This window comes from Sphingobium xenophagum (assembly GCF_031457465.1).
GTDB lineage: Bacteria > Pseudomonadota > Alphaproteobacteria > Sphingomonadales > Sphingomonadaceae > Sphingobium > Sphingobium xenophagum_A.
Genome location: NZ_JAVDWV010000004.1, coordinates 56,415 through 170,670 on the forward strand (window position 1 = coordinate 56,415; position 114,256 = coordinate 170,670).

Genomic DNA, 114,256 nt, shown 5'->3' on the forward strand with positions numbered 1-114,256 from the left:
TGAGCGCTTGCGGGTTGAGTGCGCGGAAGGACGGGGCGCGATGCGCAGCGGTGCGCAGGTCGTGGGGCGTCTGGCGATAGTCCAGCCCCTTGAGCGCCAGCGCGATGCGGACCCGGTAAGCGGCGCTCGACCGCCAATAGCCGTGCAGGATCATGTCAGTCAGCCTTTCGCCGGAAGGATGCGGGCGCGGCATTCGCCAAAGCCGATGGACGCAAAGCCTTCGCGCTGCGCGGTCGCGGTGAGGACCACTTCGTCGCCATCCTCCAGAAAGGTGCGCTGTTCGCCCGATGGCAGAGTGATCGGCTCCGCGCCGCCACGGCTGATTTCGAGCAGGCTGCCATAGGCGCTGCGATCGGGACCGGAAATGGTGCCGGTGCCGAGCAGGTCGCCAGGCTGGAGGTTGCAGCCGTTCGAGGCATGATGAGCGACGATCTGCGCAGGCGTCCAATACATGTTCGATGAGGGGCCGTGGCTGAGCGCGAAGTCCGGCAGCCCCTGATCGCGCATCCGGGTGGTGGACAGGGTGACGCTAAGGTCGAGCGCTAGAGCGCCGCCAGCCTGATCCCCATCGTCCCAGAGATAGGGCAAGGGCTTGGGGTCGGCGGCGTCCCGCGCTGGCTGTGCAGTGCGGAAGGGGGCGAGCGCTTCGGGCGTGATGACCCAGGGCGATATGGTCGAATGGAAATTCTTGGCGAGGAAGGGGCCGAGCGGCACATATTCCCAGGCCTGAAAATCGCGCGCCGACCAGTCGTTGAGCAGGCAGAAGCCCGCAATATGGTCGGCCGCCTGGCCGATCGGGATGGGTTCGCCGAGCGCATTGCCCTCGCCGATCCACAGGCCGAGTTCGAGTTCATAATCGAGCCGCCGGGTCGGGCCGAAGCGCGGTTCGCTATCCTGTGGTCCCTTGGTCTGGCCGACCGGGCGGACGACCGGGACACCTGAGGGGCGGATCGAGGAAGCGCGGCCATGATAGCCGATGGGGACATATTTATAATTGGGCAGCAGCGGATTGTCGGGGCGGAATAGCTGGCCGACATGGGTGGCGTGGTGGATGCCGACATAGAAATCGGTATAGTCGCCGATGGTCGCTGGCAGGTGGAGTTCGCAAGTGTCCATCGGGTGCAGAGCGGGTTCGACCACTTTTTGAAACGCCAAATCGGACAGCGAAGCGGACATTACTTTGCGTAATTCGCGCCGGAGGGCGGTGGGCAGGGCGAAGAAACTGTTGAGGCGGGTTTGGTTCAGCGCGGCTTGCAAACCCGTTGGCAGAATGTCAATTATGGATTTTATATCAAGGATATAGTCGCCGATTGCGACGCCCGCGCGCGGAGCGCCGCCGGGTGGCGAGAAGATGCCGAGCGGCAGATTCTGGATCGGGAAGGCAGCATGGCCGTTCGCGCTGGTGACCCAGCTTTGCAGGTCGGCGGCGTGGGTGTGGTCGATCATGCGGCGTCCTTGTCTGTGGGGAGTTGCGCCTTGCGGAAGCCATCCCAGCATTGGTCATAGTCGGGCTGGGCGAAGGGCGCTTGCGCGGCGAAAGAGGTGGGACTGAAGGGAAGACGACTTTCGAACATGAAGGCCATGGTCGCTTCGATCTTGTGCGGGGCCAAGGCGGCAATGATGCCCGCTTCATAGCTGGCGCGGTCGGGACCGTGGCTGGCCATCTGATTGTGCAGCGATGCGCCGCCGGGCGCGAAGCCACCTGCCTTTGCGTCATAGGCTCCTGTTATCAGGCCCATAAATTCGCTCATGACGTTGCGGTGGAACCAGGGCGGGCGGAACGTGTCCTCCGCCACCATCCAGCGCGGCGGGAAGATGACGAAGTCGCAATTGGCGGTGCCGGGCGTGTCGCTGGGGCTGGTCAGGACGGTGAAGATGGACGGATCGGGATGGTCGTAGCTGACCGTGTTGATCGTGTTGAAACGGCGCAGGTCATAGCGGCAGGGCGCGAGATTGCCGTGCCAGGCGACGACATCGAACGGACTGTGCGGCAGACGGGTGGACCAGAGCTGACCCTGGAATTTCTGGATGAGGTCGACCGGCGCGTCGACATCCTCGAACCAGGCGACCGGCGTTTCGAAATCGCGGGGGTTGGCGAGGCCGTTCGATCCGATCGGGCCGAGATCGGGCAGGCGGAAGGCCGCGCCGTAATTTTCGCAGACATAGCCACGCGCGGTCGGCTCCAGCAATTCGACGCGGAAGCGTAGGCCGCGCGGGATCAGGGCGATCTGGAGCGGGGCAACGTCGAAACGGCCGAGTTCGGTTATCATGCGGATGGCCCCTTCCTGCGGCACGATCAGCATTTCACCATCGGCGTTGAAGAAGGCCCGGTCGTGCATCGAGTGGTTGCAGGCGTAGAGATGCACCCCCTGCCCCACGCCCGCCGCGACATCGCCATTACCGCAATAGGTGACGAGGCCGTCGAGGAAATCGGTCGGATCGGTCGGGATCGGCAGCGGGTTCCAGCGCAGGCGGTTGGGGGATGGCGGCAGGTCGGTGAAAGGCGCGGAACGGAATTGGCCAGCCCCCTGCCACGGTCGATAGGCGCCATGTTGCGCGGTCGGGCGCAGGCGGTAGAGCCAACTTCGGCGGTTCTCGGCGCGAGGGGCGGTGAAGGCCGTGCCTGAAAGCTGTTCGGCATAGAGGCCAAAAGGCACTCTCTGCGGCGAGTTGCAGCCGACCGGCAGCGCGCCAGGTACGGCCTGCGTCGCGAAATGATTGGCAAAGCCGGTCATCATGTTGTCGCTCGCGCCCATTGCCCTGCCCTCTCCGGCCGATAGTTTCCTTTGCAACCATCATAGGCCTTGCCGAACTGGTGTCAAATGTTACTATCTGCCATGTCCGCTGCTACGCTCATGCTCGATCATTTCCTGCCCTATCGCCTGTCTTTCACCGCCAATCTGGTGAGCGACGCGGTGGCGAGCGCCTATCAGGCGCTGTTCGGACTGCGCATTCCCGAATGGCGGGTGATTGCGGTGACGGCCGAAAGCGCGGACGGAATCACCCAGCAGGCGATCGGCATCCGCACGCGCATGGACAAGGTGACGGTGAGCCGCGCGGCGAAGAGCCTGATCGCGCGCGACCTCATCGCACGCAGGCCCAACGCCGCCGATCAGCGGTCGCATCTGTTGGTGCTGACGAGCGAAGGACGCAGTTTATATGAGGCGGTCGTGCCCAAGGCGCTGGAGTTGGAACAGCAGATTTTCAGCCGCTTCGCCAAGGCGGAACTGGACCAGTTCGCGGCGATGTTGCGCGAGATAGATGGAATCGTGCTGGCATCCGGCCTGTCGGGCGGCGCGTCATCGGGCGATTGACGGGGCGGTATAAGAGAGGGGGCCGGTCCTTTGTGGATCGGCCCCCTGTTTGTGTCAGGCCATCAGGGCCTTGACCGTTTCGACCACCCGGTCGGGCGAGACGATATAGGCGTCTTCCAGCACCTTGGCGAAGGGCACCGGTGAATAGGGCGCGCCGAGGCGGCGGACCGGTGCCTTCAACTGACCGAACAATTCTTCGGCTATGGTCGAGGCGATTTCGCCGCCGGGGCCGAAATGGCGCACCGCTTCATGGGCGATCACGGCGCGCCCTGTCTTGGCGACGGAGGCCAGCACCGCTTCCTTATCCCAGGGCGATACCGTGCGCAGGTCGATCAGTTCGACCGAAATGCCCGCCTCTGCCAAGGGTGCCAGCGCCTGCTGGCAGCGGATGACCTGCGAGGACCAGGAAACGATGGTGACGTCGGTTCCTTCCTGTACCACCCGCGCCTTGCCGAGCGGAACGGGCACTATCACATCGGGCACTTCGGCAGGGATGAACAGCGATCCGGCCGATTCGATGAAGATACAGGGGTCCGGGTCTTGGATGCAGGACAGGAGCAATCCTGCATAGTCGACCGGGTTGGAAGGCGCGACCACCTTGATCCCGGCCGTATGCGCGAACCAGCCTTCGAGATGATCGGCATGTTGGCCCGCCGTCTGCCAGCCGGCACCCGTCAGCGTGCGGATGGTGATCGGCACGGTGCTTTGCCCACCTGACATGAAGCGCAGCTTGGCGGCATGGTTGAAGATCATATCCATGGCGACGGCGGTGAAGTTCATCAGCATGATTTCGGCGACGGGCTTATAGCCCGCCAGTGCCGCGCCGATGGCCGCACCGATGATCGCCTGTTCGGAAATGGGCGTGGATTTTACGCGATCGTCGCCGAATTTGGTCGACAGGCCCGCCGTCGCGCCGGTGACGCCGCCGCCTTCGCGATCGGCGATATCCTCGCCCAGCACGATCACCTTGTCATCTTCGGCCATGGCCTGATGCAGGGCTGCGTTCACGGCCTGGAGGCTGTTCATCTTCTTGGCGCTCATGCTGGGATCTCCTGCGCAAAGACATCGCGGCGGAGTTCGTCCACCGAGGGCAAGGGACTGGCGAGGCCGAATTCCTGTGCGTCCTCGATCTCGGCTTCGATCGTCGCCTGCATTGTGGCCAGCGTCTCTTCGGTCGCATGGCCCTTTTCGATCAGCCAGGCCTTGAAGGCGGGCAGCGGGTCTTTTTCGATGGCCGCCGCCTTTTCTTCCTTGGTCATATATTTATCGTCATCGCCCAGCACATGGCCATGGAAGCGGAAGGTCTTGCATTCCAGCAGGGTCGGGCCTTCGCCATCGCGCGCGCGGGTGATGGCGTCATGCGCGGCGGCGAACATGGCGAGCGGGTCGTTCCCGTCGACCGTATGGCCGGGCATGCCGTAGCCGATCGCGCGCTTGGCGATGAAGTCGACCGAGGTGCCGTTCTCATAGCGCGTATGTTCGGCAAAGCCGTTATTCTGGCACACGAAGATCACCGGCAGCTTCCAGACCGAGGCGAGGTTGAGCGATTCATGGAAAGCGCCGATGTTGGAAGCGCCGTCACCGAAATAGGCGATGGTGACGCGCCGCGACCCGTCCAGCTTTGCCGCCCAGGCGAGGCCATTGGCGATCGGCATGGAGGAACCGACGATTCCGGTCGTAACCATGACGCCGCTTTCGGGGTGGGTAAGGTGCATCGGTCCGCCCTTCCCCTTGCAGGTGCCATCGACCCGGCCAGCGATTTCGGCCCAGAGCGGGCGCAGTGGCATATCCTTTGCCACCATGTCGTGGATGCCGCGATAGATGGTGCAGATCTTATCATCGTCCGTCATCAACGATGAGAGGGTGGCGGGGATGACTTCCTGCCCGCGCGCGGAATAATAGGGCATGACGAGCCGCCCAAGCCGGATGGTCTTGCGGATGGCGTCATCATTGCGTTCGATGCGGATCATGCGCCGGTAGATGTCTACCAGCTGGTCCGGGGTCGGCGCCGGGGCGTTGCTCAGCTCTGCCATAAAGTCCTCAGATGGCCAATGGGATGCCCCCTGCATTGGCCGTTGCGGGGCGAGGGTCAACTCGCCGGGGCGATATGTCGATGCTGGCGGGGACCAAGGCCCGGAAGGCGGCGTTGATCCCCTGAAACACACCGCCAATTCGCCCCGCCGATATGCGCGCGCTGCCCTTTGCGCGGCGCGCGGGGGCGTTCATGCTCGACGGGAAAGGAAGGATTTTATGACCAAGGACACACGCGACATCAGCGAGCGGACGGACCGGGTGCTACAATTGGAAGCCGAACTGGAGGCGGAAGGCGCATCGACGACGCAAGGGGAGGAACTGGACCATGCCCGCGCGATGCTGCACCAATGGGTGGATAGCGTGGTGGCGGTGGTATCCTCGCCGGGGGTCGGGCGGGTGTCGCTGATCCATGCCGATGGCGGCGAATCGCGTATTTCTTCGCCTGCCCTGCCCTATCTTCTGTCCCGACCGGCACGCTTTACCGATCAGGGCTGATTATCGAGCCCTGCGGCGTGGCGGGCGGCGATATAGCCGAACACCAGAGAAGGACCGATGCTGGCCCCCGCGCCGACATAGACATTGCCCATGACGGATGCCGTGGTGGTGCCGGTGGCGTAGAGCCCGTCGATCACCTGGCCGTTGGCCTTGACCACGCGGCCTCGCGCATCGGTGACGACGCCGCCATAGGTGCTGACATCGCCCGGCACGACGGGCACGGCGTAGAACGGTCCTTTGTCGATCGCGCCGAGGGCGCTTTGGTCGGAGAAGGGATCGCCAACGAAGCCGCAATTATCATAAGCGCGGGCACCTCGCTGGAAATCCTCGTCCACGCCCTTGGCCACGAAACCGTTCCAGCGGGCGACCGTCGTCGTCAATGTGGCGGGATCGACCTTGATGCTGGTGGCCAGTTCGGCAATCGAGTCGGCGGTGTGGAGATAGCCGCTTTCGATCCAGCCGTCGGGGATTTTCTTGTCGATGAACTTGCCCGCGATGGCGTATAGTTCGACATAGTTGCGGTCGATGATCGCCCAGCTTGGGATGGCGGGGACCAGCGTGTTTCGTTTGCGCATGGTTTCGCAATACAGTTCGTAGCTGCCGCCTTCGTTCATGTAGCGCTGGCCGCTCTGGTCCACCAATATGGCGTGGGGCTTGCCGGTCATCGACTGGGCACCGGGCGCGACATAGGTTTGATCCCAGCCGGGCGCGGGCGTCATCTGATAGCCGACCAACTGGTCCATCTGCGCCAGATGACCGCCGATCCGTTCCAGTTCCTGGTGCATGTCGCCGGTATCGCCTTCGGGCGTCTGCGACCATAGGACGCTGGTGCCGGGGATATAGCGATCGCGCATAGCCTGATTTTGCGAGAAGCCGCCCGCATTGATGAGGACGCCAAGGCGCGCACCGATCCGCCAGGACTTGCCATCGCGCACCGTTTCGACGCCTGTCGCGGCGTCATCGGCGATGATGATGTGGCGGGCGGGAGCGTTCAGCCTTATGTCCACGCCGGCGGCCAAGGCAGCCTTGAGCATCCGCCCCTGCAGCGCTGCGCCGGCGGTGGTATATTCACGCCCCAGCAGCTTGTCCCGCAGCGTCCGGCCGATGATGCGCAGCAGCATTTTGCCTGACGCCTTGTTGGTACGGCGATGGCCCTGCGCCTCCATCCCCTCGACCAGGGTGACGTTGAATTCGGCGAAACCCTTGCGCAGCTTGTCGCGCCATGGCCCCAATTCCTTGCGGTCGAAAGGCTTGGCGACGACGGTGCGCGACGTTTTGCAGCCGCCGGGCAGTTCGTCATAATAATCGGGCCAGAAGGTCGCGCCGCGTTGCAGGGCGATGCCCTTGTCGACCAGGAAATCGATCGCGCGCGGGGCTTGTGTCACATAGGCGCGCCGCTTTTCGGGCGAGGTACCGGGGGCGGGATGATCATCCTGCGCGGCGTCGAGATAGGCCATCGCCGCCTCGGCGCTGTCGCTTTCGCCATCGGCCAACATGAAGCGGTTAGCTGGAATCCACATCACGCCGCCCGACTTGGCGGTCGTACCGCCAACGAAGGCCGTCTTTTCGAGGATGACGACCGATTTTCCGGCGTCGCGCATGACCAGGGCCGAAGCCATCGACCCGGCGCCGCTGCCGACGACGAGCCAATCGACCATTTCGTCAAATCCGGTCATGATGTGCGCTCTCCTCTGCTTATGGCGCAGGCTATATCGGTTATGCAGCCTGCCGCCACGCCAGCCCTGCGCTTATCGCCGGGGCGACGTTGGCGGCGGCGCGGCGCGTGATATGGGGAGCGTCGAGGAGACCGAGCGATGACCCAGATGCTGCCCGCCTATGAGACGATCCTGCTGGAGCGACGCGGGCGGTTGCTGGTGGTGACGCTCAACCGGCCCGATGCGATGAACGCGGTCGATCGCGTGCTGCATGACGAATTGCCCGACGCCCTGACCTTTGCCGGGACCGATCCCGATTCCGACGTCGTGCTGCTGACCGGCGCGGGGCGGGCCTTTTCGGCGGGGGGCGACATCGGCCATATGGCGCATAATGCCGCGAACCCGCACCTGTTCGACCATGAGGCGCGGCAGGCCAAGCGGATCGTCTTTGCGATGCTGGACATCGAAAAGCCGGTCGTGTGCCGGATGAATGGGCATGCCGTGGGGCTAGGCGCGTCGATCGCGCTGCTGTGCGATGTGATATTTGCCGCGGAGGGCGCGAAGATCGGCGACCCGCATGTGGGCATCGGGCTGGTCGCCGGGGATGGGGGTGCGGTCGTGTGGGCGCAGCGGATCGGGCTGGCCAAGGCCAAGGAATATCTGCTGACCGGTGAGTTGCTCAGCGCGCAAAAGGCGGCGGAGATCGGGCTGATCAACCACTGTGTTGCGCCGGAGGCACTGAACGAGGCGGTCGATGGCTTTTGCGCGAAGCTGCTGGCGGGCGCGCCCAATGCGATCCGCTGGACCAAGATATTGACCAATATCGAACTCAAGCGGATCGCAGGCGCGGTGATGGAGGCGGGGATCGCCTATGAATCGCTGAGCGTGCGGAGCGCCGATTATCGCGAGGGGATTGCGGCGCTCAGGGAGAAGCGCGCACCGTGCTTTACCGGGCGGTAGCGCGGCGCGGGCGTTTCTCGACTTCGCTCGAAACGAACGGAGAGGTTAAGCGACGTCCGCCAGTCGTATCCAGCATCGCTGCTCACTCGACAGGCGGATCGCTTCCTGCAGGCGCTCTACTTCCAGCGCTTCGGCAAAGTCGGGTGCGGCAGTCCCCCGCCCTGCAATCGTCTCGACCATCGCGTGCATCGACAGCGCCATCGGGAAGCTGGGCTGGGGTTCGCTTTGCCAGTCGAGCGTTATTCCAGCGGCCGCCTTGAAGGCATCGGGAATCGCGATTTCCGCCATCGTGCCGCCCAATTGTCCGGCACGCAGCGTGCAGTCGCGCGCAGTCGGAAAGGTCGGCGACGACACGGCGATGCGGCCCTTGTCGCCGAAGACGTCGATCAGCCAGCCATCGTGCAGCGCCATGGACCAACTGATCTGCATCTGCATGGTGAGGCCGCTTTCGAAGCGTAGGATGACATTGGCGAAATCAGTGGTGTCAGGCGTGATCGTGTCGCCATCGGCGAAGCGCCATTCGCGCAGGATCTGGCTGTCGTCGGCGACCAGTTCGGCGACCGGCCCGAACAGGTGGCGCAGCATGTAGAGCGCATGGCTGCCATTGTTGCGGACGGCCGACACCCCCTGCCCGCCTTGCGCGAACCAATTATAGGGGAATTGCTTGATCGGACTGTTGAACAGCGAGATGTTGAAATGGCAGGTGCCGCCGAGCGGCGTGCCGACATAGCTATCATCGAGCATCGCCTTCATCTGGCGGTGAGCGGGCAGCCATTGGGAGAAAGCATCGACCACGCCGGTGCTGCCGCCCGCGCGCCACCCCGCGTCGATCGCTTTGGCGCCTGCCCAGTCGGGGGCATGGGGGCTGGCATTATAGACATGTTTGCCATGGGCCAGCGCCGCCAGCACCATCGGCAGGCGGACGGAGGGCCGGGTGCCGAGATCAACGATATCGATGTCCGGGTCGGCGCACATGTCCTGCGCGTTCCAGAAGGCGCGCGGCAGGCCCAGCCGATCGGCAGCAGCGCGTGCCGTTTCCTCGCGCGAGGTGCAGATGGCGGTCACCTCCACGCCGGGAATGGCGCGCCAGGCGGGAAGATGGGCGAAGGCGCCCCAAGCGGCGCTGACGATGCCGACGCGCAGGGTCATTATTCGATCGTGCCCAGGATGGTGCCGACTTCATAGGTTTCGCCAGGCTGGGCGACGATGCGCAATGTGCCGCTGGCGGGCGATTCGACTTCATTGGCCGACTTGTCGGCTTCGAGCAGATAGAGCGGCTGGCCTTCGGTCACTTGCGCGCCGTCTTCGGCGAGCCATTCGGCGATCTGGGCCTCGGTCATCGAAAAGCCGATCTTGGGCAGCAATATGTCGGTCGCCATGGGTCTTGTCCTTCGTGAAGATCTGGCGCTCGTCATGCCCGCTGGGGCAGGCGCGCGGCAATGCGCAACAGGGCGTGCCGCCCCGATATCGTTGCCGCGATAGCGCCTGCATCAATAGCCGCGGCTGTCGGTCCAATCCTCGGTCTCGCCGGGCTTGTAGGTCTTGCCAGGTATCTTGCCCGATGCGGTTTTGAGGTCGAAGCCGATCGGGTCGGCACCCCCTTCGATCCCAACGCCAAAGGCGGACAAGGCCCAACTGGTCATGACGTAATGGCCGATCGAAAAGACCAGATCCATCTGCTGCTTCTTGTCGAAATGACAGCCCAGCACGGCCCATGTCGCATCGCTGATCGTGCCGTTGGCGATCAGTTCATCGACCGATCGCAGGACAGCATCATCGGCTTCTTCCCAATTGCCGCCGGCGGGATAATCGCGGATCGCGGCGATATCGTCCAGCGTCAGTCCAGCGTTGAGGCCATAGCCCACATGATTATGCCATTCATAAGCGGACTTCACCTTCCAGGCGACGCGCAGGATGAGCAATTCCAGATGCCGGGTCGAGAGCGTGTTCGACATCAAGAGATGCTTGCCCCAGATATTATAGACTTTGCCCAGATCAGGGTGGTTGGCCATAACCATCAGGACATTGGTCTTGGAGCCTTCTTCCCACGCATTGGGTTCACCCCAATAGGCAAACACTTCGCGGGCGTCGTCCGTCCATTCCGCGCGGGGCAGTGGCAGGATGCGGGGCTTGATGTCGGTCATGGCGGGGTACCTCCTTGGGTCAGGGCAGCAGTTTCCGCGTCGCAGCGAGCGGGCGGAGCCTTGGCACGCCCCAGTTCGGCGCGCGCGGCCTTCATATCTTTCTGGAAGGCGGGTTCGGCATTGAGCCGAGCGAGCGTTGCCGAAGCGGCGAGCCGTCCCTCTTCCGTATCGCTCAACCAATGGGCATTGCAGATGCGCCGACTATCGCCAAAGGCCCGGCCCCGCGCGGCGAGAGTCGAAGCCAGGTCAGGGCGTAACTGGGAGAGGATCAGTCCCCAGCCATAGCCGATTGCACTATGGCCGGACGGGTAAGAGCCGTCCTTGCGTAGCACTGTTTCCATGTCAGGAGTGCAGGTCGGCTTACCATTGACCATGAAGGCGCGCGGGCGCGTATAGCCCTGCTTGATCTTGCTGGTCGAGCGCCCGAAATCGGCAATGGTCCGGCGCAGCAGCTTGTCCAGCCGGGGCGTCGTAGCTGGGCCGATCGCAACGCCAACCGTGCAGGAAAAGGCTGCCGTCGCGGTTGGACCGAAAAGCTCTGCATCAGCCGTCGCCAGCGCCCAGCGCGGGCTGTCCCGCAGCATAAGGGCGGCCTTCGCGCCTTCATCATCGCGGGCCTGCGCCGCCGAGCCGGGGGCCGGTGGCGGCGGCGAAAAATCAGCGGCAAGCGCCGCATCTTTGAGATAGCCGCTACCCAGCCGGGATGGCGGTGCTTCCGGTGGCGTGGCGGCGGCGCACGGCAGCGCGACAAGGCACAGACCGGCGATGGTTGTGGCGAATTTCATGGCTTATAGTCCCTCGACCAGCAGGGCACGATAGGTTGCGCCTTTCTGCCGTAACGCCTTGGCCTCCTGATATTCCGGGCTGTCGTACCAGGCGCGGGCCTGGGCGGCGTCGGGGAATTGCAGGATGATGACGCCATCGGGTGCTTCGCCCTCCAGCGTGTCGAGCGCACCATAGACAGCGAGCGGCTTTAGGCCATAGTCGGCGACGAAGCGACCCGCCTGGGCACGGTTCATGGCGCTATAGGCGTGCATCGCCGCCTGATCGCGGATCGGCCCTTCGCGGGTGAAGATCATATAAGCGGGCATTGTGCGTCTCCTGTTTCAATGCGGCGCGTGGATGATGGCCGCCCCGTTCCAGCCGCCCGCGGCCGCGAAATCGGTGCGGCAGGAGCGGCTGGCGATCCAGGCGAGGAAGGTGCTGGGGATGCCGACCAGCAGCGCCCAGCGCATCGCCATGCCGAGCGAATCTTCGCCATAAATGGGCCGCAACATGTCGCTGAGCCAGCCGACCAGCACGGGACCACCGCCAAGGCCGATGGCCTGGATCGACACCATCAGCACCGCGATCGCCGTCGCGCGCGAGCGGGAAGGGACGAGGCCCGCGACCACGGCCATCAACGGCGCGGCGGACAGGCCGCCGATCAGCATGTTGAGGCCATAGAGCGGGAATACGCGGTCGGCCGAGCCGGTCAGGATCATCCAGCCGATGCCGGTGGCGAGCGCGCCGCTGATCATGAGCATCCAGACATACCAGCGCATGTCGCGACGCCCAAGAAAGTCCGCCAGGGGACCGCCGACCGTATGGCCGATCGCCGAACCGAAGAAGAGCGCGCCGCCCATCTGCAAACCCGCTTCATTGGCGGGCATGCCGTGCGTGCGCTCCATGAAGGCCGGTGCCCAGCTGATGAAGCCCATGGTCAGCAGCGCATTGAGCGAGGCTGCCAGGATGAGCGGCGGCAATGTCCGGATCGCCATCAGTTCGCGCGCCGTCTTGAGGAAGGAAGGCGTCGCGCCCGTTTCGACCGGCGCACCATCGGCAAGGCCAGCACGGGTGTCGCGCAGGGTGAACCAGACGATGGGCGCGAGGATGAAGCCGGGAATGCTGGCGAAGATCAGCGTGTTGCGCCAGCCATATTCCTGCACCGCCCAGCCGCCGACGGCCGGGCCGAGAAAGGTGCCAAGCGAGGCGCCGAGCAGGAAGATGGAAAGCGCGGTCGCACGCTGACGGATGGGGAAGAGGTCGGCGATCCAGGCCTGGGATGGCGGGGTGAAGCCGCCTTCGCCAAGGCCGATCCCGGCGCGGCCGATCAGCAGCACCCAGAAGCTTTTGGCGAGGCCGCACAGGATGATCGCCGCGCTCCAGACCGTAGCGGCAATCGCGACGATCTTGCGCTTGGACCAGCGATCGGCGAGGCGCGCCAGCGGGATGATCGCCAGGATGTAGACGATGGCGATGATCATATCCTTGACCATGCCGATCGCAGCGTCCGAAAGGCCGAGTTCGCGGCGGATCGGCTCGACCATGACGACCATCAGATAGCGTTCGCCCTGCACCGAGGCCGACACCAGCACCATGATGAAGAGGAACCAGGACCGATAGGCCATGCTCGGCAAGGCCTCCGTCGGCGCTGGCGGGCGCAGTTCGATGTCGGCCATGGGGTCTGCTCGCCTCTCTCATTGCTTTGGCGCCGTTCGTTGCGGGCGGCGCCTTGCGCCGCGCAATGGCGGTCGGACATGCGGGATGTGCGGCACGTTCGCCGGTGCGGGCAATGGCGGGGCGCGAAGGATCGCTTGCGCGATGACGACGGGCTGGATGGTGCCGTTCTGCGCCCCCTTCACGCGATAGCGCCGGGGCGATTTGCGCCGTGTCAGCGGACATGGCAGCCAGGCACCGCCGCCTCCGCTTCCAAAGCGGCAGGCCATAAGAGTGCAGGAGGCGAGGATGGGATCGGCCTATTGGGGTGAGTTTCGGACGCATTGGCGACCGTTGCTTGCCGCGACCATGGGACTGGGCTTTGGCATCGGCCTGTCGGCCTATACGATGAGCCTGTTCGCGCCCAAGCTGATCGCCGAGTTCGGTTGGCCAAGATCGCAATTCGCGTTGCTGGGCAGCATGGGGCTGTTAATGCTGATCGCGCAGCCCATTACTGGACGACTGACCGATCGCTTCGGGGTGCGGGTGGTGTCGATGGTGGGCGTGCTGGCCGGGCCAAGCGCCTATATCGCCTTTGCGATGCAGCCGGGCAGCATCCGCGCTTTCTTCGCCATTGCGGTGTTGCAGATCGTCGTCGGCACGCTGACCACCTCGCCAGTCTATACCCGCATCGTGGCCGAGCGGTTCGAACGGGCGCGGGGGTTGGCTTTCTCCATCGTCATGACCGGGCCACCGCTGGTGGGGGCTGTCCTCGCGCCGTTGCTGGGCCGGTTCATCGAAAGCGAGGGATGGCGCAACGGCTATCTGCTGATGGGCGGGATCACCATGGCGTTCGGCCTGATCGCCGTGGCCATGACGCCGCCGCATATCGGCACCCGCCCGGACGAGGATGTGCCGGTCGAACCCAAGGCGGGCTATGGCGTGATCGTGCGCAACCCGGCCTTCTGGGTGCTGATCATCGGCATGGTTTTGGTGAATTTTCCGCAAGGATTGGTGTCGGCGCAGATGAAGCTGATGCTGATGGACAGCGGGGCGCAGTCGCAGACCGCGACCTGGTTGATTTCCATCTATGCCGTGGGCGTCATGGTTGGCCGCTTTGCCTGTGGCCTTTCGCTCGACCGGATGCAGCCGCATCATGTCGCCGCGCTCACCCTGTCGATGCCGGCGATCGGCATGATGCTGATGGCATCGCCCTTCGATGCGACCATCGTGCTGGCGCTGTCGGTGGCGATGATGGGGCTTGCGCAGGGGGCGGAGGGCGACATTGCCGCTTATCTGGTGTCGCGGCGCTTTGGCCTCAATGTTTTCAGCCTGGTGATGGGGCTGGTTGGCGCGTCAATTGCGGGGGGTGCGGCGCTGGGGGCGGTGACGCTCAGCTATACGCTGGGGCTGTGGGGCAGCTATGCACCGTTTCTGGTTATCGGTGCCTGCGTCACATTGGTCGGGGCGCTGCTGTTCCTGACGCTAGGCCATGGTGCCCGCAAGATGGAGATCGCGCGCGCATGACGGATCGGCAGAAGATAGCGGTCGTGACCGGCGCGAGTGCGGGCATTGGCAGGGCGGCGGCGAGTGCGTTGCTGCAACAGGGGTGGCGGGTGATCGGCGTCGGGCGCGACGCGGGGCGATGCGCAGAGGCGGCGGCGGCCTTATCCGCCCTGCCCGGCGCGGATTTCACCATGATCCGGGCGAACATGGCGCTGCTGGGCGAGACGGCGCGAGCGGCGGCGGAGATTGCCGCGCTGGCCCCGGCGATCGACGTGCTGCTCAACAATGCGGGCGGGGTGATGGCGGAACGGGTTATCACCGAGGAGGGACATGAGGCGACCTTTGCGTCCAATCATCTCGCGCCCTTTTTGCTGACGCGGACATTGCTGCCCCATCTGATGGCGGCCGCCGCGCAGTCGGAACCTGGCAGCGTGCGCGTGGTAGCGGTATCGTCCACGGGCCATGAACATTGCGACGGCATACGCTGGGACGATCTGAACTTTGCCGAGGGTTTCGTCGGGGGTGCAGCCTATTGCCATGCCAAGCTCGCCAATATCCTGTTCATCCGCGAACTGGCGCGGCGGCTGGCGGGCAGCGGGATCGTGGCGCATGCGATGCATCCGGGCGTTGTGGCGAGCAATTTCGCCAGTCACTGCGACGCGCCGATGCGTGCCTATATGGAGTCGATCGCAGAGCAGGCGCTGACGCCGGAGCAAGCCGCCGATACGCTGGTGTGGCTGGCGAGCGCGCCGGCACCGGGGCGGTCGAGCGGCGGCTATTTCCATAAGCGCGAGGCCGTGCCCTGTTCGGCAGCGGCGCAGGATGATGCGGCCGCCGCCCGGCTGTGGCGGGAGAGTGAGGCGCTGGTCGCCGGCTACTGAAAGCGGGAGATGACCTGCGGCAGATCGGCGGTGGTGCGGATGCCGGGCGGTGCTTGGCAAAGGGCAGCGACGGCATTGACTGCACGATGGGCGGTGAGGCCGGGGGTGAAGGCGGCATAATCCTCCGGCGCGACCGGGAAGCTGATCGCGACATCGAGTGGGGTGTCGCCTTCTACGCGAATGCGCCAGCCCGACGGGCGCAGTTCCCAGTCGGTGCGGTCAACTTCCCCGCTGCAATACCAGTTGGCGCGGAAGCGTAGCACCGGCTTGCCATGGCGCAGGCCCGATATGGTGATGCGCTGGGCAGCGACCGTGCCCGCAGCGATGGTTCCGGCGGCGATGGTGATGGCCTGGGTCGCCACGCCCATTTCGCCCGCAGCATCCCATTGGTCGATGGCGATTCCGGCAGCGTCGGCCAGTTGGGCGAGCGACCCGGCGAAATCACCCTTCACATGCTCGATCTGGCGCGGGTCGAAAGCGCGCGGGGCGCGACCAAAGCCCATCACGCCGAACAAGAGGTCGGGCGAGGCGCGGCTCGACAGGTCAGCATATTCGTCAATCGTCAGGCGATCGAGCCGTCGCGAGAGCGAGAGGAGCGGAATGGGCAGCGCTTCGGTGATGAAACCGGGGCTGGAGCCGGTGCTGTAGATCGACGTGCCGCCCGCTTGGCAGGAGGCTTCGATCCGGTGGAATGTGGCGGGGTCCATGGAGGGCGGATGGTGGAAGTCGCCGCGCGTCGTCACGACATTCTTGCCGGATGCCAGCAGGCGGCATAATTCGTCGATGTCGGTGCCTTGCCGCATGTAGAGGACGCAGTCGGCGTCGATCGCGACCAGATCATCGACCGACCCGGTGGCGATGACGCCGCAGGGGTCCAGCCCGGCGATCACGCCTGCATCCTGGCCCCGCTTGGCATTGGAGCTGACCCACAGGCCGACAAGATCAAGCGCGGGATGTTCGATCAAAGTGCGCAGCGCGCGGGTGCCGACATTGCCGGTCGCCCATTGGATCACCCGATATCGTCTGTCGTTCATCGCCTCTCCTCCGGGCATCATGGCCCGATATAATTGATCATCCCCTGTTGTGGGTCGGGCGTGTCGGGGCGAAATCGCACCGATCCGAACGGCCGTTCCAGCCGCCGCCGCACGCGCAAAACGCCCGGACTGTTATGGAAGGAACTGGCGTGGAATTGGATATCCTTGTCCGCCTGGGTAAAGCGCTCGCGCATGTGCAGATAATCGCCCCAGGTCGGGCATTGATAGCGTTCGGTCCATCGGGCGGGATCGGCAATGTCGCGCGCTATCGACCAGTTGAACCCGCCATTGCGCAGTCGGGTGCGCTGGACCTGCAACATCGCGCCATAAAATTCGCGCGCACGGGCGGGATCGACATCATAATCGATCTCGATGATGATCGGGCCGGATCGGCGGGTGAGGGCCATGCCGACCTCCGGCTCATTATTGAGCAGGAAGGGTTCGACATCGGCTTCGCTCGTGTCAGGCAAAGGCAGGAACATGCCGATGAGCGGCAAGGCGGCGAGCGCGAGGCCCGACAGATAGAGCGCGCCTTCGACCGAAATCTGCCCCGCGACCCAGCCCCAAAAGGCTGCGCCGATCGCAATGCCGCCGGTTAGCGCCGAGGAGAAGAGCGAGAGCGCGCGCGCCGTGACCCAGCGCGGCGCGGCCAGTTGCACCGCGACGTTGAACAGCGCGATGGTCAGGATATTCGCCCCGCCCGCGATGAAAAGGGCAAAGCAGGTGAGCGGCACTGATCGGCTAAAGCCCACCAGCACTAACGCTGCGCCGCTGATGACGGCCAGCAGCGTGACGGTGCGATGGGTGCCGAACCTCTCGCGACAGGGACCGACGAGCAGCGCGCCGCCGACCGCACCCACACCGCTGGCGCCGAGCAACAGGCCGAACGTGCTGGCGTTGCCACCCAGCAATTGTTTCGCGATCAGGGGCGCGAGCGCGGCGGCCGATGCCCCCGCCAGTCCGAAGAAAAAGGCGCGCGCCAGGACGGTGCGGATCGGCGCGGCGTGCAGGGCGTAGCGCGCGCCCGACACGATCGCGCGGTGGATCTGTTCAGGCGGCAGGCGCGAGGAGACATGGCGGCGCTGCCACAAGAAGAAGGCGATGAACAAGGGCAGATAGCCGATCGCGTTGACGGCGAAGGCGGCATGGGCACCGGCCGCCAGCACGATGATGCCACCGATCGCCGGGCCGAAGCTGCGCGCGACATTATAGCTGATCGTGCCGAGCGCGATGGCGGCAGGCAAGTGATGCGGACCGACCTGCTCACTGATCGAGGATTGCCAGGCGGGCGAATAAAGCGCGACCCCTGCCCCGATCAGGAAGCAGAAGGTCAGCAGCATCCAGGGCGAACTATAGCCCGCCCAGGCCAGCACCGTAAGAATGCAGGCGCAGACCATCGAGAAAGCAAGGCCGGCCATGGCAATCCGCCGTCGGTCGAACATGTCGGCCAAAGCGCCCGCAGGCAGCGCGACCAGCATCAGGGGCAGCATCAGCGCGCTTTGCACCAGCGCGACCATGCCGGGAGACGGGGTGAGCCGCGTCATTTCCCAGGCCGCGCCGACGCCCAGGATCAACTGGCCGAAATTGGAGAGGAGGCTAGCGGTCCAGATGCGGCGGAAGACCGGTTCGCGCAGGGGCGCAAAGCTACCGCCATCCTTGGCCATTCCGAAGCTCTCCCTGTTGCTTGTCCTTTGGCCGACCACCCTGCGCGCGGCCCGGCCGCAGCGTCCATCCCGGCCCACGATCAATCGCCCATGCGATTGGGGATGCGCGTGCATCCATGCGATAGCGCGAGCAACAATATCGTAGGAGACGCGCCTTGGCAGAGGCCTTTATCATCGACGCGGTCCGCACGCCGCGCAGCATCGGCAAGTTGGGCAAGGGTGCCCTGTCGCATCTGCATCCCCAGCATGTCGCGGCCACGGTGCTGCGCGCGATCCGCGACCGCAATGGCATCGACACGGCCGATGTCGACGATGTGATCTGGGGCACCAGCGCGCAGATGGGATTGCAGGGCGGCGACATGGGGCGAATGGCAGCGTTGGACGCGGGCTATGATGTGCGCGCGTCGGGCGTGACGCTCGACCGCTTCTGCGGCAGCGGGTTGACCGCCACCAATTTGGCCGCCGCGCAGATCATGGCCGGGATGGAAGATCTGGTCGTGGCGGGCGGGACAGAGATGATGTCGCACGTCATGTCCTATGGCCAGTCATTGCGCGAAGCAGGGGTGCCGTCGGTCGGCGGCCTTGGCACCGGCAATCTGCGCCTGCAGGCCAAGCATCCCCAGTCGAACCAGGGCGTCGCCGCCGATGCCATTGCGGCAATGGAGGGCATTACGCGCGAACAGCTTGATGCCTTTGGCGCGGAGAGCCAGCGGCGGGCGGGGATCGCGATCAAGGAAGGGCGGTTTGCCCGATCGACCGTGCCGGTGGTGGATGATGATGGCGCGGTGATATTGGACCATGAGGAATATCCCCGGCCTGATACCACGGCGGAACAGCTGGCGCAGTTGAAGCCCGCCTTTGCGGCCTTTCTCGACATGCCCTCGCGCGCCGATGGCCCGACCTTCCGCCAGTTGATCAATCAGACATATCCTGACCTGGCGATCACGCCGCTGCACCATGCGGGCACATCGTCCGGCGTGGTCGATGGCGCGGCCGCCCTATTGCTGGCGTCGGCCGATTATGCGCAGCGCCATGGCCTGACACCGCGCGCGCGGGTCGTTGCGACCGCCAATATGGGGGATTGCCCGACATTGATGTTGAACGGCCCGGTCCCGGCCGCGCGCAAGGTGCTGGCGAAAGCGGGATTGCGGGTCGAGGATATCGACGTGTTTGAGGTCAACGAAGCCTTTGCGGTCGTGACCGAGAAGTTCATCCGCGATCTGGGAATCAACCGGGCAAAGCTCAATCCCAATGGCGGCGCGATTGCACTTGGCCATCCGATCGGCGCGACCGGCGCGGTGCTGATCGGCACGGCGCTGGACGAGCTGGAACGGACGGGTGGGCGCTATGGCCTGATCACCATGTGCGCGGCGGGTGGCATGGCCCCAGCGATCATCATCGAACGTGTCTGAGACACAGGATATGGTGCCGACCTGTGCATTGCAGGATGAGCTTTCTTTCGTTTCGCCACGGTGGCGCTATGGTGGCCAGGTGATGGCGAAACCGATCGATCAATTGCTGGCCGAAGACCCGACCGCGCTCAAGCGCAACGCATCGTTGAAGCTGACGGTGATTGCGCGGCAGTTGCGCGCGCATTTCGACCAGAGCGTGGTGCGGCTGGGCGTAACCCGGTCGCAATGGACGGTCATCGCTGTCGTCGCGCGGCATCCGGGTGCGACGCAACGGACGATCGCCAATATGCTGGAGATTGCCGAGGCGTCGGCCGGACGATTGATCGACCGGCTCTGCGCCGACGGGCTGTTGGAACGGCGGGCCAAGGATGACGACCGGCGCGCGCATGCCGTGTTCCTGACCGAGGCAGGCCAGACGATCACGACTCAATTGGCGGGCATTGCCCGCGCCAACGAGGATGTCGCCTTTGCGCGCTTCGATGTCGACGACCTCAACCGGCTCAACATGCTGCTGGACATGATTTCCGAGAATATCGCCAAACCCTGATCACGGGACAGGCGACAGACGCAAAAAGGCCCGCCTTCCGCGTTAGGAAGGCGGGCCTTTTTGATGGGTCATGCCTTTAGCGTGCGGTCAGCAGATCACGCTTGGACAGGTTAGTGACGAGCTTGCCATCGGCGGCAGCAAGGCTGGCGGCGGGGACGACGACCATCTTGCCATTGAGGATGATTTGCGCGGCACCATCGGGCGCGACGCGGTAGACGGCAGCGAGCCGGTCGCCCGACGCGGTGTAGAGCATCTTGCCCTTATAGTCGGCCGCGCTGACGGCGGTGGCGGACGACAGCTGCACGGCTTCGTCCGCGGCGGCGGCCTGCGGCAGGGCGGAAGCGGCAAGGGTGAAGGCAAGAGCGATCTGGGCAAAAGCAGTCATGGCGAACCTCTGGGTTAGAAAAGAGAGCGATTCATTTAATACTAAGCTTAGTTAGTAATTCGCCAAAAACATGTCAACCTAGCTTAGTATTATTTTTTGCAAGTGCGAACGAACAAGGGCGCGCCATTGCCCGACGCGCCCTTGTTCTTTGGTCATAATGCGCAGGAGAAGGCAGGTCAGCGCGGCGGGAAGCGGATCGCGCCGTCGATGCGGAAGGTTTGCGCATTGATATAGCTGTTGCGGGCCAATTCCATTGCGAGCGATGCGAACTCTTCCGGTAGCCCCAAGCGGCGGGGGAAGGGCACGGATTTTTCGAGATTGGCATACATGGGCGGGTTCATGTCCTTGAACCGCAGCATCGGCGGCGTCGCGAAGATGCCGGGCATGATCGCGTTGACGCGAATGCCCAAGTCCATCAGGTCGCGCGCCATGGGGAGGACCATGCCGTTCACGCCGGCCTTCAGCGAACCATAGGCGATCTGCCCCACCTGCCCGTCTTCGGCCGCCGCGCTGGATGTCAGGATGATGCTGCCGCGTTCATTGTCGGCCAATGGATCGAGCGCAGCCATGCCAAGCGCGGAGATGGAGGCCATGCGGTAGCTGGCGACCAGAATGCCTTGGGCGGACAGGGCATAGTCCTCGGTCGAGAGGCGCTTGAAGCCACCGGTTTCCTTGTCCTTCGACACGGTCTTGCCGCCCTTCGACACCATGGCGCAATGGACCAGCAGCCGTTCCTGCCCCTGAACGGCACGGGCCTGGTCGAAGCCTGCCAGTGCGCTGTCTTCCGAGAGGATGTCGACCTTGCAGAAGGTCGCGCCGACGTCTGCGGCGATCGCCTCGCCCTGATCCTGATTGATGTCGAAGATCGCAACCTTTGCGCCGGTGGCACGCAGCGCCTTCACCGTGGCAAGGCCAAGGCCTGACGCGCCGCCGGTGACGATGGCGGAGAGCGAGGAGTCGATCAGCATGGGAGTCCTTCCGGTGACGTTTCCGCTCCACCTTCGGCCCGTAGCCCCTACCGCTCAATCCCCCTGTTTTGCGCGGGTCCGTATATCGTGACGGCGTTGGTGGCCGCCAGGGCATCGTGCGAGCGATAGCCCGTACCCAACAGCCTGTCGGCTCTTGCGGCAATGGCCACAGCTTCTAGGCTTTGCGGCAAGATACAGCGCTGCATCGTGCGGCGCATGAGGGGATTGGGGTGAGTTTATGACCCAGGTGATGAAGGGTGTGCGCGTGCTGGAAGTCGCGCAATTCACCTATGTACCGGCGGCGGGCGCGATCCTGGCCGACTGGGGCGCGGATGTCATCAAGATCGAGCATCCGGTGCGCGGCGACACGCAGCGCGGATTCCTCAACATGGGCGGCGTGACGCTCGACCCGCTGCGCCATACGTTGTTCGAACATCCCAATCGCGGCAAGCGCAGCGTGGGGATCGACCTGTCGACGCCCGAAGGTCAGGAGGTTTTATATGAACTGGCCAAGACGGCCGATGTCTTCCTGACCAACTATCTGCCGCAGGTGCGCCAGAAAAACCGGTTCGACGTCGAGCATATCCGCGCGGTGAACCCCGATATCATCTATGCCCGTGGTAGCGCGCTGGGCGACAAGGGACCGGAGCGGCTGGTCGGCGGGTTTGACGGCACCTGCTTCTGGTCACGCAGCGGCGTCGCCTATGCGATGACGCCTGAAGCCCTGCCGGGTCCGTTGATGCAGGGCATTCCGGCCTTTGGCGATTCGATCGGCGGCATGTTCATTGCCGGGGGTATTTCGGGCGCGCTGCTGCATCGCGAGCGTACCGGCGAGGCGACGGAAGTCGACGTATCGCTGCTGAGCGCCGCCTGGTGGGCGTCGGGCGCGCTGATATCGCAGGTGATGGAGACCGACATCCAAACGCGCAATCCGATGCCCACGTCGGGGGGATCGCTGCGCAATCCGTTCATGGGCAATTTCCGCACATCCGATGGCGGCACGATCAACCTGTGCATGGTCAGCCCGACCGGCCTGATCCGCGACACGTTCGAGCATGTCGGCGTACCGGAAGCCGCGGACGATCCGCGCTTCAAGGATGTGTTGTCGCTGATCGAGAATGCGGGCGCGGCGAGCGACATATTGGTCAAGGCCTTTGCGCAGAAGCCCTTTGCCTATTGGCGCGCGCATCTAAAGACCATGAAAGGGCAATGGGCGCCGGTGCAGAGTTTCAGCGATTTGCTGACCGACGAACAGGCGCTGGCCAACGACATGATCATCGAGGTCGAGGGTGGCGATGGTAGCGGCAAGCCGTTGCGGTTGGTGCGCGGGCCGGTGCAGTTCGATGGTAAGCCGCTGGAAACCACCCGTGCGCCGCAGGCGTCGGAACATACCGAAACGGTGCTGATGGAAATGGGCATCGAGTGGGACAAGATCGAACAGTGGAAAGCCAGCGGCGCGATCGCGTGAGGCTTGGAACAAAGGCGACCAGTGCAATGAAACCGGGAACGAAATTGAAGAGCGCGGCCTGCGACACCGAAGTCATGGTGATCCGTTGCGGCGACGGGAGCATCGAATGCGGCGGCGCGGCGATGGGCGAGGCGAAGCCGGAAGCGGTCGGCACGCCGTCGGCCGACTTCGCCGCTGGCACGTTGATGGGCAAACGCTATGTCGATGCGGCAGGGACGTTCGAATTGCTGTGCGTCAAGCCCGGCAAGGGATCGCTTTCGGTCGATGGCGTGGCCTTGCAGGTCAAGGACGCCAAGCCCCTACCCGCGTCCGACTGAACGACAGACCGATGAACATTGCCCTCTTCCTGGAAATGGCGGCCGATGCCGCGCCCGACCGGATCGCTTTGGTGTGCGACGGCACGCGCTGGACCTATGCTGACCTGCTGGCGGGCGCGCGCGGCGCGGCGGCGCTGATCCGGCAGAGCGGGGTCGCGCATGTCGCGCTGCTCGATGAAAGCAGCGAGGCGGCGGTCATGGCGTTGTTCGGCGCGGCACTGGCAGGCGTACCTTATGTGCCGCTCAACTATCGGCTGGCGGATGCGGATCTGGGCGCGCTGCTGGCGCGGATCAGCCCGGCGTTGATCGTGGGCGATGGCGCGCGGGTGCGGCGGCTGTGCCCGGATGCCACCAATGTCATTGTGTCGCGCGCGGATTTCGTCGCGCAGGCCCAGGCGCTGACGGGCGATGCGCCGGTGGACGCGGATGCGGGCGACGATGTCGCGATCCAGCTGTTCACCAGCGGCACGACAGCCGCGCCCAAGGCGGCGATTTTGCGTCATGCCAATCTGGTGTCCTATATTCTTGGCACGGTAGAGTTTGCCGCTGCGCCGGAAGAGGATGCCGCGCTGGTCAGCGTGCCGCCCTATCACATTGCGGGGATCGCGGCGTTGCTGAGTTCCATCTACGCGATGCGGCGGATCCTGATGCTGCCCGCCTTTGCGCCCGACGCCTGGCTGAACCTGGCGGCGGGCGAGCGGGCGAGCAATGCGTTTGTCGTGCCGACCATGTTGGCGCGGATCATCGAGGCGATGGGCCAGATGGTGGCCAAGGGTGCGTCGCAGCCGGACCTGTCGGCGCTGCGGGCGATCGCCTATGGCGGTGGCAAGATGCCGACCGAGTTGATCCACGAGGCGCTCGACCTATTTCCGACAACCGGCTTTACCAACGCCTATGGCCTGACCGAGACAAGTTCGACCGTCGCGCTGCTGGGACCGGACGAGCATCGCGCGGCCCATGGGTCGGACGATCCGGTGGTGCGGGCGCGGCTGGGATCGGTGGGGCGGCCGCTGCCGACCGTCGAAATCGAGATACGCGACGAGGATGGCCGCGTCCTGCCGCCGGGTGTGCCGGGCGAAATCTATGTGCGCGGCGAGCAGGTGTCGGGCGAATATCGCGAACGCAGCGCGTTGGACGCCGATGGCTGGTTTCCGACCCGTGACGCGGGCTATATCGATGCGGACGGCTATCTGTTCCTATCGGGGCGCGCGGACGATGTGATCGTGCGCGGCGGCGAGAATATCTCGCCCGGCGAGATCGAGGATGTGGTGATGACCCATCCCGCCGTGGCCGAGGCGGCAGCAGTCGCCATCCCTTCGCACGAATGGGGCGAAGCGGTGGGCCTGATCGTGGTGCCGCGCGCAGGGCATAGCGCGCCGGACGAGGACGAGTTGAAGCAGATGGTGCGGGCACGGCTGCGATCGTCGCGGGTGCCAGAGCGGGTGCTGTTCGCCGATGCCCTACCCTATAATGAGATGGGCAAACTGTTGCGGCGGGAAATCAAGACGCTGTTTGCCCGCTGACGCGCGACAAGCGGACAGCGAATCGGACAAGGGTCGCGACTTTTTGCGCCGGAGTTGTCGCACATTTTCTTCGGGATCGAAGGGTGTCCGGCCGCTTCATTGCTCTGGAAACCTGTACGGAACGTCCATTTTTATGGCTACAATTCAAACGGTTGTAAGGATTTCTGGCTGCTCCCACCTGTCCAATTGGGCATAATAAACGAGAGTATCTCATTTTTAATTGACAGGCCGGTGCCGGTAGTGAACAACTATGTTCATAAACCGAAGGAGAGGACGATGGCTCAAATAGAGTCCAACAAGGCAAAGATCGCCAAGCGCGTCATCGAAGTGCTGGAATTCTTCGATGAGGATCATCCGCAGGCTACGGTGATGGACATCGTCCGTCGTTTCGACCGGCCCCAGTCCAGCACATCGGAATTGCTGTCCAGCCTGGTCGATCTCGGCCTGTTGCACAAAGATCCCTGCTCACGATCCTATTCGCCCACGCCTCGCGCCGCGATGCTGGGGGCTGCCGTGCAGCCCAAGCTGGTGCGCGATGGCGTGCTGACCGGGCTGATCGATCGCCTGTCGGCGCAGACGGGCCTGGGCGTTGCGGTGTTCGGCATGGTGGGCCTGAAGGTCCAGGTGTTCAACTGGCGGGCGGGCACCCGCACCTTCCGCACCGCCGGAGCCGCTGGTTTCTGCGGCGGCCAGCAGGATTATCTGTCGGATAGCGCGGCGGGATGGCTGATGCTGTCGACGGTGCCGCAGCCCCGGCGCGATGGCATGATCCGCCGCCTGAATGCGGAAGCCACGCCCGATCGCAAATTCATACCCGCCGACATGAGCGCACAGGTGCTGTCATGCCGGGAGCAGGGCTTTGCCAGCGGCAAGGTCGGCTTCGGGTCGATCGCCGATGTGACCGCCGTGCTGTTGCCCAACATGCCCGAAAGTCAGCCACTGGCCATTGGTTTCGTCTACGAGCCATCGGACCAGATCGTTGCGGACAGCCTGTTGCGTACACTTAATGAAGCGGTGCGTCGCTGCGTGGAGGAACCGGCGCCCGCGCCCGTCTCCCCGCTGTTCGAGGGCAACCGCCAGCCGATGGAGATGAAGCATGGCTGATGTGAAGGACAAGACTGACAGCGAAATGGCGCAGGCCGCCAAGAAATATTGGTCGGCCGAAGGCTATACCGCAGGCGGCGTGATCCGCGAGGTGGATTATGCCACGCAATCGGGCGGGCTGGACCCCTCGCTGGCGGGGATCAAGATCGTCGATACCGACACGCATATCACCGAAGCGCCCGACCTGTTCACATCGCGCGCGCCCGCCAAATACAAAGGCAAGGTGCCCTATGTGAAGCAGGACGCCGACGGCGTCGAACGCTGGTATGTCGGCGACCGCAATTTCGGATCGATGGGCGGCAACGTCATTCGTGCCGACAATAACAAGCTGCTGGGGCGGCTCGCCTTCCCCAAGCTGGAACAGGCGCATCCGGGTGGCCACCTGATCAAGGAACGGTTGCAGGCGATGGACGATATGGGCGTCTATGCCCAGATCGGCTTTCAGAATTCAGGCGTGACCCAGGCCGGGTCGCTGATGTCGCTCGGCGACCCAGACCTCGCGCTCGCCATCGTGCAGATGTATAATGACGCATCGGCCGAATATCAGCAGGTATCGGGAAACCGCATCTTCAACATGGGCCACCTGCCCTTCTGGGACCAGAAGGCGTTGGAGACCGAGGCACGGCGTTGTTATGACATGGGGATCAAGGGCTTCGTCCTGCCCGATACGCCCGAACGTGTCGGCGTGCCGAGCTTCATGCACGATTATTGGACGCCGTTTCTGGAGATGTGCGAAGCGACGGGCATGCCGCTCAATTTCCACCTCAACAGTGCGGTCGATCCCAATACGCTGACCTGGGACGGGTTCGGCTTCGAGCAGACGCTGTCCGTGGTCGCGACGATGTTCTCGATCGGCAATGCCGCGACGCTGGGCAACTGGATGGTGTCGGGCCGTCTCGATCGCCATCCCAAGCTGAAGATCGGCCTTATCGAAAGCGGCATGGGCTGGCTGCCCTTCGCGATCGAGGCGCTGGAGCATCAGTTCAACGAGATGCTGCCGAGCAAGGCCAATATGCTGCACAAGCGGCCGTGGGAATATTTCCGCGACCATTTCTGGGTCACTTTCTGGTTCGAGAAGGTCGGTCCCAAGCTGCTGCTGGAGACCATCGGCGTCGACAAGGTGATGTTCGAAACCGATTTCCCGCATCCCACCTCGCTCTATCCCGGCGTGCAGGCGCATGTCATCGACGTGCTGGGCGGCTATGATTTCGAGGTGAAGAAGAAGGTTCTGCAGACCAACGCGACAGGCCTCTACAACCTGCCCTTCTGATAGCGAAGGGACGATATGGGGCGCGCCTTCCCTCCCAGGCGCGCCCCTTTTTTTCGTCTATCGCGGGTGGAAGGCGTGACCATCGAAATGGTCGAGCGGGGTCGGCGACGCACCGCTGAAATCGATGACCTGGCCGACCCGCCGCGCGTGGACGGCATTGTCCGGCTGGAAGGTGAAGCAGTTGGGCGGCACCTTCGTCGCGGTGGATTGCCGCTCCATCGGAATCAGGCGGCCATTGGCGAGGATCGCACCCCATTGCAGCAGGCGGGCGGCTTCGCGCTGCGGGTCTTCGAGGCTGTCGATCCAGGGACGCAGTTTCAAGAGCGAGAGGCCAGAGATTGCGGCCGGGGCTTCCATGACATGCTGGCGGTGCTTTAGCCTTAGCAGTAGCGCGCCATCGCGCCGGATTTCCGCGACCGCCAGGCCATCGACGGGATCGCAAGCGACGATGTCATAGAGGATCGGTTCATCGTCCGCCGCATGAGCGGCGGCCAGCACGGCCAGATCGTGCAAATGGGTGCAATTGGCCTTTTTCTCGCCGCGCGCCGCGACGTCCGCTAGTGCGACACCAGTGAAAGTCGCGGCCAACACCGCGGGCGCGCCCGGACAAGTGGTCCAGGGGACGCGCTCCATGACGGACTCGACGTCAGTGACGCGCGTGCCATCATGGCGCAGGGTGACGGCCATGCAATGATAGTCATCCTCGACTACGGCGATGACCTGACTCTCAGAGGGCGTGACGCGGAAGCGCCGCCGGAAGCCTGGCAGCGCGTCGAGCGTAGCACTGTCCATGACGGCTAGTCCTTGGCCAGCAGCAGCGCCGCCGCCATGGGACCACCGCCCGACGTCGCGATGGCGACGCGGGGATCGCCGCCGATCTGGCGCGCGCCCCCTTCCCCACGCAATTGGACGACCGCTTCATAAGCGAAGCCGAAGCCATGGAGACGGCCCCAGCCAAGCTGGCCGCCCCCGGTGTTCATCGGCAGCGCACCATCGCGGGCGATACGGGTGCCGCCTTCGAGGAACTGGCCGCCTTCGCCGATGGGGCAAAAGCCCAGCCCTTCGAGCCAGGTGATGGGCTGGAAAGCGAAGCCGTCATAGAGCTGGACGGTATCGACATCGTCCACCGTGTAGTCCGTGTTCTTCCACAGGTCGCGGCCGGTGGGATAGGCGCCCGCCCATTCGGCCTGGTCCCAGCTATAGCGTTCGACCGAGCCCGCGCTGGCGGCGATGCGGATGGGTGTCGCCTTGACATCGCCAAGCGCGTCGCCTGCCGAGACGATCACCACGGTCGAGGCATCGGTGAAGCGATCGCAATCATAGAGGCAGAAGGGCGAACTGATCATCCGCGCGGACATATAATCGTCCATCGTCAGCGGCTTTTTGACCAGCGCGCGCGGGTTGAGCGCGGCATTGGCATGGTCGTTCAGCGCCACCTGCGCCAATTGCTCGCGGGTGAGGCCATAGCGTTTCATATGGCGCATCGCGAATTGCGCGGTCCAGTTGGCGGCGGAGAAGGCACCGAAGGGCGAGACCCATTGGGAATTGCCCGACACATCCTTGCGCCGTTCCATCGGCGGGAATTCCTCCGGCCGGGCAAGAGCAGCCGCTTCATAAACGGTGCGGAAGCAGAGGACGTGGCGGGCGAGGCCTGCCTTCACCGCATTGGCGGCTTCGATGATGGCCCCCAATTGCGCGGTCGATTCCGCCGCACCGATATGCCAGCGGGTTTTCAGCCCCAGCACCTCGATCAGGTCGTCCGAACTGACCGGGGAAAAGCCGAGGAAACTCGGCATCTTGCCGGGATAGGTGGCGACGCCGTCAATCTGATCGAGCGTAAGGCCGGCGTCGGCGATGGCTTCCTTCACGGCATCGACCGTGAGCAACAGCGGCGAGCGGGGCAGGCGCACCCCGACCTCCGACATGCCGATGCCGCTGATATAGGCTTCGCGTTGCGCCATGGTCAGGCGACCTTTTCGAACAGGGGGAACCAGACGCCGTCCTGTTCCTCGAACACGACCTGCACGCGATCATCGATATCGACCGCATCGACCGGGCTGCCGACGATATTGGTGGTGAGGTACACGCCGGGTGCATCGTCGAGCTTCACCCGCGCGATGACGAAGGGCACCTCCATATCCTTGGCCCAGGCCTGGTGATTGACCGTGTAAGTGTCGATGATGCCCGTGCCCGCCACCGCATGCGGCGCGACATTTTCCGACTGGCAATGGCGGCACAGTTCGCGCGGCGGATGGGTATAGTTGCCGCAATCACCGCATCGGGTGATGTGCAGCCTCCCCTCCGCCCCGCCAGTCCAGAAGGCGCGGTTGTCCCGGTCGAGACGCGGGCGCGAACGCTGCCATGCCATGGATTAGACGTCCCAGACCAGGTGCATGCTTTCGATGCCGATGACATGGCCGCCATGGAAGACCGGCGGATGATCGGGATCGAGCCGGAATTCGGGCATGCGTGCCAGCATTTCCTCGTAGAGAACCTGCAGCTCGACACGGGCGAGGTGGGAGCCGAGGCAGCGATGCGGGCCGACGCCAAAGGCGATGTGGACGTTGTTTTCGCGATCGAGATCATAGACGTCGGGCTGCGGAAATTCCTTGGCGTCGAGATCGGCGGCGGGCAGGAACAGTTTGACCATGTCGCCCGGCATCATCTTGGCCCCGGACAGTTCGACAGGGCGCTTCACCACCCGCATCGGCACGGTGAAGGTGTAGCGGCGCAGCATTTCTTCGGCGGCTTCGGCGATCAGCTTGGGTTCGGCGCGCAGCTTGCGCTGAAGATCGGTGTCCACGGCCAGACCGCGCATGGCAAGGCCCATGCCGTTCATCACCGTGTCGAGCCCCGCGATGAAGAGCAGCACGCCGTAATTTTCCATGTCGGCGAGCGTCGTCGGCTGGCCATCAATCTCCAGCTTCCAGAGCATGGAGATGATGTCGTCGCGCGGATTGTCGCGGCGGTCGAGCAATGTGTCGCGCATGGCCGCCGCGATCGTCTGAAGGCGACGCATCGAGCCTTCGCGATCGCCGTCGATCGCTTCCATATGCTCCTTCACGATGGCGCGATATTCGGGCAGCCGATCGAGCGGCAGGCCGAGCATCTTGAGGAACACCTGCACCGGCAAAGGTTCGGCGACCGCGCTCATGAATTCGCAGCGGCCATCGGGCTTGATCGCCTCGATCAGGTCGCCTGCCAGTTCGCGGATGCTGTCGCGCAGCGCCGAGATGGTCTTGGGCGAGAAGACTTTTTGCAGCGGCTGGCGATATTTGGTGTGTTCGGGCGGATCGAGCGTGATCGGGATCGGCTGGGGAATATGCGGCGCGCCGGGGGGCAGCGAGGCGAGCAGCGCCTTCATCTTGTCCTGCGGCACAAATTCGCTGGAGAAGGCTTCGGTATCGCGCGACGCCTCATAATTGGCGGCATGCGTCAACACCATCCAGCCGCCGCCGTTGCGCGGGGTCCAAAATACCGGCGGCGCGTTGCGCAGCAGGTCCATGATTCGGACATGCGGATCGTCGAGCAGGCCGGGATCGGCATGGATGTCGAAATCATAGACCAGTGCGTCGGGCACATGGGCGGGCTTCGGGGCGGCGGGGCTGAGGGCGTGATCCATGCAAGTCTCCGGCAATCTGTTTATCGTTTATCCCGGTTTCGCGCGCATGGCGCATAAAGGCAAATGCGTCGCGCAGCCGCGGTCCATATACCGCTCCGACGATTGCTGGCCGGAAGGCCCCATTTGCGTATCGTGGCAGCGATTGAGCGGGCGGAGATGTTGATCGGTCTCTCAATCTCCTCTCTAAGACGGGCTGAAAATCGCTGGAGTGGCTGCATGAAGATCCGCATCGAAAAGGCCGGTTGCGTGGGCAATGCCCGCTGCGCCGCCGTGTCCGCAACCCTCTATCCGCTGGACGATGACGGCTATATCCAAACCGAGGGCTTCACCGTCCCCGAAGGCATGGAAAAGGCGGCCAGAAATGGCGCGCGCGCCTGCCCCGAACGCATCATCTTCGTGGAAGAAGATGATGGCCGCATCAGCTGGCCCCCGGCGGCCAAAGCCTGACATTCCTATATAATCGGAGAGTATGATGAGCGACCTGTTGGGCTATAAGGGCAAATGCGTGATCGTGACCGGCTGCTTTTCGGGCATGGGGGAGGCGACCGCGAAACTGTTGCTGAGCCTGGGCGCGGAGGTGCATGGGCTGGACTATAAGGACAGCGCGCTGCCGCTGGCGTCCTTCCACAATGTCGACCTGCGCGATCCGGCGTCGATCGACGCGGCCGTGGCGGGCATTGGCGGCAAGGTGGACGCACTGTTCAACTGTGCCGGGCTGCCGCAGTCCTTTCCGGCGATGGACGTGATGAAGGTCAACTTCATCGGCCTGCGCCATTTGACCGAGCAGGTCTTGCCGCTGATGGGATCGGGCGGCGCGATCGTCAGTATCGCCTCCACCGGCGGGATGGGGTGGAGCCGCCGCATTCCGACCAATATGGAATTTGTCACCACCAAGGGGTTCGACGCGGCGATCGCCTGGTGCGAGGCCAATATGGACACGGTCAAGGAGGGTTACAGCTTCTCCAAGGAGAATGTGATCGTTTGGACCCAGTTTATGGGCGCGCATTTGATCAAAAAGGGCATCCGCATCAACTGCACCCTGCCCTCCCCCACCCAGACGCCGATGATGGCCGCGTTCGAGGCGACGTCGGGCAAGGATGTGGTCGCGGCCGCCGCCGAGCCGATGGGGCGCTATTCGACGCCGGAAGAGCAAGCCGCGGGGCTGGTGCTGATCAACAGCGATCTGGCGAGCATCGTCAATGGCGTCGTCTTCCCGGTCGATGGCGGTTTCATGGGCGGCGTCGCCACCGGACAAGTGGACCTGAGCGTCATGATGCGCCGGTCCGCGCCTGCGCAGGGTTAGTGGGCAGACACGCCCACCATGTTCTCCTCCCCTTATCGGAGAGGATTGAGAGTAACAGAGGCATAGTCCCATGAATTTCGACCTGACCGATGACCAGGAAATGATGCGTGACATGTTCGTGCGCTTTCTGGACGAACATAGCAGCATCGCGCGGGTGCGCGCGGCGGCACCTTGGGGTTTCGATCCGGCGCTGTGGGCGGGTCTGGCGGAATTGGGTGCCTTGTCGATCCGCGTGCCGGAGGAATCTGGCGGCCTGGGGCTTGGCCTGTTCGACGCCGTGATTTTGATGGAGGAAGCGGGGCGGACGTTGGTGTCGGGGCCGCTGGCCGAAACGTTGGTGGCGGCGCGGATGCTGGCTTTGCTGGGCGGCGACGCGGCGACCGACCTGCTCGGCCGGGTCATGGCGGGCGAAGCGGTCGCGAGCATCGCCTTCCATGATATCGCTACGCAGCCGGTGCAATGGATCGGTGGCGGGCAGGTGGCGCAGGCTGTCGTCGCGCGGCGGAGCGAGGATATCGTGCTGATCGACGTGCCTGACGGCGCGCGCGTGGCGGAGGAGAATTTGGCCGACACGCCGATGGCACAGATCGACCTTGGCGCCTTGCCGCAGGTCGTGCTGGCGTCCGGCGCGGACGCCGTTGCGACCTTCGCCAGCGGTGTCGAGGAATGGAAGCTGCTGATCGCAGCTGGGCTGGCCGGGATCGGGCGTGAGGCGTTGAAGCTGGCGGCGGCCTATGCGTGCGAGCGCAAGCAGTTCGACCAGTTTATCGGGCAGTTTCAGGGCATTTCCCACCCGCTCGCCGATTTGCTGTGCGACGTCGATGGCGGCAAGTTCCTGGTGTGGAAGGCGATCCGCGACATTGCCGATGGCGCGCCGGAGGCGGGGGCGGCGATCAGCATCGCGGCCTGGTGGAACAGCGATGCGGCGGGCCGCGCGGTGGCCCAGGCGCTGCACACTTTCGGCGGCTATGGCTTGACCACTGAATATGATATTTTCCTGTTCAACCTGCGCGCCAAGGCCTGGCCTTTGTTGCTGGGCGATCCGCAACGGTTGATCGGCGAGGCCGGGCGGCGGCTCTATGCAGGCGAGCAGGCGGCCTTGCCTGATGCGGGCGACATGCCGGTCGATTTCGATCTGGGCGAAGATGCCCGCGCCATCACCCAGGAGATAGAAGATTTCTTCGCGGTCCATGTGACGCCGGAAATGCGCGAGGCGTTTCACTATAGCTGGGAGGGCTATAACCCGGAACTCAACCGCAAATTGGCGGCGCAGAATCTGCTCTATGTGGGCTTGCCGCAGGATGTCGGCGGGCGCGGGCTTTCCGCCTATGAAAAGACTGCCGCGATGGATGCGTTCGAAGCGGAGGGTTATAATAATCCGGCTGCGAATGTTACGCAGATGGTCGCGCTGATCGTCCATCGCTTTGGCAGCGAGGAATTGAAGGCGGCGATCCTGCCCGAAATCATGCGCGGCGAAGTCATCTGCTCGCTGGGCTATTCCGAGCCGGGCGCTGGGTCCGACGTGTTTGCCGCGCAATGTCGCGCGACGCAGGAAGCCGATGGTAGCTGGCGGATCGATGGGACCAAGATGTTCACCAGCGGGGCGAACCTGTCGACCTATGTGCTGATGCTGTGCCGGACCAACCCGGACGTGGCCAAGCATAAGGGGCTGACCATGTTCATCGTGCCGCTGAAGGCCGAGGGCGTGACGATCCAGCCGGTCCATACTTTTCAGGATGAGCGGACCAACATCACCTTCTATGACGGGGTGAAGATACCCGATAGCTGGCGGCTGGGTGCGGTCGATGGCGGCGTGCGGACGATGAGCGCGAGCCTGGAACTGGAGCATGGCGGCGGTTTCGCCAAATATCAGCGGGCGATGCTGCATGCGGCCGAAACGCTGTGCCGGGAGATACAATGCGATGGCCAGCCGTTGATTGCCGACGCCGGGGCGCAGGCACGGCTGGCGCGGACGGCGGCTAATCTGTGGGCGTCCGAACTGATTGCATTCCGCGCCAATTGGGCAAGTATGGAGAAGAAGCCGAACCTGGCCTATGGACCGATGGCCAAGATGTTCAGTTCCGAGAAGTTCCAGAGCGACGCCCGCGACTTGCTGGACCTGACCGCGCCCTTGTCCCTGTCCAAGCGCAAGGGCGCGGCGGCGGAGATCAACATGTTCTACCGCCACGCGCAGGGCGCGACCATTTATGGCGGGACAAGCGAGGTCCATCGTTCCATGATCGCCGAGCGCGCGCTGGGCCTGCCGCGCACCCGCGCCTGAAGGATGACGATATGAGCGACGCCCCGCATCTGCTGACGCAGGACCAGGACGGCATCCTGATCGTAACTTTGAACCGGCCCGACAAGTTGAACGCCTTGTCGGCGCAGACGATGGCGCTGTTCGAGCAGGCGCTGTTGCGCTTTCGCGATACGCCGGAATTGCGGGTGATGCTGATCCGGGCGACCGGGCGTTATTTCTGTTCGGGCGCGGATTTGAAAAGCGGCGGCAACCCGGACTATCCGCGCACGCCGTCGGGCATTCGCGAAAATCATCGGCTCAACCTCAACGGCATGCAGCGCATCTATGATGAGATGGAGCATATCGAAAAGCCGATCGTCAGCGCCATTCATGCGACCTGCGTCGGTGGCGGGCTGGAAATGGCGCTGTCGTGCGATTTCCGGCTGGCGGCAAAATCCGCTGCCTTTTCCTTTCCCGAAGGCTTGTTCGGGGTATTACCCGCTTCCAATGGCGTCAGTCGCCTGACGCGCATGTGCGGGCCGCACTGGGCACGCTGGCTGATCATGGGCAATCAAAAGGCGGATGCCGACCGCGCGCTCATCATGGGTCTGGTGCATGATGTGCTGCCCGATGAAGGATTTGACGAAGCGGCGCTGGATTTCTGCCGCCACCTCACCAAGCAGAATGCCGAACAGATGGGCGCGGCCAAGATCGCGATCGAACTGGCAGCCGAGGTCGGCCCGTCCATGGGGCGGCATGTCGAGCGGATGGCGAATAGCGCCCTGATGCTCAACCCCGCCTATCTTGAGGGCATGGAACGCTATATGAAGGGCGTGGGCGGCAAAAAGGACTGACGCCCAGTGTGGTTTGGGGCGCAAAAAATGCGCCGCGGACGCCGCATCTCCACATCTCAACGCCATCCCGCTTTGGCAAACCAATCTATATCAATCAGATTCTGCATGGATCGGTGCGGCCAAGTCTGTGGTCGAAACGTTATCGGGGCTGAAACGAATAGGCAGTCGGGCGGTTAAGCCCCGTAATCCCGTCAAAAAAAGGGATGGTCCGACGCGCCTGAAACAGACAATGAAATGGAATGCCGCATGTTTCCCTGGACGCATAAGTCCCAAAGCCAACTTGAAACCGAGTTGCAGGACCATATTGTCGCGCCTGCTTTCCCCTGCGTCGGCGCGAAGGCCGCGCTAGCGCGGGGCAATCTGGTGACGCTGGCGTGCAATCGCATCGACAGCGCATGGGATGACCTGCGCGTGCATGATGCGTTGCTAGGCTTTACCAGCGCGTACAAGGATCAGCCGGGTCTGTTTCGCAGTTTTGCGGCGGTGTTCGAAGGGCCGGACGATCTGTCGGAGGAAGCGTTCGAGCGCGCCCTGTGGGACCGGGTGCAATCGCTGAGCGACAAGGATGCTTGGCGGGGCCAGGATTATGACAAGCGGGTCAGCGCCGATCCGACCAATCCGCATTTTTCGCTGAGTTTCGGGGGCGAAGCCTATTTCATCGTCGGCCTGCATCCCCGCGCCAGCCGACCGGCGCGCCGGTTCAAGCATCCCACGTTGATCTTCAACCTGCACGACCAGTTCGAGCAACTGCGCGCCGAAGGAAAATATGAGACGATGCGCGAGAAGATATTGGTGCGCGACGAAGCGCTTGCCGGGTCGCGCAACCCGATGCTGGAGCGGTTCGGCGAAAATAGCGAGGCGCGGCAATATTCCGGGCGTGCGGTCGGCGATCAGTGGGTCGCCCCCTTCGAATATCATGGAGAGAAAGCATGACCGATGGCGTGCAAGTCATCGCCGAGCGGAGCGGCACGGCGTTCCGGCTGCCGCGCGGGGCAATCCTGACGGTGACTGATCCCAAGGGCGAGCAGGTGGCGGACCTGTTGGCCTATAATGCCGCCGATGTGCGGGAGGTCATCTCGTCCGGGCGGACGCTGGATTATGCCGAGACAATCAGCCTGACCACCGGCCATGCGCTCTATTCCAACCGGTCGCAGGTGATGCTTACCATCATTGCCGATAGCGTGGGGCGACATGATTTCCTGCTGACGCCCTGCTCCATCGACACGTTCCACCATTTCTATCCCGACCTGAAGCCGCATCGCGGCTGTTTCGGCAATCTTGCCGAAGCGCTGGCCCCCTATGGGATCGAGCCTGATGCGATTCCGGTTGCGTTCAATTGCTTCATGAATGTGCCGGTTGCGGCGGACGGCAAGCTGCGCGTGCTGCCGCCCGTCAGCAAGGCGGGCGACCATATTCGCTTTCGGGCGGAGATGGACCTGATCATCGGGCTTACCGCCTGTTCAGCGCCCGATTCCAATGGCGGCAGTTTCAAGCCCATCCACTATGAGATTGAAACTGTCGCTGATCAGGCCGCCGTCCTCTGATCCACTTCGGCCTGGAGAAGAGCGCGGCTATCGGCGCTGACAGTCCAGCGATCGGCGAATAACCCCTGTTCGCCGAACAGGGCGGTGACGATGCCGTTGGTTCCCGCCGATTGCCATAGGGCGGCAAGCTGCGCGGCCATGGGATCGTCCACCGGCCGCGCGTCGCCGCGGATGTGGAGCATCCAGGCGGCCAGGGCTTTCAATGTTGCGGGGCAGGCGCGGCCTGCGGCAAGATTGATCGCGAGCGGTTCCAGCCAGCGTTGCGGGATTTTCTGCGACCCGTCGATCGCGATCTGGGCGAGGCGGTGCGGCAGCGCCGGATTAGCGAAGCGCGCGAGCAATTGCGCGGCATAGGCATCGACATCGAGGCCGGGATCGCTGCCGAGGCTTCCGCCTGCCTCGTCGCGCATGAGCCGTTCAATCAAGGGGCGCAGGGTCGGGTCGGCGATCGCCTGATGCACGAAGTCGTAGCCTTGGGCGAGGCCGAGATAGGCGAGCGCGGAGTGGGCACCGTTGAGCATCCGCAGCTTGGCGGCTTCATGCTGGCGCACATCGGATACCAGTTGCGCGCCGCCGACTTCCCACCGGGGGCGCGGTCCGGCGAACCGGTCCTCGATCACCCATTGGCGGAAGGGTTCGGTGATGACGGCGGCAGCATCGTCCATGCCGATGGTCTCGGCGATCTGCTGGCGGTCGGCATCGGTAACGGCAGGCACGATGCGATCGACCATGGTGGAGGGGCAAGCGCATTCGCGGCGGAACCATGCGGCGAGGCCCGGATCGACGCGATCGAGATAGGTGTTGAGTAGGCCCGACAGGACCGTGCCATTTTCCGCGAGATTGTCGCAGCTGACCAGCGTCAGGCCTGCAAGGCCGGCCGCGCGCCGATGGGCCAGCCCGGCAGCGAGAAAGCCGTAGATGCTGCTGGGGGTTGCGCCCTTGACCAGTTCCGGTTCGAGCAGGGACAGATCAAGCTGGCCAGCCGGTGTGCGGCAATAGCCCTTTTCCGTCACGGTGAAGCTGACGATGTGCGTGCTGTTGCTGGCCAGCGCCGCAACGGCGGCGGCGGGATCGCGCGGCGCGACGATCACCCGCTGCACTGCGCCGATCAGGCGGGTGCGCGGGCTGCCGCTGCCGCGTTCCGACACGGTGAACAGGCCATCCTGCGGCTCCATCTGATCCGCGACATCGCCCGAACGGAGCGATGCACCGGTGATGCCCCAATCGCGGTCGCCCGCCGCCATCGCATCATCGGTATAGACCGCCTGATGCGCGCGGTGAAAAGCGCCGATGCCGAAATGGACAATGCCGCAAGCCTGGGCAGCACGGTCATAGCCTGGCCGTTCGACGCCCGCGTTCAGCGCGGCGATATTCTCTTGCGACAGTCTCACAACTTATACGCCTTTTTGGCCAGCGTGTAGGATAGGTCGATGGCCAGTTCGGCTGCCTCCCATTCCTCCATTCGATGTTCTGCGACCCATTGGGCGAGGAAGCCGCAGTCGATACGGCGCGCGACGTCGTGGCGCGCCGGGATAGACAGGAAGGCGCGAGTATCGTCGTTGAAGCCGACCGTATTGTAGAAGCCCGCCGTCTCGGTCATCTGATTGCGGAAGCGGCGCATGCCTTCGGGACTGTCATGGAACCACCAGGCCGGGCCGAGCTTGAGCGCGGGATAATGGCCCGCCAGCGGCGCGAGTTCACGCGCATAACTGGTTTCATCCAGCGTGAAGAGGATGATGGTGAGGTTTGCTTCATTGCCATAGCGGCTGAGCAAGGGGCGCAGCGCATGAACATATTCAGTCGCCATCGGAATGTCGGCACCCTTGTCGCGGCCGAAGCGCGTAAAGAGCGACGCATTATGGTTGCGATAGGCACCGGGATGGATTTGCATGACCATGCCGTCCTCGACGCTCATCCCGGCCATGACGGTCAACATATGGGCGCGGAACAGTTCGGCGTCGGCATCGGACACACTATCGGCGGTCACGCGCGCGAAGAGCGCCTGCGCCTCTGCGTCGGTCAGATCGGCGGTCGCGGCGGTCGGATGACCGTGATCGGTCGAAGTCGCGCCCATGCTGGCGAAAAAGGCACGACGCTGACGGTGGGCGGCAAGATAGCCCTTATAGTCGAACGCATCTTCGCCCGTCAGGTCGGATAGCTTGCGCAGATTGTCGCGAAAGCCGTCGAACTGCGGGTCGATAACGGGATCGGGGCGGTAGGCGGTCAACACCCTGCCCTTCCAGCCATCGGTGCGATCATTTTCGGCAAGAATGGCGGCGTGATGGGCGAGGTCGTCCAACGGCGATTCCGTGGTAGTGATCACCTCGATATTGAAGCGATCATAGAGCGCGCGCGGGCGGAAGGCTTCGGTCGCCAGCGCATCTGTAATGGTGTCATAATAGAGATCGGCGCTGGCGGCTTCGAGCTGGACGGTCAGGCCGAAGGCTTCCGCGAAGACCCAGTCGAGCCACATGCGCGAGGGCGTGCCGCGGAACAGCGTGTAATTTTCTGCCAATATGCGCCAGGCCGCGCGGGGATCGACAGAGGTGCCGCCGCCGCCATTGGGCACCAGCCCGATCGCTTCGAGCGATATGCCCTGGCTGTAGAGCATCCGAAAGACATAATGGTCGGGCGTCAGCAGCAATTCGCTGGCATTGCCGAAGGGTTGATCCTGCGCGAACCAGCGCGGGTCGGTATGGCCATGCGGGCTGATGATCGGCAGGCCCGCGACGGCTTCGTAGAGACGGCGCGCAATCGGCCGGACGGACGGATCGGTCGGAAACAGACGGTCAGGATGCAGGATCAGCGGACGCATGAACAAAGCCTATAGAGTTGCGGCGCGGGCATAGCGCGCACGGGTGGAAGCGATGGTGCGGCGGGCGTCCTTGATCGCATCTTCCTCGATCGCGAACAGCAGATGGTCGATGACCGAGCCGAGATGCGCGCGCATGGCTGCCCTAGCAGCGGCGGGATCGCGGGCGTGCAGGGCGTCGCGCACGACGCTATGTTCCGCCACCACGGGCTGGACATTGGCGGTGCGCGCCTTTTCGAGCAGGAGCGCGCAGTCGGGCGAGGTCGAACGCAAGCGCCACATTTCCTCCACCTGATTGTGGATCACCGCGTTGCGCGTGGCCGAGGCGATGAGCAGATGGAAGGCGCGGTCGGCTTCGGTGCTGACGCCGGGCAGGAGATTTTCTTCCGACATTTGCTGCACCAGCCGGTCCAGCTCTTCGAGTTCATCGTCGCGGATGTTGACCGCCGCCAGCGCCGCGGCTTCGCCTTCGACCAGCAGCCGCGCTTCCATCAGTTCAAAGGCGGTGACGGTGAAGCCCGGCCGGTCCTGATCACCCGGTAGCGCACGGACATAGGCGCCCGACCCGATCCGCACTTCGATCAATCCCTGGACTTCCAGCGCGATCATCGCCTCGCGCACGGCAGGACGGCTGACGCCGTGCATGACGGACAGTTCGCGTTCGGCGGGCAAGCGGTCGCCAATAGCATAGCGACCCGCCGCCAGATCCTGGAACAATCGACGCGCCAGTTTTTGATATAGCCGTTCGGTCCCTTCCATAGGGGCCGATCCGCCAGCGCTTTTATCTGTCTCAATCATGTCTCAGCCCTCGCCTATAACAGGCCTTACCAATTCAGGAGAAATCGGCAAGGGTGATAGTAGCGGTGCAGGATGATCTTGGCCACAGTCGCTATCGGAAATTTCAATCGCTTGGGCAGGATCGCGCGTTTCGGCGACTGACTGGGTCAGCCACGAAGCTCAGCCGATTTCTGGATGCTTGTTCATCCTTTCATACTCCGCCGGGGCGATGATAGTGGTAAGGCCAGACCGACGATATTTTTGCAGGCTTCGACGGCGGCGCGCGCGCGATCCTCGTCATTCACGCCTTGGGCCTTGTCTGTCCACCTTGGCACTTCCACCTCAGCCAGCAGCGGCTGGTGCAGGACGGATAGAAGATCAGCGAGCGGGAAAGTCCCTTTGCCTGGCAGTTCGCGCGTCTTGACCGCTTCGTTCCAACGCTGGTCATCGGGGCAATGGTGCGGACCGTCCGACAATTGAACATAGCTGATGAGATCGGCGTTGGCGGCGACCTCCTCCACGCTACCGACTTCGCGAAACAGGTGAAGCGCGTCGCAAGCCAACATGCCGCGCTTTGCCTGCCGCACGATCTGCGCTGCTTCGCTGAGTGTGCGGATCGCGGAAAAGCGCATGAATTCGAGGCCAGCGACGATGTCGAACTGTTCCGCCTGCGCGGCAAAGGCGGCGAAACGATCAATCGCTTCGGTCGGGTCAGATATGGCATGGAGGTGCGCGGTCGCGCGCGTGGCGCCCAGGGACGCGCCGACGTCGAGCGCGCGCGCGAAAGCATCGGCATCCTCTTGCCCATCGAGAGAGAAAACCTCTATATTACCGATCGTTACACCGGCATCCTTCATATGGGCGCGCAATTGCGGCACGTCGGAGGGCGTCACCAGCGGGTAGCGTCCCTTTGCTGCGTCCGGCATGATGGTGAAGAGGCACACATGGGCGCAGCCCGTCATTGCCGCCAGATCCACCAGCCGAGCCGGCGCGGCGTCGAGTATCGTCAGTTGATGCAGCGACAATGCGATGTCGGCGGTGGCGTCCATGCCGGTCTCTCCCTGGTCTGTCCGCCTTTGACCTTACACACCATTTGGCAGAAAAAGACAATCATGGATGTCTTTTTCTATTTTCCGCGATAGGATGGTACCATAGAGTCAGGCCGCAAGCCTGACCGAGAAGGAGGAGAGGCACCATCGTGAAACGCACCGCCGTTGACGGGCCAACGCAGCAGGCGCTCAAAAGCCTGAATACGCGGGCGCGATTGATCGAGGCGACGATCCGGGTTCTCGTGCGCAACGGCTATGCCCGCACGACCACGCCGCAGGTCGCGCTGGAAGCCGGGCTGTCGCGCGGTGCGATGCTGCACCATTTCGACAATGGCGTTTCCCTTATCAAGGAAACAATCATCCACCTGCACGAAAGGCGGTTGCTTGCGTTCCGTCGAGCGGCGGAACGCAACGCCCTGGACCATCGCGCCATGGTGCGCACTTATTGGCGGCAGGTGCAGAAGCCCGCCTTCATCGCCTTTCACGAACTCGCCATTGCAGCGCGCACGAACAGCGATCTGGCCGCGATGCTGCACCCCTTGCAAGCGGAGTTCCGCGCCCGCTTCAACCAGCTAGCCGCCAGCCTCTATCCCGAATGGCAGAGTGAGCCGCATCGCTTCGCGCTCGCCATGGCCGTGTCGCAGGCGACTATGGAAGGTATGGCGATCAACCTGATGACCGGCGCCATGGACGAAGCCCTGGTGGAGCCTGTGCTGTGTTCGCTCGAAGCCCAGCTTCATGCGCTGCGGCCCGATCAACCGTCCCTGGCATTGGCCAGTCCCCAGCCAATGCCACGGCGCAAAAGCTCATGAAAAATCGGATAATTCCAGGCGCAGCGTTGTGGATGCGGCCAGAAGGACGTCAGCGGCCGAAGATCATAATGGCCCCGGCAATGACCCAGCGTGAGATACAATATCGCCCCCTTCCCCACCGACCGTTCGTAGAGCACGGGCACCTGCGGTTCGTCCCAGTCGGCATCGCGAAATTCGTCGCATGTTCCGGTGAAGCTGGTGTGGAGCAGCACGTCGATATCGGCGGTGCGATGCGTGAGATAAAGTTCATCCTCGACGCGGAAGTCGCGCAGTCCCTGCGTCATCATATGGTCGCCGCGCGTCACGAACACCTTGAACGGGGCGATCGGGGGATGGCCGGCAAAGCGGGTTCCGAGCAACTGGCTGAACGCCGGCACAAGATCGGGTGTGTCGACGACGCCGTCCGCACCGAAGCGCAGCACGGCATTGGTGCCATGCAGGGCGAGCCAGCGGCCGCCGCGTCGCAGGAATGTGTCGAGAGCCGCCACCTGCGCATCATCGGCGGGCATGAGATCGCATGTGTAAGTAATCAGCATATCCGCGCGCGCCAGATTGGCGAGATCGGCATAGTCGGACGCAACAGAGGTACGGATTTGCGGCTGTTCCGCCAGCAATTTAAGCAGTTCGAGCCGCGCAAAATCAATGTCGTGAAATTTTCCGGCGGCGATCAAATGAACGTTCATGACAGCAAACTTCCCTCTCCCGCATATGTGCGTGTGCGCGCGAGCTTAGGGCAGGCCAAGGAGATGGCAATGATCGAGACGGGCCAATGAGCGGCAAAGGACAAGGGCCGCTGGCGGGCGTGCGCATATTGGACCTGACCAGCGTGCTGATGGGCCCTTATGCAACGCAGATTTTTGCCGACTTGGGGGCCGATGTCATCAAGGTGGAAAGTCCGCAGGGGGACACCACCCGTTTCATTCCGCCCGGACCCGATGCGGCGCGCGGAGCGATGTTCCTGAACGTCAATCGCGGCAAGCGGTCGATCGTGATGGACCTGAAGCAACCTTCCGCGCGGTCCGCGCTGCTGCGGCTCGCGGAAAGCGCCGACGTCTTCATCCATTCGATGCGGGCCAGTGCCATCGGGCGCCTCGGCCTGGACTATGCGGCGCTGAGTGCTGTCAACGATCAGATCATCTACGCCAATCTCTATGGTTTCGCGCGAAACGGCCCCTATCGCGACTATCCGGCCTATGACGATATCGTACAGGCCGCATCGGGCATCGTCGATTTGCAGGCGCGTCTGTCGGGCGGTCAGCCGACCTATGCCGCCACCGTCATAGCGGACAAGGTCGCCGGGTTGACTGGCGCTTATTCGGTAATCGCAGCGCTCTATGCGCGCGAAAAAAGCGGCACTGGGCAGGAAATTGAAGTGCCCATGTTCGAAACGCTCGTATCCTTCACGATGGTCGAACATCTGTGCGGATCGCTATTCGTGCCGCCGCAGGGGCCGCCCGAATATCCCCGTGCGACATCCGAGGCGCGACGGCCCTATCGCACGGCCGACGGGCATATCGGCGTCATGATCTATAATGACAAACATTGGCGCGCCTTTTTCGAGGAACTGGGTCATCCCGAATGGTCGCGCGATCCGATCTTCGGGTCGATGCGGTCCCGCACCGAAAATATCGGGACCGTATTGGCACGGGTGGCGGACGTGATGGCGACGCGAACGACCGAGGAATGGATGACGCTGTTCCGACGGGCGCAGATTCCCGCGACGCCGATCGCAACGCTGACCGATCTGTTGACTGATCCCCATCTGGCCGAGACGGGCTTTTGGAACGAGCAGCAGACGGAACTGGGCACGATGCGCTTTCCCGGCATTCCCACCCGCTTTTCCGCGACGCCCGGTGCGATCGGCGACCCTGGACCCGTGCTGGGCGGCGATAGCGAACAGATCATGCGCGAAGCGGGATTTTCCGATGCCGAGATTATGGCGTTGCAGGCGACGGGCGCGCTGGGGGCGGCGGCATGAGCGGGCATGAGCAGCAATGGCGCGCGGCGCTGACAGAAGGACGCTTCCTGCTACAGCGCGCCCCCGATGGCCGGGTGGTTTTCCCACCGCGCGCGGCCGCACCCGGCACCGGCGAGCCGCTTGAATGGATCGAGGCGTCCGGGCGCGGCACCGTCTATAGCCTGTCCTGGATCCATCAACGTCCGCCCGCGCCGCCCTATCATGTGGCGCTCATTGATCTGGAAGAGGGCGCACGGCTGATGAGCCGGGTCGAGGGTACGACGCCCGAAACGCTGCACATTGGCCAGGCTGTTCGCGCCGTCATAGCGGGATCGGTAGACGCGCCGCTGCTGGTATTTCGGGCGGAGGATTGACCATGGCCGATCGCTTTCCGCGCGGCCGCGCCGCCATCGCCGGGCTTGCGACCTTTGGCGTGGGAGAAACGCCGGGCTATAGCGCGATGGAATTGACGGCGGCTGCAGCAACGCGCGCAGTGGCCGACGCCGGGCTGACCCTGGCCGATGTCGATGCGCTGTTCATTTGCCAGCCCGACGATTTTTTCGCGGGCCTTTCCTTTGCCGAGCATCTGGGGCTGCGGCCCGGCTATACCGACAATAATCGCACGGGCGGTTCCGCCTTCATGAGCCATATGGCGGTCGCTGCCCTGATGCTCGACGCCGGCTATATTGATTGCGCGCTTATCGCCTATGGCTCGAACCAGCGCAGCGCGGGCGGCAAGCTCGCGACGCGGATAACGCATAATCAATGGGATGCGCCCTATGCGCCGCTATTCCCGATCACATCCTACGCGCTGGCCGCAGCCCGACATATGCATGACTATGGCACGACGCGGGCGCAGTTGGCGGCGGTGGCCCTGTCAGCGCGCGGTTGGGCGCGGACCAATGAAGAGGCGTTTGCGCGTGGGCCACTGACGCTCGATGACTGCCTGTCGGCGCGCATCGTGAGTTCCCCGCTTTCGACGCGCGACTGCTGCCTGGTCACCGATGGGGCCGCCGCCATCGTCATGACCCGGACCGATCGAGCCCGCGATCTGGCCAAGCCGCCGGTGCCGTTGCTGGGGGCGGCGGCAGCGACATGGTGGAACGCGATTGCCCAAGCGCAGGATGTGACGGTCACCGCGGCAAAGGAATCGGGCGCGCGCGCGATGGCGATGGCGGGCATTGGCGCGTCAGACCTCAAGCTGGTGCAGCTTTATGATGCCTTCACGATCAGTACGATCCTGTTCCTGGAGGATTTGGGCTTTTGCGCGAAGGGCGAAGGCGGACCGTTCGTGGAAAGCGGCGCGATCGCACCGGGCGGATCGCTGGCGGTCAATACCAATGGCGGGGGCCTGTCCTGCTGCCATCCGGGCATGTACGGCCTCTTTGCCATTATCGAGGCCGCACGGCAGATCCGGGGCGAGGCCGCAAACCCGCAGCCAGGCATTGATGTTGCCCTGGCGCATGGCAATGGCGGTACCCTGTCCTCGCAAGCCACCGTCATCCTGGGGAGCATGGCCGCCTTATGACCGACGCCGGATTAATCATCGAGCGGCGGGGTGCGATCTGCCTGCTCACCATCGACCGTGAGCCAGTGCGCAACGCGCTTGACGCTGCGACTTCGCGCGCGCTGGACGCCGCAGTCACCCAGGCCGAGGGCGATCCCGATATCGGCGCGATCGTGCTGACGGGCGCGGGCCATCGCGCATTCTGTTCCGGCATGGACCTGAAGGAAGCAGCGGTGATAGGCGCAGGCCATGGCCTTATCCCCGACCGGGGCTTTGGCGGGCTGACCGAGCGGCGGCGCACCAAGCCGCTGATCGCCGCCGTCAATGGCACCGCGGTCGCCGGTGGATTCGAGATTATATTGGCGTGCGATCTGGTTTTTGCCGCCGACCATGTGCTGATGGGGCTGAGCGAAGTGAGGCGTGGCCTGTTCGCCTTTGCCGGCGGCGTGCAGCGGCTTGCCCGGCAACTTCCGCGCGGCACGGCGCTGGCGATGATCATGACCGGCGAATTGTTACCGGCGCGGCGGCTTTATGAACTGGGCGTCGTAACCGAGGTGCTGCCTGCGGCGCAGTTGCTGGACCGAACCCTGGCCGTCACGACGGCCATGCTGGGCAATAGCTGGGACGCGGTCAACAATGGCCGCCACCTTTATGAACTGGCCGCAGACATGGAGATCAATCAGGCGCTCGCCATGGGAAAAGCATGGGGCATGGCGACGCTGGAGAGCCCCGACAGCCGCGCCGGGATCGCAGCCTATGTTGGCGGAAGGAAGGCGGAAGACAGCGGGTCTTAACAATAAAAAAGACAATCATGGTTGACTGTTTTATTGTGACGCCTAGGATGCGGTAAGAGCTTTGCGGAGCCGGATTCGGATCGCCAGACTTCGCAAGACATAAGCCCATGCCCCGCATGACGGGTGCCATTGAGCCCTGGGAGAGAAGAGCGATGCTGGATCTGGTGACGGATCAGAGGCCCGAAAACGACTTCGCGCGCATGGATTATGAGCGTGATCGCAAGGCTCCGCCCGAAGGGTTCCCCAAATTGCCGGATATCCCCGGATCGCGATACACCGATGCCGAATTTCTGAAACTTGAGCGCGAAATGATGTGGGATCGCGCCTGGCTTTATGCCGGGCATACCGACCAGTTGCCCAATCCCGGCAGTTGGTTCCTCACGCGCAATTCAGGCGCGCCGATCATTGTCGCCCGCACATTGACGGGTGAAATCAAAGCTTTTTACAATACCTGCCAGCATCGCGGTGCGCCGCTCGTCACCGAAGAGGCCGGTGAAGGGCGCGGCTTTGTCTGCGGCTATCATGGCTGGAGCTACACGCTGGATGGCAAGCTGACGGCGGTTCGCGACAAGCGCGATTTCGTGGATCTGGATTTTTCCTGCCGCTCGCTGATGCAGGTGCGTTGCGAATTGCTGGGATCGCTGATCTTCATCAATCGCGATCCCGATGCGCAGCCCCTGCTTGCGCATATCGGGCCGATGGCCGAACAACTTGAACAGTTTGAACTGGAGAAACTGCGTCTGGTCGACAGCCGCAGCTATGAGGTAGACTGCAACGTCAAGGTGCTGCTCGACGCCTTCCTCGAAGTCTATCATCTAAAATCCATCCACGTTGATACGGTGGATCGCTTTCTGGACCATCGCGCCATGATCGTGACGCTTTGGCCCAATGGGCACAGCCGTATGGCGACACCCAACCGCCGTCCCGACTGGGTCGATCCCGGCACCGTCGGCATGCCCGCCATTCCGTCGATTACGGAATTTCCGGCCAAGAATAATGTAAGTTACCAGATTTTCCCCAATTTCGTGATGCCGCCTGCACCCACGGGCATTCCGATCCTGCAATTCTGGCCAATGGGGCCGAAAAAGTCGCGCGTCGTGTCAAGCTGGCTCGCGCCCGACCATGATCCGGCCAATCCGCACCCGCTCTGGCCCACCCGCCTCTCGAACTGGGAGCGCATCCTCTATGAGGATTTGCAATATGCGCCGCAAATCCAAGAATCTCTGGAAAGCCCCGGCTTCAAGGGCATGCCGCTCAACTATCAGGAACGCCGCATCTATCATTGGCATGAAGAACTGGACCGGCGCATCGGCCTCAATATCGTGCCCGAACATGCCCGTGTGCAGCAGGTGTTGAGCGATTGGGTCCAGAAGGACTGAGCAACGACAGATGGAGGAGCGCGGCATGGCCGATTTGACAGGCAAGGTTGCCATCGTGATGGGCGCCGCCAACCGCGACAATATGGCGCAGGTCATCGCTCGCCGTCTCCGTGCGGACGGCGCGCATATTGTGGTCGCGGGTCGCAAGCCGGAAGCGTTGGAGGAACTGGCGTCGGAGCTTGGGGGACTTGCGGTCAGTGGCTGCGACCTCAGCAATGAAGAGGATCTGGCCCGGCTCGCGCAAAGCGCCGTGGACAGCTATGGCGGCGTCGACATTGCCGTGAATGCGACCGGCTGGGGCTTGTTGAAACCCTTTCTGGAAACCACCAAGGCGGAAATAGAGAAGATTACCGCGCTCCAATTTACTGGCGCGATCCTCTTTTATCAGGCGATGCTACGGGTGATGCGGCCTGGCGGATCCTTGATCCAGATATCCTCGGCCACGGCCACCATCATGCTGGAGGATCATGCCGCCTATATGGGCACGAAGGCGGGCGCGGATCATGTGATCCGCTGCATCGCCAATGAATTTGGCCGACGCGGCATTCGCGCCAATTCCGTTGCACCGGGCTTTACCGCAACGCCCATGACCGCGCAGGCCGCGAAAAACGCTGCAATCGTCGAAACATTCGTCAAAGAATATCCATTGGGGCGGGTCGGGACCAGCGAGGATATTGCCGAGGCCGTGTCCTGGTTGGCAAGCGACGCCTGCTTCATGACCGGCCAGACTTTGCAGGTGAATGGCGGTCTGACGTTGCGCCGCAATCCGACCAATGCGGAAATCGTCCAGGCCGTGAAGGCGGCACGGGCATCATCATGATCCGCGGGGTTCATCACCTCGCCATATCCACACCCGACATCGACCGCTTCGTCGATCATTATCAGCGCTGGTTCGGCTTCGAGCCTGTGGGCGATGGCGGTTGGGAGCCTGGCAACGACCGGATAGATCAGATGGTCGGCCTGTCGGGCAGCGCCGCTCGCTATGCCTTCCTGCGGCTCGGCAATGTGCATGTCGAGGTGTTTGAATATCGGACCAACGATCCGGTCGATGTCCGGCCGCGCATGTGCGACCGCGGCATCACGCATCTTTGCCTATATTGCGACGATGTTTTCGAAGAATATGAGAGATTGAAAGCATTGGGAATGACCTTCAACGCCCCGCCGGGCGGCACAGCGGCGACCCGCGCCACTTATGGCCATGATTGCGACGGCAATGTCGTGGAATTGCTACAAATCGTCGATCCAGCCTGCAGTTTTAGTTTCGGAAATCTGCGTGCATCCTGCTAGGCGGGATGCGTAAACTGCACCGGATGACCTTGCGCTTGCCTTTATCCTCCGCCTTTCCCGACGATCCCGACCTTGAGCGGATACAGGCCTTTGCCTTTGACAGGATTGGGCCCGACCAGTTTCAGGTCGAGCCGGGTCATAGCGGTTTGTTGCGGCTGTTTGGCGGGGCCGTGCTCTCGCAAAGCCTTGCTGCGGCACAGCTTACCGTGCCGGAGGATAAAATCTGCCACAGCCTGCACGCCTATTTCCTCAAGCCGGGACTGACCGACCGGCCCGTCGAGTTCAGCGTGACGCGCGAAAGCGATGGCCGCAGCTTCGCCAACCGCATGGTACGCATGACACAGGGCGGCACCCCGATCGTCAATCTGATGGCTTCGTTCAAGACGGCGGAAGACGCACCGCAGTTTAGCCTGCCGATGCCCGACGTGCCGATGCCTGAAACACTGCCGAAGCTGGATGACCTGGTCGCCGCTTATGGTGACCGCTTGCCATCGCGCCATCGCCCTTTCTGGCAACGCCGCCAAATGTTCGAGTGGCGGCCGGTCGATGGATATCGTTTCGACGAGCGCGTGATAGGCCCGGCGACAAGAGCGCTGTGGTTTCGGCTGAACGGCACGGAAGATGGCCCTGCCGCCGTGCAGCAGCGGCTGCTGACCTATGCGTCGGACATGCATATCTTTCATACCGCGCTCAGTCCGCTGGGTCTTGGTTGGGCCAATGATTTCCTGCAAAGCAGCAGTCTGGACCATGGGATCTGGTTTCATGCCGATTTTCGCGTCGATGATTGGCTGCTCTATGTGCTGGAAGGTGCCGCCGCGTCCAATGCGGTGGCGCTGGGACGAGGGCATATTTTTCGCAGCGACGGACAAATCATAGCTACGGTGAGCCAGCAGGGCCTGGTCCGGATGCTGGCGGAAAAGCGGGAAGGGAAATTATGACGGGCGAATTTTCCGCGCGAAAACCCCATCGCCAGTTCGAGGATCTAGCCGTCGGCGAGTTTCGTCGCTCAAGCGAGCGGGTGGTGACGCAGGACGAGATATTGGCGTTCGCCCGCCGCTATGATCCGCAATGGTTCCATAGCGACCCGGAGGCCGCCACTCAATCAGTGTTCGGCGAGTTGGTGGCAAGCGGCATCCACGTTCTGGCCTTGTGGCGGCAGATGGATCATGAGATTAATTGGGACATTGACTGGGTGTGCGGCATCGGCTGGGACGAGTTGCGCCTACGCCGCGCGGTGCGGGCAGGCGATCATATTCATGTGACGAGCGAAATCGTGAGTCTGGAACCATCAAAGACACGAGACGACCGGGGCACCGCCATCACTCGCTACGCCGTCATGCTGGCGGATGGGACAGAGGCGGTGACGTTCAGCAGCATCAACCTGGTGTATACGCGCGCAGGCCGCGCGCGTATGACCGACTGATCCGCCTGCTTTACCGCCGCTGATCGAAGCGCCGTCCCAGCATCGCGCCTGCGATATTCACCTTCTGGATGTCGATGGCACCGCCCGCAATGCCCCACCCCCAACTGTCGCGCAGGCGGCGTTCCATCGGAAAATCCTTGGAATAGCCATAAGCCCCCATCAACTGCATAGCGTCGCCCGTCACCTCCCGCGCAATGGTGTTGGCGAAACATTTGCCCGTGGAGCTATGGAGCACGGAGGGCAGGCCGTCTTCCGCCAGAGAGGCAGCGCGCCAGATCAACAGTCGCGCCGCTTCCACCTTCATCTGCATTTCTGCGAGCTTCAATTGCACCGCCTGAAATTCAGCGATCGGCTTGCCGAACTGCTTGCGCTCCAGCACATAGGCGCTGACATCTTCCAGCGCGCCCGATGCCTGCGCCAGCGACATGGTCGCATTGCCGCACCGTTCCAGATCAAATGCTTCCATCAATTTCTTGAAGCCGCCATCGGCCGGGACGATGATATTGTCGATCGGCACTTCGCATTCGTCAAAATGGAGGTCGGACGAGGGTATGCCGCGAAAGCCCATCAATTGTTCATTGGGACCGAAACTAAGGCCCGGCGCGTCTTTCTCCACCAGCACGGCACCAATGCCCTTTGCGCCCGGCGCATCGGACAGGCGGCAATAGACGACATAGGCATCGGCATGGCCGCCGCCCGAACACCAGCGTTTGGTGCCGTTAATCACGACCCGGTCACCCCGGATCAGGCCGGTGGTCTTAAGGTCGGTGAGCGCGCTGCCTGCATCGGGTTCCGACATGGATACGGCGACCACCATTTCGCCCGCGCAGACGGCCGGGACAATGCGGCGGCGCAGGCTTTCCGAAGCGAAATGCTCGATCGCACGGACGGGGCCAACCGAGGATTCGAACACGGGAAAGCCGACCGCCGAGGAAATCTTGCCAAATTCCTCCAGCACGATCAGCGCTTCGATATTGCCAAGGCCAAGGCCGCCCAGATCACCGGCGATGTTGATGCCCAGAAAGCCGAGTTCGGCATAGCGCTTCACCAAAGCCCGGCTCGGCGGCTTATTGTCCCGCTCCAGTTCCGCCGCGATCGCAGGCAGTTCGGCGCGCGCAAAGGCGCGGGCGGCTTCCTGAAGCTGGCGCTGGTCTTCGGTCAGTTGAAAATGCATGTCGGTCGCCTTCAGAGCAAATGGGGCTGTTCGAGGAGGTTCGCGAGCGCCGCCATGAAGCGGCCACCATCCGCGCCGTCGATGGCGCGATGGTCGCAGGAGAGAGCAAGATGCAGGACCGGCACGATGCGGATCGCCCCGTCATCGTCGATCGGTTCCGGCCGGGCCACGCCGACCGCCAGGATGGCGCCCTGCGGCGGGTTGATGATCGCGTCGAACTGCTCGACGCCAAAGCTACCCAGGTTCGAGATAGAGAAGCTGCCGCCGGTAAATTCTTCCGGGCGCAGCTTGCCGCTGCGCGCGCGCTGGGCCAACGCCTTCATGCCCCTGTTGATCTCCGCCAGCGACAGGCCGTCTGCACCGAACAGGATGGGCGTCACCAATCCCCTGTCGGTCGCGACAGCGACGGCGATATCGGCCGCCGGGAAGTGATGAACATCATGGCCATGCACTTGAATGTTGAGTGCCGGGACTTCCATAAGCGCCAGGGCGCAGGCGCGCACGATATAGTCATTGACGCTGGGCCGGTCGCCCACCGCTGCCGCGCGGAGGGCGAGCAGTCGGTCGGCGCGCACTCGGCGGCGAACGTAGAAATGCGGGATCTGCTGCTTCGCTTCGGTGAGCCGCCGGGCGATGGTGCGGCGCATGGACGACATGGGGATCACGTCGGCACTGCGCGTCATGGTAGCCTGATCCTGGGGCGGCTGCGCGACGGGATCGGGATGGCGCGCGGGACGAGCCTGTTCCAGTACCGTTAGGACATCGTCGCGGCGTACTTTGCCGCGCGCGCCGGTGCCCTGTATGCCCGCAAGATCAAGCCCGTTGAGGCTGGCAAGACGCCGGGCGACGGGCGTCGACAATATGGCGCTGGGCGGCGTCGGCGGAAAAGCGCCAGTGAGCGTCACCGAAGGCGCCGGACGCGCGGACTGATGCACATCCTGCGCGAAAATACGACCATGCCGACCCGATCCTTCGACACCGGCGAGATCGACGCCAAGCCGTTGCGCTTCGGCAATCGCGACCGGACTGGCCGCTACACCATCGGGGAGAATCGGCGGCGTGGCGGCCTGGGCCATGAGCGGATCGGGTGCAGCGCTTGGCGACGAAATGTCTGGTTCGAAGCGGTTGTCCGATGGACTAAATGCTGCGATCAGCGCGTCAACCTCCGCAACGCTCGCTTCGCCGCCGTCGCTCAGCACGCCAAGCAGGGCACCCACGGGATAGGTCTGTCCCGCCTGCGCAATGATGCGTACGAAACGGCCATCCTTTTCCGCCTCGACCTCATTAGTGATCTTGTCGGTTTCAATGAGTGTGAGGACCGTGCCTTTGGCGAAGGGCGCATTTTCAGCGACCATCCATTCAGCGATGGTCCCTTCGGCCATTTCGATCCCCCATTTGGGCATCGTGAAGGCGGTGAGCTTCGTCATCTGCGCCTCCCTCTAGCGAAATGCGAGGGTACGGCGCACCGCATCCTCGATCTTCTGCGGCGAAGGCACCCAAGCGCGTTCGAGCGAACGGGCAAAGGGCAAAGGGCTGTGCGGGCCAGTCACCATCGCCGGGGGTGCCTTGAGGCTGGTGAAGGCACGTTCAGTGACCATGGCGGCAATGTCAGCCGCTAGGCTGCACCGCGGCGGGCTTTCATCCACGACCACCAAGCGGCCGGTCTGTTCGACCGATTCCAGAATCGCATCCTCGTCGAGCGGACTGGTGGTGCGCAGATCGAGCAAATCCATGCCGATGCCATCGGCGGCCAGCTTGTCCGCCGCTTTTTCCGAGAAGCTCACCATCCGCCCGCAGGCGACAATCGTGACATCGCCGCCTTCGCGCACCATGCGCGCCTCACCGAAGCGCTGGCGATGCTCGCCATCGGGCACTTCTCCCTTCACACCGTAGAGCGTCTTGTGTTCGAAGAACATGACCGGATCGTCCCCGCGCAACGCCTCCGTCAACAGGCCCTTGGCATCGGCCGGCGTGGTCGGGAGTACGACCTTGAGGCCCGGCATCGCGGTCAGCATGGCATAAACCGACTGGCTATGTTGCGCGGCCGTCTGCATCCCGGCGCCGTAAACGAGGCGAACCACCGCTGGACAGCGCGCCTTGCCACCGAACATATAGCGGAATTTAGCCATCTGATTCCATATCTGGTCGAGGCTGACGCCCACGAAATCAGCGAACATCAATTCCGCCACGGGCCGCTTGCCCGATAATGCTGCTCCTGCCGCCGCGCCAATGATCGCGCTTTCGCTGATCGGCGTGTCGATCACCCGATCCGGGCCGAATTTGGCCCAGAGGCCGGGGCTGGTGCCCCAGATGCCGCCAATAGCTTCGGGACCGCCAGCAGTACCGTTGCCGCCTACGACATCTTCCCCCAACAGGATGATATCGGAATCGCGCTCCATTTCCGCGTGCAGCGTTGCGACGATCGCCTCGCGGATGTTCATGATGGCCATGCGCCTCTTTCCCTTCCGTTCAGCAATATTCAGCGTAAACATCGTCGGCGACATGCGCCGGGTCCGGTTCCGCATCGGCCCGTGCTTCGGTCACCGCCACGTCGATCAGCGCGATTACCTCAGCGTCGATCGCGTCCATCTCCGCGTCGCTCAGCCATTGTTCGGCGCGCACGCGATCGCGAAAAGCCGTCAGGCAATCGCGTTCAGCGCGGATACGATCGAGTTCGCCCTTACCGCGATAGCGCTGAGGATCGCCTTCGAAATGGCCGAAATAGCGTTCGGTATCGAGTTCGATGGCAGCCGGACCATGACCTGCGCGCACATAGTCCAGCAGGTCGGCGAAGTTTTCATAGGTCGAGAAAAAGTCGCAGCCATCGGCTCGCCAGGCGCGCATGCCAAATCCCTCGGCACGGCTGGCGATATCCTTGGCCGTACCCACCGCATAGGCGTCGCCGGTATGTTCGGAATAATGGTTGTTTTCGAACACGAAGATGGCGGGTGCCTTGGTGACGACGGCCAGATTCATCGCTTCGAACGTCGTACCCTGATTGCAGGCTCCGTCACCTGAAAAGGCAATGCCCACCCGCCCCTTGCGATCAATCTTCGCAGCGAGCGCCGCGCCCACCGCCTGCGGCGCGCCGCCCCCGACTATGCCGTTGGCACCCAACATGCCGACCGCAAGATCGGCAATATGCATGGACCCCGCCCGCCCCTTGCAAAGGCCACCGACGCGCCCGTAAATTTCCTTCATCATGCCCTTCACGTCGCAACCCTTGGCGATGCAATGGCCATGGCCGCGATGGGTGGAGACAATTTTATCCTCGATGGTCAATTGCTCGCAAATGCCGACGGCTACCGCTTCCTGCCCGGCATAGAGATGGGTGAAACCGCCAATCTCGCCAGTCTTGATCTCATCATGCAGTCGTTCCTCGAAGACGCGGATGGTCTTCATGGTCCGGTAGGCCCGTAACAACTGATCGCTGGTGAACGGCATCGTCTGGTTTCCCTGTAAAGCCGGTGTCACAGGTCGCCCTGCTGTTTGCCGTGGGGGTAGATGTAATCGTCCAATACTTTGTGGAAATGGCGGATGCGCAGCTCCTGGTCGCCGATCCACAGGCCCGGATAAAAGTCCGACTGCATTCCCGTCTGCACAGTCGGCAGGTTGAAGGCGTCCTGGTCCAGCACCTGCCCGATCGTCTTGTCGCCGTGGCAAAAATGTTGGTGACGCGCGCGTTCGGGCCACGGCTCCCCATCCGGCACCAACTCGAACATCCAGATGTCATAATACATCTTGTTGGGATCGGTGGCGTGGGGGCGCTGGCGAAACAGCATGATGTCGTCGGCATGCACATTCACCGACACATTGGGAAAGATCGTATAATGATAATCGTCGGTCAGTTGCTCATCATTCAGTTCCGAATAATCCTTGCCCTGGGCCGCGCCATGCTGGCGCTTGAAGAGCTGGACATCGCGGCGGATATCGGACACCCGGCCATCATAGTCGGCCGGGTCCATGCCGGCATTGACCATGATTTCATGAATGGCAGGCGGAATCTGGCTGGGCAGCGCGACGCGCGGGCTGATCGCGGCGAAGGGGATCAGATAGCGATTATGCCGTTCGTAGCAGTCGATCTGCACATTGACATCGTCCAGATACCATTTGAGCTGGGGGTGGATGCCCTGCACATGATAGGTTTCGCTGAAAGCATCGACCGACGTTTTCCAGTTGCAGTCCCATTCAACCGTTATGTCCCGCGTCCAGGCCATGCGTTCGGGGTGATAGGGTTCGAGATGCTGGCGCAACGGATGGATGAAGTCGTCGAACGGCTCGACAGCGGGGTTGAGCGAGAACCACAGGAAACTGTTCCATTCGACGCAAGGCAACGGCGTCAGCGCCATGCCGGTCGGGCCGCCCTGATGAAATGTGCATAGGTCCGGGACATGCTCCAGCCGCCCGTCCAGGCCATAGGACCAGTGATGATACATGCAGCGAAACTGTTCGGCATTGCCGCGCCCTTCCGGACGCAACCGATTGCCGCGGTGCAGGCAGAGATTGGGGAAGGCCCGGATCGACCCGTCCGCCTGTCGCACGATCAGCACGGATTCCTTGCCAATGTCGGTGCAGATATAATCGCCAGCATTGGGGATGTCATCGGCGCGGCCGCCCAAAAGCCAGACCTTGGTCCAGATCCTGTCCCATTCGAGCTTCATGAATTCGGGAGAGAAATAGCGTGCCGCAGGGATGATGTCGGTGCCAAGCTCCGGGTCCGGTGCCTTTTCGACCGGCGTACCATTGCCGACCGTGTCCGGATCGACCCGATAGACATCGACGACGCGCTTTACGTCCATCGCCGCCCGGTCCCAACCCATGACATGTGGTTTCATCAGAACTGCGTCCTGTTGGTGAAGCCGCCATCGACGACCAGATGGGACCCGTTGCACCAGCTCGCCGCGTCGCTGGCGAGAAAGGCGATGGCCTTGGCAACCTCGTCGGGACGACCGAGCCGCCCCATCGGATGCTGGCGTAGCTGGGACTGATAGAATTTTTCCATCGTCCCCTTTATCATGTCCCAATTGCCGCCTTCGAACTCGATCGGACCGGGCGATACGACATTGACGCGAATGCCGTTCTTGCCATGCCAGAGCGCGAGTTGCTTGCCCCAGGTGACAAGACTGGCCTTCATCGCGTTATAGGGCTGTGGCCCGCCCATCGCCTCTGCGACTGATGTGGTGCCGATCAAGACGATCGATCCGCGCTGCTGCTGCGTCATCGTTTCGATCACGGCTTCGACCGCGCGAACGGGGCCCATCACATCGGTTTCAAAGGCGTTATACCAATATTTTTCGCTCCCCATGCCACCGCCTGCGGACGTGAAGGGGACGAGAATGTCGACACCGTCCAGTTCAGCGACAGCCCAGTCGATCCAGGCCTTATAATCTTCGGCCTGCTTGGCGTTGATCGGCTTGCCAATGATCCGCGTTCCATAGCGCGAGAGGCTGGCGATGGCGTCCTTCACGCTGTCCTCGCTGCGCGCAGTGAGAGCGATGTCGCATCCCTCGCGGGCCAGAACCTCGGCCACGGCATAGCCGATACCGCGCGCCGCACCGATCAGAATGGCTTTCCTGCCCGCCAGTCCCAGGTCCATATGATGATCCTCTTCCTTATGTCGGCTGTCGTTGCCTGCGCCTTTATCCATCTATCCTGGACGGTTTATCAGAGGCAAGAAAAAAGCAGTCGTGTCTGTCTTTTTTCTTGCCTGCTAGGCCGTCTGCAAATCAACGATCAAGGCGTCACGAAGCCGGAATTTCTGGATTTTCGATGTCGACATCGGCCATTCCGTCACGAAGCGAATGTGACGGGGCAGCTTGAAACTGGCAATTCTGCCGCGGCAATGGTCGATCAGTTCCTGCGGTGTCGCCTCAGTACCTTCCGCCAGTTCGATGAAGGCGGCCGGTATCTCGCAATAGCGGTCGTCCGGGATGCCCACGACCTGCGCCAGTTTGACCGCAGGGTGCGTCTGAAGCATCGCCTCTATCTCGGCCGCGGCAACATTCTCGCCGCCCACCTTGAGCATGTCCTTGGTGCGGCCATGGAACATGAGATTACCGTCGGCATCAATGGAGCCGATATCGCCGGTGTAGAACCAGCCGTCGCATATGGCCTCCGCGGTCTTTTCTGGCGCGTTATAATAGCCGATGAGGATATTGGGCCCGCCAAGGACGATTTCACCCTGCTGCGACGGGCCGCAGTCCACGCCGGTTTCCGGATCGACAATCCGCACCTGCCACTCCTCCAGCGGCACGCCACATCGTCCGGTGCGGACCTCATAGCTGTCCGACAAGCGGCTGGTGGACACGGTTCCCGCCGCCTCCGTCAGGCCATAGGTGCCGACCTGGATCGTATGCGGCATCGCTTCTGCCACGGCCAGCTTGATCCATTCGGGCTGAACCGCGAAATTGGAGTTCATCACGCGCAAGCGCGACAGGTCGGTTTGTGCAAAGGAGGGATGCGTGATGAGATCCTGCATGATGGTGACGAAGCTGGGATAGGCGACCGTCGCGCCTTCTCGTCCCAGCATCTGCAGCCCAACGCCCGGATCGAAGCGGGGGATCGTCATGTAGACGCCGCCCAGGTCCAGGATCATCGTCATCGGCAGGATACCCGCAATATGGAAGATGGGAAGCGGGGACCAGACCTTGTCATCCTGCGTACATTCATAACGGCGACCCAGGTTACGGCTGTTGGCGACCTGCGCCCGATTGCTGATCATCGCGCCCTTGGGATTGGCGGTCGTGCCGGACGTGTAGAGGATCATCGCAATATCGGCGGGCAATACAGCGGCGATACGGGCAGCTATCTCCCCGTCCGCAACCTGCGCGCCCGCAGCCATGGCATCGGCGGCGCGCAGCAGATAGGATGCGCAATGATCGTCAAGGCAGATGACGCTGCGCAAACGCGGTGATTCTGGCAAGGAAAGCCGCCAGGGATCAGCCGCCTGACGCAGCGAGGGCAGCGCTGTATCCAGCCGGGCGCTGAAGTCCAGACCGTCGGCGACCTTGCCGATCGTGATGACCGTAACAAGGTCGGCATTAGCCACCACATAGCCGAGTTCGCCGGCCTGATAGCGCGCGTTGATCGGCACGGCGACGGCGCCAGCCATGGCGATGCCATAGAAAGCGGTGATAAATTCAACGCATGTTGGTAGCAGGATGCCGACATGGTCTCCTGGCTGAACGCCCATCGCAACCAAGGCCTTGGCCCAATCGGTTGCCTGGCGATCAAGCTCGCTATAGGTCAGGCGGGTGTCAGGAAAGACGATCGCTTCCCTGTCGGCATAGCGTGCTGCCGATGCCCTGATCATGGCACCCATCGTCAGGATCGGTCCGTCTCCCATGCGTCGCTCTCCTCAATCTCCAGGGGTGCCTGTGCCGGACGGCACGCCCCCTTGTTTCGCGTGAGATTATCAACGACTGCGCAAAATACAATCAGTCATGTATGTTTTTATTATTTCTGCTTTTCTTTGCCTTCTGCCTGGTAGCCGCACCCTGGGCCATATTGTCATTGATCCGACATGCTTGCGTCGCCCGCCGTCATGGGCGTAAGCGAATCAGATCATAATATAGAGCAGCACAGTAACCAGGCGATTCAGATGGCCCTTTCCCGCACCCGCACAACCGCATCGACAAAGCCCGCCGCGACAAGAAGCAATGGCGGGACGCTGCAGGCGGCCAAGGCTGCGCAGACGCGTAGCCGGTTACTCGAAGCGACGGTGCGATGTATTGTAAAGCATGGCTATGCCAATACGACGACCCCCCGTGTCGCCAAGGAAGCTGGCCTCTCTCGCGGCGCGATGATGCATCATTTTGAAAATGGTGCCGCGCTGATCAAGGCGACGATCATCGAACTGCATGAAAAGCGCCTGCGCGCATTCAGACGGGCGGCCGAGCGGCCTGAAGAACATGATGTCGACACGCTGGTCGAAACCTATTGGGCGCAAGTACAGAAGCCCGCCTTCATTGCCTTTCATGAACTGGCGGTAGCAGCACGTACCGACAAGGAACTCGCCGACATTCTTTTGCCATTGCAGGAGGAGTTTCGCGATCGCTTCAACGCACAGGCGCACGCCCTATTCCCCGAATGGGGCGATTCGCCGACCCAGTTCGACCTGGCAATGAGCCTATCGCAAACCATCATGGAGGGGATGGCGATCGCAGTTCAGACCGGCGCGATGGATCGCGAAAAAGTCCCGATGATGCTGGCCCATCTTGAAAACCAGATACGTGCGATCATGCCTGCTACCGCACGGGCGACGGCGGGCAAATCATAAAACAATCTTGTTTGTCTTTTTGGTCTCGCAGCGCTACCCTTGCGTTAGGTTCGGGATCAACAGCGGCGGTTGCCGCCCGTGCCGCGATTCGCAAGGACATGGATTTGGACGCCTCAAAAATCTTCACCCCCCGGATATTCCGTCCCGAAGATGACGGAACCGACCGCCCGGCACGCGGGCTGGACGAGGATGCGCTGCAGGCGCAATCAACCATCTATCGCGATGACCTGCTGGCCGGACAGAGTATCCTGATTACAGGCGCAGGCAGCGGCATGGGCAAAGCGGCGGCCTATCTGGCGGCGAGACTTGGCGCGCAGGTGACGATCTGCGGGCGCGACCCGGAAAAATTGCAGGCGACGGTCGATTTCATTCGCACGGCGACGGATCGCGACGTGCTGGCCGTCCCCACAAATATCCGCGATGCCGATGCCGTGGAGGCGCTGATCACGCGGGTTCATGACCATTTCGGCAGCCTGGACACCATCGTCAACAATGCCGGCGGGCAGTTCCCCCAGGATGCCATTGATTTTTCGCGCAAAGGCTGGCTGGCGGTTATCGACACCAATCTCAACGGCACCTGGTGGATGATGCAGGAAGCCGCCAAGCGCTGGCGCGCCGACGGGAAGCCGGGGAACATCATCAATATCGTTGCCAATGTCGAGCGGGGCATGCCGCAGGCCGCCCATACCTGTGCCGCCCGTGCCGGTGTCATCTACTTGTCCAAAACGCTGGCGACGGAGTGGGCGCAGTGGAATATCCGTGTCAACTGCATCGGCCCCGGCGTCATTGAGACAGAAGGGTTCCGTATGTATCCCGAAGAGGCGCTGGCGCGGTTTCACAAGGCGAACCCCATGAAAATGCGCGGCAATGCGTGGGATGTCGCGGAGGCGATCGCTTATCTGTCGTCCCCCGCCGCGCGCTTCATCAACGGCGATCTGCTCGTCATCGACGGCGGGCAGGCGCAATGGGGCGTCATCTGGCCAGCGGGGATGCCGGACTATTTCCGGGATGACGGCGCAGCCTGAGCCTGACGCGCCGACACAGGCGCGTCATTGACTGAAGATGCAGGAGAACAGAATGGACCGGGTAAAGGACAAGGTCGCACTGGTGACTGGCGGTGGATCAGGGCTGGGCGCCGCCGATTGCGAAGCGCTGGCGCGCGAAGGTGCCAGGGTCGTCGTAACCGATGTCAAACTGGAGACGGCGCAGGCCGTTGCCGACCGGATTGGCAACGGTGCGGTCGCCATGACGCTCGACGTTGCCGATGAAGCGCAATGGATTGCCGTCATGGCGGAAATCGAACAGCGGATGGGGCGGCTGGACATATTGGTCAACAATGCCGGTGTGGTCCTGAGCGCGGACGTTGAAAATACCACGCTCGAACAGTTTCGCTGGGTCAACGCGATCATGACCGATGGCGTGTTCCTGGGCTGCAAATATGCTATTCCCCTGATGAACAAAGGCGATGGCGGATCAATCATCAACATGAGTTCGACGGGTGCGCTGCTTGGCTATCCCATTTTCTTTGCCTATTCGGCCGCGAAAGGCGCGGTCCGTTCGATGACCAAGTCGATCGCGGTGATGTGCCAGGAAAAGGGGTATAAGATCCGTTGTAATTCCGTCCATCCCGGCGCGATCGAGACGCCGATGGTGCAGACAGCGGAGGGGCGCGTCGATCAGCCCAAGGACATACCCGACGGTATATTGCCGCCCGGAACGCCGGGGCATCCCAAGGATGTGGGCGCGCTTATAGTATTCCTCGCCTCCGATGAATCGCGCTTCATCACGGGCGCCGAGTTGGTGATCGACAATGGGGTCACCATCCGCCCCTTCTGATGCCCGATAGGAGCAGGGGCGGAAAGGCCCCTGCCCGCCCCGTCATTTTCGTTCGAGCCAGCGGTCGAGTTCGGCATGGAAGTGGCGCAGTCGCGCCTCCTGTTCGCCCCATAAAGGCCCTTTGAAGCCACGCGATCGCGCCCCGGCCTGAACGATGGGGAGCAGGTCCGAATCCTGGTCGAGTACTTCCCCCATGCCGGGCGGTTCACCAAGGCCGGTGTGCACGATCTCCGGCCGGGTCGCCCCGGTCACGTCGACGTCAGCGCCAAGACCCATCCAGCCGGGCGCGCCATAGCCGGGCGCATCGACATGGCGGTAGAGGATCGTGGTTTCATAGGTGAACTGTTCAGGATCCGTCGCGTGCGGCTTGAAACGGTGAAGAAATACCGCCTCAGGATGGCAGCCGATCTGGGCGTTGGGGAAAATGCCAAAAATCGTGCTGTCGGTGAGCTGGGCATCTGAAAAATGTGAATAATCTAGACCAATGCGCGCGGCCCGCTCCCGCTTTGCATCTGCTACGGCAGCGCGACTATCCTGCGCGCTGCCCTCAAATTCCTCAGGATCAATGCCTGCATCTTTCAGCAGCGCGGCTATGCCCGGATTGATGCCGGTCTGATCAGCGAAATGAGAATTGGGCTGGGCCATGGGTACGAATTGACGCGACAGGCCGCCGGGAAACAGGTCGATATGCGTCCGATCGTCGATGACCCCCATCGTCTGCGGATGGATGGCATGAAGATGATAGCTTTCGTAAAAAGCATCAATGCCGCCCTTCCAGTTGGCGGCCCAATCTGACCGGCGATGCTGGACCACATGCATCCGGTCTATGCGATAGGTTTCCAGCATTGGCAGCACCGGCGCCAGATAATCAGCAAGCGGCGGGGCATCATCGCTCATGCAGATGAATATGAGGCCAACGGCTTCCTCGGCCCGTACGGAGCTGAGATCCGTGCCGTGGCAAAGCACTTCAGGCTGGAAGGTTTCGGCATCGGTCACATGCTGATTATGACCGTCAATGCCGAACCGCCAGCTATGAAACGGGCAGGTAAAGCTGTCCTGGCTGCCCATGTCTCCGCTGACAAGCTGACTGCCGCGATGCGGGCAGACATTATAGTGGGCCGCGACCGAGCCATCCTCCTGCCGCACGACGATAAAACTTTCCGGGCCGATGTCGAACTTCACCCAGTCGCCCGGTTCCGGCACATCGCTTGCCGGGGCGGCGAGCAGCCAGCTACGGGTGAAAACCCGGTCCCATTCCCGCTCGAAAAAGGCGCGCGCGGTATAGCGCGACGGGTCGGGCCGTTCAGTGCCATTATCAATCGGCGGCGCAGCTTGGTCGAACGGATGTTCGGACCCTTTATGGACAGCCCATCCGCGCGGATCATAATTCATGGCCGCTTTCCCATCCGACGATCAAGTTCAGCATGAAAATGACGCAGGCGCCCTTCCTGTTCGCTCCATAATGGCCCCTTGAACCCGCGCGATCTTGCCCCGGCCTGGACGATGGGCAAAAGTTCCGAATCCTGATCCAGCACTTCGCCAAGACAAGGCGGCTCGCCCAGCTTCGTGTGGATAATGTCTGGCCGGGTCGCGCCGCTCAGATCCACATCCTCGCCAAGTCCCATCCATGCTGGCGCGCCATAGCCGGGCGCATCGACATGCCGATATAATATGCAGGTGTCATAAGTGAACTGATTGGGATCAGTGGCATGGGGCACGAAGCGATGCAGGAAGATCGCTTCGGGATGGCAGCCGATCTGAACGTTGGGAAAGAGCGAATAGACAACGGAGTCACTCAACTGGCTGTCGCTGAACCGTTCATAGCCAAGACCGAGCTGGTCGGAGCGGCGGCGCTTGGCCTGCTGCACGGCATGTCGCGTTTCCGCTGCGGTTCCATTGAAGGTCGCTGGATCAATACCGGCGTCGCGCAGCATCATCTGAATACCGGGGTTGACTGTTTCCTGATCGGCATAACGCGCCGCCGGCTGCGCGAACGGAACGAACTGGCGCGAGAGGCCTCCGGACCACAGGTCGATCTGGGTGCGGTCATCCATGAGGCACTGGGTCTGCGGATGAACGGCATGGAGATGGTAGATTTCGGCAAAAGCGTCGACGCCGCCTTTCCAGTTGGAACCCCAGTCCGACCGTCGATGCTGAACGACATACATTTGGTCAATCTGATACAGCTCAAGCTGGGGCAAGATGGGCGCGAGCCAATCATGGAGCGGTTCAATCTCGCTATCCATGGAAAGGAAGATGAGGCCCACCGCCTCTTCGCAACGCACCGATGTCAGGTCATGCTTATGGCATAACACTTCCGGGCGGAACGTCTCCTCATCGGTGACGGCGATATTATGGCCTTCCAGGTCAAACTTCCACGAATGGAACGGACAGGTAAAGCGGTCGAGCGAGCCAAATTGGCTAGTCACCAGACGACTTCCCCGATGCGGGCAGACATTATAATGCGCGTGGATAGCCCCATCGTCGCCGCGCACGATGATGAAATTTTCCGGCCCAATCTCGAATGTGAAGAAGTCGCCGGGTTCGGGAATGTCCGATGCAGGCCCCGCCAACAGCCAGCTTCGCGCAAACACCTTATCCCATTCTTCCGCCATGAACGCGGGATCATGATAGCGCGCCGGGTCCGGCCGATCCGTGCCATTATCAATCGGCTTTACGCGATCGTTAAATGGATGGGGCTTGCCGACGTGGATGTTCCAGTCATCGAAATCGAGCTTCATCATGGCCATGCCTCTCCTCAACACCCCCTGGTCGGCTCGTGACGGCCGAATCCACATTAGGGGTGGACAATTTTAACAAAACAATCATGACTGTTTTTATTGGAAGTGCAAGAGGCGGCTTGTCAAACAAGGCGAATTGACGGCGCAAGGAGAGAGGATTGCCATGAGCCGATTTTATGGTCGCACGTTCCAGATCGCCTATGTCGTTCCCGATATCAATGTCGCGATAGAGTATTGGACGAAGAGGATGGGCGTCGGACCCTTTTTCGAATTTCCCCTGCCGCTGCCCTTGGAATCGCTGAGCGTCGATGGCGAAGCCGTCGCATTGGACCATCCTCTCTTCAGCGGCGTTGCCGTCAGTTATAGCGGCGACACGATGATCGAATTGATCCAGCCCGGTAGCGCGCCCTCAACCTACAGCGAATTTCTGGAAAGCGGCCGGAGCGGCGTCCATCATCTGGGCACATGGGTCGATGATTATGATGCCGCGATCGCGCATGCGCAGCATGCCGATGTGCCCATTGTGCTGGAGGGGAGCCTTCCCCTGTCGCGCTTTGCTTATCTGGATACCCGAATGGATGGCGACGGGCCGCTCATTGAACTGATCGCGCCGCTGCCGCCGATGATCGAGATGTTCGACATGATCCGCGCGGCAGCAGCGGCATGGGATGGCCAAGCGCCCCGTCGCGCGCTTTAGGGTTTGGGCAAGGCAAAAGCGACGAGATGATCGCCCGGCGTCGTGCCCATATAGGCGTGACCGCCAGCGGCTATGACGACATATTGGCGCCCGGTCTTGCGTGACACATAGCTGATCGGCGTTGCCTGACCGCCCGCAGGCAGACGGCCACTCCATAATAGTTTTCCGCTCGCCGTATCAAAGGCACGCAGTCGATTGTCCATCGCCGCCCCTATGAAGGTCAGGCGGCTCGCTGTATTGACCGATCCGCCGAGATTGAAGGAACCCGGCACGGCAATAGCAAGCGGAGCAGAATCGGCCGTCGTTCCTAAGGTCCTCTGCCAGGCAAGACGTCCAGTGGTGAGGTCCACGGCGGCGAGCTTCCCCCATGGCGGCGCTTCACAGGGAATGCCAAGCGGCGAGAGCATGGGCAGCAGGCTGACACCATAGTCCGTACCCGTCTGGGGCAGATAGCCCGGTGCGTGCGAGTCCTTTGCCTGCGCCGGGCGATCGCCGGCCGTGCCATGGCGAAACAGGCGCACTTCCTGTGGAATGGCCGAGGCATTGACGATCATCAATCGACGGTTCGGGTCAATGCTGACACTGCCCCAATTCAAGATGCCGAACGTCCCAGGCCATTGCAGCGCGCCACGCTCCGATGGTGGCGTGTAGAGGCCCTTATAATCCAGCGAGCGGAAACGGATGCGGCACCAGAGCTGATCGAGCGGCGTAGCACCCCACATGTCTGTCTCGGTCAGATCGGGCGGCGTGAAGCTGGCAAACCCCTTAACGCGCGGCTGGCTGGCAGCATAGGGTTCGCCCGCTATGGTGCCGCGCGGCACCGTCTGTTCGACCACCGGCGTCAAAGACCGCCCGGTCGCGCGGTCAAGGATGTAGATGTCGCCCTGTTTCGTCGGTGCAGCCAACGCCGCTATGGTCCGGCCATTTACGATATGATCGAACAGGACCGGCTGGGCGGGCACGTCATAATCCCACAGATCGTGGCGCACCGTCTGGAAATGCCAGCGTACCCGGCCGGTGCGCACGTCAAGCGCGACGATCGAACTGGCATAACGTTCCAGCATCGGCGATCGATGCGTGCCGACATGATCGGGGGTCGCATTGCCGGTTGGCAGATATACGAGACCGAGTGCCGGGTCGGCGCTGAACACGCTCCAGGCGTTGACGGACCCGCGTGTCCATTGCTCGCCGGGGGCCGACATGGGCGCATCGTCCGGACGCCCGCTGTCCCAGGCCCATAGCAAGGCCCCTGTCCTGACATCGAACGCCCGCACCACGCCGGAAGGATCATCCTTGCTGTAATTGTCCCGGACATAGGAACCAAGAATAGCAACGTCGCCGACAATGGCTGGCGGGGAGGATGTGTAGGAGCGCAGCGGGTCGGTGCTGCCCAGCCCCTCGTTCAAATTGACCGTCCCGTCCCGGCCGAAATCCACACAAGGGCGGCCGGTCGCCGCATCGCTCGCAAGCAATCGGCCATCCACGGTCATGCTGATGATGCGCTTTGCACAAAGGCCTACGGTGGCACGGTCTTCATGGTAGGAGACGCCACGGCAGTTGAGCATCTGGGCATTGCCGATCACGGTTTGGGGGTCGCGCATCCACAATTGCTGGCCGCTGTCGGCATCCAGCGCGAATATCTTTCCTGTCGGCGAACAGAAATAGACGCGATCATCCACCATGAGTGGCGTTGCCATGAAGCTGATGCTGTTGATCTCCGGGCGTTTCGCGCGGGTGTCGCCGGTTTCGAAAGACCATGCCGGTTCCAGTCGCGCGACATTGGCGGGGGTAATTTGCGCCGCGCCGGAATGGCGCAGGCCGCCTGCCGTGCCGCCATAATTGCGCCAGTCGGTCGCCATGCGGTCAGCCTGAGCAGCAACGCCGCCGGCATTGGCATTGGCATTAGCGGCCACAGGTCTGACATCAAAGGTCGGAACGAGGGCAAAACTGACGGCAAGCAACAGAAACGATACCCCGGCGGTGACGGTACAGGCGTAGCGCGTCACGCCGTCGGCCGTTGGCGTAAGCCAGCTACGCACAGGCGGCAGGGCAAGGAATAATCCAATGACGGTTGGTCCCGCCAGTCGTGGGAGCAATTGCCAGAACTGCCCACCCACTTCCCATATCGACCATAGCAGTGTGCAACCAAGCATCGCGCCATAGAGCCACAGGCCCCGCCTGTCGCCGCGCACCATAAGGATAGCCGCCGCCGCGCAGGCAAGGCCCGCGAGCAGATAATAAGCGGAGCCACCCAACATAATCAGATAGCCCCCACCCGCCAGCAGGGTGACGCCAATCAAGAAAATGATGGTGCCGATAATCCAGCGTGGCCAAGGCATGGATCGTTTGGGTGTTGTGCCCGCTTTCATCGTTCGCAGCGCTCAGGCGGTTTCGATGGCAGCAATGGGCGCACGGACATCCACCGTCTCTCCCTCTACCGCTATGATCCGTGTCAGCGTCCCACCGACGGGCGCTGGCACTTCGACCGTCGTCTTGGCCGCCTCGACCTCGACCAGCGTTTCGCCTTCGGCCACTAAGTCCCCTTCAGCCTTCAGCCAGCGTATGATTTCACCATCCTGCATGCCCATGCCATATTGGGGCAGCACCATTATATGCTCAGCCATGGTCTTTCTCCTCAAGCCGGTTGCGGGGCGACGGGCGCGCCGACAATGCGACGGGCCGCAGCGACGATGCGATCCACAGTCGGATAGAGCGGCTTTTCGATATGCGGACTGAAGGGGAGATGCGTGTCCGGTGTCGTGACGCGGATGACGGGCGCGCGCAGCGCGTCGAACGCCTGCTCCACGATCGTCGCCGCTATCTCGCTTGCGGCGCTACAGGTGCGATGGGCGGGATCGACGCAGATCGCCCGCCCCGTCTTGCGCACCGAATTGAGGATCATGTCCCGGTCGAGCGGCACCAGCGTGCGCGGATCGATAACTTCCGCTGAAATGCCGTCCGCTGCTAGCTGTCGCGCGGCCTTGAGCGCGGTGGGCACGCCGCCCGCAATAGCGATGATGGTGAGATCGGTGCCCTCCCGCTTTATATCGCCTTTACCGATCGGCACCAGGAAATCCGGGTCATCCGGCACATCAGCCTTTGCCATCCAGCATGTGCCGTCTTCAAAGCAGAGCACCGGGTCATCATCCCGTATCGCTGCCTTCAACAGCCCTTTCATGTCGGCGGGGTCCGATGGCGCGATGATTTTCAGCCCCGGCATGTTCATGAACATCGAATAAGGGCGATCGCTATGCTGCGCCGCATTGCTGTTGCCGTAGAACATGCAGGAACGGATAACGAGCGGCAGCTTGGCCTGACCGCCATAAATATAGCGAGACTTGGCGATGATGGAGCAGATCTGATCCATAGCGGGGTAGAGGAAGGAAGAGAGCGTCGCATCGACGATGGGGCGCATGCCGACCATCGCTGCGCCGCCCGCTGCGCCGATGAACCCGTTTTCCGAGATGGGGGTATCGCGGATGCGCTCTTCCCCGAACCGCTCGACGAAGCCGGTGGTCGTGCCAAAAACATTGCACCGGATATCTTCGCCCATCATGAACACGCGCGGGTCGCGTTCCAGTTCTTCGGCCTGCGCTTGCTGGATCGCTTCCAGAAATGTGATCTTTGCCATTTTCGTCTCCTGGTCAGGCGTGCGCGCGGACATCGTCGGGAATGGGCAGGCTATCGACAAAAACATGGTCGAACGCTTCTTCGAACACTGGATAGGCGCTGTCGCGGGCATATTGCAGCGCGTCAGCCACCTCATGCGCCACTGCTTCCTCAATGTCGGCCAACGCCGTTTCGGTCACCCCGTCTTGGAGCAGCCGCGTCCGATAGAGTTGGATGGGGTCGCGTCCCACCCACTCGTCATGTTCAGGCCCGCGCGGTGTCAGGTCACGGCCCATATTGACCGCATGATCGGCATAGCGATATGTCTTCGTTTCGATCAGCGTCGGTCCCTTGCCCGCACGCGCCCGGTCAACCGCTTCGCGCACCGCCTGCTCGACCGCATCGACATCCTGCCCATCAACAATAATGCCGGGAATGCCATAGCCATGCGCTCTATCCGCCACATGCGCGCCTGCGACGGCGGCGCTGGTTGGCGTCGACATGCCAAAGCGATTATTTTCGCACACGAAAATCGCAGGTAGTTTCCACACGGCGGCCAGGTTCATGCCTTCATGAATCGCGCCTTCGCTTGATGCGCCATCGCCAAAGAAGCAGAGGGCAACGCGATCCAATCCCTGAAGCTTAGCCCCCAATGCCGCGCCTGCAGCGACCGGACCGCCCGACCCGACGATGCTGGTTTCGCCCAAACTGCCAACCGAAAAGTCGGAAAGGTGCATCGACCCGCCCTTGCCCTTGCAAATGCCGGTCACCTTCCCCAGCAGTTCCGCCATCAGCGGGCGCAGCGCGGCACCCTTGGCAATGGGATGGCCGTGACTGCGATGGGTGCCGACCATATAATCGTCATTCCGCAAAGCCATGCATGCGCCCACACCCGACGCTTCCATTCCGGCATAAGTGTGCAGCGCGCCCGGTATCTCGCCAGCGGCGTGAATATTCTCCGCCTTGGTCTCGAACTGGCGGATACGCTGCATGCGCCGATATTTTTCGAGCCGACGGTCATTGTCGCCGATCTGTGCTTGCCCTTCATGCATCGGTCAGCTCCCGTGTTGCCGGGGCTTCGATCAGTTCCAGCGGCGCGGCATACATGGGTTCAGGACCCTTGGCCGTGATGGCATAGACATTTTCCATGTGGCATGGTCCGAGCTTTGCGCCGAAATACAGGCTGTCGAGCGAGATCAGCATATTTTCCTCCATGATGAAGCCCTGCTTGACCCCGGCGAGGCCAGCGGCGGGATAAGGCAAGGGAATTTCCAGCGGCATGAGGCCAATGCCATGCGCGACGACCAGCAACTTTTCAGGTGTCGCGACACCGTGCGCTTTCAAATAGTCATAGCCGATCTGCGGCAGGCTGGCGGTGGAAACGCCCGGCCGCAGATGGTCCACCATTTTCAGAAAGGCATCGCGCAATATGTCATGCTGGCGCCGATAGGCATCGCTGGGCGGTCCGATCATTGCCGTGCGGTTGATGTCCACCCAGAAGCCGTCATGAATGCCCTGCGTTTCAAGGATCACTATGTCGCCACGGCGCAGGGTCCGATTGCCGCGGGTACGGAACAGGTCGGGAATAAATTCATCCGCTTCATAGGCACCGCCGAACAGCATGGCACCTTCATCCACCGGGATGACCGCGTGCCGGACCATGAAATCACAGATGCGGGCCTGCACGTCATTCCAGTCGGCCCCTTCGTGCAACAGCGATCCGGCATAGGCGATGATCCGGTCGGCGAGCAGGCCGACCTGGCGATAGCGCGTCAGTTCCTCTGCGGTCTTGACCACGCGGGCGCGCATCATGAGGTCCAATATGTCGCGATAATCATGCGGCACGGCAGGCGCGATCCGCGCCGATACGCGATGTTCATCAAAGCCTATCGCCTTGCCCGCCATGCCGTGGTCGGCAAGCGCCGCCGCAATAGCCGCCGTCACATCGGGTTGGCAGCTACCCGCAATCGCAGGCATCAATTCACCGGCATCCCTGCCAAGCTGCGTTACAGGCCGGTCAGGGTCGATATAACGACTGACCTCGCAGAAATTCAGCATGTCAAATGTCCGGATTTCCCCGAACGTGCAGGCATCACCGTCGCGATTTAGCACCGCAACCAATCCCAGATTAGCCTCCGGGATCACCAATGTCAGCGGCTTGGCTGGATCGGCATAGACAATCGCCGCGGCCATGGCCTCCATCTGGCCCCAGCGTTCCAGAATGGAATGATAGCCTGTGGCATAGCGCACATCGTGCGGATGGCTGAGCACGACGGCATCCAGCCCCTCCTCCACCATGATCGCCCGCAATCTTTCGGCGCGGGGATTGCCGGTTGCCGTCATGCCGCCTGCTCCATCGCGTCGTTTGAAATGTCGGACGCCACATCCCCACGCGCAACGTCGCGCAGATATTCGTGGTTGAGAATGAAGCGGATGCCCCCTTCTTCATCGGTGAAGGCCACCGCACCATGGCCCATGAACAGATATTCTGTGACTTCCTCGCAGCGCGCTTCGCTGTGGCGTGATCCGATGGGCTCATAGCCATAGGTGCCCGCCGGAGCCGATCCGACATCGTAGATCAGTTCCCCCTTGGTCACGAAATATTGGCCATGGCCCAGATGCCAGTGCGGCGCGAAGGTTGCGCCCGGTTCCATCTGGACCCACAGCACCCAGTCACCTGTCTCTTCACTGTATCGCAACAGACGGATGGTCGTTCCCGCTCCCAGCATCACGGGTCGGCAATCGTGAATGTTGACGATGAGATCGCCGGTCTTTCCTGGATCGTGCGCGATTGTCATCAGCTTATCCTCTCTTGTCATTGCGTCATCACATGGTTGCGGTCAGGCCTTCGTCCGCAGGGATCACCGCACCGTGGACTGCACTCGACCGATCATCGAGCAGGAAGCAGACCAGATTGGCGATCTGCTCCGGGTCCATGAAGAAGGTCCGTCGTGGGCTGGGATGGCCATCCATCAAGGCGGCGATGGCCTGCTCGCCCTCCGGGGTGCGCAGACCAGCCGTTAAGGGTGTCGCAACCGCGCCGGGGCAGACGCAATTGATCCTGACCCCGCGCGGTCCAAGTTCGGTGGCCAGCGTACGGGCAAGCATGGCAACACCGGCCTTTGATGCGCTATAGGCGCTGTCGCCAGCGCGACCGGCGATGCCGCTGACCGATCCGATAAAGACGATGGCCCCGCCGCCAGCCCTGATCAAGCCGGGCAGCACCGCCTGGGTAACGTAAAAGCTGCCCTTGAGATTGACGTCGATATGGCGGTCGAACAGTGCGATCGGGCTTTCCGGGACCGGGTTGGACGCCCAGATAGCCGCGTTATTGACCAGAAGCCTGACGGCCCCAAGCTCCTGCTCGATCCGGCCCACGGCTTGCGCAACGGCCTCCGCGTCAGCAATATCCACTTGCTCACCCCAGGCGATGCAGCCCGAAGCCACTGCTTCGTCCAGTTCCTGACGCGGCGCATTGGATAGCACCGCGACGCGAGCGCCCGATACCGACAGTTGCGCCGACACCGCAGCGCCGATGCCGCTGGTGCCACCAGTGACCAGCGCCACTTTTCCAGCCAGGTTGCTCATTGGGCTGTGAACCCGCCGTCGACGATGAGTTCGGAGCCATGCATATAGCCTGCATCGTCTGACGCCAGAAAGCGCACGGTCTTGGCAATGTCGATGGGCTCTGCCATGCGTCCGATCGGATGCGCGGGGGCCAGTCCGGCCGCGGCTTCCTCAACGCTGGCGGCAAAACCATTGTCGACGATGCGCTGCAGGATATGATCGACCATGCCGGTTTTGACGCCGCTTGGATGAACCGAATTGACCCGGATCTTGTAGCCGAGGGCGGAAAATTCCATCGCGCAGGCTTTCACGAACAGCGTCGCGGCCCCTTTCGACGTGCAATAACCGACGTGAAGGGGAGAGCCTATCTTGCCGGCGACGGAGGATATCACGATCACCGACGCGCCATGCGGCAAATTTTCGCCGGACCGGCGCAAGAGCGCCGTCGCACTCTTGGTGCCAAGGAACACGCCGTCGACATTCACCGCCATTTGCTTGCGCCACTGGTCGATCGTCGTTGTCTCCATCTTTTCGACGACGACGATACCCGCGACATGGACCAGAATATCCAACCGTCCGAACTTCTGGTCGACAGCAGCGACAGCATCCTGCCACGAACCTTCGTCGGTAACATCGAGCTTCAGATAGTCGGCGCCGCTCCAGTCCGCAGGCCGGTCGGGCAGGTCAGCCCCAACAACCGTTGCGCCCGTGGCTGCAAGCTGGCGGGAAATTTCGCTGCCGATGCCGCCGGTGCATCCAGTGACCAGCGCGATGCGTCCATCAAGCGCGCCCATCATGCCGCGGCTCCCGTCAGGGCAAGTTTGCCCAGAGGATCAAAGCTGCGTATGTCCGGTTCGCCTTCCAAGCAGGCATAGCCTGCTGCCGACATGGCTACATGATAGGGTTGCCGGGCATGGGCTTTGCGCGCTTCCTCCGAAGTAAAAAGCTCCATAAAGGCAAAGCTGTTCGGATCGCCCTGCGACCGCAACACCTGAAACAGCAAGGTGTCCGGCTCATTGGCATGAACGTCCCGCTGCAACTGGGTCGTCAATGCTATAAATTCGTCTGTCTTGTCAGGCTTTGTGCGGACATGCATGATGACGCCAATCATAAAAAGGACCTTTCGCCATGTGGGGGGATTTGTTGAAAGAGGCGGCGCGCATCGCGCAGGGCCCCAGCCCTGCTGCCGCGAAGCCGCTGATTGATCGTCTTCTCGCCCAGCGGCATGACGACGCCGATGCCCTGACGCTGGCTGGCATCGTGGCGCAGCGGACAGGCGAGACCCGAACTGCCATCGCCATGTTCAGCCATGCCAGAGACGTTGATGTCGGCAATCCGGCGCGTCACCAGAATCTGGGCGTTGCCCTGAAAAATGACGGGCAGTTCGACGCCGCCTGCGCGGCATTCGAAACCGCTTTGCGACTGCGCCCAGGGCATCCCGCCACGCTGTCCAACCTTGGATCGTGCCTGATATCCGCGGGTCGTTGCGCGGACGCGCTGCCCATATTGGAGCAGGCCGGCGATCATCCCGACGCGCTGACCAATATGGGTGTCGCCTTGGCCGGGCTTAGCCGCTGGCAGGAGGCAACTGCTTGCTATCGCCAGTCCTTGCGGCTGCGGCCGGGGCATGGCGATAGTATGATCAACCTGGCTGGCGCGCTGGCCAATATCGGCGAACACAAGGAAGCTGAAACCTTGCTGAAAGCAATAGCGAAAGGCCAGCCAACCCATATTCGCGCGGCCAATCAACTGGGCCTGTTGCTGGAGAAGAGGGGCGATTATTCGTTGGCGCTGGCGGCGCTCAGGCCTGCACTCGACCTCGCGGCCCCCCATCATGCGCTCGGCGTCAATCTGGCCCGCATCCTGATCCGCGCCGATGAACCGAAGGCGGCGGTCGATATATGCAATCGGCTGATCGCCACGCAGCCAAGCATCACCACCCCCCTGGCCCTCAAAATGGCCGCGCTGACGCGCTTGGGCGATACCGCCGGTCGCGACGATCTGATGGGGCTGAAGCGCTTCGTTACGGTCCACGACATTCCATCGGCGCTGGGCTTTGCCGACATGCAGAGTTTCAATCATAGCCTCGTCGAAGAACTGACCATGCACCCGTCGCTCACTTATGAGCCTGCCGGGCTGGTCACGCGGAAGGGACGGCAAAGCAGCGAACTGGTCGGTGCGCCGACCCCTGCCCTCAGCATGTTGGCGAAGATCGCCACCGACAAGCTGGCCCAGGAATGGGCGAGACTGGCGCGACTGCCGGTCGATCACCCCTTTCTCGCGGCGATACCAAAGGAATGGACGTTGACTTTGTGGGGAACGATCCTGTCCCCTGGCGGCGAAGTCTCGGCCCATATTCACGCGCCCAACTGGCTTTCGGGGGTTTATTATCCGGCATTTGCCGAGGAAGACGATGAAGAGGCAGGTGCTTTCGGCATCGGCATGCTGCCTGCGGAACTGGGCGGCGGCGGGGATGTGACAGTCTTTCCGCCGCGTGCCGGTCGCATGATCCTGTTCCCCTCCTATCTCTGGCACGCCACCCTGCCGTTCGCGGGACAGCAGGATCGCATCAGCTTTGCCTTCGATCTGGTGCCCGCTGAGATTGGGCGGCCGCATCATTTGCACTGACCCCTTCCCCCGGCCCGAAGTCCGAGCCGGGAGAAGGGTGCGGGAGCGGTGTCGCCCACCTGCCCATTGAGAGAGCACCGCCACCATCGCCTCAGAACTTCACCGCGCCTTCGATGCCGAAGCTACGAGGGGGCGCGTAATTGGTGAAGTTGAACAGACCAGCAACCGAGTTAGCCGAGACGCGATACACTTCGTCGAGCAAATTGCGGCCGAAGATCGCTACGCGGTAGCGTTCCGACGGGTCGGTCCAGCCAATGCTTGCCCCCACCAGTGTCCGGGCCTGACCTTGAGAGAAATCGGCGTTCAACGTCGTCGATTCATATTCGGACTGGTAGTTGATATCGGCATTCATCGACACCGTGCCCCAGGATGTCGGCGGGAATTCGTAACGGGCATTGGCGCTGGCCGTCCAGTTGGGGGCATTGCGCAATTTCAGGAAAGAGGCGTCGTCATTGATGCCATCGCCATCAATATCCGTACTGAACTCCTTATATTTCGCCTTCTGCCAGCCAACCGCCGCACCGAGAGTCAGTCCGGCGACTGGTGCCGCCGAAATCTCAAGCTCAATGCCTTTGACCTCTGCCTTGCCAGCATTGGTGGTGCGTGTTTCCTGACCCGGCAGGCCGGTAATCGGATCAAGGAATGGCACGACCGCGTCACGCTGAAGGTCATTATATTTCACATAGAAAGCGGCGACATTCACGCGAAGGCGGCGATCGGCCGTCTCTGTCTTGAAACCCAATTCGAAACTGTCGGCCGTTTCTTCCGCGAAAGGCAAGGCTGAGGTCGCGGACATCGCCTGTTCATTATAGCCGCCGGATTTATAGCCTTGGCTATAGGTGAAGTAATTGTTGATGCCGGGCGATATTTCCCAGCGATATCCGCCGCGGAAGGTCGGTTTGCTGAAGCTGGCACTATCGCTATATTCGGGCCAGAAACCCGTTGCGATGGTCGACCGGCGAACCTGCGGCCGGACTGAGAAATCTTTGCTTTCCTTTGTGTATCGCCCACCCAGAAAGACCGAAAAGGGGTCTGCGACCTTATATTCCGCCTCGCCGAAAACGGCATAGGAATCGACCTTATAATTGGCGGTCGACTGGTTCGGGTCTGTCAGGGCCGTCGGGTCGCCCAGGAAACGCAGGAAGCCAAGGAAGCTCGTCGCATTGGCGTCAAGTGTCTGACCCCAATACATGGCCCCGACCGTGAATTTGAGAACGTCGGAGAAGTCGGAGCTGAAGCGGCCTTCCAGACTATATTGCTTACGGGTATCTTCGCGCGTTGACACGAACAGATAGGCATTTTCACCTGTATAGTCGGACGGCAATTCGGAACGAACCCGCCGCCATCCACCCACCAAAGTGATACCGCCCACGCCATCGATATTATGTTCGCCGCGCAAATAGATACCATCGACATCGACGCGGTGGCCATCCAGCGTTCCGACACAGGTTGGTGCCGAGGCGGAACCCGCGCACAGGGTGGTGCCGGTATCAAAGGGACTGGCACCAGTCGTCTGGATGCCAGGGAATCCCACCACATCGAACAGGAAGCCGGGTGGTGTCTCATTAACGGAAGGCGGGGAATCCCCACGATCCCGCAGCATCTCGTAAGTGAGCATGATGTCAGTGTCGGGCGATGGCTCCCACAATAATTTCGCGCGACCGCTGAAATAGCGTGTGCCTGGCCAACGCTGACCGCGCCCCGGCACACCCTGAATGCCATCGACGTCATTATTCTTCGTCAGCCGATAGAAGCCGTCACTTTCCTGGAAGGAGCCGGCAGCCCGGAGATAGAGATTGTCGGTGAAGGGAATGTTGACGGCGGCCTTCACATCCTTGGTGTTGAAACTGGAATAGCCAAGCCGGACCTCGCCGCTGAAACCGGGCTCTGGCCGTTTGGTGATGACGTTGACGACGCCACCGACCGTATTCTTGCCAAACAAGGTGCCCTGTGGCCCGCGCAGCACCTCGATCCGTTCAATGTCAAACAGGTCGAATAGTTGTGTCTGAACGTGCGCCAGCACGAAATCGTCAACCACCACCGCGACGGCGGGCTCGAAGGTCAGGATGATATCGCCGGTCGATTGCCCACGAATGCCGATCGACGCCGCGTTGAAGCCCGGCACGTTGGTGATGACGACATTGGGCACGTCGCCAGCCAGCGCACGAATATCGGTCGCGAATTTATTTTCGATGGCGGCGGACGTGAAGGCCGAAACCGCGACCGGCGTGTCCTGAAGCGATTCCGAAATGCGCCGGGCGGTGACGACAATATCTTCAAGGCCGACCGATTGCTGCGGCGCCGCTTGCGCCTGCGCAGGTGTGCCTTGAGCTAGAGCGGCCGGACTGGTGCTGACCAGCAGACCGGCAGCGAAAGATTTGAAGACGCAATTCAGATGTGTCCTGCTTATCATGTTCTTCCCCTCCAACCGACTGCCATCTCACCGGGCGGCAGTTCGAATCAGCGTCGGCATTTTCGCTCGACACCAACAAATGAGTACATATGTTCATTTTTGTGAAGAGATAAAAAACAGTCATGTATGATTTGTTTTTCTGCGGCGCAGCAAGGTCATGCGGAATTTGAGGGTTTCATGCCTGCTTGCGCCTATGAATATGCAGGAGGGGGCCAATATATGCGCTATGAGGAACATCGTGCGGTGCAAAAAGAGTCTGTGAAAAAAGAGTCGGCCCGCCGCCGCTACACGAGCCCGGCGATGACATTGCGGCGTGCACGAATCGTCGACACCGCCCATCGGCTGCTGGGCGAAGGGGGTGTGCCGGCCTTGACGATCCGGCGTCTGTCCGAAGATGCAGGCGTTGCGCAACGAACCGTCTATCGCCTGTTTGGGGACAAGGACGGGGTGGTCAGTGCCACGGTGATCGACCGGATGGTCGAAGTCCGAGCGCATATTGCCCGGCGCAACGCGACCTACACGCTCGATGTGGTTTTTGCCGAACTTGATTGGATGGTCAGCGAACTGGAACGCGACTGCCTTTATGCGCGGGTCGTCATCGATTTTGTATTTACGCCCGAACCGCGCGAGTTGGAGGTGCGCGAACTAACATCTGTCGCTCGCGCCCGCTTCCGGGCTTGGCTATTGCTGCAACAGGAAGTCGGCCATGTCCGCGACGATCTGGACCTGGAATATGTGATAGACACCCATGTCATGCATGAATTTCTGGTCTATCGCCGCTGGTCGCTCGGTCAGTGTGACGCAGCTTTGTGCCGCATGGAACTTCATGCCTGCTTTTTACAGTCGGCAACCCTGGTTCTTGTCGATGCCGTTCGCGAACAATATCTTTCGCACCTTGTGACATTGCAAAAGCAGATCATGAGCGCGCGAGGGTCTCATCCATGCTGAACGACAATCATTCTCCTGAAATGCTATAATCGCATCACTCGCCCGTCTTGTGCGCTGATCCGACCGATTCATCCTTTTTACCGCTTCGCAAGACCGCTGCCCGCGTCCGAATATAGTGACGCAAAGCCTCAATCTGGTCAGGCTTAAATTCGCCAAAGTCCGGCATACCGGCCGATACCAGTGCGCCATGGGCCACGATCTGGGTGAAGCTGTCCTTATCAGCGACGGCGGCGGAGCCACGTAGATCCGGGGCTGTGCCTCCCGCTATCACAGATGTCCCATGACAAACGGCACAGCGCCCGCCGAAAATGGCTTCACCCCGCGCTGCCATCGCCGCATCGGGCTTGAACTCCGGGTCATTGAACGCGGTCGCCTTATACGGCGTGCGGGGTGGCAATTGTTGTGTGCCGCCGATCGCGAAGGTCAACACGCGCCGAGCCTGTGTCCTGTAATCTATACCATATTGCGCGAACATCGGTCCAAAAAGGCCAACGCTGGTACCGATACCTGCTACGACCGTGACATATTGCCGCCCCTTGTGTCGATAGGAGATGGGCGGTGCCACCACGCCTGCCCGCGCATCGAAATTCCAGAGCCGCTTACCGTTTTCCGCGTCATACGCCGAAAATCCACCATCTGGCCGTCCCTGAAACACGAGCATGCCTGCGCTTGTCATGATGCCGCCATTGCCGTGCGTTTCCATCGGCAACTTCCAGCGTGGTTTCTGCGCCACTGGGTCCCAGGCAATCAGCCATCCGGTCACATCCTTGCCACCCGCATCAATTGAATAGCCGACCCCCGGCGAAAGCCCCATCCCTCCGGCGAATTTGAAATTTTCGCGGGTGATGCCGGTATCGTCGAACGACGCCTGAAGATCGATCGCAGGAATATAGGTGAGAGCGGCCTTTGGATTATAGGCCATCGGCATCCAGCTATGCGCACCGAGCGGTGTCGGCCGGAACGTGGTTTTCCCGCTTTCGTACCGGACGCCGGGATTTTCCATCGGTCGGCCGGTTTTGATGTCAATTCCCTTTGCCCAAGTAACCTCCACAAAGGGTTCGGCCGAAATCAACTTTCCATTCTGCCGGTCTATGACATAATAAAAACCGTTTTTGGGTGCGGTCATGACCACCTGTCGCGGCTTTCCATCAATCACCAGATCGGCCAGTTCCATGTCCATCGCGGCATTGAAATCCCAGCTTTCACCGGGATTTATCTGATAGTGCCATTTATATTTGCCGGTTTTCGCATCCAGCGCGACGATGGAACAGACGAAGAGATTATCGCCTTTTCCCATCGACCGGATCTTGTGATTCCACGGCGCGCCATTGCCCGTTCCGATCAAAATCTGGTCGTTCCCCTTGTCATAGGTCATCGCATTCCAGACAGACCCCCCGCCGCCATATGTCCACCAATCTCCATGCCAGGTTCTTGCTGCCATTTCCTGCGCGGCATCCTCAAAGCCATTGGCGGGATTGCCGGGGACAGTGTAGAATTTCCACAAAAAGCGCCCAGTGTCGGCGTCGAACGCCGTTACAAAACCGCGCACAGCGCTCTCGTCGGAGCCGGCGTTGCCAATGATCACCTTGCCGTCGAACACCCGTGGCGGCCCGGAAATAAACATTGGCGCGCCTTCGGGCAGAGTCTGGACCGTCCAGACTGGCTCGCCGGTGCGTTCATCAAGGGCAATCAGCCGTCCATCCTGCGTAGCGGTGATGACCTTATGATTCCAATAGGCGATCCCGCGACTGCCCCACCCCTGTCGTAAACGAATGCCGGATGCTTCGGGCGCTTTGGGATCATGAGTCCATTTGACTTTGCCGGTCGCAACATCAATGGCGCGCACAACCGAGTATCCACTCGCCAGATAAACGGTGCCATCCACTTCGATCGGCCCGGTTGCTGGATTGCCAGGGGGCAGGTCAACCGCCCAGACCAAGCCTAAATCCTTGACATTCTCTCTGTTTATTTGGTCGAGGGGGCTGTAATGTTGTTCGCCATAGGTGCGGCCGAAGGCAGGCCAGTCATCGCCATCGCTCGCATCGTCGAGCTGCAGTTCCCACTGTTCAATATTCTGCGCAACCGACTTGTTGTCGCTGGTCGCTGAGTTGCAGCCGATTAACAAGGCCACAAGGCTGACCGCCAGGGCGTGACCAAACGGCCTATTTTCCGCGTTCACCATGACTTCCCCAGGAAAAGGCGCGGCCAGTGCATGACTGGCCGCGTTTAAGATAGTTACCGCTTGCTGCCAAGTGCCACGCCCGCTTCGAGGCCAAAATAGCGCGGTGGTCCATATTGAGAGTTGAGCCACAGGCCAGCCACATTCTGAATGCCGACCCGGTAGCGCTTGTCCGTCAGGTTTCTGCCGACCAGACGCAGATAATATTTATTGTCAAACTGTGACAGGGTGATCGACCCGTTCACCAGCGTTCGCGCGTTGAGGAAGGTATTGCCGAGCGGATCATCGATCGCCTGGGTGTTGAGGTTCCGGCCGGTATAGGCGGCGTTGGCATTCAACGTCAGCTTATAATCGCCAATCGGAACAGAATAGACCCCGTCCAGCGTCCATTGCCATTTCGGCGCACGATCAAGCGGTGCGGACGCCAGATCATAGCCTGCATTGGCCGCCGTATAATTATTATATTTACCATCCTGATAACCAAGTACGCCGCGAAGGGTCAGACCTTCGACCGGATTGGCCGATAGTTCCGCCTCGATGCCCTTGACGGTCGCGCTGGCAGCATTGACGAACAATGTGACCTGATTGGGCTGGCCGTTGACCTCAATCGGCACATTCAACTGCTTTTGGAGGTCCTTATATTTGACATAGAAGCCCGTCAGATTGAACCTTATGCGATTGTCCAGAAATTGGGACTTCAGACCGACTTCGAAGCTGTCGGCCTTTTCCGGGTCAGTGGCGCGTGCGGCCTCCTGAAATGCGTTCAGATCGCTGCCAAATGCAGCAAAGCCGCCAATCTGGTCATTAAAGCCGCCACCTTTATAACCGCGCGAATAACCACCAAAGACGAATAGATCGTCCGTTGCCTGATAGCTGACACTGACCCGATAGGTCGGCTCCCGCCACTTGTCGGACACGGTGACCACGCCAGCGGGATAGTTGTAAACGCTGGCGTCGAGCGCTTGGCTGATGGTGATTGTCGGATCGAACCCGCCACCCAGTTCAGGAATGAAAGTCTGCTGGCGGCCGAGCCAGGTCTTGTCATCCCACGTATACCGTCCCCCAGCGGTGATCGTCAGACGGTCCGTGGCCTTGAACGTGCCTTCGAGGAAAAGCGCGCGGGATTTTGACCGCTGCGCGTTGCACAGAACATAAGGGGTATCGTTCCAATTGCCAAAGGGAAGCGGTCCCGATGTCAGATCCAGAAAGCCCAATATCTGGCCAACGCAGAAATCAACCTTGTCCCGTTGATAGAAACCGCCAGCAACAAAATTGAACGGCCCGGCGAAATCCGACGCGAAGCGCAATTCCTGCTGCCATGTCTTGCGATTATCATCGCGCGTCGCATCGAAGAAGGACAGATATTGGCCATCAGCCGCAACCGCAGTAGCACCGGCATAAGAGTTAGGAATGCGCGATCGTTGATTGCGATACCCCGAAACCGATGTGATCGTCCCTAGCCCCGTATCATATTCGATATTGGCATATAGGCCATCGACGGAGATGCGTTGGCCCTGACCCATGAACAGCAAGCCATCATTGCGCCCGGTATAGGCCGCACGGTCCAATGGGTCGCGGTTCTGGGCGTTGGGTTCGGTAAGACCCAGAAGATCGGTGAGGAATGGATTGTCGCCGGTATAGAGGTAATTTTCGTTCACTGACGGCACGACATCGGACGTATCGCGAATCCACTCATATTGGAACAGGGCGCTGAAATTCGAGGACGGTTCGATAAGCAGTTTGGCACGCGCCTGCCACACATCTTTGCCGCCCAGCGTTTCGCCGCCCAGGCAACCGCTGCGCCCCTGAAATTTATTGGGTACAAAACCAGTCACTGGCCCGTAGCAGGCACCATTGGTATAATAACCGTCGGACTTTTCATATCCGCCGACCAGCCGTAAGGCGGCGATCGACCCGATGGGAACATTGGCCGATGCCTGAAGCTTGCGCTGCCCGAAATCGCCATATTCGACCCGGCCCTCAACGCCGACATAGTCGAGTTCGGGCCGTTTCGTGCGGACCGTGACCACACCGCCGGTCGTATTCTTGCCAAACAACGTGCCCTGCGGCCCGCGCAGAACTTCCACCTGCGCCACATCGAAAGTGTCGAGCAATTGGGTCTGCACAGAAGGAACGACGAAATCATCCACCAGTACCGCAACCGGGGGCTCGAAATAGACAATGATCGACGTTTGCCCAACGCCGCGCATCGCGAAACTGGCGGCGTTGAAATTGGCAATCGTCGCCGCGGAAAAATTGGGAACAAAAGCAGCAATATCGCCAAGATCACGAGGCGATGTTTGCGCTATCAACGCACTATCGACGGCCGAAACGGATACGGGCGTCGATTGGAGGTCCGTCGAACGACGGGTGGCGGTGACGATGATGTCGGCCAGTCCGACATTTGATGTGGCGGTATCGGCGTTGCCCACCTGAGGCACGGTATCGGTGTTGGTGGACGTCTGCGCGCTTGCCAGCGCACTGCTTGTTGCGACGATCAACGCGAACAAACATGACGAGCGGTAAAGCTGCCTGTTCAACATGCCTCTCTCTCCTTGTTGCCCCGCCATTGCTGCGGGTTCGACATCAGGATTATCACGAATGGAGCGATTTGCAATCAGTCATGAATGTTTTTTATATGATCATTATCGACAGGGTATTTTGCCCGTGCCGGAGTGTCGCCAAACGCATTTGCCCAATCATTCATGTTTGTTTTTATTGCGATTGTGCCTAATGTGCCGCACAAGCTTTGACGCACTGACCATATGACGAGCAGAAGAGCATAAAAACCGTTAAAAGCGAGAGGATCAACGCGATGGCGTTTAGTTTCTTGTCACGATTTCGAATCCAGGAAAGTCGCGAGGCCGAGTTCCTATCTTTGGCGCGGGAAATGGAAGGGCTGGCGAAAGACGAGCCGGGAACCCTGCATTATCAGTTCTTCCGATTGGCTGAGCCGGGTATGTTCGCAGTGTTCGAGAGCTTCGTCGATGAATCGGCCGACGAGGCGCACATGGCTTATGACCATAATAAGCCACTGATCGACAAGATCGTCAGTTGCATGGATGGGTCGTACGAAAGAGAGATTCTCTATGATCTCTCCATGGTCAAAGGAGAGGATTGATGCCGGGGAAGAGTTTTATTGCGCAGTTGCGGGCAACGCCCGAGAAGCGGGACGAAATGATTGCCCTGCAATCGGAACTCAAACAATTAGTGTTCAAGCATGAGCCAGACGCACTCGTCTATGAATTATTCCAATCTGAATCCGATCCTGACCTGTTTCAGGTTGTTGCGACATTTCGGGACGATGCCGCTTTTGAAGCGCATATGTCGATTGATTTTCACGACAGGCTGGTTCCGCCGATACTTGACTGTTTGGCCGAAGAGATGTCTATCGAATTTTACCGATCGCTCTGATGATTTAGGGTCAGGACTCATTGATTGAGCCAGAAGATGATTGTTGCGGCGATACAGATGGCGGACATGAAGGTGTGGGCGCATCGATCGTAGCGGGTATGGATGCGTCGCCAGTCCTTTAGCCTGCCGAACATGATCTCGATCTTGTGGCGTTGGCGATAGAGCGTGGCGTCGTGCGGAATTGGTATCTTCCGGTTCGCCTTTGACGGGATGCAGGCGGCGATCTTACGGTCTGCCAGCGCGGCCCGGAACCAGTCGGCATCATATCTCTTGTCGCCGAGTAGGGCTTTGGCCTTGGGCAAGGCGTCGATCATGAGGGCTGCGCCTTTGTAGTCGCTCATCTGGCCTTCGCTCAGCAGCATGACCAACGGCCTGCCCTTGCCATCGCAGACAGCATGGAGTTTCGAGTTCAGGCCGCCCTTGGTGCGTCCGATACGTCGGGGAGCGAAGCGGAGCAGCCATTGATCCGGGGGATCAATGGCCCGCTGAGCCCCTTTTTGAGAAGGCTGGCCGCTGTTCGGTGCGCTTTGAGATGGGTCGCTTCGATCATCAACTGGTCCGGCTTCCCACCCTTAGCCGCGAGGCCTGCGAATATTGTGTTGAACACGCCAAGTCGGCTCCAACGGATGAAGCGGTTGTAGATCGTCTTGGGCGGCCCGTATTCCGCAGGCGCATCCCGCCACCGCAGACCGTTCCTTATCACGAAGATGATGCCGCTGATGACCCGGCGATCATCAACACGCGGAACCCCATGCGACAGAGGAAAATACGGCTCGATCCGGCGCATTTGCGCCTCTGATAGCCAGATCAGATCACTCATGGCAGCGCCTCCTTCACGCCGCCACTGAATCAAACGGTAACCCCCAATGCAAGTAATTTAATAGGTCCTGATCCTATATCCTGACCCTATATGAAGGGTCGTTTCGACACGTTCAGCGAAATTAGTCACTTACCCTATCGTTGAGGTTTTTGATCCTGCTAATTCGAGGTCGCCATAGCCCGCGATCCAGAAGAGTAGTACCTTGCATGTTGATGAAGCGGGATGTGGGCGAGATGTTCGGCAGGACATTGATCCGGAGTGTTGTCAATCAGCTTCTGAATAGTTTGGGTGTTCCAAACTATGACGACGTTCTCAGCAGAGTTAGCGCCTGAAATGGAACGGTAGCGGCCAAGCAATGAGTATCGCAGGCCAGCGCGCTGCGGTCGAATCCGCCTTGCTGCATCTGATGGTGCTGGCCTTACGCCACGACGCCTTGAGCCGGCAGGCGCAACCCGGCACCCCGCGCCAGGCCGCATTGGTCGCGCGCCTGCGGGAACGGATCGACCAGCGCTTCCGCCTGCGCGAGCCGGTATCCGCGCATGCCCGCGCGCTCGGCGTCAGCCTCACGGCCCTGCGCCAGGCCTGCGCGCGTGTGGCGAACAGTTAGCTCGCGCAGATGCTTGACGACCGCGCGTTATTGGAGGCGCGCCGGATGCTGCTTTATTCCCAGCTGTCGGTCACCGACATCGCCTATGCCGTCGGCTTCGAAGATCCCGCTTATTTTTCGCGCTTCTTTACCCGCCATGTCGGCCAGCCGCCGCGCAACTGGCGCGCCGCGCGCGAGAGTTGACGCACCCGCCCGCACCTTTAAGGGCTGGCGCATGACGGCCGACAAGCTCATCGACCTGATCGTGGCCAGACTGGTGCGCGACCATGGTAGCAGCAAGCATCACTGGCGCCGGGTGATCGGACCGCTGCGCGTGTATAGCCGCGCCACCCATCCCCATTGCAACTGGAACGCGACGCCGACCGGCACGATCGCGGATGTCGCGCTGATCGAAAACATGCTCGACGATCTGCGCATGGCGCATCCGCTGCTGACGGCCTGACGCAAAAGAGCGCTTCTCATATCATGCAGGTTGGATAGGGAATATCGGACGCGCCCTTGCGTTTGTCGGGCTTGATTGGTTGCGTCACAGTGTCAAAGAAGTGACCGATTGCCGCCAAGCAGCGCGACCAGACTCAAATCGTTATAGTTTCTGTTCCAAAGACGCCCAACGGATAATGGACGCCTGTCCTTCTCCATGCAGCCTTTCGAGTTGGTCAAGGGTTGCTAGCGCCATCGCGCTGTAGGGCGGCAGGAGTGTCGGACATTGTTGGCTAAGCGCTGCGAGATGTTTGGCGATCGTTTCGTCGTCGCCGCGCAGCAGCGGGCCGGAGAGGCCTGCCATGCCCTGATTGAGGCTGACGTCCAGCGCGGCGCGCACTAGGGGGGCGAGAAGCGCTGAGGGTTCGGCGACGCCGGCGGTGGCGAGTGCCTGGCAGGCGCCTGCGATCAGCGTGACCAGATGGTTGGCACCGTGGCATAAAGCGGCATGATATAGCGCGCGCTGCGCCTCTTCGATCGGCACCATGATGCCGCCTAGCAAGGCCACGAGCTTTTGTGCCGCAGCGCTGGCCTGTTCGGTCGATCCTGTGACGGCGAAACGGGCGTTGATCATATGTTTGACTTCACTCGTCGGCTTGCCGGTGAAGGTCATGGCGGGATGGATCGCGGCCGTCATCGACGTGGCGCTGCGAAGTGGGTCCAATATGGCCGCGCCGCTTCGCCCGCTGACGTGGAAGATGAAGCGTGGCTGGTAGCTGGGTTCCGTCTGTGCCAGAGCGGCGACGATGTGTGCGAGGGCATCGTCCGCGACGGCGAGCATGATGAGATCGCAGTCGCGGGCGAGGTGGGCCATATCTCCGGCCGTCTGTGCCCGTCCGATGACGGCGACAGCCTCGGCGCATTTCTTAGGGTTGCGGCCCCAGATGACGAGCGAGTCGTTGGAATGGGCGGCGAGCGCATGGCCGATCGCGGACGCGACGCGGCCGGTGCCGATGATGCCGATCCGGCGGTAGGGCGATGTGCTGACCATGATCGCCACCCTAACCCACGGAGGATGGCCCGTCATCGCATGGATGACGGGCCAATGCCGTTTTTCAGCCGACCGCCCGGCTCATCAATCGGTCAAGCCGATCCGAAAAGGCGCGCGCGTCGGTGGGCTGTTCACCATCGGCGATGCGGGCCTGGTCGAGCAGCAAATGGGCGAGGTCGGACTTGAGACCATCCGCATCGTCGCTCGACGCCAGTTTCTGGATCAGGGCATGACGCGGATTAATCTCCAGCACGGGGAGCGCCGCCGTCGGGAGCTGGCCTGCGCTGGCGAGCAGCTTTTCCAATTGCCGGTCCATACCGCTTTCGGGCGCGACCAGGCATACAGCGCTGGTCGTCAGCCGGTCCGACGCGCGCACATCGGATACGGCATCAGCGAGGGTCGTCTTGGCGAAGGCGAGGAAGTCGGCGACGGCTGCATTTTCGGGCTCGGTCGGCTTGTCCGCGCCTTCGACCAGCGGAATGAGGCCGAGGTCCGCGCCGCCCTGCGTCACTGACTTGAACGGCTTGCCTTCATAATCGACGCCCATGGTGGTCCAGAAATTATCGACCTGATCGGGCAGCAGCAGCACTTCGATGCCGCGCGCGCGGAAGCCTTCGAGCTGGGGCGAGGTGGACAACCGATCGAGATCACTGCCGGTCGCATAATAGATGGCGGTCTGGTTCTCCTTGAGCTGCGCGACATAGTCTTTGAGCGAGCGCCAGCCGTCCCCCGATGTCGTGCTTTTGAACCGGGCGAGGCCGAGCAGCGCCTCACGCCGTTCGAAATCCTCGTACAGCCCTTCCTTGAGGACGGGGCCGAAATTCTCCCAGATCCGCTGATAGGCTTCCGCATCATTGTCTGACAACTTCTGCAAGTCGCCGAGCAAACGGCCGGTCACGCCCTTCTGGATGGCGCCCAGCACCGGGCTGTCCTGAATCATCTCACGCGACATGTTGAGCGGCAGGTCGGCGGAGTCCACCAGCCCGCGGACGAAGCGCAGATAGCGGGGCAGGATCGGTGCTTCGTCGGTGATGAAGACGCGACGGACATAGAGTTTGATATGCCCCTTGCGATCCGGGTCGAACAGGTCGAACGGCTTGGTTTCGGGGATGAAGGTCAGGACCGAATATTCATAGCGACCTTCGGCGCGATAATGGACCGTGTGCGCGGGCTTGTCATATTGGCCAGCTACGCTGCGATAGAAGTCGGCATAATCCTCTTCGCTGATCTCGGACTTGGGCTTGAGCCACAATGCGGCACCATCGGCGATGTCGACGCCGTCGGCATCGGGCTTTTCGAACAGCATGATCGGGACCGGGACATGGCCCGACTGTGCCTTGATGATGCGCTCGACCGTATAGCGTTCAGCATAGGATTTGGCGTCTTCCATCAGGTGCAGGACGACGCGGGTGCCGCGCGTGGGCGCGTCGGCCAGGTCTACGGGGGCGATGGTGTAAGTGCCCTGCCCGTCCGAGGTCCAACTGGCGGCCTCGTCCGATCCGGCGCGGCGCGAAAACACCTCGACCTGGCTGGCGACCATGAAGGCGGAATAGAAGCCGACGCCGAATTGGCCGATCAGTTGCGAGCCTTCCTTGCCCGCTTCGGCGGCGAGGCGTTCCATGAACGCCTTGGTGCCCGACCGAGCGATCGTGCCCAGCGTCTCGCCCATTTCGGCGGCAGTCATGCCGATGCCATTATCTTCGATCGTCAGGCGGTTCTGGTCGGCGTCCAGCAGAACGCGGATGCACGGTTGCGGGTCATCGCCCAGCAGAGAGGGCGTGGCGATGCCTTCATAGCGCAGCTTCTCGCACGCATCGGCGGCGTTGGAAATGAGTTCGCGCAGGAAGACGTCACGGTCGGAATAGACCGAATGCACCATCATGCGCAGCAGCTTCGAAACATCCGCCTCGAAAGCATGGGTTTCGGGCGCGGTAGCAGTTTCAGTCGTCATGGCAGGTTTACCCTTTGAATGCGTCAACGGCGCGGCAAATGGCGGCTCGTCGTGCATTTTGCAAGATCGGTGCTTGGCCTTTCCTGACGAGAAACGGGGTGGCCTGGCCCCTTACTCTATCGATTGCACTTCATCGGTATGGACGTCGAACCGCACCAGATTGGCCGGGCCGAAAGCGGTGGTCAGGGCAACGTCGGTCGCATCGCGTCCGCGCGCCATGAGGATGCGGCCGATGCGGGGGCAATTGTGACGGGCATCATAGGTGTACCAGTTGCCGTCGATATAGACATCGAACCAAGCGCTGAAGTCCATCGGCGCATCGACCGGCGGGATGCCGATATCACCCAGATAGCCGGTGCAGTAGCGCGCAGGGATATTCATGCAGCGGCACAAGGTGACCGCGAGATGGGCAAAGTCGCGACATACGCCGCGCCGTTCCTGATAGCCGTTCCAGGCGGTCTTGTCCGACCGGGCATAATGATAGCCGAACTCGATATGGTTGTGGACGAAATCGACGATCGCATCGACCCGGTCGCGGGCCGAGGCATAATGGGCGAAATTGCCCCAGGCGACATCCATCAGCCGATCGGTTTCGCAATAGCGGCTGCCAAGCAGGAAGGGCATCACCGCGTCGGGCAGATCCTCGACAGGGATTTGCGGGCCATCGGGCGCGCGCGCATCGGGCTCGCCACTGTCTTCGATCACGAAATCGCAGGACAGGGTCACGCCGCCGGGCGGGATCGCGAAGCGGGTGGCGACATTGCGGAACCCGTCCTCGAACTGATAGAGCGGAATGTCGGGGCTGGCCATCAGCCGCTGAGGCGTGCGCAGATCCTGATGCCGCGAGGGATGCACGCTCAGCAGCGCGACCATGGCGGTCTTCGCATCGGTATTGAAGGCAATATCATATCCGCAGCGGATCAGCATGGACGGGTACTTTCCTTAAGCGCCGATATGTCGGCTGTTGATGGCACCATGGTTGGTTGAGGGAAACAGGCTGGGGTCTGCGCGCAGCACATCGACCGACACATCCATGTTCAGGAAGCTGCCGGGCGGGCCGAACCATGTGCCCGACAGGGGCAGCGCCTGATAGGGATCGCGCGCGACGGCGACGCGGATGAGGCCACGGTTGCCGATAATGCCGTTGGTGGGATCAAATTCGACCCAGCCTGAACCGGGCAGGAAGATCCGGACCCAGGCATGGGTGTTGCCGCCGCCCACCACATCTTCGGATCGGGAAGGATTATACACATAGCCAGAAACGAACCGCGCGGCGAAACCCAGCGCGCGCACCGCTTCGATCATCAAGACGGCAAAGTCGCGGCAGGTGCCCTGGCGCAGCTTGAGCGTTTCGATGGGGGACTGGGTGCCCTTTTCATGGCGCGGGACATAGGTGAACTCGCGCTGGATGCCCGTGGCGATCTCCGTCAGCAGCGCGATCGTGCTGGTATTGCCATGATTGCTGACGAAGCTGCGCGCCCAATTGTCGACGATGCGTTCGGGATCATGATATTCCCGTTCGATCGATCGGAGCAGGTCGGGCATGTCTTCCGACGAATAGGTGAAGGGAAAGAGGCGGGCATAGGGTTCGACGTCCACTTGCTTCTGCGCGAGCGGGGCGTGATCCAATGTGGCTTCGCTATTGATGACCAGTTGCGCGGCGCGCGCCTTGAACGTGGCGATGGCGACCGAATTCCCAAAGACATCATGCAGCCAGCGCAACTCGCTCGGCGTAGGATCGATGTCGAGGCGCGCCGACAGCAAGCGCTGGTCAAATGCCTCGCGAGGGCGCATCATGATGCGATGTTCACCCAGGGATACCGGCTGCTGATAGTGATACGTCGTACTGTGTCGGATGGTGAGCAACGGCATAGGGTCGTATCCTGATGGCCGGGCGCACGGCAGAAAATCTCTTGGGTCCGGGCGATCCGTTGCCGTTCGAGCTGTTCAACGCAGAAGGCGGCTCCCCGTTCCTGCTGATCGGCGATCATGCGGGGGCGGCGATTCCGGTGGCTATGGGCGATATGGGATTGAGCGCGGCCGATCGGGCGCGCCACATCGCGATCGATATCGGGGTTTACGGGCTGGGCCATGCGCTGGCGCGGCGGCTGGACGCGCCGTTCCTGCATCAGAGCTATTCGCGTCTGGTTATCGATTGCAATCGTGATCCGGCGCATGCCGAGGCGATACCCGCTTTATCCGATGGCACCGTGATTGGCGACAATGCCGACTTGGATATGGCGGAGAAGGCAGAGCGGGTGAGAGCGATCCACCGACCCTATCATCAGGCGATGGCGGACCTGATCGCGGCCCGGACGGCCGCAGGACGCGAGACGATCCTGTTGTCGTTGCACAGTTTTACCCCGGTGCTGAGCGGCGATGTTCGTCCCTGGGATATCGGCATATTGCATTGGCGGGGGCGGACGGATTTCGCGCTGTCGATACTCGATCAATTGCGGTCGATTGCGGGTGTCGTCGTCGGAGACAATGAACCTTATGCGATGGATGCCACCGACTATACGGTGCCATTGCACGCCTTTCCCAACGGGTTGCGTTATGCGGAAATCGAGGTGCGGCAAGACCTGATCGGGGATGACGGGGGACAGATGCTATGGGCCGAGCGCATTGCCAGCGCGGCACAAGGGTCCATCGCTTAGCGTTCCACGGGTCATGCCCGGTCATGGAAAAAGATTCCAAGGGAACGTCCGCACTTACCGCGCATTAGCCTCCCCGACAGGAGGCCTCATGACTTATAGTGACCGTATGACCCTATTCGCGCGCATTGGCTTTGCGGCGCGCGGGCTCGTCTATATCCTGATCGGCTGGTTCGCCCTGGATGTCGCGTCGACCGGCGGCGAGGTGAAGGATAATCAGGGTGCGCTAGGCAGCATGGTCGATGCGCCGCTGGGCCATGTGCTGCTGGCCATTTGCGCGCTGGGGTTTGCCGGTTACGCCATATGGCGACTGACCGAAGCGGCGATGGACCCGGAAAATTGCAGCCGGACGCTCAAGGGGAAATTCAAGCGGGTGGGCTATGCCATGAGCGGCATTTCCCATGTCATCCTGGCAGTCGCCGCAGCGCGCCTGGCCTTGCGCCAGACATCGGCGCAGCAAGGCAGTCCCGGCGACGCGAGCGCTGAAAGCTGGTCCGCCTGGGTCTTGTCACAGCCGGGCGGTGTGTTCCTTCTGGTCCTTGTAGGCCTCATTCTCTTTGCAGCTGCCGCGACGCAGGCGATCAAAGCCTATAAGGCGGAGTTCCACGAGCTGGATGGCGATACCCCCGCCCCCGATTATGTGCGCTGGATCGGAAGATGCGGTTATGCCGCGCGCGCATTGATATTCGCGCTCATCGGCTGGTTCATCATTTCGGCCGCGCTGAACCATGATCCCGATCAGGCGGGTGGTCTGGGCGAAGCGCTCAAACAGTTGCGGGCGCAGGAAGAAGGCACCATCATTTTGGGCGTCGTGGCCTTTGGCCTGGGGCTGTTCGGAGTCTTCAGCCTCATCGAAGCACGCTATCGCCGGATGCGCGTCGCCAAGCCGGATTCCCTGCGATGAAAAGCGCGATTTTTGGCCCACGCCCGGTCATGTGAACAGCCGTTCATGGACCAAAATCGCGATCAAATCGTTTCTGAAACAACCGGCTCCTAGTGAGCGCAAGCGTTTGAGGACGATATGACGGAACTGGCCACCGATGACCGCAAGGTGACGATTTCCACTGGCATTGCGGACCTGGACAATATTTTGGGCGGCGGCCTGACGGCCAATCGCGCCTATCTGCTGGAAGGAACGCCCGGCAGCGGCAAGACGACGATCGCCCTGCAATTCCTGCTGGAAGGCGCACGCCAGGGAGAGCGCGGCCTTTACATCACCCTGTCGGAAACGTCGGCGGAGTTGAAGGAAGTCGCGCGCAGCCATAATTGGGTGCTGGACGATATCGACCTGTTCGAACTGGTCAGCGGCGAAGGGCTGGACCCCGACGCGGAGCAATCCATTTTAGAGCCGTCCGAGGTGGAATTGGGCGAGACGATCCAGGGCGTGATGGAATGCGTCGATCGCATCCGGCCGGTCCGGGTGGTGTTCGATAGCCTGTCGGAAATGCGGTTGCTGGCACAGAATTCGCTGCGTTATCGCCGCCAGATCCTAGCGCTGAAGCAATATTTCTCGCAGCGCCATTGCACGGTGCTGATGCTCGATGATCGCAGTTCCGATCCCAACGACCTGCAATTGCACAGCATCGCCCATGGCGTCATCACGCTGGAACAGGCGGCGCAGGATTATGGCACCGAACGCCGCCGGCTGCGCGTCGTGAAAATGCGCGGCGTGAAATATCGCGGTGGCTATCATGACTTCGTGATCGAAACCGGCGGTGTGGCCGTCTTCCCTCGTCTGGTCGCGAATGAACATCATGGCGACTATGTCGCGCATCTTGTATCCACAGGGTTGGAGCGCATGGACCAGATGTTAGGCGGCGGCATTTCGGTCGGCACCAATTTGCTGTTCAACGGGCCTTCGGGCGTGGGCAAGACGACGACGGCGGTGCAGTTTGGCCTGAGCGCCATCGCGCGCGGTGAAAAGGCGGCCTATTTCCTGTTCGATGAAGGACGGCCGACAATGATCACCCGTGCCCGCGCGATGGGCATGGATTTGCAGCCACATCTCGACAGCGGCGCGCTGACCGTGACCCAGATAGACCCGGCTGAGATGTCGCCCGGCGAATTCGCAAGTTGGGTCCGGCGCGCCGTGGAGCAGGATGGTGTGCGGTTCGTCGTGATCGATAGCCTCAATGCCTTTTTGCAGGCCATGCCTGGCGAAAAATATCTGGTGCTGCAGATGCACGAGATGCTGAGCTATCTCAATCAGCAGGGGGTCATCACGGTACTGATCTTGGGACAGCATGGCATTATTGGCGACGTTCGCTCTGAAGTCGATTTGAGCTATTTGTCCGATACTATCATTCTCTTCCGATATTTCGAGGCGAAGGGCGAAATGCTCAAAGCTGTATCTGTCGTAAAGAGTCGGACGACGCCGCATGAAGCCACGATCAGGGAATATCGACTGGGCTCCAACAGCATTACAGTGGGCGAACCTTTAAAGGATTTCGAGGGTGTGCTGACCGGCGTACCAACCTATAGCGGGCAAACACCGCTTCTCGCAGCGGAGCCAGCGGTCAGCGAGACATGAAAATGGAAGACCGCATCCTTGTGCTTGCATTGCGGGGGCGAGATGCTGCTGTAATGGAAGTTCTGCTGGCCAAACAAAATTACGCCAGCGTAATTTGCGCAGACGCCTCTATGATGAGCCAAGAGCTTGAAAAAGGGGCGGCAACCGCGATCATTACGGAAGAGTCGCTTACTGGGGTGGATCGCACTGCCCTTGACATCTGGGTCGAGCAACAACCGCCTTGGTCCGATTTTCCGTTCATATTACTTGCCACGCGGCGCGCCGGCCATCGCCCTAGAGATGCAATGCGGGTGCTAGAGCGTCTCGGCAACGTCATCGTCTTAGAACGTCCGATCCATAGCGAAACGCTAGGTAGCGCTGTACGGTCGGCGATGCGGGTTCGACGACGACAATATGAAGCGCGTGAACGGCTGGCCGCTCTACAATTGGCTGAGGAACGGCTCACACATCTCAACGCCAATCTTGAAACCCGTATTGCCGAACGGACAAGCGAATTGTCTCGCGCCAACAATATGCTGATGGAGGAAGTAGCCGAACGCGAACGGGCCCAGACCGCGTTGGTCCAAGCGCAGAAAATGGAGGCGGTTGGCCAACTTACCGGAGGAATTGCGCATGATTTCAATAATCTGTTGACTGTCGTATCGGGTAATCTTGAAATGATCGAGCGACGGACGGATGATCAGAAAGTTTTGCGCCATACTCGTTTTGCCGCAGAAGCGACCGATCGCGCAGCGAAACTGACGCGGCAATTGCTTGCATTCTCAAGGACGCAGCAATTGGCCCTCGCGCCGCTCAGCCTCAATGCTCTGGTGGAGGGTATGGGCGATCTGCTCGCGAGAACCATAGGTCCACGTATCCGTCAAGAACGATCGCTCGCACCGAGCCAGCCCTGGGTGATGGCTGACGTTCATCAACTTGAATTAGCCGTGTTAAACCTAGCGATCAATGCGCGTGATGCTATGTCGGATGGCGGCATATTAACGATCGAGACGGACGCAGGGCTCCCAGCGCCGCAGGGCGTAAAACCAGGAAAATATGGCGTCGTGAGGGTACGGGACAATGGCATCGGCATTCCCCAACCGCTTCTCTCAAAAGTCTTTGATCCCTTTTATACAACCAAGCCGTTGGGAAAGGGCACTGGCCTTGGCTTGAGCCAGGTATTCGGTATCGCCAAGCAATCGGGCGGCGTCGCCCAAATAGAAAGCGTCGAGCATGAAGGAACATCGGTGAGCATTTGGTTGCCACTCGCCATGCGCCCCGTTGTTGATGCCGGACTGGCACCGCCGCTTTTCCACTCCGATCGGACCCGTCCGCCGCTCGACATTCTTGTGGTTGACGATGACGAAAGCGTGCGCCGCTTCGTCGCCGAAGGACTTGAAAGCTTTGGCTATCATATCAAGCAGGCGTCATCTGGAACGGATGCTGTCGCTCTGCTTGATATCGCCATTCCCGATATCATGATTGTGGACTTTGCGATGCCGGGCATGACCGGGATTGAACTGGCGGAACTTGTCCGAGGCCTGGTACCTGATCTGCCGATCATCATGGTGACAGGCTATGCCGAAGAAGGCGTTTCCGCCAACACCAGCCTCATTACGCATATTATACGCAAGCCCTTCAAGATCGATACCTTAGTCGATGCGGTGGAGATGGCGACTGGCAATATGGTGAAGCAGATCGATTGAAGAATGCGATATAGCTAAGCCACACTGTCCAAGGATCTGGACGTCAACAGTCGATCAATTGCCGCTAGCATTTCATCGATACGAAACGGCTTGCGCAACATCACGGCATTGCTCCCCATGACGCTATCGATGGCATCGGTATCGGCAAATCCGCTCGCGAACATGACAGGCACGCTCGGCCATTGCTTTGCGATCCGGTCGGCAAGTTCAGCGCCATTCATGCCGGGCATAGCAAAGTCGATTATCGCGATGTCGAAGGCTTGGTCAGCGAGTATGGCCAGAGCATTGGCCCCATCATTCGCCTCAACCACATGGTGGCCATGATTTTCCAACGCACCTGCGACGATTGTCCGGACGCTATCGTCGTCATCCACGAGCAATATTTTCAGCGCAGCAACATCTGCCACTAAGGAAGAGGCGGTAGCGGGCAAAGCGGCAAGCGGCTGCCGCGTCGTGCAGGGAAGCAGCACGCGGACCGTGGTGCCTTCGCCCAACATACTTTCGAGGCGAACCGTGCCCCCCGCCTGCCGTGCGCTACCATAAATTTGCGCCAGACCAAGGCCCGTGCCCTTGCCCACAGCCTTCGTCGTAAAAAACGGCTCCATGGCGCGGCGGCACGTAACCTCATCCATGCCCGTCCCGGAATCACGCACCATAATTTCCACATAATCACCATCGGCAATTTCTCTGTCGTCGGTGATCGTGCGGACTTGCGTCGAGATGACCAGCCTGCCGCCTTGCGGCATGGCATCCCGCGCGTTTATCGCCAGGTTCAGTACCATCATTTCCAACTGCGTGGCATCCGCTAGGACAGGCACGGGGTCCGGATTGAGCTGGAAGTCGAGCGCAATCATCGGCCCCAAGGTGCGCGAAAGCAGATTATGCAATGGCCGGATCACGTCACACACCAAAAGCGGCTGCAATTGGATACGCTGCGCGCGCGCGAAAGCCAGAAGTTGCGCGGTCAACTTGGCACCGCGCTCTGCCGCATCAAGGCCTCCCTGAGCATAGCGACGCACGCGCTCTAAATCGTCGGGACGCCGCAGTATCAAGTCATAGGCGCCCACAACCGCCGCAAGCACATTGTTGAAATCATGCGCCATGCCCGACACAAGCTGGCCTATAGCTTCGAGTTTCTGGCTATGCAGCAACGCTTCCTGCGCATCGCGCAACTCCTTCGTGCGCGCTTCAACTCGTCCTTCCAATGTTGCGTTGAGTTCGCGCAACTGCTCCTCCACAGCGGCGCGCTCGATCACCAGTCGGGTGCGTTCAGCGATTTCTTCCATGAAGGCCGTATCGTCGCTCTGCCAGGCACGCGGACGGCGATCATTGAGATAAACGATGGTTTGCAGGCGGCCGTCGCGGATGAAGGGCACAACGAGAATCGCTCGCGTATCGACCGATATGGCATCCGCGCGGAGCCTAATGTCATCACTCAAGTGTGAAAGATGCAGGTCGTCAATGACAATGGTCAGCCCGTTTTTCAGCGCTGCAACGATCTTGGAGCCGAAGGCCTTGGCCGGATATCGGCCGAGCAAGGGCGGTGCCGTTCCGTCAGTCCAGCAAATATCATAATGAAAGATATCCTCAACGGGATCGAGTTGCCCATAGCCAGTACGGGCCACTCCGAAATGTGCGCCCATGAGCGCGCCGACTTCCTGCAAGGCTTCCTCGGTATTGCGGCCGCGCAACACGTCGGCGATCTTGAGGCGCAGGGCGATACGCGCCTCCCGTCGGGTGATCTTGCGAAATAATCTTTCCAGTCCGGCCGCGCCGAGTGCCAACAGCAAAATGAGAACGGTCACGGCGCTGATCAACATGGCGAGATAGGTTTGGCCCAGATGGCCACCAACGCCGGTCATTGTCATGTCCGTCCTGGCGGTAAAAATCGCCGCACGCATGCCCGCATAATGCATGCCGGCGATCGCCACCCCCATGATGGCAGCGCCGAACAGCCGATGCGCAAGCGTATGATCGCGGGCGGCGAGCCACATTGCGGCGGTCGCCGCTCCAGTTGCGATCGCCACCGACAGCCATAGCCAGAATTGGTCATAGCTGAGCGTCGCGCCCATGTGCATCGCTGTCATGCCCAGATAATGCATGCCAAGCACGCCCGCACTAATCAACAGTCCGGCAATCCCTAAGCGCAAGGCGGACATAGCCGACCTGCTCATCACCCAGAAGCCGGCCCCAGTGAAAATCAACGCAAGCGCGAGCGACAATAACGTCAGCGGCAGATCATAGCGCATCGTCACGCCCGGTATCGTAAAAGCGAGCATCGCGACGAAATGCATAGACCAGATACCGCCGCCCAATGCGATAGCTGCGGCAGCTAGCCACATATTACGCATCCACCCGCTGGACGCCCGCATGCGCGTCGCCAGGCTGAGCGCTGTAAATGACGCAAACATAGCGATCAAAATCGACAGGATAACCAGAAGCGGGTCATGGGTGCCGTGCATCATCATGGGCGGTCTAGTCTCACAGCCCGTCAAGCAGCGCAATAACATGGATTTTTAGTCTGAACCAAAGCACATGCCTATATAAACAGTCAAAATCGCCGCAGTGAGCCATCATATCTCGGCAGATAGCGCATGAATGGGCAGCAGGGACGCGCCCAATGTGATCGGCGAACTGCCAAGGCTGGATACCTGCACGGGGGGGCGGCGATGGCCGAACATGGTGACCAGATCGGCGCGATGGAGGCGGTTGGCGAGGCCTTCCAAAATGGGTCGGGGCAAAGTACCCGCAAGCATGATTGCGCCCGGATCAAACCAGGCGAAGGCGGAATTGCATACGATTTCAAGCTGGCGCGCGGCGCGGTCCAACCAGATTTCGATGATTGGTGCCTGATCGACGGCAGCAAAATCAATCTCCGTGACCGACGAGATATCACAACCACCCGCGCGCAGCATGGCCAGCAGGTCAAGCGGACTGGGGCGTGGTCGATCGCCGGGAAATAGGGCACCAATCTCACCTGCGGCCCCAAATTGTCCCCGCACAAGACGCCCATCCACGATCACGCCAGCGCCAATACCGAACCCAAGCAGCAATATGACCATGGACGAAAAATCCCGGATCAGGCCTCCCAGATAATATTCAGCAATCGCCGCAGCATTCGCGTCATTCTCTATCCACAACGGCCAAGCCAGTTCGGCCGCGAATATGTCATGTAACGACACGTCCCGCCAGTCGGGCAGCACATCAACCACCGCCCACCGATCGCCCCCAAGCGACAGAGCCGGGCCAGGGACGGCAATGCCGATACCCAGCATTCTTTGTCCTAGCAGCCCATGATGATCGACCAGCATGTGAGTGATGCGGCGGACCTTTTTCGCGAACGCCTTGGGATTGACGGGTTCGGTCACCTCGTGATGCGTGGCAATCGTCGTGCCGGTAAAGTCCACCAGCGCGATCTCGATCAGGCCCTTATGCGCGGTCGCGCCAACGGCATATCCCCCTCGCGCGGCGAGACGGAGCGGAATGGCGGGTCTGCCCCGGCGCTGGATGCCGATGTCGGGCATTTCTTCAATCAAGCCCAGCGCTAGCAAATCGCGGGACAGCCGGGTCAGCGCCGTACCACTGATTTCGAGTGCCGCCGATAATAGCGACCGCGATAGCGGCCCCGACTTACGTAGCCGGTGAAGGATTCGGCGCTGATCCTTATCGACAGCGGGAAATTGCATTGCCTCCGCCTCCTCCCATCGGTCCTGACATAACGTCTGCACGCCGCTAGAGAGATTTATTTATTTTCACAACAATAATTAAAAATGTCACGTTCGTCGATCACGGGCCGCTCGACCACCACAGAGGGGCTTTCCATGATCAAGACCGTTTTGGCCACCGGCACCGCGCTTGTAGCGCTTTGCTCCACCTTCCTTACACCAGCCTTCGCGCAGGATACCGCTCCCGTCGAGCAGGCTGCCGAGATGGGCAGCGAACCAGGCGACATCGTCATCACAGGCTCAACCCGCGCCCAACGTCGCTTCGAAGTATCCTATGCGATCAACACGATTTCGGCCGAGGATGTCGAGAAGATCGCACCTGTCAATTTCGCCGATCTGATCGGGCAATTGCCCGGTTTCCAAACCGAAATCACCGGCGGCGAAGTGCAGAATATCTATCGCATCCGCGGCCTGCCCAATGATGGCGGTTTTGTGAGCTTTCAGCAGGACGGCCTGCCGCTCTTCCACGAGAACGACGGCGTCTTCTTCCGGGGCGACGCGATCTTGAAGCAAGACTTGATGACCGACCATGTCGAGGTCGTGCGCGGCGGCCCTGCGCCGGTCTATGCCAGCTATTCGGGCGCGATCATCAACGCGATCACCGTGACGGGCAGCGATACGCCGCGCGGCAAGGCGCAGGTGACGCTAGGCGACACCGGCCTTTATCGGCTGGATGCCTATCAGGCCGGACCGCTTGGCAAGAATACCTATTATGCGATCGGCGGCTTCCTGCGTCAGCATGACGGTTATCGCGACAATGGCTTCCCCAACGACAAGGGCGGCCAGATTCGTGCGAATATCAAGCATGATCTGGAGAATGGATCGATCAAGCTGAGCCTGAACTATGTTAACGACCATAACGTCTTCTACCTGCCGATCCCGATTGCAGACCCGCGCGATCCCAGTGTTTCCCTCAACCAATATATTGATTTTTTCACAGGGACGATGAACTCGCCCGCGCTGCGGAACGTCAATTTGAAATATCGTGATGGTGCAGGCGTGATCCAGAGCCGCACCAGCGACCTGGCTGACGGCCGCCACATGCAGATGATCAATATCGGCGCGCAATATGAAGCCGATTTCGACGGCTGGCTGGTGTCGGCCAAGGCTGGTTATACCCAGGGACAGCTTGATTTCACCGCTTTCTATTCGACCACAAACCCCACGACCCTGACCGCCTTCCTGGATGCCGGTGGAGCCACCAGCATCCGCAACAGGGCGAACAGCGCGTTCGGCACGGCTAGCCGCTTCGGCCTGACGCTGGCAGGAACCAACACCGTCTATGACCCCAACACTGCTTCTGGCCTCATCATGCAGGGTCAGTATCGCGACATTCATTCCAAATATTATTCGGCACAGGGCAATTTCTCGGTCGCCAAGAAGTTCGAGACCGGCATCGGCAGCCACGATATCAAGCTGGGCCTCTACACCAGCGCTTATGGCGAAAGCAGCCGTACCATCTTTCAGAATTATCTGATCGAAGTGGCGGGTCAGCCACGCACGCTCGACCTGGTTGCCTATAATGCAGCAGGGGCGGAGATCGGCCGCGTCACCGACAATGGCGTGCTGAACTATGCCGCAACGCTCAGCCAGGGCGATGCGGACGCGACGATGTTCGCGCTCTATGCCAACGACACCTGGGAGATCATTCCTGGCCTGCGCATCGACGCGGGCGTCCGTCACGAACGCTACAGCTATAAGGGCTGGGCGGCGCTGACCGAGCAGGTCAATCTGGGCGATGCCACGACATTGGCCGACGACGCCACGCGCGGTTTCACCGGCGTCATCGTCAATTCCAAGCGGAAGCCGAATGTCACCAACTGGACAGTCGGCGCCAATTACGACTTCAACCAGAATGTCGGTGTTTATGGCCGCGCGTCGCATCTTGAAACGCCGCCCAATGTGCAGACGGTGATGAGCATCAATCCCACGATCATTACGACGATTGCCGACCAATTCGAGGTCGGGCTGAAGCTCGCTTCGGGCCGTTCCTACCTCTATGTCACGGGCTTCTACACCAATTTCGATCCGCTGAACGCCTCGTTCCTCGCCTTTGACCCGACGACGGGCCGCAACGATGTGAACATTCCCTTCATCGGCGAAGCGCAGGTGAAGGGCGTGGAGTTCGACGCCTCGGTCGCGGTCACGCCCTGGTTCTCGCTCAACGGCGCGCTGACGATCAGCGATCCCAAATATAAGAATTTCCAGAGCGCGACCGGGGCCGACCCGGAACAGGCCGAGGGCAACCAGATTGTCCGCCAGCCCAAAATCTATGGCAATATCCGTCCGAGCTTCGACTTTCAGACGGGTGAGACGGACATCTCGGTCTATGGTCGCTACACCTATATGGGCAAACGCTTCGTCGATCTGTACAACAATACCGCCCTGCCCGCTTATGGCACAGTCGGCGCGGGCGTGACGGCGCGCCACGGCAGTTGGCAGATGCAGATTGTAGGCGACAATCTGTTCAATGCCCATGGCCTGACCGAAGGCAATACCCGCACTGACTCGCTGAGCGGCCAAGGCAGCGCGGAAGCCATTTACGGTCGGCCGATCTTTGGCCGTAACTTCCGCTTCGTCATCAGCAAGTCCTGGTAATGATGCGCACCGTGGCACGAATGGCGACCTTGGTCGCCACTATGGCTGCGGTTGCGATCGCGACGGTCCCGGCACAAGCCGGGGCCGTTCGCGACGTCGTGACCGAACGGCTTTCGCAGCGGCTCTTTCCGCTTTTCGACGGGATGGCGCGCGACCCGGCCGCCGTTCGGGCACTTGTTTCCAAGGCGGCCATCGCCACCCTGCTGGACAGTCGGCAGCGGCGCGTCGCTGGCTGCGCGCAGGATATGTTCTGCGTCGCCCAGGCGCTGATCTGGACGGAAACGGACATCGACGCCGTGTCCAAGTCGGTGGCCGCGCCTGCTGGCCTGACCGCCCCCGATGATGGGGTGGCAGCGCAGGCCCGGCGCGAGATGGAAGGCATCAACATCATCGTGCGCACCTATGGCCTGGGCGCGCCAGCCGCCTATGCGCAGATCGATGGGGCCGGAATGATCGACCCGCAAGAACGCCAGGCCCGGCTTCAGGCCGCCTATTGGCTGTCACGCACCCCACGCGACACCTCGGCGCAGGCGTTGGACCCCAGCATCGACTATGCACTGACCTTACTGGACGGCAGCGACCGGACCGATGCGATCGGCTTCGAACCGCTGACAGGGGGCGTGAATGCAGCCGCCATGGCGCGCGCGCGAACGCTCGACTGGCGTCGCTATCGCTATTCAGCGTTGATCGTTACGGGCGTCGGGCCAGAAGTGCCTGACATGGCGATCAGCCCCTTTGGCAAATATCATCTTCGGCTGGCCGCCAGCCGCTTTGCGCAAGGGGACGCGCCCTTCATCATCGTGACCGGGGGCAAGGCGCATCCCCGCGCGACCCGCTTTGCCGAGGCGGAGCAGATGCGCAACGCGCTGATCGACCGTTATGGCATACCGGCCGACGCGATCCTGATCGAACCCTATGCCCGGCACACGACCACCAATTTGCGCAATGCAACGCGCCTGTTGATGGCGATGGATGCGCCGATGGATCGCGATGCCGTGATCGTCTGCAACCCCGGCCAGAGCGCTTCGATCGAAAGTCCACAGTTGGTTACGCGCAACCAGCGGGAGCTTGGCTATCAGCCGGGGCAAGTCGGCCGCCGCCTGTCGCCCACCGAGTTGCTGTTCCGCCCTTCCCGCGCATCGGCGCGGATCGATCCGCGCGATCCCCTCGACCCCTGATTTCGGAGTTCAGACGATGCGAACCCTTTTCCTCGCCCTCACCACGATCAGCGCCTTGGCGCTGCATCCCACCGCCGCCCATGCCTGGGGCCAGACCGCCCATGCCGTGATCGACCGTGCGGCGATAGAGGCTATCCCGGAGGACGGGCCGATCTTCCTGCGCAAGCATGTCGACTATATTGCAGCCTCCGCCTCGCTGCCCGACAGTTGGCGGGGGGATGCGGAGAATTTCTCCAAGATGGAGGAAGACCCCAATCATGGCTGGTTTCGGGAACAGTTCACTTTCGTAAAGCCGATTCCGCGGTCACGCTATGAGTTTATCCTGGCGCTCTATAAACATTATGAGACGATAAAGGACAGCGACCCGTACACTGCACAGCGAACTAACGTGCGCTGGACCGGCACCCTGCCCTATGCGGCGATGGAAGCCTATGAACGGTTGATCACCTGCATGCGCTATGTCCGAAAGGCCCAGGCCGAAGGCGGCGATGCGTCGATCCCCGAACAGCATTGCGCCTTTCAGGTCATACGTTTGGGCCATTATATCGGTGATGGGGCGCAACCGCATCACGACTCTGTCCATTCCGATGGATGGCGCGGCGACAACCCCAAAGGCTACACCACCGATCGGTCTGTTCATGGCCGGTTCGAAAGCCAATTCGTCGACGGTATGGGCCTGACAGTAGCGGATATCGCGCCGCGCATCGGGGTGCCGCGCCGCCAAAGTGGCGACATGTTCGACGCGGTGCTGGGCTTTCTGAACGAAGCGGGCGACATGGTGGAGGATCTGTATAAGCTGGAAAAACGCAACGGCTTTGCCGATTTCGCCGACAACGACGTGCGCGCGTTCGTCTATGACCGGACAACGGCAGGTGCCGCGATGCTGCGCGATATGCTGTGCCGTGCCTGGGCCGAAAGCGCCACACCGCCCGCGAAAATCACGCCGTCGCCGCTCGACGCCAACAATCCCCGCTTCAACCCGGAAACCGGATCGGCACCGAGTTGAGCCGACGCTGTTGCCGTAAGGCGCGCTTGCTTCGGTAGACCAGGGCCGTGAGCAGGCGCGCATGGCGGGTATGGCTGATGTCGTTGGCGCGCATCAGTCCTATCGCGCAAAGGCTGCCGATGATCGGTACGCCCAATCCCATGACCAGCATCCCCGCCTGGACCGACGCAGGTTGGATGGTATCAGGCGCATAGCCGAGCCAGCCCAGCGCCCAGCCGATCAGTGCGGTGGAGGCTGCGCCGCTCGCCTTCACCACCACCAGATAGAAGGCGAAAAGTCCGGTTTCGAACCGGCGATGGTAACGCCAGGCGACGACGTCCACGGCATCGGCCAGCAAGCCCCAGGGCAGCATGAAGATGCTGGCGAACCCGAAGCCGATCAGCAGTGTGCAAGCGATCAGGGCATTGGGCCATGCCAGGCATAGGGCGAACAGCATTATGCTAATGATGCAGACGGCGTGACCCGCGGCCAACAGGGTCGCCTTGCTGAAACGGCCGGTGATCGACGTCCAGGCCAGAACGCCCAGAAATTGGCCGATGGTGAGGCCTAGCAGCAGCATCTTCACCAGATCGGGGCGCTCGATTACATAAGTGCCGATGTAGAGCAGCATCCGGCTGAACATCGGGATGGCAAAGCCGGTGATGAAGGCGAGCAGGGCTAGTGCCAGAATCAGGGGATCGCGCAATGGTATCGCGATGCCATCGTCCCCGCCCGTCACGTCGGCTGGGCCAGTCGTCCCGCTGTCAGATGCCAGCGCGCTCAGCACCATGGTCCCGGTAAACAGGATACACGCGATGCCGCCAGCCATGGCAAGTCGGCCGAAGTCCCCGGTCCGCCCGGCTGTCTGAACCATGGGCGTGAGGATGATAGCGATTGCCAGCGAACTTATCGTGCTGAAGAACAGGCGATAGCCCGATACGCGGCCGCGCGATCGGCTGTCCGAGGTGACACGTGCCATCAGCGCGTTGTGCGGCACGTCAACCACCGCATAGGCACCGCGAAACAGGAGCAGCCCTGTGGCCACAATCCACAGATCGCGTACGCCGAGCGCTGGCAGGGCATAAAGCAGCGCGAAAGCAGCGCCGCAGGGCATGGCGGCCGCTGCGACCATCCAGCGATAGCCCCGCCCGGTGCGACGCAGGCGGATGACCAGCTTTGCCGCCAACAGGTCGAAGACGAGGTCGCCCAGCACCGCGACCAGCATCAAGGAACCCGCGCTGGTCGGCGACTGGCCCAACAGGTCGGTCAGGAGAAACAGGATGGTGAGGTCAGCCCCGGAAAAGAGCAGCGCCTTGCCCATATTGCCCGAGGAATAAGCGAGCAGGCGACTTTCGCGCCCCGCCCGCTCGCGCAGCGGTGTTCGCCGGTGCAGGCTCTGCTTTGACGCTCGCGACGATGTCAGCACATGATGTCCGCTCAACCCATGCCTGCGATCCAGCGCGCCGACATTTCGGGGACGGCGCCTAGTGGCGCTCTCTTACAGTTTGGCGACACTGAGGCTTGAGTGCGTACGGCCAGCGACAGGCGGCAGGAAAGCGCCATTTGCGCCGATCCGACAAATCGCCTTATAGCGCAAACGTCTATAGCGGGACGACGACGCCCAGAAGCATGGGTGCGGTCGATTTGGGATATGTGGATGAAACGCCAAAAAGCCTCCAACCTTGCCGACCTTTCCGCGCTTGCCGGCGTGTCCATATCCACGGTTTCCCGCGCGCTGGCTGACAATCCGCTGGTCGCTGTCGCTACCCGCGACAAGATAAAACAGTTGGCGCGCGAGCATGACTTCCAGATCAATGTCGCCGCCCGCAATTTTCGGCTGCAGCGGACCGGCGCAGTGGGGGTGATATTGCCGCTGGGCCATGAAACCGAGCAGCATCTGACCGATCCCTTCTTCATGAGCCTGATCGCGTCGCTGGCCGATGCGCTGGCCGATCGCGGTTATGACCTGCTGCTCTCGCGCGTCATTCCCTCGAACGACCAGTGGCTCAAGGCCTTTGTCGAATCCGGCAAAGTCGATGGCGTCATCATCGTCGGGCAATCGGACCAGATCGACGTGATCGAAACAGTGTCCGCCAGCTATGCCCCGCTGATCGTGTGGGGGGCGTCGATACCCGGTTACAGCCAACTGACCGTGGGGTCGGACAATTTCGAGGGCGGACGGCTGGCCGCGCAGCATCTTCTGTTGCAAGGCCGGAAAAAGCTGACCTTCGTCGGCAATCCTGCGGTGCCGGAATTCGCAGCCCGCTTTGCCGGGTTCAACGCGGCGATCGCGCAGGCTGGGGTGCCGCAAGGCGCTGTCCTGCCCTCGCATGTCACGGCTGAAGCCGCCTATGCGACGGTACGGACATATCTGAAGGAGGATGGGGCGCCGGATGGCATCGTCGCTGCGTCGGACGTGATTGCGCTCAATGCGCTGCGGGCAATTGCCGACCATGGATTGCGCGTGCCCGAAGACGTCGCCGTGGTTGGCTATGACGATGTGTTCATCGCCGAACAGACCACGCCACCGCTGACGACGATTCGGCAGAATTTCGTGCTGGGCGCGCAGATGATGGTCGACCTGCTGTTCCGGCGGATCGCGGGCGAGGAGGCCGCCTCTATCTCCCTTCAGCCAACGCTCGTGTTGCGCGCGTCGGCCTAAACCGCTTCAAAACCAGGCGATTACCTTAATGTGCAAAAAGTTTTGCAAACGTTTGCATTTGATATTGCAAACGTTTGTTTTTCGAAATATCAAAGCATCGACAAGATAGTTACGTGTAGGGGATGATCGGTGAGGGCTAACGCAAAGATTGTGCCGGGTTCGGCACGTCGATTTAGCCATGACGACCATCCTGCCCTGCGCTCTTTTTCAGCGCCTTCTCCGGCCGTTCGTGCCGCCGGGGCGAAGTCGGACCTCCGCCAAGGACTGCACGCTTTGGCGGGGGTCATGACATGGGCGGGCGTTGCCGCATGAGCGAAATGCCCGCCACGAGTCATTGGACTGCAGAGGACGTCGAGCGCATCGATTGCTCTACAGCGCCTTGCGCCCCGGTCATCCCGGCGCAGCGTCGCGTGATCGAGGCGCTGGACCTGTGGGATTATTGGCCCGTACAGAATGTGGATGGCCATCCGGCCGATATTGCAGGCGGCACGCTGTTCATCGCGCTGTCGGCACCCATTCTGCCCGACCCCGACGCCAGACATGCCGTGGCGCGGATGCGGCTGCTGCATCGCGTGGATAGTGAATGGCGCGATCTGGGGCCGGTGTTGCCGGACGGTTTTTCGCCGGGCAGCCGGGAATGGTCCGGGTCAGCCATCCTCTCGCCCGAAGGCGGGACGATCACGCTTTATTACACTGTGGCCGGCGTTCGGGGCGAGGTGGAAACCAGCTTTGCCCAGCGGCTATTCTATAGCTGCGCCGCCTTGGCTGTGCAGGGTGACACCATCACCCTCTCTCCTTGGTCGGAGCCTGTCGAGTTTCTGACGCCGGACGATGTTCATTATAGCCGCGACATGGCAGGCGGCGGTGCGGTCGGCACGATCAAGGCATTTCGCGATCCGGCCTTTTTCCACGATCCGGCCGACAATCAAGACTATATTCTGTTTGCCGGATCGATAGCCAGGTCGCGGTCTGCATGGAATGGGGCGGTCGGCATTGCGCGCCGGGGCGTTGACCAGGAGTGGCAGATCCTGCCCCCGCTGGTCGAGGCGGATGGGCTGAACAATGAGCTGGAACGGCCGCATGTCATCATGCGGGACGGGCGCTATTATCTGTTCTGGTCGACGCAGACCAAGGTGTTCGCGGCCGATGGTCCAGCTGGACCGACCGGGCTTTATGGCATGGTGGCGGGCAGGCTGTTTGGCCCGTGGCGACCGCTCAACGGGTCGGGGCTGGTGTTCGGCAATCCACCGTCCGCCCCGTTCCAGGCCTATAGCTGGCTGGTCCTGCCGGATTTATGCGTGCAGAGCTTCGCCGATCTGGTCGGGTTGGCGGAGCCGCCGCGCGATGTCGTGCAGGCGCGGGCGCATTTCGGCGGCACCCCTGCCCCCGAATTGCGGCTTATAATCGATGGCCACAAAGCATGGCTGGCATGATGGCACCGGAAACTTTGATCACGGGCGTCGAATTGGGCGGCACCAAATGTATTGCGACGCTGGCGCAGGGCAAAAATATTCTGCGGCAGGAGCGCTGGGCGACCGAGGGGCCGGAGACGCTCGATCGGATTTCGGCGACCTTGGCGGCATGGCAAGACGAAGTGCCGTTCGCGGCTATCGGGATCGGCAGTTTCGGGCCGCTATGCCTGGACGCCAGCAGTCCGCGTTTTGGCCACATGGAGAATACGCCTAAGCCCGGCTGGGCCGGGGCGGATGTGTATGGCCATTTTGCGCGCCGCTTCGCCCTGCCCGTCGGCATCGACACCGATGTCGGGGGCGCGGCCCTGGCCGAGGGGCAATGGGGCGCGGCGATGGGATGTACGGTGCACGGCTATGCAACGATCGGGACGGGCGTTGGCCTTGGCCTGGTGGTCGATGGCAAGGCGGTGCATGGCCGCCTTCACCCTGAAGCGGGGCATATGCGTATCCGGCGGACGGCGGGCGACATGTTCGAAGGCGCCTGCCCTGCCCATGGCGATTGCCTGGAGGGGCTGGTCGGTGGTCCGGCGCTTGCGGCGCGGGCGAATGGTGCATTGGCCGATGTGGCGGATGACGATCTGCTTTGGGATCGGGTGGCGCGCGAACTGGGCGAATGGGTGGCGATGCTGATCCTGTGCGTGTCGCCCCAGCGACTGGTGATTGGCGGCGGGGTGCTGGATTACCGTCCGACCCTGCTTGCGAAGATACGGGTGGCGGTCGCCGCCAATCTGGGCGGTTATCTGGCGGGGCTGGATCTCACTGCGCTGGAGATGCTGATCGTGCCGCCTGCCCTGGGACGCGACGCCGGGCCATTGGGTGCGATCATCGTGGGGCAGAATGCGTTGAGGGGGAGCCAAGCATGAAGGGATGGCGGTATTCCGGCATAGCCGCAGCGATCGTGGCGCTGAGCGGCTGCACATCCTTGACAGATGTCGCGCCGACCGCAGCGGTCGGCGATCGATGCGCCGCCTTTGCATCGACCTTGCAAGGCCATTGGCCCGACGCATCGACGCGGGTGACCAGCGCAACATTCGTACCGGAAGGGCCAGCACCTGCGCCCGATCCGCGCGGTTTTCAATATGACAGCACGGTCCCCTTGAAGGCGCATTGCGATGTTCAGGCCGTGATGGCCGAACGGCAGGGCGCGGACGGTCAGAGCTATGCGATCAAATTCCATTTGCGCCTACCGATGGAGTGGAATGGGCGTTTCCTGTTCCAGGGCGGCGGTGGCACCAATGGCGACGTTGGCAGTGCCCTGGGCGCGCTGGCCGGTGTCGGTCTGGTCACGCCAGCGCTTGCGCAGGGCTATGCAGTGGTCAGCCAGGATTCGGGCCATGACAATGCGGTCAACAGCGATCCGGCCAAGGGCGGTGCGGTAGCGTTCGGCTTCGACCCCGACGCGCGGCGCAACTATGCCTATGCGTCATTGGCGGCGGTGACCGATGCGGCCAAGGCGGCGATCGCGACCTTTTATGGCAGCGCGCCGCGCTATTCCTATTTCGCGGGCTGTTCCAAGGGGGGGCAGGAAGGGTTGGCGCTGGCCCATCGCTATCCTGACGCCTTTGACGGTATCATTGCGGCGGCGCCGGGCATGTCGCTGCCACGGGCGGCGCTGGCGCAGGCCTGGGACGTGCAGACATTTGGACGCCTCGTGCCGCCCGGCTCCGATGGCGTACGGCCGTTCGGGCAATTGGCAAACGCATTTTCGACCAGTGAATTGGGGATCGTGCGGCAGGCCATTCTGAAGGCGTGCGACGCCAAGGATGGCGTGGCTGATGGTTTGGTCGCGCATTATGGCCAGTGCGGCAATGAAGATGTGCTGCCGGTCCTGCGCAGTTTTGCCTGTACCGGACAGCGAAACGGACAATGTTTGTCCAATTTGCAGATCGATGCGCTTGTTCGATCCATGGCCGGTCCGCGCAAGAGCGATGGCTCGCCCCTCTATGTCCGTTTCCCCTGGGACGGGGGCGTCGGCGAGCCGGGCTGGGCTGTGTGGAAATTGGGACTGGCCAAGGAGGGCGTTCCGGCGCTCAGCATCGTCGTCGGCGGATCGGCCCTGTCCGCGATCTTCCAGACGCCGCCCAAGCTGGTCGCGGCCGATCCGCAGGGCATGATGCAATGGCAGATGGCTTATGATTTCGATCGGGATGCGGACGCCATCTATCGCGTGGCGGCCCCCTTCCCAGCTTCGGGCTGGGACATGATGTCGGCGCGGTCGCCCGATATCGATGGTTTCCGGGCGGCTGGCGGCAAGCTGATCGTGCCGCATGGCGCGGCCGATCCGGTCTTCTCGCTGGACGACACGCTGCAATGGTATCGGGAGGTCGACGCCCGTTATGCGGGCAAAGGCGCGGACACCGTGCGCGTCTTCCCTGTGCCCGGCATGAACCATTGCGAGGGTGGGCCATCGACCGATCGCTATGACGCCTTTGCCGCGATGGTCGATTGGGTCGAGCAGGGCCGTGCGCCCGAACAGCTCAATGCCGTGGCTGCGGCGGCCAGTCCCTGGCCGGGACGCACCCGCCCGATCTGCCGATACCCCGCTTATGCCCGGTACAAGGGTCAGGGCGATGTCGAGAAAAAGGAAAGCTTCGAATGCGTAAGAGGATGATAGGCCGGCTGGCCCTTGGGGTCATCGCGATGCAGGCGGCGCTGCTGCCCATGCAGGCGGTGGCGGCGGACGATGGCCGGTGGGTGGCGAGTTGGGCGTCCAGCCCGTCTTTGCCGGTCGCCAAGCTACCGTTCGATTTCTGGGAACCGGCACCGGAGGTTCAGGGGACCATCCGCTATCATCTGCGCCTGAGCGCGGGCGGGACGAAGGTTCAGGTGCGCCTGTCGGGCGACACCCAGCCAGCCGATGTCGCGATCGGCAGCGCGACCATTGCCCTGGCCGATGCGCAGGGCCGGATCGATGCGGCCACCATCCGTCCTTTGACCTTTTCGGGCGCGCGATCGGTACGGCTGCCCGCAGGGGCGCCCCTCTTGTCCGACCCGCTAGCCTTGCAGGTGAAGCCGGGCGCGGTGGCGGTGGTCAGCGTCTATCTGCCCGCCAAGGTGATTTTGCCGCAGGCCGACCCCAATCATCGCGCCGAATGGGCGATCGGGGGCGACCAGACCGGATCGGCGACGTTGCGCGGCGCCAAGCCGGTATCGAGCCGGGAAATCGTCACGTCGGTCCTGGTGCAGTCGGACAAGGACGCCCGGACCATTGTCGCTTTTGGCGATTCCATTACCGATGGCTTTGGGGCCAAGGATCCGCTGCTGCGCGGTTGGCCGGGGCAGTTGGCCAAGATGCTGAACGCCAAGGGGATCGCCAATATCGGCATCGCCAATGCGGGCATCGGCGGCAATCGGGTGTTGCGCGAAGAAGTGGGGCCGAGCGGCCTTGCGCGGTTCGACCGCGACGCGCTGGCCGTGCCGGGCGTTACCGACATCGTCCTGCTGGAAGGGATCAACGATCTGGGGCTGAGCGGCCTGGACAATCCGCGCACCGACGGGCTGCATGACACGATCACCGCCGATGACCTGATCGCGGGCTATCGCCAGATGATCGCGCGGGCGCGGGCGCAGGGCATTCGGGTCCATGGCGCGACGCTGACGCCGTTCCTGGGTTCGACCTTTCCGGGCTATGCGACGCCTGCCAAAGAAGAGATCCGCCAGGCCATCAACCAGTGGATCCGCACCAGCGGCGAATTTGACGGCGTGATCGATTTCGACGCCGCCGTCCGCGATCCCGCCGCGCCCGACCAGATCCTCGCCCTGTATGATTGCGGCGACAAACTCCACCCGTCGGACGAGGGCTATGCCGCCATGGCCAAGGCCGCGTGGGACCATTTCAACTTCTAAATCACAGCATGAAAACAGGGACTCGGATCGAAACAGGGTGACGATCCAAGCCTCTATAAAAAGGGAGAGTATCGTGAAGCATTTCTCATTTCTGTTCGTCGGCGCCAGTGTCGCCGCTTTGTCCTTCCCCGCGCTGGCGCAGAACGTAGCGCAGCCGCAGGCTGAAACGGACATGGCCGATAATTATGGCGGCGACATTATCGTCACCGCGCAAAAGACCTCCGAAAAATTGTCCAAGGCGCCGGTCGCGATCAGCGTCGTGTCGCAGGATAGCCTGACCCGCCAAGGCATTGATTCCGCCGCCGCGCTGACCAGCACGGTGCCGGGCCTGCAATCGAGCCAGAACGGCTTTGCCATTCGCGGCATCGGCAGCAACAACAGCTTCAGCGGCTATTCCACGGTCGCGACGCAGATCGACGGCATCTATGATCCGTCCGCCGCCGTGCTGACGCTGGGCCTGTTCGATCTTGGTTCCGTCGAAGTGCTGCGCGGGCCGCAGGGCACCGTCTATGGGCGCAATGCTACCGCAGGCGTCGTCAATATCAACACCGCCGATCCGGGCAAGGATTTGGGCTTCAATGCCGATATCCAATATGGCCGGTTCAACGAAGTCCGCGCCCGCGCCGCCGTCGACCTGCCGATCAGTGACGCTTTTGCCCTGCGCATCGCCGCCTATCGTCAGGTCGATGACGGGTTCGAGGGCAAATATGGCGCCCGGCAGAATTACAACAAGACCGACCAGGCGGGCTTGCGCGTCAACAGCATCCTGCGTCTGGGCGACAGCCTGACCTGGCGCCTTTCGCTCAACTATGGGGAAAATAAGGGCACGATCCCGCTGACCTATATGCGCAGCCGCAACGTCTATCCCGATGCGGATATCGCGGCGGGGGTCTTCGGCCCGATCCAGACCATCTATGATGAAGTCGTCAATCCGGGTCAGGATCTGGTCACCGATAATCAGATGGACCTGAAATATTATGCCGCCCGGTCGCGCCTGACCTGGCAGGCGACGGATGCGCTGTCGCTCACCTATCTGGCAGGCTATTCGGTGCTGAAGAATAATGGCGTGGATGCCGCGACGGGCGTGTTTACGCAGCAGAATATCAACCGCCGTACCGAAACCCAGTCGCATGAATTGAACGTCAATTTTAATTCCGGCCGGTTCGACCTGGTGCTGGGCGGCTTCCTCTATCAGGACAAGCAGCCGTCGGGCACGCGCCTGCTGCATGCCGGCGATACCGCGCCCGCGCCGTTCGGCAGCATCCTCACTGCCGCGGGACTCGCCAAAGTCGCAGGCACGGGCAATAACATCACGACCATCAGCGGCGTCGATGTCGTGACCTCCTATCGCGGTCAGGGCACCAAGTCGCAGGCGGTGTTCGGCCAGGGCACCTATGAACTGGCACCGGGCCTGAAAATCCTGGGTGGTGTGCGGTCGACCTGGGAGCAGGTCAACCAACGCAATATCGAGCTTGTCTGTCCCGGCGACACGATCACGCTGGAGAATATCACGCCAACGACCTGTCCCGGCATTCCCTTCGTCTATGCCCTGACCGATGACACCAACCGGCCGGAAGCGAAATTTTCCAACGTCAGTTGGAAGGCCGGCGTGAATTACGAACTGACGCCCGAAACGCTGGCCTATGCCAGCGTCGGCACCGGTTTTCGTGGCGGTGGCCTCGAAGCCACAGGCAACGCGCCGCAGTTCCGGGAATATCAGCCCGAAACCGTGACCAATTACGAAATCGGCGTGCGCAGTTCGTTGATGGGGGGCAAGCTCTATCTTGCCGCCACGGCGTTCAACATGGACTATAAGGATCTGCAGGTGTCGAGCATCGTGCTCAATCCGCTGACCAACCAGGTGTCGGCAGTGACGACCAATGCCGCGACGGCGCGGCTGCGCGGCATCGAGCTGGAAACGATCATCCGGCCGACGAGCAATGACCGGATCAGCGGCTTCGTCTCCTATCTCGACGCGAAGATCCGGTCCTTCCCGACGGCATCGGACAATCTCAATTCGGGCAGCGGCAATTATAACGGCGTTACCGGTGCGTTCGGCAACCTGCCGCTGCCCACCAACGTCGTGCGCGATGTGTCGGGCAATGAACTGCCCAATGCGCCGAAGTGGAG

Annotated in this window: 104 protein-coding genes and 2 pseudogenes (2 of these 106 only partly in view); 51 read left to right on the forward strand and 55 right to left on the reverse strand. The window is 61.8% G+C overall.

Going from position 1 to position 114,256, the window contains the following annotated elements; all coding sequences use genetic code 11:
• The 3 genes in view from maiA to hmgA are tightly spaced (at most 5 nt apart) and all read right to left on the reverse strand, a layout consistent with a single transcriptional unit that may run on beyond the window.
• Positions 1-154: the start of a maleylacetoacetate isomerase gene (maiA, locus tag J2W40_RS04870; protein ID WP_310222271.1), read on the reverse strand. It extends 485 nt beyond the left edge of the window; 154 of the gene's 639 nt are visible here — the first part of the coding sequence; its start codon is at positions 152-154; its stop codon lies beyond the left edge, outside the window.
• Positions 155-159: 5 nt separating this feature from the next.
• Positions 160-1,446 (reverse strand): fumarylacetoacetase, encoded by a 1,287-nt coding sequence (gene fahA / locus J2W40_RS04875; protein WP_310222272.1) that lies wholly within the window; start codon positions 1,444-1,446, stop codon positions 160-162.
• A complete protein-coding gene (gene hmgA, locus J2W40_RS04880) occupies positions 1,443-2,735 on the reverse strand; it encodes a homogentisate 1,2-dioxygenase (RefSeq protein WP_310222603.1) in 1,293 nt (430 codons plus the stop codon). The genes fahA and hmgA overlap by 4 nt, the downstream gene beginning before the upstream one ends.
• A gap of 102 nt (positions 2,736-2,837) precedes the next feature.
• On the opposite strand from hmgA, the gene J2W40_RS04885 reads away from it, so the two are divergent.
• Positions 2,838-3,314 (forward strand): MarR family winged helix-turn-helix transcriptional regulator, encoded by a 477-nt coding sequence (locus J2W40_RS04885; protein WP_310222273.1) that lies wholly within the window; start codon positions 2,838-2,840, stop codon positions 3,312-3,314.
• 54 nt (positions 3,315-3,368) lie between these two features.
• Here J2W40_RS04885 and J2W40_RS04890 read toward each other — a convergent pair whose 3' ends face one another.
• Together J2W40_RS04890 and J2W40_RS04895 are read right to left on the reverse strand one after the other, a co-directional pair.
• Entirely contained in the window at positions 3,369-4,355 is a 987-nt protein-coding gene (locus J2W40_RS04890; RefSeq protein ID WP_310222274.1) for an alpha-ketoacid dehydrogenase subunit beta, read from the reverse strand.
• Positions 4,352-5,347, reverse strand: a complete 996-nt coding sequence (locus tag J2W40_RS04895) for a thiamine pyrophosphate-dependent dehydrogenase E1 component subunit alpha (protein WP_310222275.1) — start codon at positions 5,345-5,347, stop codon at positions 4,352-4,354. The genes J2W40_RS04890 and J2W40_RS04895 overlap by 4 nt, the downstream gene beginning before the upstream one ends.
• 217 nt (positions 5,348-5,564) lie before the next feature.
• Here J2W40_RS04895 and J2W40_RS04900 point away from each other — a divergent pair, with 217 nt between their 5' ends.
• The gene (locus tag J2W40_RS04900) at positions 5,565-5,843 is read left to right on the forward strand and encodes a hypothetical protein (RefSeq protein ID WP_310222276.1); all 279 of its coding nucleotides are present in this window, start codon (positions 5,565-5,567) and stop codon (positions 5,841-5,843) included.
• Here the strand turns inward: J2W40_RS04900 and J2W40_RS04905 are convergent.
• Positions 5,834-7,519: an FAD-binding protein gene (locus J2W40_RS04905; RefSeq protein WP_310222277.1), complete on the reverse strand. Its 1,686-nt coding sequence runs from the start codon at positions 7,517-7,519 to the stop codon at positions 5,834-5,836. The two genes, J2W40_RS04900 and J2W40_RS04905, sit on opposite strands and share 10 nt — an antisense overlap.
• Positions 7,520-7,657: 138 nt before the next feature.
• Here J2W40_RS04905 and J2W40_RS04910 point away from each other — a divergent pair, with 138 nt between their 5' ends.
• Complete coding sequence (locus J2W40_RS04910; protein ID WP_310222278.1) at positions 7,658-8,458, forward strand: enoyl-CoA hydratase/isomerase family protein; 801 nt, start codon at positions 7,658-7,660, stop codon at positions 8,456-8,458.
• Positions 8,459-8,503: 45 nt separating this feature from the next.
• Here the strand turns inward: J2W40_RS04910 and J2W40_RS04915 are convergent, their stop codons facing one another.
• The 6 genes from J2W40_RS04915 to J2W40_RS04940 form a co-directional block, all read right to left on the reverse strand.
• Complete coding sequence (locus J2W40_RS04915) at positions 8,504-9,607, reverse strand: Gfo/Idh/MocA family protein (protein WP_310222279.1); 1,104 nt, start codon at positions 9,605-9,607, stop codon at positions 8,504-8,506.
• Positions 9,607-9,837 carry a biotin/lipoyl-containing protein gene (locus J2W40_RS04920; RefSeq protein ID WP_037473685.1) on the reverse strand — a complete coding sequence of 77 codons (231 nt, stop codon included), beginning with the start codon at positions 9,835-9,837 and terminating at the stop codon, positions 9,607-9,609. Before J2W40_RS04920 ends, J2W40_RS04915 begins: the two co-directional genes overlap by 1 nt.
• 111 nt (positions 9,838-9,948) lie before the next feature.
• Positions 9,949-10,602 (reverse strand): carboxymuconolactone decarboxylase family protein, encoded by a 654-nt coding sequence (locus J2W40_RS04925; protein WP_310222280.1) that lies wholly within the window; start codon positions 10,600-10,602, stop codon positions 9,949-9,951.
• Positions 10,599-11,387: an acid phosphatase gene (locus J2W40_RS04930; protein ID WP_310222281.1), complete on the reverse strand. Its 789-nt coding sequence runs from the start codon at positions 11,385-11,387 to the stop codon at positions 10,599-10,601. Before J2W40_RS04930 ends, J2W40_RS04925 begins: the two co-directional genes overlap by 4 nt.
• 3 nt (positions 11,388-11,390) lie before the next feature.
• Positions 11,391-11,693 carry a DUF1330 domain-containing protein gene (locus J2W40_RS04935; protein WP_310222282.1) on the reverse strand — a complete coding sequence of 101 codons (303 nt, stop codon included), beginning with the start codon at positions 11,691-11,693 and terminating at the stop codon, positions 11,391-11,393.
• A 15-nt stretch (positions 11,694-11,708) separates the two neighbouring features.
• On the reverse strand, positions 11,709-13,043 hold the full coding sequence (locus J2W40_RS04940; protein ID WP_310222283.1) for an MFS transporter: 1,335 nt from the start codon (positions 13,041-13,043) through the stop codon (positions 11,709-11,711).
• A 286-nt stretch (positions 13,044-13,329) separates the two neighbouring features.
• On the opposite strand from J2W40_RS04940, the gene J2W40_RS04945 reads away from it, so the two are divergent.
• Positions 13,330-14,547 carry an MFS transporter gene (locus J2W40_RS04945; protein WP_310222284.1) on the forward strand — a complete coding sequence of 406 codons (1,218 nt, stop codon included), beginning with the start codon at positions 13,330-13,332 and terminating at the stop codon, positions 14,545-14,547.
• Positions 14,544-15,407, forward strand: a complete 864-nt coding sequence (locus J2W40_RS04950) for an SDR family NAD(P)-dependent oxidoreductase (protein WP_310222285.1) — start codon at positions 14,544-14,546, stop codon at positions 15,405-15,407. Before J2W40_RS04945 ends, J2W40_RS04950 begins: the two co-directional genes overlap by 4 nt.
• Here J2W40_RS04950 and J2W40_RS04955 read toward each other — a convergent pair.
• Both J2W40_RS04955 and J2W40_RS04960 read right to left on the reverse strand, forming a co-directional pair.
• Entirely contained in the window at positions 15,401-16,441 is a 1,041-nt protein-coding gene (locus tag J2W40_RS04955) for an NAD(P)H-dependent amine dehydrogenase family protein (RefSeq protein WP_310222286.1), read from the reverse strand. The genes J2W40_RS04950 and J2W40_RS04955 overlap by 7 nt on opposite strands.
• A gap of 17 nt (positions 16,442-16,458) precedes the next feature.
• A complete protein-coding gene (locus J2W40_RS04960) occupies positions 16,459-18,105 on the reverse strand; it encodes an MFS transporter (RefSeq protein ID WP_310222287.1) in 1,647 nt (548 codons plus the stop codon).
• 155 nt (positions 18,106-18,260) lie between these two features.
• On the opposite strand from J2W40_RS04960, the gene J2W40_RS04965 reads away from it, so the two are divergent.
• Both J2W40_RS04965 and J2W40_RS04970 read left to right on the forward strand, forming a co-directional pair.
• Entirely contained in the window at positions 18,261-19,517 is a 1,257-nt protein-coding gene (locus tag J2W40_RS04965; protein WP_310222288.1) for an acetyl-CoA C-acetyltransferase, read from the forward strand.
• A gap of 82 nt (positions 19,518-19,599) precedes the next feature.
• A complete protein-coding gene (locus tag J2W40_RS04970) occupies positions 19,600-20,064 on the forward strand; it encodes a MarR family winged helix-turn-helix transcriptional regulator (RefSeq protein WP_037478857.1) in 465 nt (154 codons plus the stop codon).
• 76 nt (positions 20,065-20,140) lie between these two features.
• Here J2W40_RS04970 and J2W40_RS04975 read toward each other — a convergent pair whose 3' ends face one another.
• Positions 20,141-20,449, reverse strand: coding sequence for a hypothetical protein (locus tag J2W40_RS04975; RefSeq protein WP_310222289.1), 309 nt, complete (start codon positions 20,447-20,449; stop codon positions 20,141-20,143).
• Positions 20,450-20,625: 176 nt separating this feature from the next.
• Positions 20,626-21,417 (reverse strand): SDR family oxidoreductase, encoded by a 792-nt coding sequence (locus tag J2W40_RS04980; RefSeq protein ID WP_310222290.1) that lies wholly within the window; start codon positions 21,415-21,417, stop codon positions 20,626-20,628.
• 238 nt (positions 21,418-21,655) lie between these two features.
• Here J2W40_RS04980 and J2W40_RS04985 point away from each other — a divergent pair, with 238 nt between their 5' ends.
• The 5 genes from J2W40_RS04985 (at position 21,656) to J2W40_RS05005 (ending at position 27,099) form a co-directional block, all read left to right on the forward strand.
• On the forward strand, positions 21,656-22,885 hold the full coding sequence (locus tag J2W40_RS04985) for a CaiB/BaiF CoA transferase family protein (RefSeq protein ID WP_310222291.1): 1,230 nt from the start codon (positions 21,656-21,658) through the stop codon (positions 22,883-22,885).
• Between the two features lie 26 nt (positions 22,886-22,911).
• The gene (locus J2W40_RS04990) at positions 22,912-23,202 is read left to right on the forward strand and encodes a hypothetical protein (protein WP_310222292.1); all 291 of its coding nucleotides are present in this window, start codon (positions 22,912-22,914) and stop codon (positions 23,200-23,202) included.
• An 11-nt stretch (positions 23,203-23,213) separates the two neighbouring features.
• A complete protein-coding gene (locus J2W40_RS04995; RefSeq protein ID WP_310222293.1) occupies positions 23,214-24,725 on the forward strand; it encodes a class I adenylate-forming enzyme family protein in 1,512 nt (503 codons plus the stop codon).
• Positions 24,726-25,001: 276 nt separating this feature from the next.
• Positions 25,002-25,829, forward strand: coding sequence for a helix-turn-helix domain-containing protein (locus J2W40_RS05000; protein WP_310222294.1), 828 nt, complete (start codon positions 25,002-25,004; stop codon positions 25,827-25,829).
• Positions 25,822-27,099 (forward strand): amidohydrolase family protein, encoded by a 1,278-nt coding sequence (locus J2W40_RS05005; protein ID WP_096062411.1) that lies wholly within the window; start codon positions 25,822-25,824, stop codon positions 27,097-27,099. The genes J2W40_RS05000 and J2W40_RS05005 overlap by 8 nt, the downstream gene beginning before the upstream one ends.
• A 57-nt stretch (positions 27,100-27,156) precedes the next feature.
• Here the strand turns inward: J2W40_RS05005 and J2W40_RS05010 are convergent, their stop codons facing one another.
• The 4 genes from J2W40_RS05010 to J2W40_RS05025 are packed head-to-tail and all read right to left on the reverse strand — an operon-like array spanning position 27,157 to position 30,721.
• Positions 27,157-27,891, reverse strand: a complete 735-nt coding sequence (locus J2W40_RS05010) for a DUF2889 domain-containing protein (RefSeq protein WP_310222297.1) — start codon at positions 27,889-27,891, stop codon at positions 27,157-27,159.
• Positions 27,892-27,896: 5 nt separating this feature from the next.
• A complete protein-coding gene (locus tag J2W40_RS05015; RefSeq protein WP_310222604.1) occupies positions 27,897-29,066 on the reverse strand; it encodes a thiolase family protein in 1,170 nt (389 codons plus the stop codon).
• The gene (locus J2W40_RS05020) at positions 29,063-29,467 is read right to left on the reverse strand and encodes a Zn-ribbon domain-containing OB-fold protein (protein ID WP_310222299.1); all 405 of its coding nucleotides are present in this window, start codon (positions 29,465-29,467) and stop codon (positions 29,063-29,065) included. The genes J2W40_RS05015 and J2W40_RS05020 overlap by 4 nt, the downstream gene beginning before the upstream one ends.
• 3 nt (positions 29,468-29,470) lie before the next feature.
• On the reverse strand, positions 29,471-30,721 hold the full coding sequence (locus tag J2W40_RS05025) for a cytochrome P450 (RefSeq protein ID WP_310222301.1): 1,251 nt from the start codon (positions 30,719-30,721) through the stop codon (positions 29,471-29,473).
• 216 nt (positions 30,722-30,937) lie between these two features.
• Here J2W40_RS05025 and J2W40_RS05030 point away from each other — a divergent pair, with 216 nt between their 5' ends.
• The 6 genes from J2W40_RS05030 (at position 30,938) to J2W40_RS05055 (ending at position 36,661) form a co-directional block, all read left to right on the forward strand.
• Positions 30,938-31,168, forward strand: coding sequence for a ferredoxin (locus tag J2W40_RS05030; protein WP_096062416.1), 231 nt, complete (start codon positions 30,938-30,940; stop codon positions 31,166-31,168).
• A gap of 25 nt (positions 31,169-31,193) precedes the next feature.
• On the forward strand, positions 31,194-32,024 hold the full coding sequence (locus tag J2W40_RS05035) for a coniferyl-alcohol dehydrogenase (protein ID WP_310222304.1): 831 nt from the start codon (positions 31,194-31,196) through the stop codon (positions 32,022-32,024).
• A gap of 70 nt (positions 32,025-32,094) precedes the next feature.
• Entirely contained in the window at positions 32,095-34,305 is a 2,211-nt protein-coding gene (locus J2W40_RS05040; protein ID WP_310222306.1) for an acyl-CoA dehydrogenase family protein, read from the forward strand.
• A gap of 11 nt (positions 34,306-34,316) precedes the next feature.
• Entirely contained in the window at positions 34,317-35,117 is an 801-nt protein-coding gene (locus J2W40_RS05045) for an enoyl-CoA hydratase/isomerase family protein (protein WP_310222308.1), read from the forward strand.
• A 246-nt stretch (positions 35,118-35,363) separates the two neighbouring features.
• Complete coding sequence (gene gntA, locus J2W40_RS05050; protein WP_310222310.1) at positions 35,364-36,050, forward strand: guanitoxin biosynthesis heme-dependent pre-guanitoxin N-hydroxylase GntA; 687 nt, start codon at positions 35,364-35,366, stop codon at positions 36,048-36,050.
• Positions 36,047-36,661: a DUF1989 domain-containing protein gene (locus tag J2W40_RS05055; RefSeq protein ID WP_310222312.1), complete on the forward strand. Its 615-nt coding sequence runs from the start codon at positions 36,047-36,049 to the stop codon at positions 36,659-36,661. Before gntA ends, J2W40_RS05055 begins: the two co-directional genes overlap by 4 nt.
• Here the strand turns inward: J2W40_RS05055 and J2W40_RS05060 are convergent.
• From J2W40_RS05060 to J2W40_RS05075, 4 genes are all read right to left on the reverse strand, one after another.
• The gene (locus tag J2W40_RS05060; protein ID WP_310222314.1) at positions 36,643-38,052 is read right to left on the reverse strand and encodes a mannitol dehydrogenase family protein; all 1,410 of its coding nucleotides are present in this window, start codon (positions 38,050-38,052) and stop codon (positions 36,643-36,645) included. The genes J2W40_RS05055 and J2W40_RS05060 overlap by 19 nt on opposite strands.
• Entirely contained in the window at positions 38,049-39,476 is a 1,428-nt protein-coding gene (uxaC, locus tag J2W40_RS05065) for a glucuronate isomerase (protein ID WP_310222316.1), read from the reverse strand. The genes J2W40_RS05060 and uxaC overlap by 4 nt, the downstream gene beginning before the upstream one ends.
• 9 nt (positions 39,477-39,485) lie before the next feature.
• Entirely contained in the window at positions 39,486-40,271 is a 786-nt protein-coding gene (locus tag J2W40_RS05070; protein WP_310222318.1) for a FadR/GntR family transcriptional regulator, read from the reverse strand.
• Positions 40,272-40,453: 182 nt separating this feature from the next.
• Positions 40,454-41,299 carry a sugar phosphate isomerase/epimerase family protein gene (locus J2W40_RS05075; RefSeq protein WP_310222320.1) on the reverse strand — a complete coding sequence of 282 codons (846 nt, stop codon included), beginning with the start codon at positions 41,297-41,299 and terminating at the stop codon, positions 40,454-40,456.
• 149 nt (positions 41,300-41,448) lie between these two features.
• Here J2W40_RS05075 and J2W40_RS05080 point away from each other — a divergent pair, with 149 nt between their 5' ends.
• Positions 41,449-42,111, forward strand: a complete 663-nt coding sequence (locus J2W40_RS05080) for a TetR/AcrR family transcriptional regulator (protein ID WP_310222322.1) — start codon at positions 41,449-41,451, stop codon at positions 42,109-42,111.
• Here the strand turns inward: J2W40_RS05080 and J2W40_RS05085 are convergent.
• Positions 42,054-42,794, reverse strand: a complete 741-nt coding sequence (locus tag J2W40_RS05085) for a ThuA domain-containing protein (RefSeq protein ID WP_310222323.1) — start codon at positions 42,792-42,794, stop codon at positions 42,054-42,056. The two genes, J2W40_RS05080 and J2W40_RS05085, sit on opposite strands and share 58 nt — an antisense overlap.
• A gap of 86 nt (positions 42,795-42,880) precedes the next feature.
• Here J2W40_RS05085 and J2W40_RS05090 point away from each other — a divergent pair, with 86 nt between their 5' ends.
• The 9 genes from J2W40_RS05090 to J2W40_RS05130 all read left to right on the forward strand — a co-directional run bounded on the left by J2W40_RS05090 (position 42,881) and on the right by J2W40_RS05130 (position 50,458).
• A complete protein-coding gene (locus tag J2W40_RS05090; RefSeq protein ID WP_310222326.1) occupies positions 42,881-44,089 on the forward strand; it encodes a CaiB/BaiF CoA transferase family protein in 1,209 nt (402 codons plus the stop codon).
• Positions 44,086-44,442, forward strand: coding sequence for a Zn-ribbon domain-containing OB-fold protein (locus J2W40_RS05095; protein ID WP_310222328.1), 357 nt, complete (start codon positions 44,086-44,088; stop codon positions 44,440-44,442). Before J2W40_RS05090 ends, J2W40_RS05095 begins: the two co-directional genes overlap by 4 nt.
• A 2-nt stretch (positions 44,443-44,444) precedes the next feature.
• Positions 44,445-45,596, forward strand: coding sequence for an acetyl-CoA acetyltransferase (locus J2W40_RS05100; protein ID WP_310222330.1), 1,152 nt, complete (start codon positions 44,445-44,447; stop codon positions 45,594-45,596).
• Entirely contained in the window at positions 45,593-46,369 is a 777-nt protein-coding gene (locus tag J2W40_RS05105) for an enoyl-CoA hydratase/isomerase family protein (RefSeq protein WP_310222332.1), read from the forward strand. The genes J2W40_RS05100 and J2W40_RS05105 overlap by 4 nt, the downstream gene beginning before the upstream one ends.
• Positions 46,370-46,485: 116 nt before the next feature.
• Positions 46,486-47,748 carry an aromatic ring-hydroxylating oxygenase subunit alpha gene (locus J2W40_RS05110; protein ID WP_310222335.1) on the forward strand — a complete coding sequence of 421 codons (1,263 nt, stop codon included), beginning with the start codon at positions 46,486-46,488 and terminating at the stop codon, positions 47,746-47,748.
• 25 nt (positions 47,749-47,773) lie between these two features.
• Positions 47,774-48,568 carry an SDR family oxidoreductase gene (locus tag J2W40_RS05115; protein ID WP_310222337.1) on the forward strand — a complete coding sequence of 265 codons (795 nt, stop codon included), beginning with the start codon at positions 47,774-47,776 and terminating at the stop codon, positions 48,566-48,568.
• On the forward strand, positions 48,565-49,035 hold the full coding sequence (locus J2W40_RS05120; RefSeq protein WP_310222339.1) for a VOC family protein: 471 nt from the start codon (positions 48,565-48,567) through the stop codon (positions 49,033-49,035). Before J2W40_RS05115 ends, J2W40_RS05120 begins: the two co-directional genes overlap by 4 nt.
• A gap of 5 nt (positions 49,036-49,040) precedes the next feature.
• Positions 49,041-49,973: an acyl-CoA thioesterase gene (locus J2W40_RS05125; protein WP_310222341.1), complete on the forward strand. Its 933-nt coding sequence runs from the start codon at positions 49,041-49,043 to the stop codon at positions 49,971-49,973.
• Positions 49,970-50,458, forward strand: coding sequence for a MaoC/PaaZ C-terminal domain-containing protein (locus J2W40_RS05130; RefSeq protein ID WP_310222343.1), 489 nt, complete (start codon positions 49,970-49,972; stop codon positions 50,456-50,458). The genes J2W40_RS05125 and J2W40_RS05130 overlap by 4 nt, the downstream gene beginning before the upstream one ends.
• Positions 50,459-50,468: 10 nt before the next feature.
• On the opposite strand, the gene J2W40_RS05135 is transcribed toward J2W40_RS05130, so the two are convergent.
• The 7 genes from J2W40_RS05135 to J2W40_RS05165 form a co-directional block, all read right to left on the reverse strand.
• Positions 50,469-51,632 (reverse strand): acyl-CoA dehydrogenase family protein, encoded by a 1,164-nt coding sequence (locus tag J2W40_RS05135; protein ID WP_310222345.1) that lies wholly within the window; start codon positions 51,630-51,632, stop codon positions 50,469-50,471.
• 11 nt (positions 51,633-51,643) lie between these two features.
• On the reverse strand, positions 51,644-53,059 hold the full coding sequence (locus J2W40_RS05140; RefSeq protein WP_310222347.1) for a dihydrolipoamide acetyltransferase family protein: 1,416 nt from the start codon (positions 53,057-53,059) through the stop codon (positions 51,644-51,646).
• Positions 53,060-53,071: 12 nt separating this feature from the next.
• The gene (locus J2W40_RS05145) at positions 53,072-54,082 is read right to left on the reverse strand and encodes an alpha-ketoacid dehydrogenase subunit beta (protein WP_310222349.1); all 1,011 of its coding nucleotides are present in this window, start codon (positions 54,080-54,082) and stop codon (positions 53,072-53,074) included.
• A gap of 19 nt (positions 54,083-54,101) precedes the next feature.
• Positions 54,102-55,076, reverse strand: coding sequence for a thiamine pyrophosphate-dependent dehydrogenase E1 component subunit alpha (locus J2W40_RS05150; protein WP_310222351.1), 975 nt, complete (start codon positions 55,074-55,076; stop codon positions 54,102-54,104).
• A gap of 26 nt (positions 55,077-55,102) precedes the next feature.
• Positions 55,103-56,467, reverse strand: coding sequence for an aromatic ring-hydroxylating oxygenase subunit alpha (locus tag J2W40_RS05155; protein ID WP_310222353.1), 1,365 nt, complete (start codon positions 56,465-56,467; stop codon positions 55,103-55,105).
• On the reverse strand, positions 56,467-57,279 hold the full coding sequence (locus J2W40_RS05160) for an SDR family NAD(P)-dependent oxidoreductase (RefSeq protein WP_310222355.1): 813 nt from the start codon (positions 57,277-57,279) through the stop codon (positions 56,467-56,469). Before J2W40_RS05160 ends, J2W40_RS05155 begins: the two co-directional genes overlap by 1 nt.
• A gap of 63 nt (positions 57,280-57,342) precedes the next feature.
• On the reverse strand, positions 57,343-58,977 hold the full coding sequence (locus tag J2W40_RS05165; protein ID WP_310222357.1) for a class I adenylate-forming enzyme family protein: 1,635 nt from the start codon (positions 58,975-58,977) through the stop codon (positions 57,343-57,345).
• Positions 58,978-59,232: 255 nt separating this feature from the next.
• Here J2W40_RS05165 and J2W40_RS05170 point away from each other — a divergent pair, with 255 nt between their 5' ends.
• From J2W40_RS05170 to J2W40_RS05180, 3 genes are all read left to right on the forward strand, one after another.
• Complete coding sequence (locus J2W40_RS05170) at positions 59,233-59,910, forward strand: TetR/AcrR family transcriptional regulator (RefSeq protein WP_310222359.1); 678 nt, start codon at positions 59,233-59,235, stop codon at positions 59,908-59,910.
• 98 nt (positions 59,911-60,008) lie between these two features.
• Complete coding sequence (locus J2W40_RS05175) at positions 60,009-60,935, forward strand: SDR family oxidoreductase (protein ID WP_310222361.1); 927 nt, start codon at positions 60,009-60,011, stop codon at positions 60,933-60,935.
• A 52-nt stretch (positions 60,936-60,987) separates the two neighbouring features.
• The gene (locus J2W40_RS05180) at positions 60,988-61,746 is read left to right on the forward strand and encodes an SDR family oxidoreductase (RefSeq protein WP_310222363.1); all 759 of its coding nucleotides are present in this window, start codon (positions 60,988-60,990) and stop codon (positions 61,744-61,746) included.
• Positions 61,747-61,788: 42 nt separating this feature from the next.
• Here J2W40_RS05180 and J2W40_RS05185 read toward each other — a convergent pair whose 3' ends face one another.
• Both J2W40_RS05185 and J2W40_RS05190 read right to left on the reverse strand, forming a co-directional pair.
• Positions 61,789-63,138, reverse strand: coding sequence for an aromatic ring-hydroxylating oxygenase subunit alpha (locus tag J2W40_RS05185; RefSeq protein WP_310222365.1), 1,350 nt, complete (start codon positions 63,136-63,138; stop codon positions 61,789-61,791).
• A complete protein-coding gene (locus J2W40_RS05190; RefSeq protein ID WP_310222606.1) occupies positions 63,135-64,487 on the reverse strand; it encodes an aromatic ring-hydroxylating oxygenase subunit alpha in 1,353 nt (450 codons plus the stop codon). Before J2W40_RS05190 ends, J2W40_RS05185 begins: the two co-directional genes overlap by 4 nt.
• 163 nt (positions 64,488-64,650) lie before the next feature.
• Between J2W40_RS05190 and J2W40_RS05195 the strand changes: the two genes are divergently transcribed.
• Positions 64,651-65,184, forward strand: coding sequence for a VOC family protein (locus J2W40_RS05195; RefSeq protein ID WP_310222367.1), 534 nt, complete (start codon positions 64,651-64,653; stop codon positions 65,182-65,184).
• Here J2W40_RS05195 and J2W40_RS05200 read toward each other — a convergent pair.
• The 9 genes from J2W40_RS05200 to J2W40_RS05240 are packed head-to-tail and all read right to left on the reverse strand — an operon-like array spanning position 65,181 to position 73,471.
• Positions 65,181-67,523, reverse strand: a complete 2,343-nt coding sequence (locus tag J2W40_RS05200) for a membrane-bound PQQ-dependent dehydrogenase, glucose/quinate/shikimate family (protein ID WP_310222368.1) — start codon at positions 67,521-67,523, stop codon at positions 65,181-65,183. The genes J2W40_RS05195 and J2W40_RS05200 overlap by 4 nt on opposite strands.
• 42 nt (positions 67,524-67,565) lie before the next feature.
• A complete protein-coding gene (locus J2W40_RS05205; RefSeq protein WP_310222370.1) occupies positions 67,566-67,808 on the reverse strand; it encodes a biotin/lipoyl-containing protein in 243 nt (80 codons plus the stop codon).
• Positions 67,809-67,819: 11 nt separating this feature from the next.
• The gene (locus J2W40_RS05210; protein ID WP_310222372.1) at positions 67,820-68,815 is read right to left on the reverse strand and encodes an alpha-ketoacid dehydrogenase subunit beta; all 996 of its coding nucleotides are present in this window, start codon (positions 68,813-68,815) and stop codon (positions 67,820-67,822) included.
• A gap of 13 nt (positions 68,816-68,828) precedes the next feature.
• Positions 68,829-69,845: a thiamine pyrophosphate-dependent dehydrogenase E1 component subunit alpha gene (locus J2W40_RS05215; RefSeq protein ID WP_310222374.1), complete on the reverse strand. Its 1,017-nt coding sequence runs from the start codon at positions 69,843-69,845 to the stop codon at positions 68,829-68,831.
• Complete coding sequence (locus J2W40_RS05220) at positions 69,838-71,136, reverse strand: M24 family metallopeptidase (RefSeq protein ID WP_310222376.1); 1,299 nt, start codon at positions 71,134-71,136, stop codon at positions 69,838-69,840. Before J2W40_RS05220 ends, J2W40_RS05215 begins: the two co-directional genes overlap by 8 nt.
• Positions 71,133-71,591 (reverse strand): cupin domain-containing protein, encoded by a 459-nt coding sequence (locus J2W40_RS05225; protein WP_310222378.1) that lies wholly within the window; start codon positions 71,589-71,591, stop codon positions 71,133-71,135. The genes J2W40_RS05220 and J2W40_RS05225 overlap by 4 nt, the downstream gene beginning before the upstream one ends.
• A gap of 28 nt (positions 71,592-71,619) precedes the next feature.
• Complete coding sequence (locus tag J2W40_RS05230; RefSeq protein WP_310222380.1) at positions 71,620-72,381, reverse strand: SDR family NAD(P)-dependent oxidoreductase; 762 nt, start codon at positions 72,379-72,381, stop codon at positions 71,620-71,622.
• Complete coding sequence (locus J2W40_RS05235) at positions 72,378-73,157, reverse strand: SDR family NAD(P)-dependent oxidoreductase (protein WP_310222382.1); 780 nt, start codon at positions 73,155-73,157, stop codon at positions 72,378-72,380. Before J2W40_RS05235 ends, J2W40_RS05230 begins: the two co-directional genes overlap by 4 nt.
• Positions 73,154-73,471, reverse strand: coding sequence for a putative quinol monooxygenase (locus tag J2W40_RS05240; RefSeq protein WP_310222384.1), 318 nt, complete (start codon positions 73,469-73,471; stop codon positions 73,154-73,156). Before J2W40_RS05240 ends, J2W40_RS05235 begins: the two co-directional genes overlap by 4 nt.
• A gap of 17 nt (positions 73,472-73,488) precedes the next feature.
• Here J2W40_RS05240 and J2W40_RS05245 point away from each other — a divergent pair, with 17 nt between their 5' ends.
• A complete protein-coding gene (locus tag J2W40_RS05245) occupies positions 73,489-74,988 on the forward strand; it encodes a tetratricopeptide repeat protein (RefSeq protein ID WP_310222386.1) in 1,500 nt (499 codons plus the stop codon).
• Between the two features lie 91 nt (positions 74,989-75,079).
• On the opposite strand, the gene J2W40_RS05250 is transcribed toward J2W40_RS05245, so the two are convergent.
• On the reverse strand, positions 75,080-77,401 hold the full coding sequence (locus J2W40_RS05250) for a TonB-dependent receptor (RefSeq protein WP_310222388.1): 2,322 nt from the start codon (positions 77,399-77,401) through the stop codon (positions 75,080-75,082).
• A 300-nt stretch (positions 77,402-77,701) separates the two neighbouring features.
• Between J2W40_RS05250 and J2W40_RS05255 the strand changes: the two genes are divergently transcribed.
• Complete coding sequence (locus J2W40_RS05255) at positions 77,702-78,349, forward strand: TetR/AcrR family transcriptional regulator (protein WP_310222390.1); 648 nt, start codon at positions 77,702-77,704, stop codon at positions 78,347-78,349.
• Positions 78,350-78,383: 34 nt separating this feature from the next.
• Here J2W40_RS05255 and J2W40_RS05260 read toward each other — a convergent pair whose 3' ends face one another.
• Together J2W40_RS05260 and J2W40_RS05265 are read right to left on the reverse strand one after the other, a co-directional pair.
• On the reverse strand, positions 78,384-80,531 hold the full coding sequence (locus tag J2W40_RS05260) for a PQQ-dependent dehydrogenase, methanol/ethanol family (RefSeq protein ID WP_310222392.1): 2,148 nt from the start codon (positions 80,529-80,531) through the stop codon (positions 78,384-78,386).
• A gap of 53 nt (positions 80,532-80,584) precedes the next feature.
• On the reverse strand, positions 80,585-83,071 hold the full coding sequence (locus tag J2W40_RS05265; protein ID WP_310222394.1) for a TonB-dependent receptor: 2,487 nt from the start codon (positions 83,069-83,071) through the stop codon (positions 80,585-80,587).
• 272 nt (positions 83,072-83,343) lie between these two features.
• Between J2W40_RS05265 and J2W40_RS05270 the strand changes: the two genes are divergently transcribed.
• Both J2W40_RS05270 and J2W40_RS05275 read left to right on the forward strand, forming a co-directional pair.
• On the forward strand, positions 83,344-83,649 hold the full coding sequence (locus J2W40_RS05270) for a putative quinol monooxygenase (RefSeq protein ID WP_310222396.1): 306 nt from the start codon (positions 83,344-83,346) through the stop codon (positions 83,647-83,649).
• Positions 83,649-83,942, forward strand: a complete 294-nt coding sequence (locus J2W40_RS05275; protein ID WP_310222398.1) for a putative quinol monooxygenase — start codon at positions 83,649-83,651, stop codon at positions 83,940-83,942. Before J2W40_RS05270 ends, J2W40_RS05275 begins: the two co-directional genes overlap by 1 nt.
• A 17-nt stretch (positions 83,943-83,959) precedes the next feature.
• Here the strand turns inward: J2W40_RS05275 and J2W40_RS05280 are convergent.
• Positions 83,960-84,762 (reverse strand): IS5 family transposase gene (locus tag J2W40_RS05280; RefSeq protein WP_409050340.1). Its coding sequence is split into 2 segments (ribosomal slippage): positions 83,960-84,444 and positions 84,444-84,762, totalling 804 coding nucleotides; the frame shifts between segments, so codons are not numbered across the junction.
• Positions 84,763-85,126: 364 nt separating this feature from the next.
• Here J2W40_RS05280 and J2W40_RS05285 point away from each other — a divergent pair.
• Both J2W40_RS05285 and J2W40_RS05290 read left to right on the forward strand, forming a co-directional pair.
• A pseudogene (locus J2W40_RS05285) lies at positions 85,127-85,552 on the forward strand (helix-turn-helix domain-containing protein); the annotation flags it as partial.
• Positions 85,553-85,583: 31 nt separating this feature from the next.
• Complete coding sequence (locus tag J2W40_RS05290; protein ID WP_310222400.1) at positions 85,584-85,811, forward strand: hypothetical protein; 228 nt, start codon at positions 85,584-85,586, stop codon at positions 85,809-85,811.
• 141 nt (positions 85,812-85,952) lie between these two features.
• Here J2W40_RS05290 and J2W40_RS05295 read toward each other — a convergent pair whose 3' ends face one another.
• From J2W40_RS05295 to J2W40_RS05310, 4 genes are all read right to left on the reverse strand, one after another.
• The gene (locus J2W40_RS05295; protein ID WP_409050341.1) at positions 85,953-86,840 is read right to left on the reverse strand and encodes a Rossmann-like and DUF2520 domain-containing protein; all 888 of its coding nucleotides are present in this window, start codon (positions 86,838-86,840) and stop codon (positions 85,953-85,955) included.
• A 64-nt stretch (positions 86,841-86,904) separates the two neighbouring features.
• Positions 86,905-88,791 carry a molecular chaperone HtpG gene (gene htpG / locus J2W40_RS05300; RefSeq protein ID WP_310222404.1) on the reverse strand — a complete coding sequence of 629 codons (1,887 nt, stop codon included), beginning with the start codon at positions 88,789-88,791 and terminating at the stop codon, positions 86,905-86,907.
• Positions 88,792-88,902: 111 nt separating this feature from the next.
• Positions 88,903-89,718, reverse strand: coding sequence for a transglutaminase-like domain-containing protein (locus tag J2W40_RS05305; protein WP_310222407.1), 816 nt, complete (start codon positions 89,716-89,718; stop codon positions 88,903-88,905).
• A gap of 15 nt (positions 89,719-89,733) precedes the next feature.
• The gene (locus tag J2W40_RS05310; RefSeq protein ID WP_310222409.1) at positions 89,734-90,663 is read right to left on the reverse strand and encodes a transglutaminase family protein; all 930 of its coding nucleotides are present in this window, start codon (positions 90,661-90,663) and stop codon (positions 89,734-89,736) included.
• Between the two features lie 14 nt (positions 90,664-90,677).
• Here J2W40_RS05310 and J2W40_RS05315 point away from each other — a divergent pair, with 14 nt between their 5' ends.
• The 4 genes from J2W40_RS05315 to J2W40_RS05330 all read left to right on the forward strand — a co-directional run bounded on the left by J2W40_RS05315 (position 90,678) and on the right by J2W40_RS05330 (position 95,660).
• A complete protein-coding gene (locus J2W40_RS05315) occupies positions 90,678-91,448 on the forward strand; it encodes an N-formylglutamate amidohydrolase (RefSeq protein WP_310222412.1) in 771 nt (256 codons plus the stop codon).
• 88 nt (positions 91,449-91,536) lie between these two features.
• Positions 91,537-92,349, forward strand: a complete 813-nt coding sequence (locus J2W40_RS05320; RefSeq protein WP_310222414.1) for a DUF1206 domain-containing protein — start codon at positions 91,537-91,539, stop codon at positions 92,347-92,349.
• 117 nt (positions 92,350-92,466) lie between these two features.
• Entirely contained in the window at positions 92,467-93,975 is a 1,509-nt protein-coding gene (locus J2W40_RS05325; RefSeq protein ID WP_310222416.1) for an ATPase domain-containing protein, read from the forward strand.
• Positions 93,972-95,660 (forward strand): response regulator, encoded by a 1,689-nt coding sequence (locus J2W40_RS05330; protein WP_310222418.1) that lies wholly within the window; start codon positions 93,972-93,974, stop codon positions 95,658-95,660. The genes J2W40_RS05325 and J2W40_RS05330 overlap by 4 nt, the downstream gene beginning before the upstream one ends.
• 14 nt (positions 95,661-95,674) lie before the next feature.
• Here J2W40_RS05330 and J2W40_RS05335 read toward each other — a convergent pair whose 3' ends face one another.
• The 3 genes and pseudogenes from J2W40_RS05335 to J2W40_RS05340 all read right to left on the reverse strand — a co-directional run bounded on the left by J2W40_RS05335 (position 95,675) and on the right by J2W40_RS05340 (position 99,346).
• Positions 95,675-97,480: a response regulator gene (locus tag J2W40_RS05335; RefSeq protein WP_409050342.1), complete on the reverse strand. Its 1,806-nt coding sequence runs from the start codon at positions 97,478-97,480 to the stop codon at positions 95,675-95,677.
• A 135-nt stretch (positions 97,481-97,615) separates the two neighbouring features.
• Positions 97,616-98,170, reverse strand: a pseudogene (locus J2W40_RS20555) (MHYT domain-containing protein); the annotation flags it as partial.
• 63 nt (positions 98,171-98,233) lie between these two features.
• A complete protein-coding gene (locus J2W40_RS05340; protein WP_310222422.1) occupies positions 98,234-99,346 on the reverse strand; it encodes an ROK family transcriptional regulator in 1,113 nt (370 codons plus the stop codon).
• A 135-nt stretch (positions 99,347-99,481) separates the two neighbouring features.
• Between J2W40_RS05340 and J2W40_RS05345 the strand changes: the two genes are divergently transcribed.
• Genes J2W40_RS05345 through J2W40_RS05355 form a run of 3 tightly spaced genes read left to right on the forward strand, consistent with a single transcriptional unit; the run spans position 99,482 to position 104,167 of the window.
• Positions 99,482-101,983: a TonB-dependent receptor gene (locus tag J2W40_RS05345; RefSeq protein WP_310222424.1), complete on the forward strand. Its 2,502-nt coding sequence runs from the start codon at positions 99,482-99,484 to the stop codon at positions 101,981-101,983.
• 41 nt (positions 101,984-102,024) lie between these two features.
• Positions 102,025-103,161 carry a YdcF family protein gene (locus J2W40_RS05350; protein WP_310222426.1) on the forward strand — a complete coding sequence of 379 codons (1,137 nt, stop codon included), beginning with the start codon at positions 102,025-102,027 and terminating at the stop codon, positions 103,159-103,161.
• Between the two features lie 16 nt (positions 103,162-103,177).
• Entirely contained in the window at positions 103,178-104,167 is a 990-nt protein-coding gene (locus tag J2W40_RS05355) for a phospholipase C/P1 nuclease family protein (protein ID WP_310222428.1), read from the forward strand.
• Here the strand turns inward: J2W40_RS05355 and J2W40_RS05360 are convergent.
• Positions 104,136-105,587, reverse strand: a complete 1,452-nt coding sequence (locus tag J2W40_RS05360) for an MFS transporter (protein WP_310222430.1) — start codon at positions 105,585-105,587, stop codon at positions 104,136-104,138. The two genes, J2W40_RS05355 and J2W40_RS05360, sit on opposite strands and share 32 nt — an antisense overlap.
• Before the next feature lie 216 nt (positions 105,588-105,803).
• On the opposite strand from J2W40_RS05360, the gene J2W40_RS05365 reads away from it, so the two are divergent.
• The 6 genes from J2W40_RS05365 to J2W40_RS05390 form a co-directional block, all read left to right on the forward strand.
• Positions 105,804-106,808 carry a LacI family DNA-binding transcriptional regulator gene (locus J2W40_RS05365; RefSeq protein WP_310222433.1) on the forward strand — a complete coding sequence of 335 codons (1,005 nt, stop codon included), beginning with the start codon at positions 105,804-105,806 and terminating at the stop codon, positions 106,806-106,808.
• A 308-nt stretch (positions 106,809-107,116) separates the two neighbouring features.
• Complete coding sequence (locus tag J2W40_RS05370) at positions 107,117-108,241, forward strand: glycoside hydrolase family 68 protein (protein WP_310222435.1); 1,125 nt, start codon at positions 107,117-107,119, stop codon at positions 108,239-108,241.
• Entirely contained in the window at positions 108,229-109,143 is a 915-nt protein-coding gene (locus tag J2W40_RS05375; protein WP_310222436.1) for an ROK family protein, read from the forward strand. The genes J2W40_RS05370 and J2W40_RS05375 overlap by 13 nt, the downstream gene beginning before the upstream one ends.
• A complete protein-coding gene (locus J2W40_RS05380; protein ID WP_310222438.1) occupies positions 109,140-110,891 on the forward strand; it encodes a tannase/feruloyl esterase family alpha/beta hydrolase in 1,752 nt (583 codons plus the stop codon). Before J2W40_RS05375 ends, J2W40_RS05380 begins: the two co-directional genes overlap by 4 nt.
• Entirely contained in the window at positions 110,876-112,126 is a 1,251-nt protein-coding gene (locus J2W40_RS05385) for an SGNH/GDSL hydrolase family protein (protein ID WP_310222440.1), read from the forward strand. The genes J2W40_RS05380 and J2W40_RS05385 overlap by 16 nt, the downstream gene beginning before the upstream one ends.
• Before the next feature lie 73 nt (positions 112,127-112,199).
• Positions 112,200-114,256: the 5' portion of a TonB-dependent receptor gene (locus J2W40_RS05390; RefSeq protein WP_310222442.1), read on the forward strand. The gene runs 313 nt beyond the window's last position; the window shows 2,057 of its 2,370 coding nt (coding positions 1-2,057); it begins with the start codon at positions 112,200-112,202; its stop codon lies off the right edge, out of view.

Coding starts and splice junctions, on each gene's coding strand:
- fahA (WP_310222272.1), bottom strand. CDS start 1,446: ATGATCGACCACACCCACGCCGCCGACCTGCAAAGCTGGGTCACCAGC.
- hmgA (WP_310222603.1), bottom strand. CDS start 2,735: ATGACCGGCTTTGCCAATCATTTCGCGACGCAGGCCGTACCTGGCGCG.
- J2W40_RS04885 (WP_310222273.1), top strand. CDS start 2,838: ATGTCCGCTGCTACGCTCATGCTCGATCATTTCCTGCCCTATCGCCTG.
- J2W40_RS04890 (WP_310222274.1), bottom strand. CDS start 4,355: ATGAGCGCCAAGAAGATGAACAGCCTCCAGGCCGTGAACGCAGCCCTG.
- J2W40_RS04895 (WP_310222275.1), bottom strand. CDS start 5,347: ATGGCAGAGCTGAGCAACGCCCCGGCGCCGACCCCGGACCAGCTGGTA.
- J2W40_RS04900 (WP_310222276.1), top strand. CDS start 5,565: ATGACCAAGGACACACGCGACATCAGCGAGCGGACGGACCGGGTGCTA.
- J2W40_RS04905 (WP_310222277.1), bottom strand. CDS start 7,519: ATGACCGGATTTGACGAAATGGTCGATTGGCTCGTCGTCGGCAGCGGC.
- J2W40_RS04910 (WP_310222278.1), top strand. CDS start 7,658: ATGACCCAGATGCTGCCCGCCTATGAGACGATCCTGCTGGAGCGACGC.
- J2W40_RS04915 (WP_310222279.1), bottom strand. CDS start 9,607: ATGACCCTGCGCGTCGGCATCGTCAGCGCCGCTTGGGGCGCCTTCGCC.
- J2W40_RS04920 (WP_037473685.1), bottom strand. CDS start 9,837: ATGGCGACCGACATATTGCTGCCCAAGATCGGCTTTTCGATGACCGAG.
- J2W40_RS04925 (WP_310222280.1), bottom strand. CDS start 10,602: ATGACCGACATCAAGCCCCGCATCCTGCCACTGCCCCGCGCGGAATGG.
- J2W40_RS04930 (WP_310222281.1), bottom strand. CDS start 11,387: ATGAAATTCGCCACAACCATCGCCGGTCTGTGCCTTGTCGCGCTGCCG.
- J2W40_RS04935 (WP_310222282.1), bottom strand. CDS start 11,693: ATGCCCGCTTATATGATCTTCACCCGCGAAGGGCCGATCCGCGATCAG.
- J2W40_RS04940 (WP_310222283.1), bottom strand. CDS start 13,043: ATGGCCGACATCGAACTGCGCCCGCCAGCGCCGACGGAGGCCTTGCCG.
- J2W40_RS04945 (WP_310222284.1), top strand. CDS start 13,330: ATGGGATCGGCCTATTGGGGTGAGTTTCGGACGCATTGGCGACCGTTG.
- J2W40_RS04950 (WP_310222285.1), top strand. CDS start 14,544: ATGACGGATCGGCAGAAGATAGCGGTCGTGACCGGCGCGAGTGCGGGC.
- J2W40_RS04955 (WP_310222286.1), bottom strand. CDS start 16,441: ATGAACGACAGACGATATCGGGTGATCCAATGGGCGACCGGCAATGTC.
- J2W40_RS04960 (WP_310222287.1), bottom strand. CDS start 18,105: ATGGCCAAGGATGGCGGTAGCTTTGCGCCCCTGCGCGAACCGGTCTTC.
- J2W40_RS04970 (WP_037478857.1), top strand. CDS start 19,600: ATGGCGAAACCGATCGATCAATTGCTGGCCGAAGACCCGACCGCGCTC.
- J2W40_RS04975 (WP_310222289.1), bottom strand. CDS start 20,449: ATGACTGCTTTTGCCCAGATCGCTCTTGCCTTCACCCTTGCCGCTTCC.
- J2W40_RS04980 (WP_310222290.1), bottom strand. CDS start 21,417: ATGCTGATCGACTCCTCGCTCTCCGCCATCGTCACCGGCGGCGCGTCA.
- J2W40_RS04985 (WP_310222291.1), top strand. CDS start 21,656: ATGACCCAGGTGATGAAGGGTGTGCGCGTGCTGGAAGTCGCGCAATTC.
- J2W40_RS04990 (WP_310222292.1), top strand. CDS start 22,912: ATGAAACCGGGAACGAAATTGAAGAGCGCGGCCTGCGACACCGAAGTC.
- J2W40_RS04995 (WP_310222293.1), top strand. CDS start 23,214: ATGAACATTGCCCTCTTCCTGGAAATGGCGGCCGATGCCGCGCCCGAC.
- J2W40_RS05000 (WP_310222294.1), top strand. CDS start 25,002: ATGGCTCAAATAGAGTCCAACAAGGCAAAGATCGCCAAGCGCGTCATC.
- J2W40_RS05005 (WP_096062411.1), top strand. CDS start 25,822: ATGGCTGATGTGAAGGACAAGACTGACAGCGAAATGGCGCAGGCCGCC.
- J2W40_RS05010 (WP_310222297.1), bottom strand. CDS start 27,891: ATGGACAGTGCTACGCTCGACGCGCTGCCAGGCTTCCGGCGGCGCTTC.
- J2W40_RS05020 (WP_310222299.1), bottom strand. CDS start 29,467: ATGGCATGGCAGCGTTCGCGCCCGCGTCTCGACCGGGACAACCGCGCC.
- J2W40_RS05025 (WP_310222301.1), bottom strand. CDS start 30,721: ATGGATCACGCCCTCAGCCCCGCCGCCCCGAAGCCCGCCCATGTGCCC.
- J2W40_RS05030 (WP_096062416.1), top strand. CDS start 30,938: ATGAAGATCCGCATCGAAAAGGCCGGTTGCGTGGGCAATGCCCGCTGC.
- J2W40_RS05035 (WP_310222304.1), top strand. CDS start 31,194: ATGAGCGACCTGTTGGGCTATAAGGGCAAATGCGTGATCGTGACCGGC.
- J2W40_RS05040 (WP_310222306.1), top strand. CDS start 32,095: ATGAATTTCGACCTGACCGATGACCAGGAAATGATGCGTGACATGTTC.
- J2W40_RS05045 (WP_310222308.1), top strand. CDS start 34,317: ATGAGCGACGCCCCGCATCTGCTGACGCAGGACCAGGACGGCATCCTG.
- gntA (WP_310222310.1), top strand. CDS start 35,364: ATGTTTCCCTGGACGCATAAGTCCCAAAGCCAACTTGAAACCGAGTTG.
- J2W40_RS05055 (WP_310222312.1), top strand. CDS start 36,047: ATGACCGATGGCGTGCAAGTCATCGCCGAGCGGAGCGGCACGGCGTTC.
- uxaC (WP_310222316.1), bottom strand. CDS start 39,476: ATGCGTCCGCTGATCCTGCATCCTGACCGTCTGTTTCCGACCGATCCG.
- J2W40_RS05070 (WP_310222318.1), bottom strand. CDS start 40,271: ATGATTGAGACAGATAAAAGCGCTGGCGGATCGGCCCCTATGGAAGGG.
- J2W40_RS05075 (WP_310222320.1), bottom strand. CDS start 41,299: ATGGACGCCACCGCCGACATCGCATTGTCGCTGCATCAACTGACGATA.
- J2W40_RS05085 (WP_310222323.1), bottom strand. CDS start 42,794: ATGAACGTTCATTTGATCGCCGCCGGAAAATTTCACGACATTGATTTT.
- J2W40_RS05090 (WP_310222326.1), top strand. CDS start 42,881: ATGAGCGGCAAAGGACAAGGGCCGCTGGCGGGCGTGCGCATATTGGAC.
- J2W40_RS05095 (WP_310222328.1), top strand. CDS start 44,086: ATGAGCGGGCATGAGCAGCAATGGCGCGCGGCGCTGACAGAAGGACGC.
- J2W40_RS05100 (WP_310222330.1), top strand. CDS start 44,445: ATGGCCGATCGCTTTCCGCGCGGCCGCGCCGCCATCGCCGGGCTTGCG.
- J2W40_RS05105 (WP_310222332.1), top strand. CDS start 45,593: ATGACCGACGCCGGATTAATCATCGAGCGGCGGGGTGCGATCTGCCTG.
- J2W40_RS05110 (WP_310222335.1), top strand. CDS start 46,486: ATGACGGGTGCCATTGAGCCCTGGGAGAGAAGAGCGATGCTGGATCTG.
- J2W40_RS05115 (WP_310222337.1), top strand. CDS start 47,774: ATGGCCGATTTGACAGGCAAGGTTGCCATCGTGATGGGCGCCGCCAAC.
- J2W40_RS05120 (WP_310222339.1), top strand. CDS start 48,565: ATGATCCGCGGGGTTCATCACCTCGCCATATCCACACCCGACATCGAC.
- J2W40_RS05125 (WP_310222341.1), top strand. CDS start 49,041: ATGCGTAAACTGCACCGGATGACCTTGCGCTTGCCTTTATCCTCCGCC.
- J2W40_RS05130 (WP_310222343.1), top strand. CDS start 49,970: ATGACGGGCGAATTTTCCGCGCGAAAACCCCATCGCCAGTTCGAGGAT.
- J2W40_RS05135 (WP_310222345.1), bottom strand. CDS start 51,632: ATGCATTTTCAACTGACCGAAGACCAGCGCCAGCTTCAGGAAGCCGCC.
- J2W40_RS05140 (WP_310222347.1), bottom strand. CDS start 53,059: ATGACGAAGCTCACCGCCTTCACGATGCCCAAATGGGGGATCGAAATG.
- J2W40_RS05145 (WP_310222349.1), bottom strand. CDS start 54,082: ATGGCCATCATGAACATCCGCGAGGCGATCGTCGCAACGCTGCACGCG.
- J2W40_RS05150 (WP_310222351.1), bottom strand. CDS start 55,076: ATGCCGTTCACCAGCGATCAGTTGTTACGGGCCTACCGGACCATGAAG.
- J2W40_RS05155 (WP_310222353.1), bottom strand. CDS start 56,467: ATGAAACCACATGTCATGGGTTGGGACCGGGCGGCGATGGACGTAAAG.
- J2W40_RS05160 (WP_310222355.1), bottom strand. CDS start 57,279: ATGGATAAAGGCGCAGGCAACGACAGCCGACATAAGGAAGAGGATCAT.
- J2W40_RS05165 (WP_310222357.1), bottom strand. CDS start 58,977: ATGGGAGACGGACCGATCCTGACGATGGGTGCCATGATCAGGGCATCG.
- J2W40_RS05170 (WP_310222359.1), top strand. CDS start 59,233: ATGGCCCTTTCCCGCACCCGCACAACCGCATCGACAAAGCCCGCCGCG.
- J2W40_RS05175 (WP_310222361.1), top strand. CDS start 60,009: ATGGATTTGGACGCCTCAAAAATCTTCACCCCCCGGATATTCCGTCCC.
- J2W40_RS05180 (WP_310222363.1), top strand. CDS start 60,988: ATGGACCGGGTAAAGGACAAGGTCGCACTGGTGACTGGCGGTGGATCA.
- J2W40_RS05185 (WP_310222365.1), bottom strand. CDS start 63,138: ATGAATTATGATCCGCGCGGATGGGCTGTCCATAAAGGGTCCGAACAT.
- J2W40_RS05190 (WP_310222606.1), bottom strand. CDS start 64,487: ATGAAGCTCGATTTCGATGACTGGAACATCCACGTCGGCAAGCCCCAT.
- J2W40_RS05195 (WP_310222367.1), top strand. CDS start 64,651: ATGAGCCGATTTTATGGTCGCACGTTCCAGATCGCCTATGTCGTTCCC.
- J2W40_RS05200 (WP_310222368.1), bottom strand. CDS start 67,523: ATGCCTTGGCCACGCTGGATTATCGGCACCATCATTTTCTTGATTGGC.
- J2W40_RS05205 (WP_310222370.1), bottom strand. CDS start 67,808: ATGGCTGAGCATATAATGGTGCTGCCCCAATATGGCATGGGCATGCAG.
- J2W40_RS05210 (WP_310222372.1), bottom strand. CDS start 68,815: ATGGCAAAGATCACATTTCTGGAAGCGATCCAGCAAGCGCAGGCCGAA.
- J2W40_RS05215 (WP_310222374.1), bottom strand. CDS start 69,845: ATGCATGAAGGGCAAGCACAGATCGGCGACAATGACCGTCGGCTCGAA.
- J2W40_RS05220 (WP_310222376.1), bottom strand. CDS start 71,136: ATGACGGCAACCGGCAATCCCCGCGCCGAAAGATTGCGGGCGATCATG.
- J2W40_RS05225 (WP_310222378.1), bottom strand. CDS start 71,591: ATGACAATCGCGCACGATCCAGGAAAGACCGGCGATCTCATCGTCAAC.
- J2W40_RS05230 (WP_310222380.1), bottom strand. CDS start 72,381: ATGAGCAACCTGGCTGGAAAAGTGGCGCTGGTCACTGGTGGCACCAGC.
- J2W40_RS05235 (WP_310222382.1), bottom strand. CDS start 73,157: ATGATGGGCGCGCTTGATGGACGCATCGCGCTGGTCACTGGATGCACC.
- J2W40_RS05240 (WP_310222384.1), bottom strand. CDS start 73,471: ATGATTGGCGTCATCATGCATGTCCGCACAAAGCCTGACAAGACAGAC.
- J2W40_RS05245 (WP_310222386.1), top strand. CDS start 73,489: ATGTGGGGGGATTTGTTGAAAGAGGCGGCGCGCATCGCGCAGGGCCCC.
- J2W40_RS05250 (WP_310222388.1), bottom strand. CDS start 77,401: ATGATAAGCAGGACACATCTGAATTGCGTCTTCAAATCTTTCGCTGCC.
- J2W40_RS05255 (WP_310222390.1), top strand. CDS start 77,702: ATGACATTGCGGCGTGCACGAATCGTCGACACCGCCCATCGGCTGCTG.
- J2W40_RS05260 (WP_310222392.1), bottom strand. CDS start 80,531: ATGGTGAACGCGGAAAATAGGCCGTTTGGTCACGCCCTGGCGGTCAGC.
- J2W40_RS05265 (WP_310222394.1), bottom strand. CDS start 83,071: ATGTTGAACAGGCAGCTTTACCGCTCGTCATGTTTGTTCGCGTTGATC.
- J2W40_RS05270 (WP_310222396.1), top strand. CDS start 83,344: ATGGCGTTTAGTTTCTTGTCACGATTTCGAATCCAGGAAAGTCGCGAG.
- J2W40_RS05275 (WP_310222398.1), top strand. CDS start 83,649: ATGCCGGGGAAGAGTTTTATTGCGCAGTTGCGGGCAACGCCCGAGAAG.
- J2W40_RS05290 (WP_310222400.1), top strand. CDS start 85,584: ATGACGGCCGACAAGCTCATCGACCTGATCGTGGCCAGACTGGTGCGC.
- J2W40_RS05295 (WP_409050341.1), bottom strand. CDS start 86,840: ATGGTCAGCACATCGCCCTACCGCCGGATCGGCATCATCGGCACCGGC.
- htpG (WP_310222404.1), bottom strand. CDS start 88,791: ATGACGACTGAAACTGCTACCGCGCCCGAAACCCATGCTTTCGAGGCG.
- J2W40_RS05305 (WP_310222407.1), bottom strand. CDS start 89,718: ATGCTGATCCGCTGCGGATATGATATTGCCTTCAATACCGATGCGAAG.
- J2W40_RS05310 (WP_310222409.1), bottom strand. CDS start 90,663: ATGCCGTTGCTCACCATCCGACACAGTACGACGTATCACTATCAGCAG.
- J2W40_RS05315 (WP_310222412.1), top strand. CDS start 90,678: ATGGCCGGGCGCACGGCAGAAAATCTCTTGGGTCCGGGCGATCCGTTG.
- J2W40_RS05320 (WP_310222414.1), top strand. CDS start 91,537: ATGACTTATAGTGACCGTATGACCCTATTCGCGCGCATTGGCTTTGCG.
- J2W40_RS05325 (WP_310222416.1), top strand. CDS start 92,467: ATGACGGAACTGGCCACCGATGACCGCAAGGTGACGATTTCCACTGGC.
- J2W40_RS05330 (WP_310222418.1), top strand. CDS start 93,972: ATGAAAATGGAAGACCGCATCCTTGTGCTTGCATTGCGGGGGCGAGAT.
- J2W40_RS05335 (WP_409050342.1), bottom strand. CDS start 97,480: ATGTTGATCAGCGCCGTGACCGTTCTCATTTTGCTGTTGGCACTCGGC.
- J2W40_RS05340 (WP_310222422.1), bottom strand. CDS start 99,346: ATGCAATTTCCCGCTGTCGATAAGGATCAGCGCCGAATCCTTCACCGG.
- J2W40_RS05345 (WP_310222424.1), top strand. CDS start 99,482: ATGATCAAGACCGTTTTGGCCACCGGCACCGCGCTTGTAGCGCTTTGC.
- J2W40_RS05350 (WP_310222426.1), top strand. CDS start 102,025: ATGGCTGCGGTTGCGATCGCGACGGTCCCGGCACAAGCCGGGGCCGTT.
- J2W40_RS05355 (WP_310222428.1), top strand. CDS start 103,178: ATGCGAACCCTTTTCCTCGCCCTCACCACGATCAGCGCCTTGGCGCTG.
- J2W40_RS05365 (WP_310222433.1), top strand. CDS start 105,804: ATGAAACGCCAAAAAGCCTCCAACCTTGCCGACCTTTCCGCGCTTGCC.
- J2W40_RS05370 (WP_310222435.1), top strand. CDS start 107,117: ATGAGCGAAATGCCCGCCACGAGTCATTGGACTGCAGAGGACGTCGAG.
- J2W40_RS05375 (WP_310222436.1), top strand. CDS start 108,229: ATGGCTGGCATGATGGCACCGGAAACTTTGATCACGGGCGTCGAATTG.
- J2W40_RS05380 (WP_310222438.1), top strand. CDS start 109,140: ATGAAGGGATGGCGGTATTCCGGCATAGCCGCAGCGATCGTGGCGCTG.
- J2W40_RS05385 (WP_310222440.1), top strand. CDS start 110,876: ATGCGTAAGAGGATGATAGGCCGGCTGGCCCTTGGGGTCATCGCGATG.